At 71.7% G+C, this 114,279-nt stretch carries 101 protein-coding genes, 2 tRNA genes, 2 pseudogenes and 1 riboswitch (2 of these 106 only partly in view); of the genes and pseudogenes, 61 read left to right on the plus strand and 44 right to left on the minus strand.

Annotated elements, in window-relative coordinates; translation table 11 throughout:
* Window positions 1-156, plus strand: partial view of a sigma factor-like helix-turn-helix DNA-binding protein gene (locus D0D28_RS36460; protein WP_240323033.1) — the final stretch only. 561 nt of this gene lie to the left of the window's left edge; 156 of the gene's 717 nt are visible here — the last part of the coding sequence; its start codon lies beyond the left edge, outside the window; the stop codon is at window positions 154-156.
* Here D0D28_RS36460 and D0D28_RS01395 read toward each other — a convergent pair.
* From D0D28_RS01395 to D0D28_RS01415, 5 genes are all read right to left on the minus strand, one after another.
* On the minus strand, window positions 126-1,700 hold the full coding sequence (locus D0D28_RS01395; RefSeq protein WP_094004530.1) for a beta-N-acetylhexosaminidase: 1,575 nt from the start codon (window positions 1,698-1,700) through the stop codon (window positions 126-128). The two genes, D0D28_RS36460 and D0D28_RS01395, sit on opposite strands and share 31 nt — an antisense overlap.
* A gap of 241 nt (window positions 1,701-1,941) precedes the next feature.
* Window positions 1,942-3,855, minus strand: coding sequence for a propionyl-CoA synthetase (locus D0D28_RS01400; RefSeq protein WP_116109433.1), 1,914 nt, complete (start codon window positions 3,853-3,855; stop codon window positions 1,942-1,944).
* Window positions 3,856-4,646: 791 nt separating this feature from the next.
* Window positions 4,647-5,009 (minus strand): hypothetical protein, encoded by a 363-nt coding sequence (locus tag D0D28_RS01405; protein ID WP_116109434.1) that lies wholly within the window; start codon window positions 5,007-5,009, stop codon window positions 4,647-4,649.
* A 4-nt stretch (window positions 5,010-5,013) separates the two neighbouring features.
* Complete coding sequence (locus tag D0D28_RS01410) at window positions 5,014-6,732, minus strand: hypothetical protein (RefSeq protein ID WP_116109435.1); 1,719 nt, start codon at window positions 6,730-6,732, stop codon at window positions 5,014-5,016.
* Entirely contained in the window at window positions 6,729-7,400 is a 672-nt protein-coding gene (locus tag D0D28_RS01415) for a hypothetical protein (protein WP_233157154.1), read from the minus strand. Before D0D28_RS01415 ends, D0D28_RS01410 begins: the two co-directional genes overlap by 4 nt.
* 92 nt (window positions 7,401-7,492) lie before the next feature.
* On the opposite strand from D0D28_RS01415, the gene D0D28_RS01420 reads away from it, so the two are divergent.
* Both D0D28_RS01420 and D0D28_RS01425 read left to right on the plus strand, forming a co-directional pair.
* Window positions 7,493-7,999: a hypothetical protein gene (locus D0D28_RS01420; protein ID WP_116109436.1), complete on the plus strand. Its 507-nt coding sequence runs from the start codon at window positions 7,493-7,495 to the stop codon at window positions 7,997-7,999.
* A 120-nt stretch (window positions 8,000-8,119) separates the two neighbouring features.
* Window positions 8,120-9,844, plus strand: coding sequence for a serine/threonine-protein kinase (locus D0D28_RS01425; RefSeq protein ID WP_116109437.1), 1,725 nt, complete (start codon window positions 8,120-8,122; stop codon window positions 9,842-9,844).
* Window positions 9,845-10,033: 189 nt separating this feature from the next.
* Here D0D28_RS01425 and D0D28_RS37250 read toward each other — a convergent pair whose 3' ends face one another.
* Together D0D28_RS37250 and D0D28_RS01435 are read right to left on the minus strand one after the other, a co-directional pair.
* Window positions 10,034-10,156 (minus strand): hypothetical protein, encoded by a 123-nt coding sequence (locus D0D28_RS37250; protein ID WP_275895881.1) that lies wholly within the window; start codon window positions 10,154-10,156, stop codon window positions 10,034-10,036.
* A complete protein-coding gene (locus D0D28_RS01435; RefSeq protein WP_116109438.1) occupies window positions 10,153-11,700 on the minus strand; it encodes a dolichyl-phosphate-mannose--protein mannosyltransferase in 1,548 nt (515 codons plus the stop codon). The genes D0D28_RS37250 and D0D28_RS01435 overlap by 4 nt, the downstream gene beginning before the upstream one ends.
* A gap of 64 nt (window positions 11,701-11,764) precedes the next feature.
* Between D0D28_RS01435 and rsmI the strand changes: the two genes are divergently transcribed.
* Complete coding sequence (gene rsmI / locus D0D28_RS01440; protein ID WP_162830958.1) at window positions 11,765-12,592, plus strand: 16S rRNA (cytidine(1402)-2'-O)-methyltransferase; 828 nt, start codon at window positions 11,765-11,767, stop codon at window positions 12,590-12,592.
* 303 nt (window positions 12,593-12,895) lie between these two features.
* Here rsmI and D0D28_RS01445 read toward each other — a convergent pair whose 3' ends face one another.
* Both D0D28_RS01445 and D0D28_RS01450 read right to left on the minus strand, forming a co-directional pair.
* The gene (locus D0D28_RS01445; protein WP_116109440.1) at window positions 12,896-13,507 is read right to left on the minus strand and encodes a GNAT family N-acetyltransferase; all 612 of its coding nucleotides are present in this window, start codon (window positions 13,505-13,507) and stop codon (window positions 12,896-12,898) included.
* On the minus strand, window positions 13,465-14,658 hold the full coding sequence (locus tag D0D28_RS01450) for an aminodeoxychorismate synthase component I (RefSeq protein ID WP_240323043.1): 1,194 nt from the start codon (window positions 14,656-14,658) through the stop codon (window positions 13,465-13,467). Before D0D28_RS01450 ends, D0D28_RS01445 begins: the two co-directional genes overlap by 43 nt.
* A 75-nt stretch (window positions 14,659-14,733) precedes the next feature.
* Here D0D28_RS01450 and D0D28_RS01455 point away from each other — a divergent pair.
* Window positions 14,734-15,716: pseudogene (locus D0D28_RS01455) on the plus strand (DUF4185 domain-containing protein).
* Here the strand turns inward: D0D28_RS01455 and D0D28_RS01460 are convergent.
* From D0D28_RS01460 to D0D28_RS01480, 5 genes are all read right to left on the minus strand, one after another.
* Entirely contained in the window at window positions 15,705-16,319 is a 615-nt protein-coding gene (locus D0D28_RS01460) for a glycoside hydrolase family 25 protein (protein ID WP_094004551.1), read from the minus strand. The pseudogene D0D28_RS01455 and the gene D0D28_RS01460 sit on opposite strands and share 12 nt — an antisense overlap.
* A 191-nt stretch (window positions 16,320-16,510) precedes the next feature.
* Window positions 16,511-17,989: an alpha/beta hydrolase domain-containing protein gene (locus D0D28_RS01465; protein ID WP_233157155.1), complete on the minus strand. Its 1,479-nt coding sequence runs from the start codon at window positions 17,987-17,989 to the stop codon at window positions 16,511-16,513.
* 95 nt (window positions 17,990-18,084) lie between these two features.
* A complete protein-coding gene (locus D0D28_RS01470; protein ID WP_116109441.1) occupies window positions 18,085-18,852 on the minus strand; it encodes an ABC transporter permease in 768 nt (255 codons plus the stop codon).
* Entirely contained in the window at window positions 18,842-19,828 is a 987-nt protein-coding gene (locus tag D0D28_RS01475) for an ATP-binding cassette domain-containing protein (protein WP_094004553.1), read from the minus strand. Before D0D28_RS01475 ends, D0D28_RS01470 begins: the two co-directional genes overlap by 11 nt.
* A gap of 94 nt (window positions 19,829-19,922) precedes the next feature.
* Window positions 19,923-20,522 carry a PadR family transcriptional regulator gene (locus tag D0D28_RS01480; protein ID WP_094004554.1) on the minus strand — a complete coding sequence of 200 codons (600 nt, stop codon included), beginning with the start codon at window positions 20,520-20,522 and terminating at the stop codon, window positions 19,923-19,925.
* Window positions 20,523-20,584: 62 nt separating this feature from the next.
* On the opposite strand from D0D28_RS01480, the gene metG reads away from it, so the two are divergent.
* The 5 genes from metG (at window position 20,585) to D0D28_RS01505 (ending at window position 27,283) form a co-directional block, all read left to right on the plus strand.
* Complete coding sequence (gene metG, locus D0D28_RS01485) at window positions 20,585-22,378, plus strand: methionine--tRNA ligase (protein WP_094004555.1); 1,794 nt, start codon at window positions 20,585-20,587, stop codon at window positions 22,376-22,378.
* The gene (locus tag D0D28_RS01490; protein WP_094004556.1) at window positions 22,375-23,205 is read left to right on the plus strand and encodes a TatD family hydrolase; all 831 of its coding nucleotides are present in this window, start codon (window positions 22,375-22,377) and stop codon (window positions 23,203-23,205) included. Before metG ends, D0D28_RS01490 begins: the two co-directional genes overlap by 4 nt.
* Before the next feature lie 274 nt (window positions 23,206-23,479).
* Complete coding sequence (locus D0D28_RS01495; RefSeq protein WP_116109442.1) at window positions 23,480-24,880, plus strand: resuscitation-promoting factor; 1,401 nt, start codon at window positions 23,480-23,482, stop codon at window positions 24,878-24,880.
* Window positions 24,881-25,066: 186 nt separating this feature from the next.
* On the plus strand, window positions 25,067-25,927 hold the full coding sequence (gene rsmA, locus D0D28_RS01500; protein ID WP_094004558.1) for a 16S rRNA (adenine(1518)-N(6)/adenine(1519)-N(6))-dimethyltransferase RsmA: 861 nt from the start codon (window positions 25,067-25,069) through the stop codon (window positions 25,925-25,927).
* Between the two features lie 64 nt (window positions 25,928-25,991).
* A riboswitch (SAM riboswitch) is annotated at window positions 25,992-26,082 on the plus strand.
* Window positions 26,083-26,269: 187 nt separating this feature from the next.
* Entirely contained in the window at window positions 26,270-27,283 is a 1,014-nt protein-coding gene (locus D0D28_RS01505; RefSeq protein WP_116109443.1) for a methionine ABC transporter ATP-binding protein, read from the plus strand.
* Window positions 27,284-27,334: 51 nt separating this feature from the next.
* Here D0D28_RS01505 and D0D28_RS01510 read toward each other — a convergent pair whose 3' ends face one another.
* The gene (locus D0D28_RS01510) at window positions 27,335-28,747 is read right to left on the minus strand and encodes an MFS transporter (RefSeq protein WP_240323034.1); all 1,413 of its coding nucleotides are present in this window, start codon (window positions 28,745-28,747) and stop codon (window positions 27,335-27,337) included.
* Window positions 28,748-28,889: 142 nt separating this feature from the next.
* On the opposite strand from D0D28_RS01510, the gene D0D28_RS01515 reads away from it, so the two are divergent.
* Genes D0D28_RS01515 through D0D28_RS01525 form a run of 3 tightly spaced genes read left to right on the plus strand, consistent with a single transcriptional unit; the run spans window position 28,890 to window position 32,182 of the window.
* Window positions 28,890-29,459, plus strand: a complete 570-nt coding sequence (locus D0D28_RS01515; protein WP_094004560.1) for a TetR/AcrR family transcriptional regulator — start codon at window positions 28,890-28,892, stop codon at window positions 29,457-29,459.
* Between the two features lie 9 nt (window positions 29,460-29,468).
* Window positions 29,469-30,431, plus strand: coding sequence for a 4-(cytidine 5'-diphospho)-2-C-methyl-D-erythritol kinase (locus D0D28_RS01520; protein ID WP_116109444.1), 963 nt, complete (start codon window positions 29,469-29,471; stop codon window positions 30,429-30,431).
* Window positions 30,431-32,182, plus strand: a complete 1,752-nt coding sequence (locus tag D0D28_RS01525; RefSeq protein ID WP_116109445.1) for an ABC-F family ATP-binding cassette domain-containing protein — start codon at window positions 30,431-30,433, stop codon at window positions 32,180-32,182. The genes D0D28_RS01520 and D0D28_RS01525 overlap by 1 nt, the downstream gene beginning before the upstream one ends.
* A gap of 277 nt (window positions 32,183-32,459) precedes the next feature.
* Here D0D28_RS01525 and D0D28_RS01530 read toward each other — a convergent pair whose 3' ends face one another.
* Window positions 32,460-33,089: a TetR/AcrR family transcriptional regulator gene (locus D0D28_RS01530; protein WP_116109446.1), complete on the minus strand. Its 630-nt coding sequence runs from the start codon at window positions 33,087-33,089 to the stop codon at window positions 32,460-32,462.
* Window positions 33,090-33,179: 90 nt separating this feature from the next.
* On the opposite strand from D0D28_RS01530, the pseudogene D0D28_RS37255 reads away from it, so the two are divergent.
* Window positions 33,180-33,823: pseudogene (locus D0D28_RS37255) on the plus strand (CatB-related O-acetyltransferase).
* Window positions 33,820-34,437, plus strand: coding sequence for a DUF5701 family protein (locus tag D0D28_RS01540; protein ID WP_116109448.1), 618 nt, complete (start codon window positions 33,820-33,822; stop codon window positions 34,435-34,437). The pseudogene D0D28_RS37255 and the gene D0D28_RS01540 overlap by 4 nt, the downstream one beginning before the upstream one ends.
* Window positions 34,438-34,479: 42 nt before the next feature.
* On the opposite strand, the gene D0D28_RS01545 is transcribed toward D0D28_RS01540, so the two are convergent.
* Entirely contained in the window at window positions 34,480-34,848 is a 369-nt protein-coding gene (locus D0D28_RS01545; protein ID WP_116109449.1) for a YciI family protein, read from the minus strand.
* Between the two features lie 100 nt (window positions 34,849-34,948).
* On the opposite strand from D0D28_RS01545, the gene D0D28_RS01550 reads away from it, so the two are divergent.
* A complete protein-coding gene (locus D0D28_RS01550; RefSeq protein WP_116109450.1) occupies window positions 34,949-36,637 on the plus strand; it encodes a fatty acyl-AMP ligase in 1,689 nt (562 codons plus the stop codon).
* 331 nt (window positions 36,638-36,968) lie between these two features.
* On the opposite strand, the gene D0D28_RS01555 is transcribed toward D0D28_RS01550, so the two are convergent.
* The 3 genes from D0D28_RS01555 to D0D28_RS01565 all read right to left on the minus strand — a co-directional run bounded on the left by D0D28_RS01555 (window position 36,969) and on the right by D0D28_RS01565 (window position 38,662).
* Window positions 36,969-37,328: a DivIVA domain-containing protein gene (locus tag D0D28_RS01555; RefSeq protein ID WP_094004572.1), complete on the minus strand. Its 360-nt coding sequence runs from the start codon at window positions 37,326-37,328 to the stop codon at window positions 36,969-36,971.
* A 137-nt stretch (window positions 37,329-37,465) separates the two neighbouring features.
* Window positions 37,466-38,059 (minus strand): aminoacyl-tRNA hydrolase, encoded by a 594-nt coding sequence (gene pth, locus D0D28_RS01560; RefSeq protein WP_094004573.1) that lies wholly within the window; start codon window positions 38,057-38,059, stop codon window positions 37,466-37,468.
* The gene (locus D0D28_RS01565) at window positions 38,060-38,662 is read right to left on the minus strand and encodes a 50S ribosomal protein L25/general stress protein Ctc (RefSeq protein WP_094004574.1); all 603 of its coding nucleotides are present in this window, start codon (window positions 38,660-38,662) and stop codon (window positions 38,060-38,062) included.
* A 712-nt stretch (window positions 38,663-39,374) separates the two neighbouring features.
* Here D0D28_RS01565 and D0D28_RS01570 point away from each other — a divergent pair.
* A complete protein-coding gene (locus tag D0D28_RS01570) occupies window positions 39,375-40,220 on the plus strand; it encodes a hypothetical protein (RefSeq protein WP_240323035.1) in 846 nt (281 codons plus the stop codon).
* Here D0D28_RS01570 and D0D28_RS01575 read toward each other — a convergent pair.
* From D0D28_RS01575 to D0D28_RS01595, 5 genes are all read right to left on the minus strand, one after another.
* Window positions 40,209-41,060, minus strand: coding sequence for a TIGR03621 family F420-dependent LLM class oxidoreductase (locus D0D28_RS01575; RefSeq protein WP_116109452.1), 852 nt, complete (start codon window positions 41,058-41,060; stop codon window positions 40,209-40,211). The two genes, D0D28_RS01570 and D0D28_RS01575, sit on opposite strands and share 12 nt — an antisense overlap.
* 72 nt (window positions 41,061-41,132) lie before the next feature.
* Window positions 41,133-42,113 carry a ribose-phosphate diphosphokinase gene (locus D0D28_RS01580; protein ID WP_116109453.1) on the minus strand — a complete coding sequence of 327 codons (981 nt, stop codon included), beginning with the start codon at window positions 42,111-42,113 and terminating at the stop codon, window positions 41,133-41,135.
* Window positions 42,103-43,584 carry a bifunctional UDP-N-acetylglucosamine diphosphorylase/glucosamine-1-phosphate N-acetyltransferase GlmU gene (gene glmU / locus D0D28_RS01585; RefSeq protein ID WP_116109454.1) on the minus strand — a complete coding sequence of 494 codons (1,482 nt, stop codon included), beginning with the start codon at window positions 43,582-43,584 and terminating at the stop codon, window positions 42,103-42,105. Before glmU ends, D0D28_RS01580 begins: the two co-directional genes overlap by 11 nt.
* Before the next feature lie 44 nt (window positions 43,585-43,628).
* Window positions 43,629-45,269, minus strand: coding sequence for a GGDEF domain-containing protein (locus D0D28_RS01590; protein WP_116109455.1), 1,641 nt, complete (start codon window positions 45,267-45,269; stop codon window positions 43,629-43,631).
* A 139-nt stretch (window positions 45,270-45,408) separates the two neighbouring features.
* A tRNA-Gln gene (locus D0D28_RS01595) sits at window positions 45,409-45,480 on the minus strand.
* 183 nt (window positions 45,481-45,663) lie between these two features.
* Between D0D28_RS01595 and D0D28_RS01600 the strand changes: the two genes are divergently transcribed.
* Together D0D28_RS01600 and D0D28_RS01605 are read left to right on the plus strand one after the other, a co-directional pair.
* Window positions 45,664-46,590: an acyl-CoA desaturase gene (locus D0D28_RS01600; protein ID WP_369806788.1), complete on the plus strand. Its 927-nt coding sequence runs from the start codon at window positions 45,664-45,666 to the stop codon at window positions 46,588-46,590.
* A gap of 81 nt (window positions 46,591-46,671) precedes the next feature.
* Window positions 46,672-47,265 carry a TetR/AcrR family transcriptional regulator gene (locus D0D28_RS01605; protein WP_094004581.1) on the plus strand — a complete coding sequence of 198 codons (594 nt, stop codon included), beginning with the start codon at window positions 46,672-46,674 and terminating at the stop codon, window positions 47,263-47,265.
* A gap of 39 nt (window positions 47,266-47,304) precedes the next feature.
* Here the strand turns inward: D0D28_RS01605 and D0D28_RS01610 are convergent, their stop codons facing one another.
* Window positions 47,305-47,664, minus strand: coding sequence for a MerR family transcriptional regulator (locus D0D28_RS01610; protein ID WP_094004582.1), 360 nt, complete (start codon window positions 47,662-47,664; stop codon window positions 47,305-47,307).
* A gap of 101 nt (window positions 47,665-47,765) precedes the next feature.
* Here D0D28_RS01610 and D0D28_RS01615 point away from each other — a divergent pair, with 101 nt between their 5' ends.
* The 3 genes from D0D28_RS01615 (at window position 47,766) to D0D28_RS01625 (ending at window position 49,750) form a co-directional block, all read left to right on the plus strand.
* Complete coding sequence (locus D0D28_RS01615) at window positions 47,766-48,086, plus strand: DMT family transporter (protein WP_094004583.1); 321 nt, start codon at window positions 47,766-47,768, stop codon at window positions 48,084-48,086.
* Between the two features lies 1 nt (window position 48,087).
* Entirely contained in the window at window positions 48,088-48,462 is a 375-nt protein-coding gene (locus D0D28_RS01620; protein WP_094004584.1) for a DMT family transporter, read from the plus strand.
* A gap of 76 nt (window positions 48,463-48,538) precedes the next feature.
* A complete protein-coding gene (locus D0D28_RS01625; RefSeq protein WP_116109456.1) occupies window positions 48,539-49,750 on the plus strand; it encodes a cytochrome P450 in 1,212 nt (403 codons plus the stop codon).
* Here the strand turns inward: D0D28_RS01625 and D0D28_RS01630 are convergent.
* Both D0D28_RS01630 and D0D28_RS01635 read right to left on the minus strand, forming a co-directional pair.
* On the minus strand, window positions 49,740-50,681 hold the full coding sequence (locus tag D0D28_RS01630) for a hypothetical protein (protein ID WP_116109457.1): 942 nt from the start codon (window positions 50,679-50,681) through the stop codon (window positions 49,740-49,742). The two genes, D0D28_RS01625 and D0D28_RS01630, sit on opposite strands and share 11 nt — an antisense overlap.
* An 11-nt stretch (window positions 50,682-50,692) precedes the next feature.
* Window positions 50,693-51,250: a PadR family transcriptional regulator gene (locus tag D0D28_RS01635; protein WP_094004587.1), complete on the minus strand. Its 558-nt coding sequence runs from the start codon at window positions 51,248-51,250 to the stop codon at window positions 50,693-50,695.
* A 100-nt stretch (window positions 51,251-51,350) separates the two neighbouring features.
* Here D0D28_RS01635 and D0D28_RS01640 point away from each other — a divergent pair, with 100 nt between their 5' ends.
* Window positions 51,351-52,730, plus strand: coding sequence for an amino acid permease (locus D0D28_RS01640; protein WP_116109458.1), 1,380 nt, complete (start codon window positions 51,351-51,353; stop codon window positions 52,728-52,730).
* On the opposite strand, the gene D0D28_RS01645 is transcribed toward D0D28_RS01640, so the two are convergent.
* A complete protein-coding gene (locus D0D28_RS01645) occupies window positions 52,714-53,907 on the minus strand; it encodes a PQQ-dependent sugar dehydrogenase (protein WP_116109459.1) in 1,194 nt (397 codons plus the stop codon). The two genes, D0D28_RS01640 and D0D28_RS01645, sit on opposite strands and share 17 nt — an antisense overlap.
* Window positions 53,908-54,026: 119 nt before the next feature.
* Here D0D28_RS01645 and D0D28_RS01650 point away from each other — a divergent pair, with 119 nt between their 5' ends.
* Together D0D28_RS01650 and D0D28_RS01655 are read left to right on the plus strand one after the other, a co-directional pair.
* Window positions 54,027-54,584 (plus strand): class I SAM-dependent methyltransferase, encoded by a 558-nt coding sequence (locus tag D0D28_RS01650; RefSeq protein WP_116109460.1) that lies wholly within the window; start codon window positions 54,027-54,029, stop codon window positions 54,582-54,584.
* A complete protein-coding gene (locus D0D28_RS01655; protein WP_115944301.1) occupies window positions 54,581-55,051 on the plus strand; it encodes a DedA family protein in 471 nt (156 codons plus the stop codon). Before D0D28_RS01650 ends, D0D28_RS01655 begins: the two co-directional genes overlap by 4 nt.
* On the opposite strand, the gene D0D28_RS01660 is transcribed toward D0D28_RS01655, so the two are convergent.
* A complete protein-coding gene (locus D0D28_RS01660; RefSeq protein WP_094004752.1) occupies window positions 55,041-55,805 on the minus strand; it encodes a helix-turn-helix transcriptional regulator in 765 nt (254 codons plus the stop codon). The genes D0D28_RS01655 and D0D28_RS01660 overlap by 11 nt on opposite strands.
* A gap of 69 nt (window positions 55,806-55,874) precedes the next feature.
* On the opposite strand from D0D28_RS01660, the gene D0D28_RS35985 reads away from it, so the two are divergent.
* From D0D28_RS35985 to D0D28_RS01675, 4 genes are all read left to right on the plus strand, one after another.
* Window positions 55,875-56,042, plus strand: a complete 168-nt coding sequence (locus D0D28_RS35985; RefSeq protein ID WP_167481462.1) for a hypothetical protein — start codon at window positions 55,875-55,877, stop codon at window positions 56,040-56,042.
* A gap of 313 nt (window positions 56,043-56,355) precedes the next feature.
* A complete protein-coding gene (locus tag D0D28_RS01665; RefSeq protein ID WP_094004591.1) occupies window positions 56,356-57,285 on the plus strand; it encodes an LLM class flavin-dependent oxidoreductase in 930 nt (309 codons plus the stop codon).
* A gap of 55 nt (window positions 57,286-57,340) precedes the next feature.
* On the plus strand, window positions 57,341-60,910 hold the full coding sequence (gene mfd / locus D0D28_RS01670) for a transcription-repair coupling factor (protein WP_429728188.1): 3,570 nt from the start codon (window positions 57,341-57,343) through the stop codon (window positions 60,908-60,910).
* An 8-nt stretch (window positions 60,911-60,918) separates the two neighbouring features.
* Window positions 60,919-61,203: a GNAT family N-acetyltransferase gene (locus tag D0D28_RS01675; RefSeq protein WP_094004592.1), complete on the plus strand. Its 285-nt coding sequence runs from the start codon at window positions 60,919-60,921 to the stop codon at window positions 61,201-61,203.
* Window positions 61,204-61,253: 50 nt separating this feature from the next.
* Here the strand turns inward: D0D28_RS01675 and D0D28_RS01680 are convergent, their stop codons facing one another.
* Entirely contained in the window at window positions 61,254-61,655 is a 402-nt protein-coding gene (locus tag D0D28_RS01680) for a hypothetical protein (protein WP_094004593.1), read from the minus strand.
* Window positions 61,656-61,810: 155 nt separating this feature from the next.
* Here D0D28_RS01680 and D0D28_RS01685 point away from each other — a divergent pair, with 155 nt between their 5' ends.
* The 3 genes from D0D28_RS01685 to D0D28_RS01695 all read left to right on the plus strand — a co-directional run bounded on the left by D0D28_RS01685 (window position 61,811) and on the right by D0D28_RS01695 (window position 64,545).
* The gene (locus tag D0D28_RS01685; protein ID WP_369806790.1) at window positions 61,811-62,791 is read left to right on the plus strand and encodes a SurA N-terminal domain-containing protein; all 981 of its coding nucleotides are present in this window, start codon (window positions 61,811-61,813) and stop codon (window positions 62,789-62,791) included.
* Complete coding sequence (locus tag D0D28_RS01690; RefSeq protein ID WP_094004594.1) at window positions 62,788-63,744, plus strand: MazG family protein; 957 nt, start codon at window positions 62,788-62,790, stop codon at window positions 63,742-63,744. The genes D0D28_RS01685 and D0D28_RS01690 overlap by 4 nt, the downstream gene beginning before the upstream one ends.
* A 132-nt stretch (window positions 63,745-63,876) precedes the next feature.
* On the plus strand, window positions 63,877-64,545 hold the full coding sequence (locus tag D0D28_RS01695) for a hypothetical protein (protein WP_116109461.1): 669 nt from the start codon (window positions 63,877-63,879) through the stop codon (window positions 64,543-64,545).
* A 116-nt stretch (window positions 64,546-64,661) separates the two neighbouring features.
* On the opposite strand, the gene D0D28_RS01700 is transcribed toward D0D28_RS01695, so the two are convergent.
* Window positions 64,662-65,066, minus strand: coding sequence for a tetratricopeptide repeat protein (locus D0D28_RS01700; RefSeq protein WP_094004596.1), 405 nt, complete (start codon window positions 65,064-65,066; stop codon window positions 64,662-64,664).
* 84 nt (window positions 65,067-65,150) lie between these two features.
* Here D0D28_RS01700 and D0D28_RS01705 point away from each other — a divergent pair, with 84 nt between their 5' ends.
* The 8 genes from D0D28_RS01705 (at window position 65,151) to D0D28_RS35455 (ending at window position 73,180) form a co-directional block, all read left to right on the plus strand.
* Window positions 65,151-65,603, plus strand: coding sequence for a VOC family protein (locus tag D0D28_RS01705; RefSeq protein WP_094004597.1), 453 nt, complete (start codon window positions 65,151-65,153; stop codon window positions 65,601-65,603).
* Window positions 65,604-65,681: 78 nt separating this feature from the next.
* Window positions 65,682-66,968, plus strand: coding sequence for a phosphopyruvate hydratase (eno, locus tag D0D28_RS01710; protein ID WP_094004598.1), 1,287 nt, complete (start codon window positions 65,682-65,684; stop codon window positions 66,966-66,968).
* Window positions 66,969-66,977: 9 nt separating this feature from the next.
* Complete coding sequence (locus tag D0D28_RS01715) at window positions 66,978-67,520, plus strand: FtsB family cell division protein (protein ID WP_162830512.1); 543 nt, start codon at window positions 66,978-66,980, stop codon at window positions 67,518-67,520.
* A 27-nt stretch (window positions 67,521-67,547) separates the two neighbouring features.
* Window positions 67,548-68,069 carry a DUF501 domain-containing protein gene (locus D0D28_RS01720; protein ID WP_116109462.1) on the plus strand — a complete coding sequence of 174 codons (522 nt, stop codon included), beginning with the start codon at window positions 67,548-67,550 and terminating at the stop codon, window positions 68,067-68,069.
* Between the two features lie 719 nt (window positions 68,070-68,788).
* Window positions 68,789-69,868, plus strand: coding sequence for a lytic transglycosylase domain-containing protein (locus tag D0D28_RS01725; RefSeq protein WP_240323036.1), 1,080 nt, complete (start codon window positions 68,789-68,791; stop codon window positions 69,866-69,868).
* Window positions 69,869-69,877: 9 nt separating this feature from the next.
* Window positions 69,878-70,831 carry a Ppx/GppA phosphatase family protein gene (locus D0D28_RS01730; RefSeq protein WP_116109464.1) on the plus strand — a complete coding sequence of 318 codons (954 nt, stop codon included), beginning with the start codon at window positions 69,878-69,880 and terminating at the stop codon, window positions 70,829-70,831.
* A 338-nt stretch (window positions 70,832-71,169) separates the two neighbouring features.
* Complete coding sequence (locus tag D0D28_RS01735) at window positions 71,170-72,888, plus strand: S8 family serine peptidase (protein ID WP_429728183.1); 1,719 nt, start codon at window positions 71,170-71,172, stop codon at window positions 72,886-72,888.
* A 133-nt stretch (window positions 72,889-73,021) separates the two neighbouring features.
* The gene (locus D0D28_RS35455) at window positions 73,022-73,180 is read left to right on the plus strand and encodes a hypothetical protein (protein ID WP_158224402.1); all 159 of its coding nucleotides are present in this window, start codon (window positions 73,022-73,024) and stop codon (window positions 73,178-73,180) included.
* A 76-nt stretch (window positions 73,181-73,256) separates the two neighbouring features.
* Here the strand turns inward: D0D28_RS35455 and D0D28_RS36470 are convergent, their stop codons facing one another.
* The 3 genes from D0D28_RS36470 to D0D28_RS01745 form a co-directional block, all read right to left on the minus strand.
* A complete protein-coding gene (locus tag D0D28_RS36470; protein WP_233157159.1) occupies window positions 73,257-73,472 on the minus strand; it encodes a PASTA domain-containing protein in 216 nt (71 codons plus the stop codon).
* Window positions 73,465-73,593 (minus strand): hypothetical protein, encoded by a 129-nt coding sequence (locus D0D28_RS37260; RefSeq protein ID WP_255407865.1) that lies wholly within the window; start codon window positions 73,591-73,593, stop codon window positions 73,465-73,467. Before D0D28_RS37260 ends, D0D28_RS36470 begins: the two co-directional genes overlap by 8 nt.
* A gap of 218 nt (window positions 73,594-73,811) precedes the next feature.
* Window positions 73,812-75,284: a S10 family peptidase gene (locus D0D28_RS01745; RefSeq protein ID WP_116109466.1), complete on the minus strand. Its 1,473-nt coding sequence runs from the start codon at window positions 75,282-75,284 to the stop codon at window positions 73,812-73,814.
* On the opposite strand from D0D28_RS01745, the gene D0D28_RS01750 reads away from it, so the two are divergent.
* The 4 genes from D0D28_RS01750 to D0D28_RS01765 all read left to right on the plus strand — a co-directional run bounded on the left by D0D28_RS01750 (window position 75,283) and on the right by D0D28_RS01765 (window position 78,106).
* Window positions 75,283-76,023, plus strand: a complete 741-nt coding sequence (locus D0D28_RS01750) for a uracil-DNA glycosylase (protein ID WP_094004640.1) — start codon at window positions 75,283-75,285, stop codon at window positions 76,021-76,023. The two genes, D0D28_RS01745 and D0D28_RS01750, sit on opposite strands and share 2 nt — an antisense overlap.
* Before the next feature lie 84 nt (window positions 76,024-76,107).
* Window positions 76,108-77,433, plus strand: coding sequence for an NAD(P)/FAD-dependent oxidoreductase (locus D0D28_RS01755; RefSeq protein WP_162830510.1), 1,326 nt, complete (start codon window positions 76,108-76,110; stop codon window positions 77,431-77,433).
* Between the two features lie 69 nt (window positions 77,434-77,502).
* Window positions 77,503-77,576, plus strand: a tRNA-Leu gene (locus D0D28_RS01760).
* A gap of 95 nt (window positions 77,577-77,671) precedes the next feature.
* Window positions 77,672-78,106 (plus strand): hypothetical protein, encoded by a 435-nt coding sequence (locus D0D28_RS01765; RefSeq protein WP_233157161.1) that lies wholly within the window; start codon window positions 77,672-77,674, stop codon window positions 78,104-78,106.
* Window positions 78,107-78,124: 18 nt separating this feature from the next.
* Here the strand turns inward: D0D28_RS01765 and D0D28_RS01770 are convergent, their stop codons facing one another.
* The 5 genes from D0D28_RS01770 to adh all read right to left on the minus strand — a co-directional run bounded on the left by D0D28_RS01770 (window position 78,125) and on the right by adh (window position 82,623).
* Window positions 78,125-78,505, minus strand: a complete 381-nt coding sequence (locus tag D0D28_RS01770) for a hypothetical protein (protein ID WP_233157162.1) — start codon at window positions 78,503-78,505, stop codon at window positions 78,125-78,127.
* Between the two features lie 101 nt (window positions 78,506-78,606).
* Window positions 78,607-78,837 (minus strand): hypothetical protein, encoded by a 231-nt coding sequence (locus tag D0D28_RS01775; RefSeq protein WP_094004642.1) that lies wholly within the window; start codon window positions 78,835-78,837, stop codon window positions 78,607-78,609.
* An 18-nt stretch (window positions 78,838-78,855) separates the two neighbouring features.
* Window positions 78,856-80,718 carry a propionyl-CoA synthetase gene (locus D0D28_RS01780; RefSeq protein ID WP_116109467.1) on the minus strand — a complete coding sequence of 621 codons (1,863 nt, stop codon included), beginning with the start codon at window positions 80,716-80,718 and terminating at the stop codon, window positions 78,856-78,858.
* Between the two features lie 10 nt (window positions 80,719-80,728).
* Window positions 80,729-81,097 (minus strand): DUF779 domain-containing protein, encoded by a 369-nt coding sequence (locus D0D28_RS01785; protein WP_198958174.1) that lies wholly within the window; start codon window positions 81,095-81,097, stop codon window positions 80,729-80,731.
* 2 nt (window positions 81,098-81,099) lie between these two features.
* Window positions 81,100-82,623, minus strand: a complete 1,524-nt coding sequence (gene adh / locus D0D28_RS01790; RefSeq protein ID WP_116109468.1) for an aldehyde dehydrogenase — start codon at window positions 82,621-82,623, stop codon at window positions 81,100-81,102.
* Between the two features lie 161 nt (window positions 82,624-82,784).
* Here adh and D0D28_RS01795 point away from each other — a divergent pair, with 161 nt between their 5' ends.
* Entirely contained in the window at window positions 82,785-84,278 is a 1,494-nt protein-coding gene (locus D0D28_RS01795) for a GAF domain-containing protein (RefSeq protein WP_094004645.1), read from the plus strand.
* Here D0D28_RS01795 and D0D28_RS01800 read toward each other — a convergent pair.
* Window positions 84,275-85,144 (minus strand): MIP/aquaporin family protein, encoded by an 870-nt coding sequence (locus D0D28_RS01800; RefSeq protein WP_116109469.1) that lies wholly within the window; start codon window positions 85,142-85,144, stop codon window positions 84,275-84,277. The two genes, D0D28_RS01795 and D0D28_RS01800, sit on opposite strands and share 4 nt — an antisense overlap.
* Before the next feature lie 510 nt (window positions 85,145-85,654).
* Between D0D28_RS01800 and D0D28_RS01805 the strand changes: the two genes are divergently transcribed.
* From D0D28_RS01805 to D0D28_RS01835, 7 genes are read left to right on the plus strand one after another with little or no spacing between them, the layout of a single operon-like run.
* A complete protein-coding gene (locus D0D28_RS01805; protein ID WP_240323037.1) occupies window positions 85,655-86,098 on the plus strand; it encodes a diol dehydratase small subunit in 444 nt (147 codons plus the stop codon).
* Complete coding sequence (locus D0D28_RS01810) at window positions 86,095-87,783, plus strand: propanediol/glycerol family dehydratase large subunit (protein ID WP_094004648.1); 1,689 nt, start codon at window positions 86,095-86,097, stop codon at window positions 87,781-87,783. Before D0D28_RS01805 ends, D0D28_RS01810 begins: the two co-directional genes overlap by 4 nt.
* Window positions 87,784-87,794: 11 nt before the next feature.
* Window positions 87,795-88,385 (plus strand): propanediol/glycerol family dehydratase medium subunit, encoded by a 591-nt coding sequence (locus tag D0D28_RS01815; protein WP_116109471.1) that lies wholly within the window; start codon window positions 87,795-87,797, stop codon window positions 88,383-88,385.
* A gap of 5 nt (window positions 88,386-88,390) precedes the next feature.
* On the plus strand, window positions 88,391-90,226 hold the full coding sequence (locus tag D0D28_RS01820; RefSeq protein ID WP_116109472.1) for a diol dehydratase reactivase subunit alpha: 1,836 nt from the start codon (window positions 88,391-88,393) through the stop codon (window positions 90,224-90,226).
* Window positions 90,226-90,537 (plus strand): glycerol dehydratase reactivase beta/small subunit family protein, encoded by a 312-nt coding sequence (locus tag D0D28_RS01825; RefSeq protein WP_116109473.1) that lies wholly within the window; start codon window positions 90,226-90,228, stop codon window positions 90,535-90,537. Before D0D28_RS01820 ends, D0D28_RS01825 begins: the two co-directional genes overlap by 1 nt.
* 10 nt (window positions 90,538-90,547) lie before the next feature.
* A complete protein-coding gene (locus D0D28_RS01830) occupies window positions 90,548-90,967 on the plus strand; it encodes a GlcG/HbpS family heme-binding protein (RefSeq protein ID WP_094004652.1) in 420 nt (139 codons plus the stop codon).
* 12 nt (window positions 90,968-90,979) lie between these two features.
* Window positions 90,980-91,915 carry a class I SAM-dependent methyltransferase gene (locus D0D28_RS01835; protein WP_198958175.1) on the plus strand — a complete coding sequence of 312 codons (936 nt, stop codon included), beginning with the start codon at window positions 90,980-90,982 and terminating at the stop codon, window positions 91,913-91,915.
* A 6-nt stretch (window positions 91,916-91,921) separates the two neighbouring features.
* Here D0D28_RS01835 and D0D28_RS01840 read toward each other — a convergent pair whose 3' ends face one another.
* Window positions 91,922-93,112, minus strand: a complete 1,191-nt coding sequence (locus D0D28_RS01840; protein ID WP_116109474.1) for a helix-turn-helix domain-containing protein — start codon at window positions 93,110-93,112, stop codon at window positions 91,922-91,924.
* A 175-nt stretch (window positions 93,113-93,287) separates the two neighbouring features.
* Between D0D28_RS01840 and D0D28_RS01845 the strand changes: the two genes are divergently transcribed.
* The 9 genes from D0D28_RS01845 (at window position 93,288) to D0D28_RS01885 (ending at window position 110,950) form a co-directional block, all read left to right on the plus strand.
* Entirely contained in the window at window positions 93,288-95,249 is a 1,962-nt protein-coding gene (locus tag D0D28_RS01845) for an MMPL family transporter (protein WP_116109475.1), read from the plus strand.
* Between the two features lie 32 nt (window positions 95,250-95,281).
* The gene (locus tag D0D28_RS01850) at window positions 95,282-96,859 is read left to right on the plus strand and encodes a CocE/NonD family hydrolase (RefSeq protein WP_116109476.1); all 1,578 of its coding nucleotides are present in this window, start codon (window positions 95,282-95,284) and stop codon (window positions 96,857-96,859) included.
* Window positions 96,856-97,788: a R2-like ligand-binding oxidase gene (locus D0D28_RS01855; protein ID WP_116109477.1), complete on the plus strand. Its 933-nt coding sequence runs from the start codon at window positions 96,856-96,858 to the stop codon at window positions 97,786-97,788. Before D0D28_RS01850 ends, D0D28_RS01855 begins: the two co-directional genes overlap by 4 nt.
* A 6-nt stretch (window positions 97,789-97,794) precedes the next feature.
* Window positions 97,795-99,216, plus strand: a complete 1,422-nt coding sequence (locus D0D28_RS01860) for an MFS transporter (RefSeq protein ID WP_116109478.1) — start codon at window positions 97,795-97,797, stop codon at window positions 99,214-99,216.
* Window positions 99,217-99,305: 89 nt separating this feature from the next.
* Entirely contained in the window at window positions 99,306-100,979 is a 1,674-nt protein-coding gene (locus tag D0D28_RS01865; protein ID WP_116109479.1) for a fatty acyl-AMP ligase, read from the plus strand.
* The gene (locus D0D28_RS01870; RefSeq protein ID WP_116109480.1) at window positions 100,976-107,113 is read left to right on the plus strand and encodes a type I polyketide synthase; all 6,138 of its coding nucleotides are present in this window, start codon (window positions 100,976-100,978) and stop codon (window positions 107,111-107,113) included. The genes D0D28_RS01865 and D0D28_RS01870 overlap by 4 nt, the downstream gene beginning before the upstream one ends.
* A complete protein-coding gene (locus D0D28_RS01875) occupies window positions 107,110-108,702 on the plus strand; it encodes an acyl-CoA carboxylase subunit beta (RefSeq protein ID WP_240323038.1) in 1,593 nt (530 codons plus the stop codon). The genes D0D28_RS01870 and D0D28_RS01875 overlap by 4 nt, the downstream gene beginning before the upstream one ends.
* Window positions 108,703-108,722: 20 nt before the next feature.
* Window positions 108,723-109,721, plus strand: a complete 999-nt coding sequence (locus D0D28_RS01880; RefSeq protein WP_094004660.1) for an alpha/beta hydrolase — start codon at window positions 108,723-108,725, stop codon at window positions 109,719-109,721.
* 11 nt (window positions 109,722-109,732) lie between these two features.
* Complete coding sequence (locus D0D28_RS01885; protein WP_094004661.1) at window positions 109,733-110,950, plus strand: lipase family protein; 1,218 nt, start codon at window positions 109,733-109,735, stop codon at window positions 110,948-110,950.
* 1,254 nt (window positions 110,951-112,204) lie between these two features.
* On the opposite strand, the gene D0D28_RS01890 is transcribed toward D0D28_RS01885, so the two are convergent.
* Both D0D28_RS01890 and D0D28_RS01895 read right to left on the minus strand, forming a co-directional pair.
* On the minus strand, window positions 112,205-112,915 hold the full coding sequence (locus tag D0D28_RS01890) for an alpha/beta fold hydrolase (RefSeq protein ID WP_116109482.1): 711 nt from the start codon (window positions 112,913-112,915) through the stop codon (window positions 112,205-112,207).
* A gap of 1,224 nt (window positions 112,916-114,139) precedes the next feature.
* A protein-coding gene (locus D0D28_RS01895) for a hypothetical protein (protein WP_094004663.1) crosses the window boundary here: on the minus strand, window positions 114,140-114,279 show its final stretch. It continues 187 nt past the right edge of the window; only the last 140 of its 327 coding nucleotides appear in the window; its start codon lies off the right edge, out of view; its stop codon occupies window positions 114,140-114,142.

A 114,279-nucleotide genomic window follows, 5' to 3' on the forward strand; every position in this document is an offset into this window, starting at 1 on the left:
GGCAAGCGGCACCGGAGACCCGCGGCGTTAGCCACCTGCCACCTGCCCCTCGGCACCCCAGCCGGCCGGAGCAGCCGCCCCCACGGGGCCCGACGCGGCCGAACCGCGCCGGGCCCACGTCCGCGCTACCGCCAGTCCACCTGCGGCGAGCGGTAGAAGTCGATCCCCTGGACCTCCCACCGCGGCGCCTGCTTCGCCAGCCGCTCGCGGTAGCCGTTCCAGTCGTGGGTCGACTTCGGCGACCACCCGATCTCCGCGATGCCGGGCAGCCGCGGGAAGGCCATGAACTCGATGTCGTCGCTGTCGGTCAGCGTCTCCGACCACAACGGCGCCTCGACGCCCGCGATCGACGTCTCACCCACGCCCTGCACCGCCGTCGACGGGTCCCAGTCGTAGGCGTCGGCGACCTCGACGTACCCGGCCCAGTGCAGGCCGAGCGGGCTGTTCTCGTGGTACTTCATGTCGAGGTAGGCCTTGTTCGCCGGGGACATCACGATCTTGTTGCCCGCCGCGGCGGCCGCGGCCGTGGCGGCGTCCACCCCGTCGGTGTCCCAGAACTGCGGCACCGCGGACACCGGCAACCCGGCCTTCGCGATCTCGTGCCAGCCCTGCACCAGCTTGCCGTGCTTGGCGACGATCGGGAGCACCTCGCCCATGAACTTCTGGTAGTCCTCCGGCGTCGTGGCATGGGCCTCGTCCCCGCCGATGTGCAGGTACCGCCCCGGCGTCAGCGCGGCCAGCTCGCCGATCACGTCGTCGAGGAACTCGTAGGTGATGTCCTTGTCGACGCACAGCGAGCTGAACCCGACCTCGATGCCGGTGTAGAGCGGCGGAGCCACGCCGTCGCAGTTCAGCTCCGCGTACGACGCCAGCGCGGCGTTGGTGTGGCCCGGCATGTCGATCTCCGGGATCACCGTGATGTGCCGGGACGCGGCGTAGGCCACCAGGTCCTGGTACTGCTCCTGCGTGTAGTACCCGCCCGGGCCGCCGCCGACCTCGGTGCTGCCGCCGTACGTCGCCAGGCGCGGCCAGCTCTTGATCTCGATCCGCCAGCCCTGGTCGTCCGCCAGGTGCAGGTGCAGCCGGTTGATCTTGTACTGCGCGATCTGGTCGATGTACCGCTTGACCTCATCGACCGCGAAGAAGTGCCGCGCCACGTCGAGCATCGCTCCGCGATACGCGAACCGGGGGTAGTCCACGATCCTGCCGCCCGGCACGACCCACGGGCCGCGCGCGACCTGCCGCGATTCGACCTGCGCGGGCAGCAGCTGGCGCAGCGTCTGCACCCCCGCGAACAGCCCGTCACTGCTGTTCGCGCGGACGGTGACGCCCTTCTTCGTCACCGTGAGCTGGTAGCCCTGGTCGCCGACCTGCGCGGTCGGGCCCAGCTCGAGGGCGATGGACGGCGCCGAGGTGCGCTCGACGACCGGCAGGCGATAACCGGTCGACGGGCGGAGCAGGCCGGCGAGGTAGTCGGCGACCTGCCGGGCGTCGCGGCCGGCTTCGATCGCGGTGGCGGGGGTCAGCCGGAAGTCGGCCCTGGGATCGGCTTTCGCCGACACCGGAACGGGTATCACGTCCGCCAGGGCACGCGTGGCCGGCTGGTTCGCGGCGGCGGGCTCGCTGGCGAGGGCGGGCTGGGTGAGGGCGGTCAGCACGAGCGCGGTGGCGCCGAGCAGGCCGGCCAGGGATCTGCGCATGGTCACTCTCCGCGGGGATCGGGAGCGGGTCTCTTAAAGGTATAGACCAGTGCTTCCGCCCGCGCAATGCTCCAGTCGCCGTCGCACTGCTCCGGCCGGGTGAATCGCCGCGTTCGACTCGATCGGGTGGCGATTTCCCGGCCGGAGCGTGCTTTCTGTCGGTGCCCGGGTCTAACTTGTCGGTATGAACATCAACTCGTTGCCGAACGTCGTCAACCGTCTCAAGTGGACACTGTGTCGCTCAGCTCTCGCGCAGGATCGCGCGCAGGCTGTCGAGCACCGAGGGGTCCTCGATCGTCGAGGGCACCGGCTCGTCACGGCCTTCCGCGAGTCCGCGCATGGTCTTGCGCAGGATCTTGCCCGATCGCGTCTTCGGCAACGCGTCCACAATAGACACCTGACGGAACGCCGCCACCGGGCCGATGTCGCGCCGGACGGCGGTGATCAGCTCCGCCTTCAACGTCTCCTCGTCGATGTCCACACCGGACTTGAGCACCACCAGCCCGCGCGGCAGCTGGCCCTTGAGCGAATCGTGCACGCCGATCACCGCGCACTCGGCCACCGCGGGGTGCGCCGCCAGCACGGCTTCCATCGAGCCGGTCGACAACCGGTGCCCGGCCACGTTGATGACGTCGTCGGTGCGGCCCATGACGAACAGGTACCCGTCCTCGTCGAAGTAGCCCGAGTCGCCGGTGAGGTAGTAGCCCTCGTAACGCGACAGGTACGCCTCCACGTAGCGCTCGTCATCGTCCCACAGCGTCGGCAGCGTGCCCGGGGGCATCGGCAGCTTGATGCAGATCGCCCCCTCCTGCCCGGCAGGCAGCGGATTGCCGGCCTGATCGAGGATCCGCACGTCGTAGCCCGGCACCGGCACGGTCGCCGAGCCCGGCTTCACCGGCATCGGCTCCAGGCCGCGCGGGTTGGCCGCGATCGGCCAGCCGGTCTCGGTCTGCCACCAGTGGTCGATCACCGGCACGCCCAGCTTGTCCGAGGCCCAGTTCAGGGTTTCCGGGTCGAGCCGCTCCCCGGCCATGAACAGGGTGCGGAACGCGGACAGGTCGTACTTCGCCAGCTCCGTCGCGTCCGGGTCCACCCGCTTGATCGCCCGCAGCGCGGTCGGCGCGGTGAACAGGGCCTTCGCCTTGTGCTCGCTGATGACGCGCCAGAACGCGCCGGCGTCCGGGGTGCCGACCGGCTTGCCCTCGTACATCACGGTCGTCGCGCCGATCAGCAGTGGCGCGTACACGATGTAGGAGTGGCCGACCACCCAGCCGACGTCGGAGGCGGTCCACCAGATGTCGCCCGGCTGGATGTCGTAGACCGCGTTCATCGAGTACGCCAGTGCGACGGCGTGCCCGCCGGCGTCACGCACGACGCCCTTCGGCTTCCCGGTCGTGCCAGAGGTGTAGAGGATGTAGAGCGGATCGGTCGCCGCCACCGGCACCGGGTCCGCGGGGCTCGCGTCGGCGACCAGCTGCTGCCAGTCGACGTCCTGTTCGCCGAGCGTCGCCTGGGCCGCGTCGCGCTGCAGCACCACGATCCGGTCCGGCTGGTGTTCGGTCGTGGCGAGCGCCTCGTCGATGATCGGCTTGTACTCGACCACCCGGTTCGGTTCGATGCCGCAGGACGCCGCGACGATCACTTTGGGCTTGGCGTCCTCGATGCGCGCGGCCAGCTCCTTGGGCGCGAACCCGCCGAACACCACCGAGTGCACGGCGCCGATCCGCGCGCACGCCAGCATCGCCACGGCCGCTTCGGGCACCATCGGCAGGTAGACGATCACCCGGTCGCCCTTGCCGACCCCGAGCGAGCGCAGCGCCCCGGCGAACCGGGCGACCTCGTCGCGCAGCTGGGTGTAGGTGAAGGTGCGCTTGCCGCCGGTCACCGGCGAGTCCCAGATCAACGCCGGCTGCTCGCCGCGGCCGCGCTCCACGTGCCGGTCCAGGGCGTTGTAGGCGGTGTTCAGCTCCCCGTCCGGAAACCAGCGGAACAGCGGGGCGTTCGACGAGTCCAGCGCTTGGGACGGTTCGCGCGTCCAGTCGATCGCCTTGGCGGCGGCCAGCCAGAACCCCTCCGGATCGGTCAGGCTGCGCTGGTGTTCCTCCGCGTGACGGCCCATGGGGCAGACCTCCTCGTCGTCGAGCTCGTGCCACACATCATGGCTCAAAACGCCCCCGATGACCCGCCGCGTCCAGAGCACGCTCCGGCCACCCGTCCCCACCCACCCCACTGGCAAGCCCTGCGGCGAACTGCAGCAATCCGCGAGCCCGCACTCGCCCTCCTCCACACTCACCTGTGGCCGGCCTTGGCCCTCCTCCCACACCCGCTTGTGGCCGGTCTCGCCCTCGTCTCGCACTCACCTGTGGCCGCTCGCCCGCGACACCCCATCTCGACCACTGGCCGCCCCGCCTCGGCAAGCTCGCCCAGCAACCGCCGCCCGTTCCCAGCCAGCCGGACGTCATGGCGAGACCCGCACGAGCCCCCCGACACGCCAACTACACCGACGTCCATGCCCCCTACGGCCCACCCGTCGGCCACACCCGACGGAGCTGGAGCTTCTGCGGCTACCTGGAGACCGTCCGCCGGGCCAAGCGCACATCGCGGGGAGCCCGGACATGCCCGCCTCGACTGTGCGTCAAGCCCTGGTGCGCCATGGGATACCCGGCCGCAACGCCTCACCGGGACGCCGATCCGCCGCGGGGAGCGGCCGGGTGAGCTGACGCAGGTTGACCTGACAAGGCTCTTGCCGTGCTCGGCGCGGACGCCTCTGACGGCCGGATCCGCGACGAGGCGGGCTCGCCCGGTCCCCGTCCAGACCCAGTACACAGGTCGCACGCCACTCGATGGCGGCTCTGCGCGCCCATGCACCACCCGGCGCCGCAAGCCGTCATCTGCGGCATCGCCCACGCGAGGCGGACGCGGCGCACCCCAGCGCCCGGCGACGGCTCAGAAAGCCCCGATGAGCCCGGAGATGTGCCCGCCGATCTGCGCGACCGTCCCGCTCACCTCGGACGCCTGGGACAGCAGGTTCTTGACCTTCTCCCACCGGGTCCGCACGACCTCGGGCTCCACGTCGTCGGCGTTTTCCGGGTCCTGCGCCTTGTGTGCGTCCGCCAGCAGGCCGGCGAGGTTGCGATCCAGCGCCTTCCGGTCTTCGACCTCCAGCGCGGCGGTCTGGGCACGCAGCTGCTCGAGCAGGGCGACGAGCGGTGCCTGCTGCTGGTTGATGTTCGCGCCGCTCATCGATCCGCTGTTCGTCCCGGTGTTGATCGGGCCGAAGTTGCCGCCGCCGATGTTGATGCCGGTCATGCCGTCAATCTCCCGTGGCCGGTGCCGACTGGACGTTCGCGCCGTCCATGGAGCCGCTGTTCGCGCCGGTGTTGATCGGCGCGTAGTTGTCGCCGTGGATGGTGATCTCCTTGTGGATCACCGTCGCGGCCTGCCGTTCAAAGCTCGCCGGCGAGTAACCGCAGTCGCGCAGGATGCGGCTGATCGCCGGCATCAGCCTGCTGTGCAGGATCTTCTCGTAGCGTTCGACGTCGACCAGCTGGAAATAGCTGTCCACCTCGTCGGCGGCGGCCATCTCGCGCAGCGTGCGCAGCGAACCGTAGGCGTCGGGGTTGATCAGGCCGCGATCCTGCCGCAGCGGCTGGATCCACTCCAGCGTGTGCCGGGCGCGGCCCCACACCGTCACCGGCAGCCGCGCCAGCCGCAGCAGCGCCTGCCCGATCGGGGCGATCACGCCGGAGGGCAGCTTGTCCACCGCCCGGTAGCGGTCCCGCACCGGCGGGAGCACGCACGGCGTCCACTCCAGGTACAGGGTGCTGGCGTCGGCGGCCGCGTGCAGGAAGCTGGACATCACCAGGTCCCGGTCCCACGTCTCGACCTGGAAGCACAAGTAGTAGCGGGCCCACTCACGCGGCTGCTGCCGCAGCGCGGTGACCTCGCCCGGCGGCAGGTGCCGTTCCGGCGCGCTGTCCAAGCCGCGCAGGTAGACGACCGACTCCGGCTGGTTCACGTGGTCGATCAGCTCGGCGGAGGAGGCGAACACGGCCTCCCGGATCGACAGCTCGCGCAACCGGCGGTCCGGCGACAGCGACTCGCTCTCCTGCAACACCGCCATCGCCGCGCGGACCCGCTCGTACAGCAGCGGCGTGGTCAGCTCGTCGAAGGGCGAACCGTCCGGCTTGCGGTCCTCCGGCAGCCGTTCCAGCGGCAGCGCCATCGACCACGATTCGCGGTGCAGACCCGCGCCGACGAACGGGTTGTACCCGCGGTGCACGAACAGCGGGACCGTGCCCTGCGGGGTCTGCTCGGCGTCGCGATAGCGGTGCAGCTGCCGCAGAAACCGCGGCGGGCACAGACCGAGCAGCGGGCGCTCGGCGGTGAACGGGTCGGCCGGCGGCCGGTTGCGGGCCCGGTAGCCGAACCGGTCGACGAGCAGCGAACGCACGACCAGCCGGTCGGTCACCAGGATCGCGAGCATCAGCACGACGAGCGCGATCGAGACGTAGAACCAGACCTCTTCGTCGCCGGGCGGCGGGCCGTAGTAGTCGCTGTAGTAGCCGCCGGTGAAGTCCTCGGTCGTCTCCGGATCGATCGTGCCGATCAGGTACAGCAGCAGGCCGGCCAGTGTGAACGCGCCGAGCACCGCGACGACCGCGGCCTTGAGCGCGACGTTGATCGCCGTGCGCCAGATCGACGGGATCACCAGGACCACCGCGAGCGCGAGCCACGCGAAGAGCAACAGGCTCGGGCCCGAGGCCCAGACGAACAGGCCGAACAGCACCGCGAGGATGCCGTCCCGGAGCTTGCGGCGGCCACGCGACGCGATCGCCTCGACCAGCACGCGTGCCGGGTCGAAGCCGGGCGAGTGCGGCAGCGGGCGGGTCGGCTCGGTGAGGAACTCGCGGATCGCGTTGTCGGCGTAGCCGGAGTCGAGGTGCGCGGCGGCGCACAGGTACCGCGTCGTGTCGTCCTGGGGCCGTACCTGGGGCGGGACGGTCCAGGCGGTGATCGTCGTTTCGCTCACGGGATCGCGTTCTCCGTCATGGCGGCCAGGATCGGGACCATCGCGGGCCAGTCGGCGACCTTCGACGAGGCGTACACGAAGTACTCGGTGCCGGACGCGCGCCAGTACTCGGCCTTGACGTGCCGTCTGCCCTCCGGCGCGGTCCACTCGAACTCCCAGACGATCGCCTCGTACCCGCGCAGGGTCGTCTGGGTGAGTTCGATGCGCGAGTAGGCGGGCCGGGCCGCGGCGAAGTTGCGTTCGGCCTCGAGGTGGGCCTCCAGGATCGAGACGTTCGGGACGGCCGAACCGCCGTAGCGGACGTAGCGGGAGCTGTCGGCGGGATCGGTGGCCTGGACGCTGCCCGCGGACTGGGTGGGTGCGACGGTCCAGCCCTCCGGGATCACCGTGCGGATGGCGGCCGGGCCGGTCACCTCGCTCACCGGTGGGGCCGAGCTGGTGGTCGTGGTTGTGGTGGTCGTCGTGGCGCGGCGGCTGCTCGACGTGCGGGTGCTGGTGGTCGTCGTGGCCGGGCTGGTCGTGGCGACGGCCAGGTCGGTGTCGCCGCGGGTGCCGTCGTCGCGGACCAGCAACAGCGCCGTGCCCACGGCGCCGAGGACGACGAGGTTCGCCACACCCGCGAGCAGCGCCACGCGCGCCGAGGTCGGCTGGCCCCCAGGAGGCGGCATCGATGTCCCCTCAGTCAACCGCTCGTGCAGAAGTGAGCACTGAGGGTAGCATTGGGCGCCCCGCCCGGGTTACTCCTTTCAGGAGATTCGCCGTGACCGAACAGACCGACCCGATGACCGCTGTTCAAGCGCTTGAGCAGCAGCTCGCCGCCGCTCCCGCGGACCCCGACCTCCGCCTGCGGCTCGCGCTGGCACTCGAAGCGTTGACCGTGTCCGCACGGAGTGTGACCAGAGAGGGGATGCCCGTCGTCACCTCGGCACGCCAGCGCGACTTGTGCGCGTGGGCGGCCCGCCGGATCCTCGAACTGAACGTGCCCGACGCCCGCCTCACCACCGGCGCGCAGGGTCTGCTGGCCGAGCTGGAGGCGGGACGACGGTGGGTGTGGCTCGGCCAGGGACAGTTCGCGGTCGCCGCGGTCGTCGCGCTGGGCCTCGCCGCGGTCGTGCTGGGCGGGCTGACCGGCGTCATCGCCGTCGTCGTGGCCGGTGCGGTGGTCAGCAGTGCCCTGCTGGCGGTGCTGGTCCTGCGATTCCGGCGGGAGCGGTGGCGCGTCGAGGCGGAGCGGCTGGCCCCGGTGATCTGGCGGCCGGGGATCTGAGGACCCTCACTCCGCAGGGTGGCCGGAACCCGACCGCAACCCGCCCGCCCCCTGCCGCGTCCAAGGTGCGAATAGGGTGGAAGACCGGAAGACGACCCCGAACACGAAGGGACCCGGGCGGTGAACGCGTTCGCGGACTGGCTGCTGTCCCTCGCGCATGCCCTGTTCAACCCGGGCTTTTGCCCCGGCGACTGGGTGTGGGCAACGGTGGCCGCGGGGGCGTTGACCGCCCTGTTCCCGGTGGCCGGCGCGGTCCTCGTCGCGCTCATGCGGAAGTTCACCGGCAACCGGTACGACACCGGCACGATCGCCGCCATCGGCGTGATCGCGTTCGTGTTCTCGTTCGGGCTGCCGTGGATGGCCTTCAACGGCATCTCGGGCATCTACCGGGCCGCCGCCGAGGGCACGTCGTCGCTGTCGAAGGCCGACCTGGCCACGCTGAACCGCGAGTACTGCTCGTTCATCGGCACCCAGAGCGACTACCTGGGCGGCGGGCAGAACGTCTTCGAAACGATCTTCTACCCGTCCGGCAACGTCCTCGCCTACGGCTACTACCTGGGCGCGCTCGTCGGACTGCCGGTGGTCGCGCTGCTGTTCATGATCCTGCAGGCCCGCACGGCGATGCGGCGCGGTCCGAAGTGGCCGGGCCGTCTGCTGTGGGCCGGGTTCGTGCTGTTCGTGGTCTTCTCGGTGGGTGTCTCGGCCAACGCGGGCGTGTTCCTGTGGCTCGGGTTCCTGCCGATCGCCATGCTCGGGATCATCCCGATCGCGCTGGTCGGGCCGCCGTCGTGGTCGGTCATCAACAAACCGGAGCGGCCGCGCCCGGAGCCGCGGCGCGAGCCTCCGCCGCAGGGGCCGCCACCGCCTCCGCCGCCGCAGCAGCTGCCCAAGCAGTACGCGCCGACCGCGGTCGCGCCGGCCGCGCAGGAGCTCGCCGCGGCGCCCGGCCCGGTTCCGGTGCCGCCGGGGTCGACGGCCAACGGCGGCGGCCGGTACCGGCGGATCAAGCGTCTCGGTCACGGCGGGTTCGGCACGGTGTGGCAGGCGGTGGACAACCAGCTGGGTCGCACGGTCGCGCTGAAGATCGCGCACGCGCCGGACCGGGACACCGAGGAGCGCATGCGCCGCGAGGCGCGGGCGCTCGCCATGGTGAACCACCCGAACTGCGTGCGGGTCTACGACCTGATCGAGGAGCCGGACGGGCTCGCGCTGGTCATGGAGTACCTGGAGGGCCAGTCGCTGGCCACCGCGGTGGACACGATGGGCCCGCTCGACGACATCGCGGCGGGCCGCCTGTGGGCGACGATGGCCGGCGCGCTGGCCGCGGCGCACGAGAAGGGTGTGCTGCACCGCGACGTGAAGCCGTCGAACGTGATCCTGGACCCGCAGGGCATGCCGCACCTGATCGACTTCGGCATCGCCCGCAGCCGCGGCGACTCGACGATGACCGCGACCGGGATGATGATCGGCACCCCGGACTTCGTGGCGCCGGAGCAGGCGGCGGGCGCGGCGGCCTCCCCGGCGTCCGACGCGTGGCAGCTGGCGGCCACCGTGAGCTACGCGTTGTCCGGCTACCCGCCGCGAGGCACCCGCGAGACGCCGATGGCCGCCCTGATGGCGGCGGCCCGCGCGGAGCCCGTCTCGAAGCTGCCGCAGCGCTCCGCGCACGCCCGGCTGCTGATCGCGTCGCTCGACAACGAACCCCGCCGCCGCCCGACGCTGCACACGGTGGTCCGGGAGGTGGAGGGCTTCCTGTCGAGGTCCGGCAAGTCGATGGACGGCCCGGTGACGCGCATAGTGCCCCGCCAGGGCGGCACCACCCGGGCGATGCCGCCCCGTCGCTGACGCGCCGCGCCGGCCAGAGCGGGTTGGGGTCGTGGTCTAGGCGAGTCGTTGAGGGGGCCGTGGCGCGGATCGTGCCGCGTCTGGGGCGGTACCTGGGCGGTGCTCCCGTGGTCCGCGCCGCCGCGGTACCACCCGGGCACGCGCCACCGCGACAACCTCGGCCGCAGCCGACATCGGCGACCCGGCCGGTCACCAGCTCGGCGAACGCGCCCAGCTCACCGCGGTCGCCGCGAAACGGGGGCCTGCGAACTCGGCGTAGTCCTCCGCGGCCCGGTCGGACGACTCCCGCGCGCGGTCCACGTGCCCGGTCATCGCCAGGACGGTAGCCAGAGTTCCGCCTGCCAGCGGGCGTTGCTGATCGGGTCGCCGTTCAGAATCGGCCACAGCCACGCGAAGTTCGCCACCACCAGGCCGGCGTACAGGGCCACCACCAGCAGCCCCGTCCCGCGGCGTTCGAACCCACGCCGCGCGCTGCCCAGGATCTGGCCCAGCGCGAGCGTCAGCCCGAGCACCAGGAACGGCGCCATCGGCGTGGCGTAGAAAAAGTACATCTGCCGGTCGATGTTGGTGAACCACGGCAGGAACCCGGCGAGGTACCCGACCAGCACCGCGGCGTAGCGCCAGTCGAACCGGAACAGCCACCGCCACAGGCCCCAGGCGAGCATCGGGAACGCCAGCCACCACATCGCGGGCGTGCCGATCAGCATCGTCGCCCGGATGCAGTCCGACGCGCCGCACGTGCCGTTGCCCGACTCGTAGTAGTAGAGCATCGGACGCAGCCCCATCGGCCACGTCCACGGCTTCGACTCCCACGGGTGCGGGTCGTTCTTCGGCGTGACCAGGCTTTCGTGGAAGTGCAGCACGTTCATCGAGTAGTCGCCCAGCGACCGCAGCGCCGGCGGCACCCAGCTCCAGAACCCGGGGTCGATGCCCTGCATCTCGACGTAGTGCCGGTCGGTGCCGGACTCGCTCGCGAACCACGCCCACCAGCTCGCCAGGTACAGCAGCGCGGGGACGGCGACGATCGCCCACAGCGCGGGCAGCACGTCCCGGCGCAGCGTCCCCGCCCACGGCCGCGGCACGCCCGCGGCCCGGCGCGCGGCCACGTCGAACCCGACGCACAACAGCCCGCAGAACGCCATGTAGTACAGGCCAGACCACTTCACCGCGAACGTCAGGCCCAGGCACACCCCGGCCGCGAACCGCCACCAGCGGAAACCCAGCCGCGGACCCCACGGCGACTCGTCCGCCCAGCCTTCGGCGACCGCCACCGCCAGCCGCCGTCGCACCTGGTCGCGGTCGCACAGCAGGCAGGCGAACGCGGACAGCGCGAACAGGGCGATGAAGATGTCCAGCATGCCCATCCGGGCCTGCAGGAACAGCACGCCGTCGCAGATGACCAGGATCCCGGCGATCCCGCCGAGCAGCGTCGAGCGGGTCAGCCGCCGCGCGATGCGGATCGTCAGCAGCACGATGATCGTGCCGGCCAGCGCGGCGCTGAACCGCCAGCCCCAGCCGTTGTAGCCGAACATCCACTCGCCGAGCGCGATGAGCTGCTTCGCCAGCGGCGGGTGCACCACCAGTTCGTAGCCGGCGTTGTCCTCGAACCAGCCGTTGCGCAGCATCTGCCACGCCTGCGGCACGTAGTGCTTCTCGTCGAAGACCGGGGTGCCCTTGTCGGTGGGGACGCCGAGGTTCTGGAAGCGGGTGACCGCCGCGACCAGCGTCAGGACGATCGTGACCACCCAGCCGCGCAGCCGGTCGCCGGGCATCGGCCGTCCGAGCAGGGTGGCGGCACGGTCCGTCGGCGGGCGGAGGTGGTCCACCTGGTCCGGTCGGGTCAGCAGAGCGGTCACGGGGGTGATCCTAGGGACCCACGGGTGAACTCGGAGTTCCCGCGCGGCTAATAGGGTGAAGGCCATGCCGCTCGTCCTCGCCGCGACCCCCCTCGGTGACTCCCGCGACGCTTCGCCGCGACTGGTCACCGCACTGGCCGAGGCGGACGTGATCGCCGCCGAAGACACCCGGCGGCTGCGGTCGCTGGCCACCGCGCTGGACGTGACCCCGCGCGGGCGGGTGGTCAGCTTCTACGAGGACGTCGAAACGTCCCGCCTGCCGAAGCTGCTGGAGGCGCTGCGGGCGGGGGAGACGGTCGTGCTGGTCACCGACGCCGGCATGCCCAGCGTGTCCGACCCGGGATATCGGTTGGTAGCGGCGTGTGTGGCGGAGGATCTGCCGGTCACCTGTCTGCCCGGCCCGTCGGCGGTGACGACCGCGCTGGCGCTGTCCGGGCTGCCCAGCGACCGGTTCTGCTTCGAGGGGTTCGCGCCGCGCAAGCCGGGTGAGAAGGGGCGCTGGTTCCGGGAGCTGGCGCACGAGCCGCGGACGGTCGTGTTCTTCGAGTCGCCGCACCGGCTGACCGCGACGCTGGCGGAGGCCGCCGCGGCCCTGGGCGACGAGCGGCGGGCGGCGGTGTGCCGGGAGCTGACGAAGACGTACGAGGAGGTCCGGCGCGGGACGCTGCCGGAGCTGGCCGCGTGGGCGGCCGAGGGTGTGCGCGGCGAGATCACCGTGGTGCTGGAGGGCGCCCGGCCGCGGGCGGTGTCGGTGACGGACCTGGTGGCCGAGGTCTCGGCCCGCGTGGCGGCCGGCGAGCGGCTGAAGTCGGCGGCGGCGGAGGTCGCCGAGGCGGCGGGGGTGTCGAAGAAGGAGCTGTACGACGCGGTGCTGGCAGCGCGGCGCGCGTGAGCGGTGGTCCGGGGGCTGGTCAGGGGTTGAGGCCGTGAGTGGTGGTTGGGCTGCCGGTGCGGGTTGGGGCCGTTGGCGGCGCGCATGAGCGGTGGTCCGGGGGCTGGTGAGGGGTTGAGGCCGTGAGTGGTCGGGCTGCCGGCGCGGGTTGGGGCCGTTGGCGGCGGGGAGAGGGAGTTGTGCGGGCGCGGCGGCGTTGAGGGGGGCGGCCTCCGCCGTCGAGTAGGTGGGTGGTGCCTGGGTGGCGGCCCTGCCACCACCCAGGCGCGGCGGCCTGGCATTCGCCGTGGCCGCTCGGGTGGGTCAGGCCGGGGCCTTCCGCATCGTCCAGGTGAGGGGTCCCTCGGGGAGCGGGACCTTCGCCGTTACCTCGAAGCCCAGGCCCTCGTAGAACCCGACGTTCGCCTCCAGGGAGGTTTCCAGGTACGCCGGGTGGCCCTCCGCGGCGGCGGCGCGCAGGCCGGGGGCGAGGACCGCCCGTCCCAGGCCCTCGCCCTGCCGGTCGGGGGCCACGCCGACCGTCGCGAGGAACCACGCTGGCCCGGTCGGCCGGTGCGGGGCCAGTGCCTCCTCCGCGGCCGCTGCCGCCGCCGCCCGGTCGCCGGCCAAGTCGCTCAGCCGCGGGCCCAGCTCGCCGAAATCGATCTCCCCGGAGGCCGGCGTCGTCCACACCGTCACCGCCGCCAGGTCGTCGCTCACCCACACGCGTCCGTGCGGCAGTCCGATGTGCTCCAGGAACAGCCGTTGCAGGCCGGTCACCCGGGCGACGTGAGCGTCAGCGGCGACGGTGTGCCGCGTGAACGGGTAGTCGGCGAACGCGGCGCCCAGCGTCGCCGCCGCGCCGTCGATGTCGGTGGGCGTCCCGGGGCGGATCAGGTGAGCAGGGCTTCCAGTGGTGCGGCCTTGTGCAGACATTCCTGCCATTCTGCCTCCGCGTCCGAGTCCGCGGTGATGCCGCCACCCACGCCGAGGGCGATGCGGTCGCCGTGCAGCTCGAACGTGCGGATCGCCACGTTCAGTTCCAGGCCGGCCACCGGGGAGGCCAGACCGATCGCACCCGTGTAGACGCCGCGCGGGCGGGGTTCCAGCTCCGCGATCAGCTCCAGCGCCCGGATCTTCGGGGCGCCGGTGACCGAGCCCGGCGGGAACGTCGCGGCCAGCAGCTCGGCGTCCGAGGTGACCACACGCCCCTCCACCGTCGACTCCAGGTGCCACACCCCGGGCGCGGGCCGGACGCGCAGCAGCTCGGGCACCCGCACGCTGCCCACCGCGCACACCCGGCCCAGGTCGTTGCGCACCAGGTCGGTGATCATCACGTTCTCGGCGACGTCCTTGACCGACTCGCGCAGCCGCCGCGCCAGCGCGTCGTCGGCGGGGCCGCGGCGGGGGAGGGTGCCCTTGATCGGGGTGGAGCGGACGCGGTCGCCGTGGCGGGCCAGGAACAGCTCGGGCGACAACGACACGACGCTGCCCCAGTCACCGGTCAGGAACGCCGCCCGGCGCGGCCGCAACCCGCGGACGCCCTGCGCGAACAACGCGGCCGGCGATCCCTCGAACGTGCCCTCGAAGCGGGTGCAGATGTTGGCCTGGAACAGCTCACCGGCCTCGATCGCGTGCACGCAGGCCTTGACCGCGTCGCCGTGTTCGGCCGGTAACGGACGGTGCAACGGGCCGGCGTGCCAGCTCGGCGAGGGCGCCGGGAGGCTCAGCAGCCGTTCGAACTCCGCCGCGGTGGCGTCCGCGTCGAGTGACTCGAACCACCACCAGCCGTCGGCGTCCAGCCGCAGGACGTGGTCGGCCCAGCCCCAGACGGCTTTCGGCAGGTCGGCGCGGCGACCGGAGGGGTCGGTGAGGTCGTAGGACAGGTATCCGAACCAGCCGCCGCCGACGACGCGATCCGCGGGCTCGACCCGCGGTTGCAGGTCCGGGACCTCGAACGGGTCGGTGACCGGGCGGAGCTGGACCTCGGGCGCGAGCACCGCCCGGGAGCCGAACCAGTCGCCGCACAGACCGGCCGCCGTGCCGATGCCCCGGAAGCGGGCGCGCTCGTCGAGGAGCAGCAACACCTCGTCCGGTGTCCTGCCTCGGCCCAGTCTCGTTCGTGTCACCCGCACGGGACCATTGTGACTTACGGTCGGGCCATGGTTCGCATCGCGGAAACGGAGCAGATCTGCAAGGTGACCGGCGCCGATTCGATCAACCGGACCGACCGGTTCGCCATCCACGGCACCGACCTCGGCATCCCGTGGGACGGCGGGGACGGCCGGGTCTTCGTGCTGTTCGGCGACACCTTCGGCGAGGGCTGGGGTGGCGACGGCGGCGGCCCGGACAGCGCCGACTGGCGCAGCAACGTCCTCGCGTTCTCCACCACGACGGACCTCGCCGCCGGTCTCACGCTCGACGGCGTCGTCGCCCGGCCGGACGGGACCGCCGCCCAGGTCATCCCGCGGGACGAGCGCCGCGACGAGGTCACGGTCATCCCGAACTCCGGCCTGGCCGTCGACGGGCTCCAGATCGTCCATTACATGTCCGTCCGGCAGTGGGGCCCGCCCGGGAAGTGGACCACCAACTACTCCGGCCTCGCCGTGTCGCGCGACGGGGTGACCTAGACAAGCCCTGGAGCGCGCGGTGGATCAACCGCGCCGAGCGGGACGATCCGTTCCAGATGTGCGCGCTCGCCCGCGAGGGGGACCACCTCTACCTCTTCGGCACCACCAACGGGCGGCACGGCGACGCCTACCTGGCCCGCGCGGCGATCCCGCACCTGCTCGACGCGTCCTCCTACGAGTACTTCGACGGCCGCGGCTGGACCCGTGACGAGTTCGCCGCCGCGCCGGTCATCCCGGGCCCGGTCGGCGAGCTGTCCGTCGCCTACGACGTCCACCTCGGACAGTGGCTGGCGATGCACCTGGACGACCCGGGCGGCGCGATCCTGCTGCACTCCGCCGACCGGCTCACCGGACCGTGGTCGCCCGGCCAGGCCGCCGTGCCCGGGCACCGGTACCCCGGCCTCTACGGCGGGTACCTGCACCCGTGGGCGCTGGACGGCCCGGAGATCTACTACCTGATGTCCCAGTGGGGGCCGTACAACGTGTTCCTGATGCGCAGCCGGCTAGAGCAGTAGGTCGGCCAGCGTGAACGGGTACACCAGCGCGTCCATCCCGATCGGACCGGACACGCCGGGCATCGGGGGCACCGAGCTGTGCTCGTGCAGCGCCAGGCGCGGGTGGAACCAGCCCGGCCGGCCCGGGATGTCGTTGTGCCGCGCCACCCACAGCACGACCTCGCGGTCGGCCCACTTCTCCGGGTGCAGCCGCCGCAGCCAGAGCGCGTAGTCGGCGTAGATGACGACCCGCTGGATGCCCGCGGACTGCCGCACGGTCTTGATCCACGCCTTCACGAACCGGTCGTCGACGCCTTCCGCTTCGACCTCGAGCGTCGGCGCGAGCGAACCGGGTCCGAACACCCCGAGCCTGCGTCCCGCCCGCACGCACAGCTCGGCCTGGTCGTGGGGCGCGCCCGGACGCGCGTAGTGGCGGATGCCGGTGCGGAGACCCGCTCGCTGCGCCGCCTCGATCTGCTTGCCCGCGCCGTGGTCGAGCCAGTTCGTGTTCTCGGTGACGGTGATGGAGGCGAACGAGACAGCGCCGGAACGGACCGCGTCCCAGTCCGCCACGGTCGCGTGCAGCGCGAGGTTGATCCCGCGCTCCGTGCTGCCCTCCGTCAAACCGCCGCCTTCACATTTCCGAAATGCGCTCCTCAAGACACTGTGTAGTCACCATAAGCGCGGAAAGCCCCGGTTGCCGTATCGACGCACCACCCGAAAAGGGTGTGATGCACGGCAAGTACACGAGAGGCTGCCCGGGAGATCCGCGGCTGCCGGCAGTCCCCGGTCCGGCCGGGGTCTGCCGGCCGCGGTCAACCGCCGATTCCGGAGTGCCGTGCCGCCTCGACGATGGCGGCCGCGTCCTCGGGCAGCAGGTGCCCGGCGGTGACCGAGGACTCGGCGGCGGCCCGCACCTTGCTCACGTAGTCGGCGTTGGTCGGGTACAGGCGGCTCAGCACCGGTTCCGCGGTGGGCGGGTACGACGGGTCGGACGGGTCGCCGGCGTCGTGCTGGTCCCACGGGTCGGCGTCGCCGTTCCACGGGTCGCGGGCGCCGTAGAGGCCGCAGAACACCCCGCTGCCCGAGGTGTCCCGCTCGCCGCTGAGCGTGCGGGTCGGCACGGCGACATCGGGCAGCCGGATGCCGCCGAGGGCCAGTCCGGTGCGCGGATCGCGGCGGTCGGCGTCGAGCAGCGCGCCGCTCGCCGGGCGCGGACCGCCCTGCGCCCACGTGGTGAGGTAGCGCAGTGCGGCGTTCATCGAGTAGTGGCCGGGGCCGTCGTTGAAGGGCGCCGAACCCGCGGCGCAGTCCGGCTGGGGCGCGGCCGAGCCGACCGACTTCTTCAGCGTCGGGTCGCCGAGGTCGAACGCCCACTGGTCACCGTGCGCCGTGCCGGCCAGCTCCCAGTGCACGACCCGGTCGGTGTCCGGTTGCCGGGCCGCGGACGCGCCCGGCACGTCGGTCTCGGTCAGCACCACGAACACCGGCACCGCGGTGTCGGTGCGGATCCGGCTCGGGTTCGGCATCGTCAGGACGTCGGCCGGCCGCCCGCTGATCGGTGCGGCGACCGCGCTGTTGCTGTGGATCAGGAAGCCGTCGTAGACGCCGGACACCGGCTGGACGGCGTTGGCGTAGGTGGTCATGAACCCGGCCGACTGCGATTCCCCGTCGGCGAGCAGCGTCCGGATCTCCAGTCCGCCCAACGGATCCGGCCCGTCCGGGGTGCGCAACGCCTGCCCCGCCTGGGAGAAGATGTCGTAGGCGTACGCGTCGCCGGGGTGCACGAGGCTGCCGTAGCGGGCCGGGTCCCAGCCGCGCAGCCCGGCGATGTCCCCGAGCCCGCCGTTGACGCCGACCGACTGCGCGGACACGCCGACCCACGCGTAGCCCCGGCGCAGCAGCTCGTCGCGGGTGAACCAGTAGTCCGGCGACAGCTCCAGCTGGGCGCTGACGTTGAGCCATTCCACGACGACGGTGCCGTTGAACCGCGCGGGATCGCTCGGGCGCCGCACCAGCAGGCGGGTCCGGTACCCGGCCTGGGTGGTCGGCCGGACGTCCCAGCGGCCGCTCGAGGTCCACAGCCCGGACTTGGCGTAGGCGGTCGCGGTGCCCGAGATGAAGTACTCGCTCTCGGTGTAGCCGAACGAGCCGAGGTCCTCGGCCGCGGCGAGGAACGGAAACCCGTGGCTGCCCGCGGGTGGCGTGGTGATCGTCGGGGTGGCGGCCGCGGCCGTGGCGGGCAGTACCGCGGCGAACACCGCCAGGAGCGTTGCGAGGACGGCTGTGCGCACTGGTCACCTCCGTGGTGTGGGGAGGGCCAGTGTGGTGCGGCCGCGGTCGCCGCGGCATCGGCGAAATCACCGGTCGGCGACCGCGGCCGCGTCGGTCAGGCGTTCTCCTTCTGGAAGGTCCGCGTGCCCCAGAACACCGCGAGCACCGCCATCACCACGAGGATGATCGAGCCGGTCATCAGGGCGTCCATCGTGAGGTCGCCGCGGAACGTGGCCCGCTCGGCGTCGACCACGTGGGTGAACGGGTTGATCCGCGAGAGGGTGTAGAGCCAGTCCGGCGCGAGGATGCTGGTGATCGGCAGCAGGATGCCGGACAGCAGCAGCACCGGCATCAGCACGGCGTTGAGCAGCGCCGGGAACGCCTGCTCGCTCTTCAGCGTCAGCGCCACCGCGTACGACGCCGAAGCCAGCGTCGCCGCCACCAGGCCGACGATCACCAGGCTCAGCAGCACCCCGCCGACCGGCGCGTCCAGTCCAAACGCGACATACGCCAGCACCGTGATCAGCACGGCCTGGATGACCGCCTGGATCACGTTGTTCGCCACCTTGCCCAGCAGCAGCCCGACCCGGCTCGCCGGCGTGACCCGCAACCGCTCCAGCACCCCGCTGCGGTAGTCCATCAGCAGCGCGAACCCGGCGAACGACGAACTGAACAGCGCCAGCTGGATGATCAGCGCCGGTGTCAGGATCGTCCAGCTGCTGCCCGGCGGGAAGCCCGGCGTGCTGCTGACGACCTTCTCCATCAGCGGCCCGAACAGCACCAGGTACAGCACCGGCTGCATGATGCCGATCATCACCCACGCCGGATTGCGCATGGACAACGTCCAGTCCCGCTTGAAGATCAGCCACGTGTCACGCAACATGGGCGGCCTCCGGGGAGGTCTGGGACTGCTCGGCGTCCCGCAGCGAGCGGCCGGTGAGCGTGAGGAACACGTCGTCCAGCGTCGGCCGGTGCACCTGCATCGAGGTCATCGCGATGCCGTCGGCGTCCAGCCGGCGCAGCAGCTCCGGCAGCGCGGTGTCCCCGCGCGGCACCCGGAACCGCACCACGCCGTCGCCGGTGGTCACCTCGTGCGCGCCGGCCAGGCGCCCGGCGACCTCGGCCGCGGCACCCACGAACTCCGGGGCCACCCCGATCGTCACGCCGTCCCCGGACACGCGCGCCTTGAGCGAGTCCGGTGACCCCTCGGCCACGATCCGCCCGTTGTCGATCACCAGGATCCGGTCGCACAGCGAGTCGGCCTCGTCCAGGTAGTGCGTGGTGAGGAACAGCGTCACGCCGTGGTCGGCGCGCAGCCGCCGGATGTGTTCCCACAGGTTGGCGCGGCTCTGCGGGTCGAGCCCGGTGGTCGGTTCGTCGAAGAAGATCAGCTTCGGGTCGTGGATCAGGCTCAGCGCGATGTCCAGCCGCCGCCGCTGGCCGCCGGACAGGGTCTTGGTGAGCCGCTGGTCCAGGTTGACCAGGTCGAGCTGCTCGACCAGCTCCCGGCCGCGGCGCAGCGAGTTCTCCTTCGACATGCCGTAGAGGCGGCCCTGCAGCTCGATCTCCTCGAGCACCTTCATCTCCGGGGTCACGCCGCCGCCCTGCGCGACGTACCCGATCTGCCTGCGCACGCCGACCGGGTCGGCCAGCAGGTCGCGCCCGGCGACCTGGGCTTCGCCCGCGGTCGGGCGCAGCAGCGTGGTCAGCATGCGCAGGGTCGTGGTCTTGCCCGCGCCGTTCGGGCCGAGGAACCCCACCAGCTCGCCCTCGGCGACGTCGATGTCGACGCCCTTCACGGCTTCGACGCTGCGGCCGCGCGCGGTGAACGTCCGCGCGAGGCCGCGTGCCTTGATCATCAGAAGATCCCCCTTGAGTCAGTAGTCAAATTTGACTAGTGAGCGCGGCCACTCTGCCCCAACTATCGCGCCGTAGTCAAATTTGATTACTTGATCACCGGGGCGGCTCGCCGAAGCTGCGTCCCGGGTCGTCGGCCATGACGTACTCGCCGTCCTCCAGCCGCTTGATGAGGTTGCGGACCCACTCCATCGTCGCCGAGACGTTGGTGGCCCACAGCCGGTACAGCTCGTTCACGTGCGCCGGCTGGCCCCACTCGACGCCGTGCCCCAGCACGTGCCGGACCGACGCGAGCTGGCCTTCCATCTGGGTCAGCCGGTGCTGCAGCAGGGACGCCGCCCGCTGCCGGGGCAGGCAGGTCAGGAACGTGAGCGCCGCGGCGAAGCCGAACGCGTTCTGCGCGTCGTTCTCGCCGAGCTGGCTCAGCATCTGGGCCAGCCGGACCTGGAACTCGGTCTCGCCGTCTCCGGTCAGCCGGTAGGCGACCCGGTCCGGCCCGCGCCCCTCCGGCTCGTCGGGCACCGCCTCCAGCAGGCCCTCGGCCGCCATCTTCTTCAGCGCGTGGTAGATCGACCCGGGCTGGACGTTGGCCCACCGGTCGGCCGACCAGGTCAGCAGCTCACGCCGCACCTGATAGCCGTGCGCCTTGCCGTACATCCGTACGACGCCCAGCACCAGCAGCCGCGTCGGCGACACCCGACCTCCTTAAGCCTTCCCAGGTAACAATGCACGAGACGGCATCCGTACGCTAAACAGGCATGAGCATCCCTGTGTTGACGGCGGTGGCCTGGCCTTATGCCAACGGGCCCCGTCACATCGGCCACGTCTCCGGCTTCGGCGTCCCGTCGGACGTGTTCTCGCGCTACCAGCGAATGGCCGGCAACCGGGTGCTCATGGTGTCCGGGACCGACGAGCACGGCACCCCGATCACCGTCCAGGCGGACAAGGAGGGCCTGACCTCCCAGCAGACGGCCGACAAGTACACCCGCCAGATCGGCCAGGACCTGCAGGGCCTCGGGCTGACCTACGACCTGTTCACCCGCACCAGCACCGGCAACCACGCCGAGGTCACGCAGCAGATCTTCCTGGCGCTGCACCGCAACGGCTACGTCGTGCCCAAGACGACCACCGGCGCGATCAGCCCGTCCACCGGCCGCACGCTGCCCGACCGCTACATCGAGGGCACCTGCCCGATCTGCGGGTACGACGGCGCGCGCGGCGACCAGTGCGACAACTGCGGCAACCAGCTGGACGCCGCGGAGCTGATCAACCCGAAGTCGCGGATCAACGGCGAGACGCCCAAGTTCGTCGAGACCGAGCACCTGTTCCTCGACCTGCCGGCGTTCACCGAGAGCCTCGGCAAGTGGCTGTCGACCAAGACGGACTGGCGGCCCAACGTCGTCAACTTCACCAAGAACCTGCTCGACGACATGCGGCCCCGGCCGATCACGCGTGACCTGGACTGGGGCGTGAAGATCCCGCTGGACGGCTGGCGCGACCAGCCGCTCAAGCGGTTCTACGTGTGGTTCGACGCGGTGATCGGCTACTTCTCGGCCAGCGTCGAGTGGGCCCGCCGCAGCGGGAACCCGGACGCCTGGCAGGAGTTCTGGAACAACCCGGACGCGCGCGGCTACTACTTCATGGGCAAGGACAACATCACCTTCCACGCCCAGATCTGGCCGGCGCTGCTGCTCGGCCACAACGGCGCCGGGGATAAGGGCGGTCAGGTCGGCCCGTACGGCAGGCTCAACCTGCCGGACGAGATCGTATCCAGCGAGTTCCTGACCATGAGCGGGTCGAAGTTCTCCACCTCGCGCGGCACGGTCATCTACGTCAACGACTTCCTGCGCGAGTTCGGCCCGGACACCCTGCGCTACTTCATCGCGGTGGCCGGCCCGGAGACCCAGGACACCGACTTCACCTGGGACGAGTTCGTCCGCCGCACCAACTTCGAGCTGGCCAACGAGTGGGGCAACCTGGTCAACCGCTCGATCTCGATGGCGCACAAGAACAACGGCGCCATCCCGGCCCCGGTCAAGCCGGCGCCGGCCGACGAGGAGCTGAAGGCGCTGTCCCGCAAGGCGTTCGAGACCGTCGGCGGGCACCTGCAGCGGTCCCGGTTCAAGCTGGCCGCCACCGAGGCGATGCGGGTCGTGTCGGCGGCCAACCGGTACCTGTCCGACCAGGAGCCGTGGAAGCTCAAGGACGACCCGGAGCGCCGCGACGCGGTGCTGCACACCGCGCTGCAGGTGGTGTCGGACGCGAACACGCTGCTCACGCCGTTCCTGCCGCACTCGGCGCAGAAGGTGCACGAGGCGCTGGGCGGCACCGGCGTGTGGGCCGCGCAGCCGGAGCTGCAGGACGTCGAGGACCTGGACATCCCCGGCCGGATCAACCCGATCCTGACCGGTGACTACGCGGCCGAGCAGGCGCGCTGGGAGTCGATCCCGATCGAGGTCGGCCGTCCGCTGGCCAAGCCGACGCCGCTGTTCGCCAAGCTCGACCCGAAGCTGGGCGAGACCGGGCCGGAGTGGGCCCCGATCGCGCAGTGAGCAAGCAGGAACGACCGCCGGTGCCGGAGCGCCTTCCGGCGCCGGTGGTCGACTCGCACACGCACCTAGACGCCTGCGGTGCGGTCACGGCGGCCGACGTCGCCGAGCTGGCCGACCGCGCCGCGGCGGCCGGGGTGACCCGGATGGTGACCGTCGCCGACGACCTCGACGCCGCCCGCTGGGCCGCTCAGGCGTCCACTTGGGACGAACGGGTGTGGGCCGCGGTGGCGATCCATCCCACGCGGACCAAGGACTTCGGCGAGCCGGAACAGTCCGAAATAGAGCGTCTGGCGCGGCAGGATCGGGTGGTCGCGGTCGGCGAGACCGGCCTGGACTACTACTGGGACTACTCACCGCCGGAGGCCCAGCGGGAGGCGTTCCGCTGGCACATCGACCTCGCCAAGCGGATCGGCAAACCGCTGATGATCCACGACCGGGACGCGCACGAAGACGTGCTGCGGATCCTGGACGAGGAGGGCGCGCCGGAGACCGTGGTGTTCCACTGCTTCTCCGGTGACGAGGACATCGCCCGCCGCTGCGTGGACGCCGGGTACGTGCTGTCGTTCGCCGGCACGGTCACGTTCCGCAACGCCCGCGCGCTGCAGGCCGCGGCGAAGCTGGTGCCATCCGGGCAGTTCCTCGTCGAGACCGACGCGCCGTTCCTGACGCCGCACCCGTTCCGCGGCCGCCCGAACGAGCCGTACTGCACGGCGTACACGGTCCACTTCCTCGCCGACCTCCGTTCGGAAGACCTGGAAGGCGTCTGTTCGGCGGTGTCGGAGACCGCCGAACGCGTCTTCCGGCTCCCGTCCGTCACGTCGGGTTGAACGGACTGCGACATTCGTGGAAATCAACCATCCACCTGGAGGAGTGACGAACGCCACGACATTCCGCCCGGTGTTTGCGCAACCTCCCGGGGTCCGTTACTGTCCCGTGACCGTGCCGCATGATCGCTCCAACCGGGCGAAGCGCGGGACACCCGGAGTCAAGCCAGTGCAGGTCGGGATCGGGGATGGCGACGACTTCCGGGAGCCGTAGTGCGAAAGGGATCGACCTGCTGTGACTGGTAGTAGATGGGCCGACGCGCGCCCGACCGAGGCGATGGACTGGTTCGAGTCCAGCCGTGGCGGCGCCGTGGGCACCCTCGACTGGCCCGACGCCGACGCGTTCTCGGACGACCTGGCCGTCACCGAGCACGACATCCGCACGGTTCTGGGTAGCGACGCGGACGATCTCATGGCCGAGGCCGAGATCGACGTCGACGAGCTGATCCGGCTGATCAACGCCGAGACCACGATGCTCCCGGCGCTGGCCATCCCGGATGCGGTGTCCGAAGACCGCACGGCCGCCGTGGAGGCCGAAGAGGAGCCGGAGAAGGCCCTCGTCACCGCGGTCAAGACCTGGAAGCGCCGGTTCCTCCGGGGCTCGGTCCTGGCCCTCCTGATCAGCCTGACCGGCGGCGGCGCGGCCGCGCTGGCCATGAACAAGAGCGTGACCGTCGACGTCGACGGCCACACGCAGACCGTGCACAGCTTCGGCAAGACGGTCGGCGAGGTCCTCGAGGACGCCGGTCTCACCGTCGGTGAGCACGACGCGCTGTCCCCCTCGCCGCAGGCGCCGGTCGGTGACGGTGGCGTCATCAAGCTGGAGCGCGGCCGCAAGCTGAACCTCGTCGTCGACGGGGTCGCCCGCGAGTTGTGGGTCCGCGCGACGAGCCTCCAGGAGGCCATCACGCAGCTGGGCCTGAGCGGCCAGTTCGGCCCGGGCACCGCGTACTCGATGCCGCTGGACGCGGAGCTGCCGCTGGACGGCGCGACCGTCGAGGTCAAGACCCTCAAGAACATCACCGTGTTCGACGGCGACGCCGCCCCGCGCCAGGTGAGCACCACCGCGATCACCGCGGAGGAGTTCCTGGCCGAGCAGGGCCTGTCGCTCGGCCCGGACGACGAGATCGACGGCGGGCTCGGCCTCAAGCTGGCCAACGGCGCCGAGGTGCACATCTCCCGCACCGGCGTGTCCGTGATCAACCAGGAAGAGGAGATCGCGCCCGAGGTCCAGGAGATCAAGGACGCGACCCTCGACGCCGGTGACGAGGTCGTCCAGGACCCGGGCACCGCGGGCAAGAAGCTGGTGACCTACCGGATCACCAAGCGCAACGGCAAGGAGACCGCCCGCGAGGAGCTGTCGACCAAGGTGCTGGTCGAGGCCAAGCCGAAGATCGTCCGGGTCGGCACGAAGCAGCCGGTGATCAGCGACAGCGCCATCTGGGACGCCATCGCGAAGTGCGAGTCCGGCGGCAACTGGTCGATCAACACCGGCAACGGCTACTACGGCGGCCTGCAGTTCAACAAGAGCACGTGGGACGCCTACGGCGGCGACCAGTACGCGGCCTACCCGCACCAGGCCACGCGCGAACAGCAGATCGCGGTGGCGACCAAGGTGCGCGACGACCGCGGCGGCTACGGAGCCTGGCCGGTCTGCGGCGCCAAGGCGACCAGCTGACCCCCCGAGCAAGACCATGATGACCCCGGCCGGTGGCCGGGGTCATCTTTTTTTGCGGGTGGCCTGCCGCGAATGCGGAACTCGCGCGCGGGGACGTGGGACTCGCGGACCTGAGCGTGGGACTCGCGCGCGGGAGCGTGGGACTCGCGGTGGTGGGGGTGGGGCGGGCCAGTAGCATCACCAGACGTGACAGCACTGCTCGGACCAGCCGAGATCCGGGGCTTGGCCGCCGAGCTGGACGTCCGTCCCACGAAGAAGCTCGGCCAGAACTTCGTGCACGACCCCAACACCGTCCGCCGCATCGTCGACCTCTCCGGAGTGGGCGACGGCGATCACGTCCTCGAAGTCGGCCCGGGCCTGGGTTCGCTGACGCTCGGCCTTCTGGACTCGGGGGCCACGGTCACCGCCGTCGAGATCGACCCGGTCCTCGGGCAGCGCCTGCCGGTCACCATCACCGAGCGCGCGCCCGAAGCCGTCCCCCGGTTCACCGTCCAGATCCGGGACGCTCTCAAGCTCCGGCGCGCGGACCTGGCCCAGGAGCCCACGCACCTGGTCGCCAACCTGCCCTACAACGTCGCCGTCCCGGTGGTCCTGCACCTGCTCGCCGAGCTGCCCTCGCTGGCGCACGGCCTGGTGATGGTCCAGACCGAGGTCGCCGACCGGATGGCCGCCGGCCCGGGCAGCCGCATCTACGGCGTCCCCAGCGTGAAGCTCGCCTGGTACGGCCCGGCCCGCAAGGTCGCGCCCGTGCCCCGCGCGGTGTTCTGGCCGGTGCCCAACGTGGACTCCGCGCTCGTCGCGTTCGAGCGGTCCGCGGAACCGGTGTCGGACGCGAACCGGGACGAGGTGTTCGCCGTCGTGGACGCCGCCTTCGCCCAGCGCCGGAAGACCCTGCGCGCCGCGCTGGCGTCGTGGGCCGGTTCGGGGGAGCGGGCCGAGGCGATCCTCCGCGCGGCCGGTGTCGATCCGCGCACCCGGGGCGAGCAGCTCGGGGTAAGGGACTTCGCCAGGATCGCGGCGAGCAAGTCCTTACCACCGTTGGTGTGATCTCGCACCTGATCCGCGCCGGGGACTTGCCAAAAAGATGTGAAGTCCGTTCTACTCTTTGAGGTATCCATCCCGAGCGGCTGAGAGACCTGGCTCGCCGAAGCCGCAGCAACCACCCCACCCGGGGCAGGTGCTAACGCCAGGACCGATGGAGGATTCCTGTGTATCGCACGATGCTCACGAGGCGCCGCGTCGTCGACGAATGTCGTCGCACGGTCTGTGCGTGTCGTCGCTGACCGCTTCTGAACCACCACTTTTCCCTGTCTTCGCCTGACCGTCCGCACTGGACGGTCGCCTTGGTGTGCGGTCGGCGCGTTCGCGCCTGTTGTGCTGGAGCCATTCGTGATCACTGTCGAAAACCTGACCAAGTCCTTCCCCGGTGCCGCCAAGCCCGTCCACGCCCTGCGGGACGTGAGCGTCGAGGTGCCCGCCGGCGCCCTGTTCGGCGTCGTCGGCCCGGCCGGCTCCGGCAAGTCCACCCTGACCCGGTGCATCGCCCTGCAGGAGAAGCCCGACCGCGGTGTCGTGCGCCTGGACGGCCTGAACACCACCGGCCTCGACGGGCGGCGGCTGCGTGAGGTGCGCCGCCAGGTCGCGGTGCTGGACGCGCAGCCGGTGCTGCACGCCGAGCGCACCGTGGCCGGCAACGTCGCGGCCCCGCTGGAGCAGCTCGGCCTGGACGGTCCGCAGCGCCGCAGCCGCGTCGGCCGCCTGCTCGACCTGGCCGGCCTGACCCAGCGCGCCGCGCTGCGCCCGAGCGAGCTGACCCCGGGACAGCGCCGCCGCGTCGCGCTGGCGCGATCGCTCGCCGCCGGCCCGGCCGTGCTGCTCGCCGACGACCCGACCGCCGGTGTCGGCGCGGAGGAGACCGGCGGCGTGCTGACCGTCCTCGACCGCGCCCGCGCGGAGCTGGGCGTCACCGTGCTGCTGACCACCCAGGACGGCGCCGCGGTGCGGCGCGTCTGCGACGGGGTCGCGGCGCTGGAGGACGGGCGGCTCGTCGAGCAGGGCACCGTGCTGGAGCTGCTGGCCAACCCGGCGAGCAAGGTCGCGCAGAGCCTGCTGCCCCCGATCGACACGCCGCGCAGCCAGTCGTCGAGCTACGACCGGTCCGTCGACGTCGTGCTGATCGGCTTCGCGGCCGTCGGCGCGCTGCTGCCCGAGGCTTCCGCGCGGTTCGAGGTCGAGCTCGCCACGATCGGCGGCGGCCTGACCCGCGTCGGTGACACCCCGGTGGCCCGCTTCCGGGTCGGCGTCAACGGCAGCCAGGCCGACGCCGCGCTGGCGTGGATCGCCGACCGCGGCGCCTCCGTCGTGCACCCGAAGGAAGGCCCGAAGAGCGTCGTCGCGGCCTGATCCCGCACACGGCAGGAGGGGCGTCCCGTCCGGGACGCCCCTCCGCTCGTCTCACTTGCGGACGAGGACCCCGACCGCGATAGCGCCGAGTGCCACGATCCCCGCGGCCCAGCCGTTCGCCACGGCGTACCCGTGCACGGTCGCCGCGGGCAGGGCCAGCCCGGCGGCCGAGGCGGTCGCGCTCGCGGCGATCGTGTTCAGCGACGCCGTGCCGATCGACGCGCCGACCTGCTGGGAGGTCGTGATGAACGCCGACGCCACCCCGGAGTCCGCCGGCTCCACCCCGGCGGTCGCGATGTTCATGACCGTCGGCATCGCCAGCCCGGCGCCGGCCCCGAGCACCAGCGTCACCGGCAGGATGAGGCTCCAGTAAGACGTGTCGACCGACAACTGGGTCAGCCCGGCGAGCCCGGCCGCCATCAGCAGGAGCCCGATCACCAGCAGCGGGCGCGGCCCGGTCCGCGGGATCAGCCGCCGCGTCAGCAGGGTCGAGACCGTCACGTTGGCCGCCAGGAACGGCAGGAACGCCAGTCCGGCGCCGAGCGCGCCGAAGCCCATGATCGCCTGCAGCTGGTAGGTGACGAACAGGAACATCCCGAACATCCCGAACGCGGCGATCGCGATGGTCAGGAAGCCCGACGAGCGGGTCCGGTCGGCGACGACGTGCAGCGGCAGCAGCGGGTTCCCGACCCGGGCCTGCCGGAACACGAACCCGGCCAGCAGCACCACCGCGGCGGCCAGCGTGCCGAGCACCACCGCCGAACCCCAGCCGCGGCCGGCGGCCTCGGACAGGCCGTAGACGAGGCCGGCGATCCCGGCGCTGCCCAGCACCGCGCTGAACCAGTCCAGCCGCGTCGACCGGTGGCCCGGCACCTTCGGCAGCACGAACCAGCCCGCGACGGCGGCGGCGACGGCGATCGGCAGGTTCACGTACAGGCACCAGCGCCAGGACGCGTACTCGGCCAGCGCGCCACCGGCCACCAAGCCGAGCGCGCCGCCGGACATCATGATCGCGCTGAAGATCCCGAACGCCTTGGCCCGCTCCTTCGCCTCGGTGAACGTGATGGTCAGCAGCGAGAGCGTGGACGGCGCCAGCAGCGCGGCGAAGACCCCCTGGGCCGCGCGGGCGGCGATGAGCAGGCCAGGCCCGGAGGCCATCCCGCCCAGCGCGGAGGCGGCGGCGAAGCCGAGCGCGCCCACGATGAGCGTGTTCTTGCGGCCCAGCCGGTCGGCCAGCCGCCCGCCGAGCAGCAGCAGACCGCCGAAGGCCAGCGTGTAGGCGCTGATCGTCCACTGCCGGGCGACGTCGGACATGCCGAGGTCGGCCTGGGCGGTGGGCAACGCGATGTTGACGATCGTCGTGTCGATGATGACGAGCAGCTGGGCGAGCCCGACGACGGCGAGCGCCAGCCACTTCCTCGAATCCGTGGGCGCCGTCACCGGCGCCGGAGTGGTGGTGGTCATGGTGGAACCCCCTGGTGGAGAACTGGGTTAGACTGAGAGCAACCATTGCTAGTCGGCCGACAAGTAATGGCGCCGACGACACGGTAGGCCCATTGCTAGCCGGTCGTCAAGCAAGTTTGAGAGTTCCTCAGGAAGGACGGTCATGGCGGGGCGGCGGACCGACACGCGCGAGCGCATCCAGCAGATCGCGCTGGACCTGTTCGTCGAGCAGGGCTACGAGAAGACGTCGTTGCGGGAGATCGCGGAGGCGCTGGGCGTCACCAAGGCCGCGCTCTACTACCACTTCCGCACGAAAGAGGACATCGTCCACAGCCTGATCGAGGACATCGGCACCTCGCTCGACGAGATCATCGAGTGGGCGCGGGCGCAGGACGACCACGCGCGGGCCCGCGAGGAGCTGCTGCGCCGGCTCTCCGCGCTGATCCAGGGCCGGTTCGGGCCGATCATGCGGTTCATGCAGGACAACCAGCCCGCGCTCAAGGAGCTGCACGCCGGGCACGTCCTGGCCAAGCGGATGAAGGAGCTGTTCACCTTCCTCGTCCCGGCCGACGCCGCCCCCGAGGACCAGCTGCGCGCGCGGCTGGCGCTGATCGCGCTGATGGTCGGCAACAGCCCGCAGTTCCTGGACGAGAACCCGTCGCCGGAGTCGGCCGAGGTGGCGTTGCGCGTCGCACTGGAGCTTGCCTCTCCGCGCTCTCCGGGGGGCACGTAGGCTTGACTGGTGCTCGCCGTCGTACCGCCACCTGTCACCGTCAGGGTGCCCTCCAAGATCAACCTGCACCTGTCGGTCGGCGACCTGCGCCCGGACGGTTTCCACGATCTGACGACCGTCTTCCACGCGCTTTCGCTGACCGACGAGGTCACCGTCGCGCTGGCCGAGGAGCCGGGCGTCGAGGTCTACGGCGAGGGTGAGCAGGTCGTGCCCACCGGCGCCAGCAACCTCGCCTGGCGCGCGGTCGAGGCGCTGGCCGCGCACGTCGGCAAGACCGACGGCGCGTCGAACGTCCGGGTGGTCCTCCGCAAGGGGATCCCCGTCGCGGGGGGTATGGCGGGCGGCAGCGCCGACGCCGCGGGCACGCTGGTCGCGCTCGCGTCGCTGTGGAAGCTGGACATCGGGCGCGACGAGCTGGCCGGGATCGCCGCGAAGCTCGGCTCGGATGTGCCGTTCGGGCTCTACGGCGGCACCGCGCTGGGCACCGGCCGCGGTGAGCAGCTGGTCCCGGTGCTGTCCCGGCACACCTTCCACTGGGTGCTCGCGTTCGACCAGCGCGGGCTGTCCACCGAGCGCGTCTACCAGGAGCTGGACCGGCTCCGCGAGACCGGCAACCCGCCGCGCGTGGGCTCGCACGCGCCGGTCGTCGAGGCGCTGGCCTCCGGCGACCCGCGTCAGCTGGCCCTGCTGCTCGGCAACGACCTGCAGGCCGCCGCGGTGTCGCTGCGGCCCGGCCTGCGCCGCACGCTGCGTGCCGGGGTGAACGCCGGTGCGCTGGCCGGCACCGTCTCCGGTTCCGGCCCGACATGCGCGTTCCTGTGCGCCGACGCGGAATCCGCCCTCGAGGTCGCGGCCGAGCTGGCCGGGGCCGGGGTGTGCCGGACGGTCCGGGTCGCGCACGGCCCGGTGCCGGGCGCGCGGCTCGTTGGCGGCGACGAACACCGACCCACTCCTCCGCAGGTGCACGCGTAGTGGCAAATCTGATCAACCTCGAGGCGGTCTCCAAGTCCTACGGGGTCCGCCCGCTGCTGGACAACGTCTCCCTCGGTGTCGGCGAAGGCGAGCGCATCGGCGTCGTCGGCCTCAACGGTGGCGGCAAGACGACGCTGCTGGAGGTCCTCTCCGGACTCGCCGAGCCGGACTCGGGCCGGGTCAGCCAGGTCCGCGGGCTGCGGCTCGCGGTCGTCACCCAGCGCACCGAGCTCGCCGAGGGCAGCACGATCCGCGACGCCGTGCTGGCCGGTTTCGACGCCGAGCACGAGTGGGCGGCCGACTCCCGGGTCCGGTCCATTGTGGAGGGACTCGGGATCACCGAGCTGGGGCTGGACAACCCCACCGGGACACTGTCCGGTGGGGAGCGTCGCCGGGTCGCGCTGGCCGCCGCGCTGATCGGCGACCTGGACCTGCTCGTGCTCGACGAGCCGACCAACCACCTGGACGTGGAAGGCGTGCGCTGGCTCGCCGACCACCTGCTGGCGCGGCGGTCCGCGCTCGTGGTCGTCACCCACGACCGGTGGTTCCTGGACACGGTGTGCGGGCGGACCTGGGAGGTCGCCGACGGCCGCGTCGAGCAGTACGAGGGCGGGTACGCCGACTGGATCTTCGCGCGCGCCGAGCGGGCACGGCTCGCGGCGTCGATGGAGGAGAAGCGGCGCAACCTCGCGCGCAAGGAACTGGCCTGGCTGCAGCGCGGCGCGAAGGCCCGCACGTCGAAGCCGCGGTACCGGATCGAGGCGGCCGAGGCGCTGATCGCGGACGTCCCGGAGCCGCGGAACAGGGCCGAGCTGATGTCGTTCGCGAAGCGGCGGCTCGGCAAGACCGTGCTGGAGCTGGAGGACGTGACCCTCAAGGCCGGGGACAAGCCGGTCGTCGAGGGCCTGACCTGGCGGATCGGCCCGGGTGACCGGTTCGGGCTGGTCGGCGTGAACGGCTCGGGCAAGACGACGCTGCTGAAGCTGCTCGCCGGGGAGCGCGAACCGGTCGCGGGCAAGCGGATCGAGGGCAAGACGGTGCGGCTGGCGCACCTGTCGCAGGAGCTGGACGAGCTGCCCGGGCAGCTGCGCGTGCTGGAGGCCGTCGAGGAGGTCTCGGCGCGGGTCGTGCTGGGCAAGCAGGAGCTGTCGGCGTCGCAGCTGGCGGAGAAGCTCGGGTTCCCGCCCGCGCGGCAGTGGACGCCGGTCGAGGACCTCTCCGGCGGCGTGCGGCGGCGGCTGCAGCTGGCGCGGCTGCTGATGGCCGAGCCGAACGTGCTGCTGCTCGACGAGCCGACGAACGACCTGGACATCGACACGCTGCAGCAGCTGGAGGACCTGCTGGACTCCTGGCCGGGCACGATGGTCGTCGTCTCGCACGACCGCTACCTGGTGGAACGCGTGACGGATGCGGTGTACGCCCTGTTCGGCGACGGCCGGATCACGCACCTGCCCGGCGGCATCGACGAGTACCTGTCCCGGCGGGCCGCCGCACGCACCCCGGTGGCCGCGAAGCCCGCGCCGAAGACGTCCAGCGCGGCGGAGTTCCGGGCGGCGCAGAAGGAACTGTCCCGGTTGGAGCGCAGGCTGGACCAGCTGCACACGCGGGAGACCAAGCTGCACGAGCAGCTGGCCGAGCACGCCACCGACCCGGACAAGCTGGTCGAGCTGAACACGGAGCTGAAGACGGTCCGCGCGGAGATCGAGGACGTCGAGGCGCGCTGGCTGGAGACCTCCGAACTGGTGGAGTAGCCCGGGGTGACCACCCAGCGACCACCCACCCGAGGCGAGCCGACAACGTTCCCCCGTCATCCCGGAGCCTGCCCGTCCGGCGAGGACATCTCTTGATCTTTAGAGGTGACGTTGGGCAGGCGAAGAGCCCGCCCTGTGGGCGGAGAGCGCCAGGGTGGCTGGTGTCTGCCACTCCGGGCCGGATGGTGCCGATGTCTTGGCCGTTGCATGATGCGCGAGAGCGCGTGGCTGCTGTGCGTTGCCGCACCCGGGCGGTGTCCGGGGCACCGCATTGCCGTCAGGCGCGGGCGTAGCCGCCGAGTGAGGGTTCCAGCAGCGCGAACGCCTGCTCGGCTTCGGGGCCGACCACGGCGGCGATCTCCGGGTTGGCGCGGCTGGCCAGCGTCAGCTCCTGGATGCGCGCGAACAGCACGCGGTGCACCCCGCCGAGCACGGCCGCCGCCGCCCGGGGAGTGATGTCTCCGGGCGCGGCGCCGGTCGCGTCGGCGAGAGCGGCGGCCAGGGCTGCCTCGCGCTGGTCGTGCAGGCCGCGCAGGCACACCGAGAGGGTCGGGCTGTCTGCGATCATGCGGCTGAACTCCGGGCCGGCGAACCCCGCCACCGGGTCCTGCCGCTCGACCGCGTCCAGGAAATCCCGGCGCAGCGCGGACAGCGCCGGCTCACCGGGCCGGCGGGCCGCGACCGTGCGGGCGAGGCTCGCGACGAACTCGTCCTGGTGGTCGAAGGCCAGGTCCTCCTTGCGCGGGAAGTAGTTGGTCACCGTCTTCTTCGCCACTCGCGCGGCCTCCGCGATCTCCGCGATGGTCGTCTGCTCGAAGCCCTTCGCCATGAAGAGCCGGGTCGCTTGGTCGGAGATCAACTGCCGCGTCTCTTGCTTCTTGGCTTCGCGGAGGCCGGTGACGGTCATGAGCGAATCTTACCCCCGTCCTACTTTTATGTTGACAAGCGACTTGATCGCGGGATAAGTTTATGTCGGTCGTAAGTTTACTCCTGTGAGGTGTCCGTGCCAGACCCCACCGTGCTCCACCCGCTCGCCGAGACCCGCGCGTGGTGTTCCTGAAACCCCTGGTCACCGATCCGCGCATCCAGGTCGGCGAGTTCACCTACTACGACGACCCGGACGCCGCCACCGAGTTCGAAACCCGCAACGTCCTCTACGCCTACGGGCCGGAGAAGCTGATCATCGGCAAGTACTGCGCGATCACCGCCGGCACGCGGTTCCTGATGGCCGGGGCGGAACACCCGACGATGGGGGTGTCGACCTACCCGTTCACCATGTTCGGCGGCGCGTGGGCGGAGTCCACACTGGACCTCGTCACGAACATGCCCAGCCGGGGCGACACGGTGGTGGGCAACGACGTCTGGTTCGGCTACGGCGCGACCGTCATGCCCGGCGTGCGGATCGGCAACGGCGCGATCATCGCCGCGGGCGCGGTCGTCACCGCCGACGTGCCGCCGTACACGATCGTCGGCGGCAACCCGGCCCGGCCGATCCGCGCCCGGTACAGCCCGGAGGACGTCGAACGGCTGGAGCGCGCCGCCTGGTGGGACTGGCCGGTCGAGCTGGTCACCCGGCACGTGCGGACGATCATGTCGGGCAGTCCGGCCGACATCGCGGCGATCGAGGAGGTGCGGGCGTGACCGCCGAATTCGACCGTCAGGTCGCCAACCTGGTGGACCGCGGCTACCCGGAGCTCGCCGGGCTCGACGAGGACGGCTTCCGGGCCCTGGTCGAGCCGCTGCGCGCCGCGGCGCCGTCCGGCGACCCCGTCCCGGACGCGGGCCGCCTGCAGGTCCTGCTGGTCGTGACCCGCAAAGCCGCCCCGATCGAGGAGACGATGCCGCACACGGCCCTGCACAACGGGCGCCTGCCCGGGTTCGTCGACCACTCCTTCGAACCCGGATCGCTCGACCGGTTCGTGGCCACCGTGGACCTGCCGGCCGCGGACGCCTACCTGCTGCTCGACGTCGAGCGCGGTGAGGAGTTCTGCGGTGCCGTCCCGGACGACGCGATGGCGGTGATCGCCGGCCGGGGCCGCACCCCGCTCACGATCGAGGAGGGCATCGCCCTGATCACGCACTTCCCGGAGGTGCTGGTCAAGAACAAGTGCTTCTCGCTGGGTGGTTCGCGCTGCGGGGACCGGCGGGTGCCGGCGATCTGGATCAGCAAGCGGGCGCCGAAGCTCGGCTGGTGCTGGCAGGGCAACCCGCACACCTGGCTGGGCATGGCCTCGGCCGGCTCCCGCGCCGCCTGACGAGCCGGTGCCGGGCGGGCCGCTCCCGCCCGGCACCGGGTCTCACATCTCCGTGCCCGCCGAGAACATCACCGGACGGACCTCGATGCCCAGGCCGTCGACCTCGGCGTCCGGGATCATCGCGGCCAGCTCCAGGGCGCGTTCCCGGCTTTCGACGTCGACCAGGTAGTACCCGCCCAGGTACTCCTTGGCCTCCAGGTACGGGCCGTCGGTCACCACCGGGAGGCCGTCGCGCACCCGCACGACGGCGCTGTTCGACGGGTCGGCCAGCGCGTGGGTGCCGATGAACTCGCCGGACTCCCGGATCGCGTCCATGAACGGTCCGTGCCCGGTCATGATCGCGGTGCGCTCCTCCTCGGTCAGCGACTCCCAGACGGCGGGGTTCACGTGCATGATCAGCAAGTACTTCACGGGTGCCTCCTCATAGGGTGTCTACACCAGGAGATCGGAGCCGCGGCCCGGTTCTCGACATCTCCGCCGACCTCACGCGCCCCCCGATAAGGTGAGCGCCATGAGTCGGTTCGTGGAGACGCTCGTCCGCACCGCTGCGGAGGGTGGTCAGTTGCGTGGCATGGTCACCGGGGAGCCGAAGGAACCGGTCCGCCGGACCTGGGCCGAGGTCCACGAGCAGGCCCGGCGCATGGCCGGCGCGCTGGTCGCCGGGGGACTGGAGCCGGGCAGCGCCGTCGCCGTGCTGGCCGGGGCGCCGGCCCTGATCGCGCCGACGGTGCAGGCGGTGTGGCTCGCCGGGGGCAGCGTGACGATGCTGCACCAGCCCACCCCGCGCACCGACCTCGCGCTGTGGGCCGAGGACACCGTCAAGGTGCTGGGCATGATCGACGCGAAGCTCGTCGTCCTCGGCGAGCCGTTCGACGCGCTCGCGCCGGTGCTCACCGAGCACAACATCGGGTTCCGGATGATCACCGACCTGTTCGACGGCGAGCCGATCGCCGAGCCGGTGCCGCGCGGCGAGGACGACCTGGCGCTGCTGCAGCTCACCAGCGGCTCGACCGCCGACCCGAAGGCCGTGCGGATCACCCACGGCAACCTCTACACCAACGTCAAGGCCATGGTGGAGCGGGCGGAGTTCGACTTCGCGGAGGACATCATGGTGTCCTGGCTGCCCACCTTCCACGACATGGGCATGGTCGGGTTCCTGACCGTGCCGATGACGTTCGGCGTCGAGCTGATCAAGATCACCCCGGCGGAGTTCCTCACCGGCCCGCTGATCTGGCCCGAGCTGATCAGCAAGTACCGCGCCACCACGACCGCCGCGCCGAACTTCGCGTACGCGATCGTGGGCAAGCGGCTCGCGCGGGTCGAGGACGAAAACGCTTACGACCTGTCCACGCTGCGGATCGCGCTCAACGGCGCCGAGCCGATCGACGAGTCCGCCGTGCAGGCGTTCGTCGACGGCGGCGCCCGGTTCAAGATGCCGCCGGAGTGCGTGTTCCCCGCCTACGGCATGGCCGAGGCGACGCTCGCGGTGTCGTTCGCGCCGCTGTTCACCGGCCTGACGCTGGACGTCATCGAGGCCGACGCGCTGGAGACGGACAACCGCGCGGTGCCGGTGCCCGAGGGCGATCCGCGCCGCGGGACCGAGGAGGTCCGCTCGTTCGCCGTGCTGGGCCGTCCGCTGGACGGGCTGGAGGCGCGGATCGTCGACGACAACGGCAAGGTGCTCGGTGACCGCGAGGTGGGGGAGATCCAGCTGACCGGGCCGGCCGTGACGCCCGGGTACCTGACGATGGAGGGCCCGAAGCCGACGCAGGACGCGGACGGCTGGCTCGCGACCGGCGACCTCGGGTACCTGGTCGACGGGCAGATCGTGATCTGCGGGCGCCGCAAGGACGTCATCATCATGGGCGGCCGCAACATCTACCCGACGGATATCGAGCGCGCCGCGACCTCGGTGGAGGGGGTGCGGGCGGGCAACGCGGTGGCCGTGCGGATCGACGCCGGGACGCGGCGGGAGCGGTTCGCGGTGGTGCTGGAGTCGAAGCTGGCGGGTGATGCCGAAGCCGAGCGGCGGCTGCAGAAGGAGGTCGCGGCCCGGGTCCGCGACGCGGTGGACGCCCGGCCGTACGCGGTGGTCGTCCTGCCGGCCGGCAGCCTGCCCAAGACACCGTCCGGAAAGGTCAAACGCGCGGCGACGGCGGTGCAGTACGCCGAGGCGATCGCGCGGAACGCCAGCTCCTGACGACACCCCACCCTCCGCGACGGTGAAACTCGCGCGCCGGAGCGCAGAACTCGCCGCGCCGAGCGCGGAACTCGCGGCGCTGAGCGTGGAACTCGCGGCGCTGAGCGTGGAACTCGCGGCGCTGAGCGTGGAACTCGCGGCGCTGAGCGTGGAACTCGCGGACCGGAGTGTGGGACTCGCGGGGTGCGCGAGTCCCACGCTCCTGCGCGCGTGTCCCACCTTCGGGCGCGCGTGTCCCACCTTCCGGCGTGCGAGTTCTGCGTTCCTGTGCGTGAGTTCTGCGGTCGTGCGCGTGAGTTCTGCGATCGTGCGCGTGAGTTCTGCGGTCGGGTTAGTCCGGGAGGGTCACCTTGGGGATCTCGGTCGGGGCGCCTTCCGTGCGCGGGGCGGTCGCCTGCGTCACGGTCCGCGCCTCGGGCACCGGGTAGGGGCGGCCGCCGCGGCGGGCGAACTCGTCTTCCACCTGGTCGAGGAACTCGTCGACCTCGCGTTCGTCGTAGCCCCGCTTGCCGAGCAGGGGCTTGCTGAACATGACGTGATGCACCTCGGCGGCCGTCAGGTCGTCCTCGCCGGCCAGGGTCCTGGCGATGCGCTCGACGAACTCGTCGACCTCGTGCTTGGCGTACCCGCGCCGGCCGATGGGGGCGTTACCGAACTCGACTCGATACACGTCTTCGGCGGAAAGGGACATGAGGAGTACTCCAGTTCAGCGTGGTCGGGACAACTTCCCTAATCCCGTCCTAGCTGCCGGATCAAACCTCCGGAAGGGCATTCGTGCCCCTGGAACTCCATAGAGCGGTGTGACCCACACCTGTGGGTGACCACCGTTCACCCAGCGTGGAAGTCGTTCTGGGCCGCCGTCAGCCCTTTGCCGATCAGCGCCTCGACGGCGTCGGCGCACCGGTCCAGCTCCAGCGGGAGGTCCTTGCGCTCGACCGACGAGAAGTCCTTGAGCACGAAATCGGCCGGGTCCATCCGGCCCGGCGGCCGCCCGATGCCGAAACGCACGCGGTAGTAGTCACGCGTGCCGAGCGACTTGCTGATCGACCGCAGCCCGTTGTGGCCGCCCTCGCCGCCGCCGAGCTTGAGCTTCAGCCCGCCGAACGGCAGGTCCAGCTCGTCGTGCACGACGACCACACCGCTCGGGTCGACCTTGTAGAACTTCGCCGCCCCGGCCACCGGGCCGCCCGAGACGTTCATGAACGACCGCGGCTTGACCAGCACGACACGGCGCCCGGCGAGGCGGCCCTCCAGGACCTCGGCGCCGGACTTGTGGGTCTTGAACTTGCCGCCGACGCGGGCGGCGAGTTCGTCGAGCACCATGAAGCCCACGTTGTGCCGGTTGCCGGCATAACGCGGGCCGGGATTGCCGAGGCCGACGAGCAGAACCTGCTCGCCGGCCCCGGGGACGTCCGAACTCACTTACTCTTCGGTGCTCTCGGCCGGCTCCTCGCCGGTCTCCTCGGCGGGCTCCGCGGAGGTGGCCTGCGCCTCGTTGACCGCGACGACCAGGCTCTCCGGGTCGGTCAGCAGGACAGCACCGGCGGGCAGGGTGACCTGCGAGGCGAGGATCTGGGTGCCGGCCTCGGCGCCCGCGATGGACACCTCGAACTGCTCCGGGATGTGCAGGGCCTCGACCTCGATGGACAGGGTGTCGACCTCCTGCACCTGCAGGGTGCCCGGGGCCGGGTCGCCGGTCAGCACGACCGGGACGTCCACGGTGACCTTCTCGCCCCGCTGGACGACCAGCAGGTCGACGTGCTCGATGTAGTTCTTGATCGGGTGCACGGTGACCGTCTTGGTCAGGGCCAGCTCGGTGTCGCCGTCGAGGTTGAGGGTGAGGACGGCGTTGCTGCCGTTCTCACGGATGACGCGGGCGAACTCCAGAGCGGGCAGGGCCAGGTGACGGGGGTCGGTACCGTGGCCGTACAGCACGGCGGGAACCTTGCCGGCGCGACGGGTGCGGCGCGCGGCGCCCTTGCCGAACTCGGTGCGGGGCTCGGCGGACAGACGTACCTCGGACACGGTGTAGCACTCCTTCAAACATTTTGCGTGGCGGCGCAGATGGCGGGTGGTCGTACCGGCGGCGAGTTCCACGGACATGCTCGAGCAGCGGACCTCAAGCCGCCGCGTCGATCACGTCGGGCACCGGGTGCAGCATGGAGCCCGCCTCGCCGAGACAACCTGTTCAGTGTAATCACCCGGCGCGGCAAGGGCGCGGTGGGGTCGCAAGCGCACGAACCCGGGCGGAGTCGCCCTTCGGGCGAAGGCGCCTACGGCGCCGGACGGACGCCTTGGGTGCCGACCTCCCCCGCCCCCGATTCCGGATTGTGTTTCGGTCGCCGAGCAGTCGTGTCAAGGCGGGAAAGAGTACCTTGACACGCCTGGTCGGCGACCAAAGATCGGCTGTGGATCGGGGAGCGGGGGAGGTCCGGGGCGTGGTCGGTCTTCTTGCGTTGCCGGGTGCCGGTTCGTCGGTGGTTTCTACCTTCTGTGTGCACCGATCGGATGACAGCTTCTTCGGTCAGGAACTCTGGAACCTGAATGTGCGTCTCATTCACAACTGCCGTTCCAGTGGGGAGCGAGGGGTCGGATGCGCCTGCGCGGTCTCGCGGTGCTCGTCCTCGTTCTGCTCGTCTCCTGTGAGGCTCCCCCGCGTCCCGCGGCGCCGGATCCGCTCTCAATCGTTGACTCGGCTCTGTCGGCTCTCGCTGCTGAACCGGCCGTCGCCTATCGGGTGGGCGATACCACCCTGGTCGTCACCAAGGGTGGGCTCGCCGAGGGGCGGTTCCGGCTCGGCGACGAACCCGTCCAGGCCCTCCGCGTGGGGGGCTCCCTCTACGTCCGCGCCTCCCCGGCCCACTGGCAGCGCCAGGGCATGTCCGCGCCCCGCGCGGAGCGGTTCGGTGCCCAGTGGACCAGGGCCGACCGCGGCATGCCGTTCGACCCGGGGCGTCTCCTGCCGCCGCAGGTGGTCGCCGCCGCGCTGCGGGCCGCCCTGCCGCGCGGTGTGCCACCGGTGCGGGTGGGCGACGTGTTCGACCTCGCCGGGCTGCGCGTCACCGCCACCTCGCCCCACCGCGTCCTCGGCTTCCCGCCCGCGTTCCTCGGGCCGGTCGCCGACGAACTCGGGCCGCACGAGATCGCACTCGGCGACGTGCACCTGCCCGGCCTGCGTGACCGGCTCGACGACGAAGTCGCCGACCTCGGACAGCCCCTCATCGCCGGGCCGGTCGTCGCCGCACGGGTCACCGACCACGACCTGCGCTGCGCGGCCAACGGCGCCTGCACGGACACCGTCCGCGTCGACAACCGCTTGCTCGGCGCGGCCCCCAGCGCCGCCGCCCGCATCAACCTGACCTCGACCGTCACCTCCGACGCCCTCGGCGCCCGCACCTGCGCACGGGAGGTCGTGCTGCCCCTGGACACCGCCGCCGACGTCTCCTGCTCGGTCAAGTTCACCCTGCCCCGCACCGACGGTGCGACCAGGCTCCAGGCCGCACCGTCGGTGACCGCCGAACCCGTCGCCGTCGTCGACCCCGACGCGCTCAAACGGGACGTCGCCGCCGAGCTAGAACCGTAGGAGCGCGATCACCGGCGCGAACTCCTCCAGGAACATCTCGAACACCGTGAAGTAGGTGAACCCGTACCGGTCCCGCATCGCCCGGATCTTCGCGGCGATCTCCTCCGGCGTCCCGGCCAGCACCAGCGCCAGCGCCACCAGCCGCTCCGCCGACCAGCCCAGCTCGGCGGGCTCGTCGGCGAGCCACTCCGTCAGCGCGGGCACCGGATCGTCGGCCACCACGACGTTCTGGATCAGCATGTTGAACTCCAGCGGCCGCGTGCTCGCCGACCGCACGAACCCCACCCGCTCGTCCAGCTCGTCCGCGCCGGCCAGGTCGAACGTGCCCGGCGGGAAGCCCCGTGCGTGCTTCAGGCCGGCGAAGCCGACGATGTCGGCGTGCTCCGCGGCCAGCCGCAACACCCCGTCGCTGTTGCCCGCGATCAGCAGCGGCGGCACGTCGTCCAGGCGGTCCCGCAGCACGTCCACGGTCCGGGCCAGGTGCTCGATCCGCTCGGCGGGCGGCGCGAACCGCAGCCCGGCGTCGTCGAACTCGGACTTCATGTGCCCGGACCCGAGCCCGACGTCCAGCCGGCCGCCGGTGAGCAACGCGGTCGATTCGATCTCGCGGGCCAGCAGCACCGGGTTGTAGAAGGGCGCGTTGAGCACCAGGTGCCCGACCCGCACCCGCTCGGTGGCCTGGGCGGCCGCCACCAGCGCCGGGAACGGGGCCGGCATGCCCAGGTGGTCGGGGATGGTGATGGTGTCGTAGCCCAGCTCCTCGGCGCGACGGCACTTGGCCGCCCAGTCGTCATGCCCGGTCAGGAACCGCAGGGAAACACCGAAACGGAAGTCGGTCATGCCCGTGACGCTACGAACGGAACGGGCCTTCCGCCGCTGGTTTCGCCAGCGGCGGAAGGCCCGGGGGAGAACTCAGGCGTTGCCGTCGAACAGGCTGGTGACCGAGCCGTCCTCGAACACCTGCTGGATCGCCTCCGCCAGCAGCGGCGCGATCGACAGGACCGTCAGGTTCGCGAAGTGCTTCTCCGGCGCGATCGGCAGCGAGTTGGTGACGATGACCTCGCGCGCCTTGCAGTTGGACAGCCGCTCGGTGGCCGGGTCGGACAGGATGCCGTGCGTGGTCGCGATGACGACGTCCGCGGCGCCCTCGGCGAGCAGCGCGTCGGTGGCCTTCACGATCGTGCCACCGGTGTCGATCATGTCGTCCACCAGGATGCACAGCTTGCCCTCGACCTGGCCGACGACGCGGTTGGCCACGGCCTGGTTCGGCTTGTCGGGGTCACGCGTCTTGTGGATGAACGCGATCGGCCGGTCGCCCAGCTGCGCGGCCCACTTCTCGGCCAGCCGCACGCGACCCGAGTCCGGCGAGACCACGGCGATGTCGGCGTCGCCGTAGGTCTTCTTGATGTGGTCGGCCAGCAGGGTCTGCGCGAACAGGTGGTCCACCGGGCCGTCGAAGAAGCCCTGGATCTGCGCGGTGTGCAGGTCGACCGTCATGATCCGGTCGGCGCCCGCGGTCTTGAACAGGTCGGCGATCAGCCGGGCCGAGATCGGCTCGCGGCCCTTGTGCTTCTTGTCCTGCCGCGCGTACGGGTAGAACGGCATGACCACGGTGATGCGCTTGGCGCTGGCGCGCTTGAGCGCGTCCACCATGATCAGCTGCTCCATCACCCACTCGTTGATGGGCGTGGTGTGGCTCTGGATGACGAAGGCGTCCGTGCCGCGGACCGACTCCTCGAAACGCACGAACAGCTCGCCGTTGGCGAAAGTGTGCGCCGTCTGCGGGGTGATCGTCACGTTGAGGTGCTCAGCGACCTCCTCCGCGAGTTCCCGGTGTGCGCGGCCGGAGAAGAGCATGAGGTTCTTCTTCGGCGTGCCAGACTTAGGACTCATCAGACGACTCCCGCTCGGTCTCTTCCTGGTTTTCCTGCGCGGCGAGCGCGGCCTGGGCCGCCTCCGCCGCAGGGGTGCCCGGCCGGCGGCGAGGCACCCAGCCTTCAATATTGCGCTGTGGTCCAGTCGACACCGCCAGCGCCCCCGGTGGGACGTTCCGCCTGATCACAGTGCCAGCGCCCGAGTACGCACCGTCACCAACGGTGACCGGCGCGACGAACATGTTGTCCGACCCGGTCTTGACGTGCGAGCCGATCGTGGTGTGGTGCTTGCGCACGCCGTCGTAGTTGACGAACACGCTGGACGCGCCGATGTTGCTGTACTCGCCGATCGTCGCGTCCCCGACGTAGGTCAGGTGCGGCACCTTCGTGCCGGTGCCGATGTCGGCGTTCTTGGTCTCGACGAACGTGCCGATCTTGCCCTTGGTGCCCAGCTTGGTGTTCGGCCGCAGGTAGGCGAACGGGCCGACGCTCGCGCCCTCGCCGATCTCCGAGTCGTAGCCGTGCGCGCGGACCACCTGGGCGCCGGCGCCGACGGTCACGTTGGTCAGCGTGGTGTCCGGCCCGATCACCGCGCCCTCGCCGACCTTCGTCGCGCCCTTGAGCTGCACGCCCGGCTCGATCACGACGTCACGGGCCAGCTCGACGCCCACGTCCAGCCACACCGACGCCGGATCCACCACGGTGACCCCGGCGCGCTGCCAGCGCTGCACCAGGCGGCGGTTCAGCTCGGCGCCGATCGCGGCGAGCTGGACGCGGTCGTTGACCCCCTCGGTCAGCCAGGGGTCGTCCACCACGAGCGCGCCCACGCCACGGCCGTCGCCGCGGGCGATCGCCGGCACGTCGGTCAGGTACAGCTCGCCCTGCGCGTTGTCGGTGGACAGCCGGGTCAGCGCGTCGGCGAGGACGGCCGCGTCGAACGCGTACACCCCCGAGTTGATCTCGTCGATCTCCAGCTGCTCGGGCGTGGCGTCCTTCTGCTCGACGATCGCGGTGACCGCGCCGGCCGCGTCGCGCACGATCCGGCCGTAGCCGGTCGGGTCGGCGACCACGGAGGTCAGGACGGTGACCGCGTGACCGTTCTCGCGGTGCTCGGCCAGCAACGCGGCCAGGGTTTCGGTGTCCAGCAACGGGACGTCGCCGTAGCTGACGACGACCGTGCCCGAAAGTCCTTCGGGCAGAACGGACAAGGCGCACGAAACGGCGTCGCCGGTGCCGTTCTGCTTCTCCTGCACCGCGGTCGCGACGGGCCGCCCCAGCGCCTCGCCGACCGTGCCCAGGTGCTCGGCGACGGCCTCCCGGCCGTGTCCCACGACGACCACGAGGTGGTCCGGCGAGAGCCCGGCTGCGGCCCGGACGGCGTGCTCGACCAGCGGTCGCCCGGCCAGCAGGTGCAGCACCTTCGGGGTGTTCGAACGCATCCGGGTGCCCTCGCCCGCGGCGAGGATGACGGTGCTCAGCGGGCCGGTCACGGCACTCCCAACGAATCCGGGACGGGTGGTGGCGGGGCCCGATCCTACGTGTCTTCCCCGGCAGCCGACTCCGGGTCGCCGTCCGGGCCGGGTTCCGCCTCTGCGGTATGGGGCTCGCCCGCCGCCGACTGGGCCGTCGCCACCTGGTTGCCGCCGCCGCGTTTCGCCTGGTACATCGCCGCGTCGGCACGGGCCAGCACCTGGTCGGCGCGCTCCTGCGGGCGCAGCGACACCAGGCCCACCGACAGGGTGACCCCGTGCGAGAGGTGGTGGGGCAGCGAGTCGACCGCGGTGACCGCACGGCCGAGCGCCTGCTTGGCCGCCGACACCGGCGCCCCGGGCAGCAGCGCGACGAACTCGTCACCGCCGTAGCGGGCCACGATGTCGTCGCCGCGCAGCGCGTCCCGCAGCGTCGAGGCGACCACGCGCAGCACGTCGTCGCCCTCCGCGTGCGAGTGCTGGTCGTTGACGCCCTTGAAGCCGTCCAGGTCGATCAGCGCGACCGCGAGCGGCTGGGCGGTGGTCGACGCGGACAGCGTGCGCAGGTGCTCGTCGAGCGCACGCCGGTTGGGCAGGCCGGTCAGCGGGTCCTGCAGCGCCTGCTGGCTGATCGCGCCGTGCTGCGCGGACAGCCGCTCGTGCTCGCGGCGGGTGTCCAGGGTCGCCAGCTGCGACTCGCGCATGTGCCACAGCTCGACCTCCAGCGCGGCCGAGTACTCCGCCAGCGAACGCGACGCCTCGCTGTCGGCCTCGCTGTCCAGCCGCGCGATCTCCCGCATCAGGTGCAGGCGCATCGACGGCATCGAGTTGTCCTCGGCGAGGTTGAGCTTGGTCGCGTACAGCGCCTTGAGCGCGTCGTCGCGCTGGCCGGTCTGCTCCAGGCAGCGGGCCAGCGCGATCGTGACGATGACCTGCTCGTGCGGGTAGCCCGGCTCGATCAGCAGCCGCTGCAGCCGGTCGGCGTGCGAACCGTCCGGCGCGGCCAGCGCGAGGGCCGCGACGTGCACGCCGACCTGGTCCACGGCAGGCACGCCGATCCGCCGCGGGAACAGCGACTCGGCGAACGGCGCCTCGACCGCGACCGCCATCGACGCGGCCGTGCTGAACTTGGCCGCGGCCTCCTCGTGCCGCTCGACGCGCTCCAGCCGCAAGCCCCAGCCCAGCAGCATCTTGATGCGGTTCATCAGCTGCAGGGTGATTTCGTGCGGGCCCGCGGTCTCGCGGATGGCCTGGTGGGCGCGGGCGATGACCTCCTCGGCCGCCTCGTACACGCCCAGCTGGTTCAGCACGATCCAGCAGTCGACCAGCGCGCTGGACTGCGTCTTGGCCCACTCCCGGCGGGACATGTGCATGTCCGGGGAGTTCGAGTCGTCCAGGATCGCCAGCGCGCGGGCGATCTCGGTCAGCGCCGCGTCCTCCTGCTTGGCCAGTACGAGACGGCGGCCGCGCAGCGCGTGCGCGTCGGCGCGGAACAGCGCCAGGCCGTGGCGGCGGGTGTGGGCCAGCATCTCGTCGAGCAGGGGCTCGGCCTCGGCCGCGAGACCGCGGGTGACCAGCCGTCCCAGCGCGGCGGCCCGCAGGAGCTGGGACACCAGGACCGGTTCGCCGCGGCGCTGGGCCTCGTCGAGCAGCTCGTCCATCGTGCGGACGATCTCCAGCTGCTCGCCGTGCTCGGTGTGCTGCACGGCCGCGATCAGTTCCCGGGCGCGCCCGGCCAGCCAGGCATCGGAGAGCTCGGCCAGTGCCGGCCGCCTGGTCTTCTGTCCGCTCTCGCCTTGCAGCGTGGCGCACCCCCTTCGGGCACGTCGGGGTAGGGCACGGCAGCTCCGCCGCCAGGACTCGAACCTGAACTATCAGAACCAAAATCTGAGGTGCTGCCAATTACACCACGGCGGATCGTGCCTGGTCAGGATAGCGACATCGGAAAACCGCGCCAGTCCTGGGGTTGAGTCGGGTGTTTAGACGTCTCCCCAGGGGGCAAAACCTCCTGTACCGTAACTTACGGAAACGTAGGTAAGGCAGACCTTTGTAGGTTTTCCCAGGTAGGAAGAAGTGTTGCGCATGACATCCACTCCGGTCATGGAACCACCTCAGACCAAGGGCCCGAAGCCGGTCATCGCCGGTCAGCGAGGCGCCGGTGTTCAGTTCTCGGTCTACCTCGGCGTGATACTCCCGCTGGCCGCGCTCATCGCCGCCGTGCCATTCGCTTGGGGGTGGGGACTGAGCTGGGTGGACGTCGGGCTGTTCATAGCCTTCTACGTCATCAGCGGTCTCGGGATCACCGTCTCGTACCACCGCTACTTCACGCACGGCTCGTTCAAGGCCAAGCCGTGGCTGCGCGTGGCGCTGGCCATCGCGGGCAGCTTCGCGGTGCAGGGCCCGGTGATCACCTGGGTCGCCGACCACCGGCGCCACCACGCGTTCTCCGACCGCGACGGCGACCCGCACTCGCCGTGGGCCTTCGGCACCTCGCCGCTGGCGATCGCCAAGGGCTTCTGGCACGCCCACATGGGCTGGCTGTTCGAGCGGGACACGAGCAACGCCGAGCGCTTCGCGCCGGACCTGCTCAAGGACCCGGCCATCAAGAAGGTCGACGAGCTGTTCCCGCTGTGGACCCTGCTCACGCTGACCCTGCCCGCCCTGCTCGGCGGCCTGATCACCTGGTCGTTCTGGGGCGCGGTCACCGCGTTCTTCTGGGCCGGTCTGGTGCGGGTGTGCGTGCTGCACCACGTCACCTGGTCGGTCAACTCGGTCTGCCACATGATCGGCGAGCGGCCGTTCGCGGCGCGGGACAAGTCCGCCAACTTCTGGCCGCTGGCGATCCTGTCCTTCGGCGAGTCGTGGCACAACCTGCACCACGCCGACCCGACCTCGGCGCGGCACGGTGTCAAGCGCGGGCAGATCGACATTTCCGCCCGCGTGATCTGGGCGTTCGAGAAGCTCGGGTGGGTGCACAACGTGCGCTGGCCCACCCCGCAGCGGCTCGCCCGCCTGGCAACCGAATAGTCTCTCCGAGTGGCGGGACGACGTCGAGCGAAGCGTGAGGCCACCGGGGTGCGGCCTCCGGGGCCGGTGTCACGCGTCCGGATGACGGGCGCGGAACGCCGGCAGCAACTGCTCGACGTCGCCCGCAAGCTCTTCGCCGAGAAGGGCTTCGACGGTACCTCCATCGAGGAGATCGCCCACCGGGCCAACGTCTCCAAGCCCGTGGTGTACGAGCACTTCGGTGGCAAGGAAGGCATCTACGCGGTCGTCGTCGACCGCGAGATGCAGTCCCTGCTCGACCGCATGGTGTCCACTTTGTACGGTGGGCACCCGCGGGCGATGCTCGAGCAGGCGGCCGGCGCGCTGCTGTCCTACGTCGAGGAGTCGCACGACGGCTTCCGCATCCTGGTCCGCGACTCGCCGGTGGCCAGCGTCTCCGGCACGTTCTCGACGCTGCTCAACGACATCGCGATGCAGGTCGAGCACATCCTCGCGCAGCAGTTCGACGCCCGCGGCTACGACGACAAGCTGGCGCCGCTCTACGCGCAGGCGCTCGTCGGCATGGTCGCCCTGACCGGCCAGTGGTGGCTCGACGCGCGCCGCCCCAAGCGCGACGAGGTCGCCGCGCACCTGGTCAACCTCGCCTGGAACGGGCTGTCCCACCTGGAGCACAAGCCCAAACTGCGCCTGAACTGAGCGCCTTGCCGCGCCGAGTCGAAGGCACAGCGGCGCTGATCAAGCCGCGTGGCCGGGCAGCGCCGTCTCGTTGCGCAGCGCCCGCAGGATGTCCAGCTCGCGCTCGATGTCCCGGCGCTTGGCCTCCAGGCGCTCGGCCTGCTGGGCGAGCAACTCCTCCATCGCCCCCGTGCGTTCCTCGGGCGGGGCTTCCAGGCAGGGCAGCAGTTCGTTGATCGTGGCGCTGCACAGGCCGGCCGCGAACAGGTGCTGGATCAGGACGACCCGCTCGACCATCGAGCTGTCGAAGTCGCGCCACCCGCCGGGGGTGCGCTCGGAGCGGATGAGGGCCTGCTCCTCGTAGTACCGCAGGGACCGGGTGCTGACCCCGGTGGCGTCGGCCAGCTCACCGATGCGCATCAGGCCTCCTCCAGACCGTCCGACTCTTGCAATTGACACCGGTGTCAAGTTTCACGATAGGGGCCGCACACGCAACCCACCCCCGTGAAAGGACATCCGTCGTGCATTGGCTCTACCTCGGTGTCGCGGTCATCTTCGAGATCACCGTCGCCATCTCCGCGGGCAAGGCCCAGGGCTTCACCCGGCCCGGCTGGACCGTCGCCACGCTGGTCAGCGGTGGCATCGCCACCTACCTGCTCAGCCTGGCGCTGCTGACCTTCGACGTCGGCGTCGGCTACGCGATCTGGACCTCCGTCGCCGGCGTCGGGATCGTCGTCCTCGGCGTGCTCCTCTTCGGCCAGCGTCTCGACTGGCGCAAGATCGCCGGGATCGCCGCCGTCATCGCCGGCGTCGTCGGCCTCCAGCTGAGCGGGGTGGCCTGACATGTCGACCGGCACCGCCACGCGCACGAACACCACCACCCGCCGCGCCCGGGCCTGGCTCGTCCTCCTGCTCGCCGGCGTCTTCGAAATCGGCTACGCGCTGTCCGTGGGCGGCAGCCAGGGCTTCACCGTGCTCTCCTGGTCGCTCGTCGCGGTCGTCTTCTTCCTGCTGACGCTGTTCGCCCTGAGCCTCGCCCTGCGCACCATCGACGTGGGCATCGGCTACGCGGTCTGGGCGGGTATCGGCGCCGCCGGGGCCGCGCTGCTCGGCCCGGTCTTCTTCGACGAGACCCTCACCCTGGCCAAGGCGTGCTGGCTCACCGTGATCATCGCCGGTGTCGTGTGGCTCAAGCTCGCCGACCGGCCCCGATCGTGATGTCAGAGCCGTGTCAGCCTCGTGTCAGCACGGCCGGTGATCGTGGGACGCAGCAACCGCCACGAAAGGACATCCGGTGACTCAGACGGTTCCCATCCCGAACGGCCTGCCCACGGATCGCGACGCCGGCCCCTTCGACCCGCCCGGCGAGTTCACCCGCCTGCGCGAGTCCCGCCCGGTCTGCCCGCTGGTCTTCCCGGACGGCCACGAGGGCTGGCTCGTCACCGGCTACGACGAGGTCCGCCAGGTCCTGGCCGACACCCGGTTCAGCTCCCGCCTGGACCTCGGCATCATCCACGTGCCGTACCCGACCCCGGGCATGCCGCCGCAGACCGAGCCGTCCCCGCAGATGCCCGGCATGTTCATCTCGATGGACCCGCCGGACCACACCCGGCTGCGGCGCAGGCTCACCGGCGCCTTCACGGTCAAGCGGATGAAGCAGCTGGAAGAGCACATCAAGGAGATCGCCGAGCGGCACCTGGACGAGATGGCGCGCCTCACCCCGCCGGTCGACCTGGTCAAGGAGTTCGCGCTGCCGGTGCCGTCGCTGGTGATCTGCGAGCTGCTCGGCGTGCCCTACGAGGATCGGGAGACCTTCCAGCACAACGCCGCGCGGTTCATGGTCAAGGACATCGGGCTGGAGGAGAAGATCGCCGTGGTCGGCGCGCTGACCGGGTACCTGGGCGAGCTGGTCACCCTCAAGCGCGCCGAGCCCGGCGAGGACATCCTGTCCGACCTGGCCCGCCAGGACGACCTCAGCATCGAGGAGCTGACCGGCATCGCCTTCCTGCTGCTGCTCGCCGGGCACGAGACCACCGCCAACATGCTGGGGCTGGGCACCTTCGCGCTCCTGGAGCACCCCGAGCAGATGGCCGAACTCCGGGCGAACCCGGAACTGGTGCCCGGGGCGGTCGAGGAACTCCTGCGCTACCTGTCCGTCGCCGACGTCTTCTACCGCTACGCCACCGAGGACCTCGAACTCGGCGGCGAAACGATCCCGCAGGGGTCGACGGTGGTGGTCTCGCTGTTGTCCGCCAACCGCGACCCCCGGCGCTTCGACGAACCCGACGCCCTGGACGTGCACCGCAACGCCCGCGGTCACATGTCCTTCGGGCACGGCGTCCACCAGTGCCTCGGCCAGCAGCTGGCCCGCCTGGAGATGCGTGCCGGGTTCGGCGGGCTGCTGCGCCGCTTCCCGGACCTCCGGCTCGCCATCCCCGCGAACGAGGTGAAGCTGCGCACCGACATGAACATCTACGGGGTGCACGAACTGCCGGTCACCTGGTGAACTCGGCGATCAGCTTCCGGTAGGTGTCGAAGGCGGGCTTGCGGGTGTAGTCGTCCCGCAGCAGGCCGAACTGGTGGAACAGGCCGGGCTGGGCGCTGTCGGCGTCGCGCAGGGAGAAGTGGGTGTAGCAGCTCACGCCCGCGTCCGCGGCGGCCCGGACGACCGTCTCCACCACTTCGGCCTGCCGCTCGGCCGGTCGGTCCGGGCCGGTCGGCCAGCCGTGCTCGGTGATGTGCAGCGGGACGTCACCGAAACCGGCCGGCGCGAGGACGTTCTCGCGGTGGTGGCGCAGCAGGCCCGCCACCGCGGCGACCGCCTCGGCCGGGCCGACCGGCCGGAAGACGTCCGGGAAGAAGTCCAGGCCGACGTAGTCCACCTGGCGCACGAACTCCGCGCCGCCTGCCTGCGCCAGATCCGCGATGAACGACGCGCCCGGCCCGAACAGCGGCGTGGTGTTGAAGCCGACCCGCAGATCGTGCCCGAGTTCCGCCGCCCGCTCCTTGGCCGCCGCGACACCGGCCACGATCGCTTCGATCACGCGCGGGTAGTAGCCGTCGAGCACCGGGTTGTCCGGCACGTTCGGCTCCTCGGCGATCTGCAGCGTGCCGGTGACCGCGCCGTACTGCTCGACCAGCCGCCGCACGAACGCGCGGTAGCCGTCCACATCACCGCTCGGCGACTGGTACTGCGCGACGAGGTCCAGCACGCGGCCGTTTCCGGTGTACCGCGCGGCTCCGGCCGGAGTGACTGTCGCGTGTGGACCGTCCGGAGTGGAGTCATCGAACCCGAGGTAGGCGCGCACGAGGAACGGTCCCCGTTCCCGCAACGCGGTGAGCGCCTGGGTGATCCGCGCCGGATCGTCGGGTGGTCCACTGGTCAGTTGGCCGGAGTCGGTTCCGGTGACGCCGCCGGGGTAGATGCCGAAGAGCATGGTCGGTCCTTTCACGGCCAGGTCAGTGAGCCGCCGCGGATTTCGGCGACGAGGTTCTCGACCCACGCGATCTCGGCGCGGGTCTGGTGGAGCGCGTACTCGGCCTCGATGACGTGCAGGCGCGGCACGCCGCTGTCCAGCACCGCGGCCAGCCGCTCCTGATCGGCGTCGGCCCGTTCGGACAACCGCCGCGCGCGCTCGGCCAGCGCGGCGACCGCGCCGTCGGGCCCGAGCGCGCCGACGTAGGCGATCGCGCCGAGGAACTCGGGGAACTCCCGCTTCGGCTCCCGGATCCGGCTGTCCAGCCTGCGCACCAGCTCGTCGCGGCCGGCGCCGGTGAGCGCGTAGACGGTCCGTTCGGGGCGGTTGCCGCTGCGCTCGGTGCCCTGTGGAGCGATCCACTCCGCCGCGGCCAGCGCCTCCACGACGTCGTACAGCGTGCCCCGGTTGATGGCGCTCGCGCTGCGCGTACGCAACTCCGTGAACACCTGGTACGGGTGCATCGGCGATTCGAGCAGGAGTCCCAGGACCGGGAGGACCAGGGGGTTGTCCAGTGCACGACGTGGCATGGTCGAAATCTACCATCAGAAATCGACCATGACAAAGTGCCCCAAGCTGCCGCCTGTGAACCCCCCGTTAGGGTCTGGACCAGCCGTAGACGGGAGGGCCATGAGCGACCAGGGGACCGACGAGGGTTACGCCCGGGGGCTGAAGAACCGGCAGATCAGCATGATGGCGATCGGTGGCGCGATCGGTACGGGGCTGTTCCTCGGCGCCGGCGCGGCGATCGAGACGTCCGGGCCCGCGCTGATCGCCTCCTACGCCGTCGCGGGCGCGGTCATCTTCCTGATCATGCGCGCGCTCGGCGAGCTGCTGATGTACCGGCCGGTGTCGCGCAGCTTCGTCGACTACGCCGAGGAGTTCGTCGGCCGCTTCGCCGGGTTCGCCACCGGGTGGGTGTACTGGCTGATGTGGGTGGTCACCGCGATGGCGGAGATCACCGCGGCCGGGATCTACGTGCAGTACTGGTTCCCGCAGGTGCCGCAATGGGTCACCGCGGCGGTCGTGCTGGGGCTGTTGTTCCTGGCGAACCTGATCTCGGTCAAGGTGTTCGGCGAGTTCGAGTTCTGGTTCTCCATGATCAAGGTGGTGACCATCGTCGGGGCGATCGTCCTCGGCCTCGCGGTCATCGTGTTCGGCATCGGCCCGGCCGGTGAGCACGCCTCGTTCGCGCACCTGGTGAGCGACGGCGGGTTCCTGCCGCACGGCGCGGGCAGCGCGCTGCTGGCGCTGCAGAGCGTCATGTTCGCCTACCTCGGCGTCGAGCTGATCGGGCTGACCGCGGGTGAGGCGGAGAACCCGCGGGTCGTGCTGCCCAAGGCGATCAACAGCGTCATGGTGCGGATCGGCGTGTTCTACGTCGGCGCGCTGGTCGTGCTGCTGTCCCTGGTGCCGTGGACGGAGTTCCACGAGGGCGAGAGCCCGTTCGTGCGGGCCTTCGACGCGGTCGGCATCCACGGCGCCGCCGGGATCATCCAGTTCGTCGTGCTGACCGCGGCGCTGTCGTCGTGCAACTCCGGCATCTACTCGACCGGCCGGATGCTGCGCACCCTCGCGGTCCACCGGTCCGCACCGGCCACGTTCACCCGGCTGTCGAAGCGGCAGGTGCCCGCGGCGAGCATCACGGCGTCCGCGGTCGTCATGGCGGCCGGCATCCTGATCAACGCGTTCGTGCCGGAGAAGGCGTTCGCCTACATCACCAGCGTCGCCACCGTCGGTGTGCTGTGGACCTGGGGCATCATCGTCGTCTGCCAGCTGCGGTACCGCCGCCGCAGCGACCGCGGCGAGCTGCCCGCGTCGGAGTTCCGCATGCCCGGGGCGCCGTGGACCGGCTACCTCGCGCTGGCGTTCCTCACGCTGGTCGTGGTGCTGCTCGGGTTCAGCGAGGACACCCGGATCGCGCTGTACGTCACGCCGGTCGTGGCGGCCGTCATCGCCGTGGGCTACCTGCTGAGCAACCGGTCCGCGCGCGCTAAGCAGCCGGTGTGATGCGCAGGACCTTGTCGTCGCTGCCGTCCGACGTGGTCACGTACAACGCGCCGTCCGGGCCGCTGCGCACCGCGCGCAGGCGGCCGTAGGTGTCGTCGAACTCGGCCGGCAGGTAGACCTCGGTGACCGCGCCCGCGGCGTCCAGGGTGAACATCAGCATCTTCTGGCCCTTGAGCGCCACGACGGCCAGCCTGCCGTCCAGCGCGCCCCACTGCGGCCCGGACACGAAGGCCGCGCCGCAGATCGCCTCGGTGATCTCCCCGGAGGTCCACAGTGGCCGGACGGCGTCCGGGAACCGCTGCAGGTCGGTCATCGGCACGTCCTCGTCGTAGGAGTCGACGGTGCCGCCCTGCGACGGGTCCCAGCCGTAGTTGCCGCCGGCCCGGATCAGGTTGATCTCGTCGTCGAACGTCGGCCCGTGCTCGCCGGCGAAGATCTGACCGGTGCCCGGCCGCACGGCCACGCCCTGGATGTTGCGGTGCCCGAAGCTGTAGATCCGCTGCTCGTCGGGGTCGGCCGAGGAGATGAACGGGTTGTCCGGCAACGGCGCGCCGGTGTGCAGGTCGATGCGCAGCATCTTGCCGCCGAGGCTGTGCCGGTCCTGCGACACGTCCGGCCGGGCGGTGTCGCCGGTGCCGACGAGCAGCGCCCCGTCGGCGGCGATCTCCGGGCGGCACCCGGAATGCCGGCCGCTCTGGTTGACCGGCAGCCCGGTCAGCAGGTCGCGCACCTTCGTCGCGCTGCGCTTGTCGGCCGACAGCGACCAGGTGACCAGCCGGATGTCGACGGCGCGGCCGTTCTCCTGGTGCGTCTGGCAGGTGGTGAACTCGCGGCTGGTGGCGAAGTCCGGGTGCACGACCATGCCCATCAGGCCGCCCTCGCCGCGGGCCCACACGTCGGAGAAGTCGGCGGCGACCTGGGTGACCGCGGTGCCCTCGATCAGCGCGAGCCGGCCCGGCCGCTGGGTGACGAGCATCGAGCCGTCGGGCAGGAAGCCGACGTCCCAGCCGTGCTGCAGGCCGCCGGTCACGACGTCCACCTCCAGCGCGAGGCTCCGCCCGTTGACCGTGGTGGGCGCGGCGACCGTGGCGGGGGTCGACGGCAGGTCCTGGGCGGGCGAAGACGAGCAAGCCGTGACGGCCAGTCCGGCGAGCAGTACGGCCCCGATGCGGCGCATGCGGTCATTGTGCCCGTTGTCCGGTGAAGTCCCGGTCTCGATCGTCTCCTCCTCGAGGAGGAGACGATGCGGCCGCGATGCCGAGGTGATCGGACGCCGGCGTTCCTAGCGTCAATGACATGTCCATCACCAGGGAATTCCTCCGCGCTCCAGCGCACACCGGCGCGATCGCGGCCAGCTCGCGGCGCCTGGCGGCGGCCGTGGACGCCCGCATCGAGGACGAGCGGGCCGCCCACGTCGTCGAGCTGGGGCCCGGCACCGGGGTGTTCACCGAAGCCCTGCTCGCGCGGCTGAGACCTGGCGCCCGGCTGACGGCCGTCGAGGTCAACCCGCGGCTGGCCGGTGACCTCGCCCGGCGCCACCCCGGCGTCGAGGTGATCACCGGCTCCGCCGAACACCTGGCCGGTCACGTGCGCGCCGCGGACGTCGTGGTGTCCGGGCTGCCGTGGTCGCTGTTCCCCGGCGACCGCCAGGACCGCGTCCTCGACCAGGTCGGCGAGGTGCTCGCGCCGGGCGGCCGGTTCGCGACCTTCGCCTACCTGCACGCCGCGTGGCTGCCCGCCGCCCGGCGGTTCGAGGCCGCGCTGGCCCGGCGGTTCGGGTTCGTCGGCCGCAGCCGCGTGGTGTGGGGCAACCTGCCGCCCGCGTTCGTGCACCGAGCGGCCGTGACGCCGTGATCGACGCCATCGCCACCCTCCCGCCCGTGCTGGTCTACCTCGTCGCGGCGGCGGTGATCGCCGCGGAGACCGCGCTGCTGCCGGGGATCGTGCTGCCGACGTTGTCCACCCTGCTGCTCGTCGGGTTCCTCGCCGGGCAGGGGACGGTGAACCTGTGGCTCGCGATGACGGTCGTCGCCGCGGCGGCCGTGTGCGGGGACCAGCTGGCCTACCTGGAGGGACGCCGGCTGGGGCGGCGGATCCGCTCGCCGCGCTGGCGCCGGGTCGAGTCACGCATGGCGCGCTACGGGGTGGTGGCGGTGTTCGCCGCGCGGTTCCTCGCCGGGGCGCGGACGCTGATGCCGCGGGTGGCCGGCGCGGCGGCGGTCCCGTACCCGCGGTTCCTGGCGGTGAGCGTGGCCGCGGCGGTGCTGTGGGTGGTGGCCGCGCTGCTGGTGGGCAAGGCCGGCGGGTCGCTCATCGCGTGAGGATGTGGGCGGTCTCGTCGTCGGCGGGCAGGAACGTCTCCAGCCGCAGTTCCGACACCGTCACGTCGACGGCCGTGGCGAACGTGGTGATCGCGGTGAGCAGCCGCATCTCGCCGCGCGAGGTGCGCAGGACCAGCGGCACGGCGAACCCGAGGTGGTCGGCGTCCAGGTTCGGTGGGCCGGGCAGGTAGCCCTCCAGCTCGGTGAGCAGCTCCGCGTGCCGGGGGTGCGGCGCCTTCGCCTGCTCCTGCCGGGGCCGCTCCAGGACGTGCCGGGCCCAGTCGTCGAAGTTTGCGATGCGGGGTGCCATGCCACGCGGGTGCAGGGCCAGGCGCAGCACGTTGACCGGCGGTTCGAGCAGCTCGGGCGCGGCGCCCTCGGTGAGGATGCCGGCGGCCTTGTTGGTCGCGACCAGGTCGCCGAACCGGTCCACCACGATCGCCGGGTACGGCTCGTGGCCGTCGAGGAGCCGTTCCAGCGCGTCGAGCACCGGCCGCAGCGCCGGATCGGACAGGTCGGTTTCCGGGTAGCTGGGGGCGTAGCCGGCGCTGAGCAGGAGCGCGTTGCGTTCGCGCAGCGGCAGTTGCAGCGACTCGGCCACGCGCACGACCATGCCGCGCCCGGGCACCGACCGGCCGCTCTCCATGAAGCTGACGTGCCGCTGCGTGGTGCCCGCGCGCAGGGCGAGTTCGAGCTGGGACAGGCGCCGCCGGGTGCGCCAGTCCTTGAGGGCACTTCCGAATGCCGTCGTCACCCCGCATGCTTACTCCCGGGAGCGCGCTGCCCGCCATTCCCCGCGGGGAATGACCGACTGGAGGTGCCGGTGTCCGAACGGTTCACTGACGAAGAGCTGGACTTCCTCCGCTTCGCGCGGTTCGGCGAGCTGCCGCCGCGCGTCCGGCCGGACGACCTGGTGGAGGTCGTGGAGACCGAGCAGCCCGACCTGCCGGTGCGCCAGCCGTTCGACCTCGGGCCGGGCGGCCCCGCCTGACCGGCGCGAACGCAGAACTCACCGTCCCGAACGCAGAACTCACCGTCCCGAACGCAGAACTCACCGTCCCGAACGCAGAACTCACCGTCCCGAACGTGGGACTCGCGCGCCCGAACGTTCAACTCGCGCCCCGCGCGAGTCCCACGCTCCTGCGCGCGAGTCCCACGCTCCTGCGCGCGAGTCCCACGCTCCTGCGCGCGAGTCCCACGCTCCGGCGCGCGAGTTCTACGCTCCTGCGCGTGAGTTCTGCGGTCGGGCGGCATTCCCCGGCGGGAATTGCCGCCATACCGCCGTGGCGGCGAGTCTCGGCGGCATGCAGATCGGACTCCTCCTGCCCGCCGGGCAGGCCCAGCTCGAAGCCGGCGGTTCCGTCGGCGACATCGTGGACATCGCCGTGCGCGCCGAGCGCCTCGGCTTCGACTCGGTCTGGGTGGGCGACTCGCTGTCGCGCGCCCGGGTCGAACCGCTCACCCTGCTCACCGCCGTCGCGCAGGCCACCGAAACCGTCCGGCTCGGCACCGCGGTCCTGATGCCCGCGTACCGCCACCCGGTGCAGGCCGCGCTCACGCTCTCCTCGCTCGACCTCGTCTCCGGCGGACGCCTGATCCTCGGCGTCGGCGCCGGCTTCCCCGGCCGCAGCGAGCACGAGTTCGACCTGGCCGGCGTGAACTTCAAGACCCGCTTCTCGCACCTCGACGACACCGTCGCGCTGTGGCGGCAGCTGTGGACCGGCAGCCCGAAGTCCTTCCACGGCAAGGTCCTGCACTACGACTGGCTGCCCGAGGTGCCGCGCCCCGCCCAGCCCGGCGGCCCGCCGGTGTGGCTCGGCGGCTTCACGCCGGCCGCGCTGCGCCGCGCCGGGCAGCTCTACGACGGCTGGCTGCCCTACCCGCCCGACCCGGCCGACTACGCCAGCGGCCTGGCCACCATCCGCGAGCACGGCCGCGACGTCACGCCCGCGCTGTTCGCGACCGTCCACCTCGGCGCGGGCACGGCCGCGCTGGAGGAGTACTGCCAGGCGACCTACCAGGCGCCACTCGACTGGGTGGGCCAGATCCAGGTGATGATCTCCGGCGGCCCGGACGAGCTGATCGCCCAGCTCAGGCGCTTCGTCGACGCCGGTGCGCGGCACATCCTGCTGCGCGTCGCGGCCCTCGATCCGCGGGTGATCGACCACCAGCTCGCGGGACTCGCCGAAATTTTGTCGCCCCTGCGACGTACCCTGGAACCCGAGAGCCCCTGATCCCTCCGTGAACCCGGGCAGGGGTGTGCCCGCGTGCTCCAGGGAGATCGTTTCCGTGTCCGATCCGCAGTTGTCCGGCCTGCTCTCCGCGGTCCTGCCCGACCCCGCCCTGCGCGCGGTGGTCGAGCGGGCCGGCGCGCCCCTGCTGGAACTGTCCGGCGCCACGGCCACCCGCCAGCTGGTGGTCGCGGCACTGGCCGCCGACGCCGGGGCGGGCCGGCCGGTGCTGGCCGTCACAGCCACCGGCCGCGAGGCCGAGGAGCTGACGGCCGCGCTGGCGAGCCTGATCGGCCCGGAGGCGGTGGCCGACTTCCCGTCCTGGGAGACGCTGCCGCACGAGCGCCTGTCGCCCCGCGCGGACACCGTCGGCCGCCGCCTGGACGTGCTGCACCGCCTGCACACCGGCCGCGCTCCGCGCGTGGTGGTGGCCACGGTGCGCAGCCTGATCCAGCCGATGGCGCCGGGCCTGGGCAGCCTCGCGCCGGTCGAGCTGCGGGCCGGCGAGGAGGAGGAGTTCGAGGGCCTGCTGGACCGGCTCGTCGAACTGGCCTACACGCGCGTGGACATGGTCGAGAAGCGCGGCGAGTTCGCCGTGCGCGGCGGCATCCTGGACGTCTTCCCGCCGACCGCCGACCACCCGTACCGCGTCGAGTTCTGGGGCGACGAGGTCAGCGAGGTCCGCGCGTTCGCGGTGTCGGACCAGCGGTCATTGCCCGGCGAACTGTCCTACGTGTACGCCCCGCCCTGCCGCGAGCTGCTGCTCACGCCGGAGGTGAAGGCGCGCGCCGGCGAGCTGGCCGAGCGGTACGCGGCCGACGCGCAGCTGGCCGAGATGCTCACCAAGCTGGCCGGCGGCATCCCGGTCGAGGGCATGGAGGCCCTCATCCCGGTGCTGTGCGAGGGCGAGCTGGAGCTGCTCACCGACGCCATGCCCGAGGGCACCCACGTCGTGCTGGCCGACCCGGAGAAGATCCGCGCCCGCGCCGCCGACCTCGTGCGCACCGGCCAGGAGTTCCTGGAGGCGTCCTGGATGTCGGCGGCCGGCGGCGGGCAGGCCCCGATCGACCTGGGCGCGTCGGCCTACCGCAACCTCGAAGAGGCCGCCAAGCACGCCGGCGAGACCGGTCGCGCGTGGTGGACGCTGTCGCAGCTGACCAGCGAGGACGCCGACGTCATCCAGATCGGTGTGGAGGCCTCGCCCGCCTACCGCGGCGACCTGGAGCGCGCGGTCACCGACCTGCGCGCCCACCTGGCCGCGGGCGGCACCGCGGTGCTGGTGGTGGCCGGGCACGGCACCGCCACCCGCGCGGTCGAGCAGCTGTCCACCGCCGGGATCTCCGCCACGCACGCCGCGGACGGCCTCCTCAGCCCGCCCGCGCCGGGGATCGTGACGGTCGCCTGCGGTGGCCTCGCCGAGGGGTTCGTCGCACCCGAGCTGCGGCTGGTCGTGCTCACCGAGGCCGACCTGACCGGCCGCGGCGCCACCGCCGGATCGTCGACCCGTGATCTGGGCGCGAAGATGCCCTCGCGCCGCCGCAACGCCGTCGACCCGCTGGCGCTCAAGCCGGGCGACTACGTCGTGCACGACCAGCACGGCATCGGCCGGTTCGTGGAGATGGTGCAGCGCACGGTGGGCGGCGCCACCCGCGAGTACCTGGTGCTGGAGTACGCCTCGTCCAAGCGCGGCCACCCGGGCGACCGGCTCTACGTGCCGAGCGACCAGCTCGACGAGGTGTCCCGCTACGTCGGCGGCGAGCTGCCCACGCTGAACAAGCTGGGCGGCTCGGACTGGAAGAACACCAAGGCCAGGGCGCGCAAGGCGGTCAAGGAGATCGCCGCCGAGCTGGTGCAGCTCTACGCCGCCCGCCAGGCCTCGCCGGGCCACCCGTTCGGCCCGGACACGCCGTGGCAGCGCGAGCTGGAGGACGCGTTCCCGTTCACCGAGACCAACGACCAGCTCGCCGCCCTCGACGAGGTCAAGGCGGACATGGAGCGCGGGGTGCCGATGGACCGCGTCATCTGCGGTGACGTCGGCTACGGCAAGACCGAGATCGCCGTGCGCGCGGCGTTCAAGGCAGTCCAGGACGGCAAGCAGGTCGCGGTGCTGGTGCCGACGACGCTGCTGGCCCAGCAGCACCTCAACACGTTCGCGGGCCGGATGGCGTCGTTCCCGGTCAACATCAAGGGCCTGTCCCGGTTCACCGACAAGATCGAGGCGGAGGCGACGCTGGCCGGGCTGGCCGACGGCACGGTCGACATCGTGATCGGCACCCACCGGCTGCTGCAGACCGGCATCCGCTACAAGGACCTGGGCCTGGTCATCGTCGACGAGGAGCAGCGGTTCGGCGTCGAGCACAAGGAGCACATCAAGGCGCTGCGCACGCACGTCGACGTGCTGACCATGTCGGCGACGCCGATCCCGCGGACGCTGGAGATGTCGCTGGCCGGCATCCGCGAGATGTCCACGATCCTGACCCCGCCGGAGGACCGGCACCCGATCCTGACCTACGTCGGCGCCTACGACGACAAGCAGGTCGCCGCCGCCATCCGGCGCGAGCTGCTGCGTGACGGCCAGGTGTTCTACGTGCACAACCGGGTGTCCTCGATCGAGAAGGCGGCGCGCCGGATCCGCGAGCTGGTGCCCGAGGCACGTGTGGTCACCGCGCACGGCCAGATGAACGAGGACAAGCTCGAGAAGATCATCCAGGGCTTCTGGGAGCGCGAGTACGACGTGCTGGTCTGCACCACGATCGTGGAGACCGGTCTGGACATCTCGAACGCGAACACGTTGATCGTGGAGCGCGGCGACCTGCTCGGGCTGGCGCAGCTGCACCAGCTCCGCGGTCGCGTCGGCCGCGGGCGGGAGCGCGGGTACGCCTACTTCCTGTACCCGCCGGAGAGCCCGCTGACCGAGACGGCGCACGACCGGCTCGCGACGATCGCGCAGAACACCGAGCTGGGCGCGGGCATGGCGGTCGCGATGAAGGACCTGGAGATCCGGGGCGCCGGGAACATCCTGGGCGCCGAGCAGTCCGGGCACATCGCGGGCGTCGGGTTCGACCTGTACGTGCGGCTGGTCGGCGAGGCGGTCGACGTGTTCCGCCGCAGCGCCGGCGACGCGCCCGCCGAGGAGGAGGAGCTGCGCGAGGTCCGCGTGGACCTGCCGGTGGACGCGCACATCCCGCACGACTACGTCCCCGGCGAGCGCCTGCGGCTGGAGGCCTACCGCAAGATCGCGGCGGCGGTGGACGACGACCAGCTGCGCGCGGTCGAGGAGGAGCTGATCGACCGGTACGGCCAGCCGCCCGCCCCGGTGCAGCGGCTGCTCGCGGTGGCGCGGTTCCGGCACGTCTGCCGCGCGGCGGGCGTCACCGAGGTTTCCGCCCAGGGCAACAACATCCGGTTCGCGCCGCTGGAGCTGATGGATTCGCAGATGGTCCGGCTCAAGCGCCTGTACCCGAAGGCGAACTACAAGGCCGCGATGCGGATGGTGTCGGTGCCCAAGCCGACCGAGGGCCCGGCGGGTGGCCGCATGGGCGCTCCCGCGTTGCGTGACGACGCCCTGCTGGACTGGTGCACCAAGCTCCTGATCAACTTGACCAAGAAACCCGCACCCGTCGGTTAGGAGAACCCGTGGTCACGCGGAACGAGGAGAAGAGCCGCTACGAGATCTTCGTCGGGGACGAGCTGGGCGGGTTCGCCGAGTACCGCGAGCGCGGGGACAACGTGATCTTCACCCACACCGAGATCGACGACGCGTTCTCCGGGCAGGGGCTCGGCTCGAAGCTGGCGTCCGCGGTGATCGAGGACGCGGTGCGGCGCGGCAAGACGATCGTGCCGCTGTGCCCGTTCATCGCGGCCCACCTGCGCAAGCACCCCGAGCACGACGCGCACGTGCGGTGGCCGGACGGGCAGTGACGTCCGGGTCCCACGACACCCGCCTGGTCGTGGGGCCCGTCTCGGTCGGCTCAGTGGTCGTTCACGTAGGACCTGCTGGTCCAGTTGCCGGCGCCGTCCTCGTTGCCGAAGTAGACCCAGATCCGCCTCCCCTCGGGGAGGTTGTAGGCGCCTCCGTCCTTGGCGCGGCGCGTCACGCAGGTCCCCTTGCCGTTCGTGGCGTAGGCCGAGTACCGCGGATCCCCCTCGTCGCCGACGTACACGTGCATCCGGGCCGCCTTCCCGTCGGCCTTCGTGTCGCACACGCTGAGCACGTCGCCGTTTTCCTTGACGTAGACCTTCGCGGTGCCGTCGTTGTCCGGCCAGACGTGGTCGTAGTCCACGTCCGCTGAGGCGACGCCCGTTCCCGCCAGTACGGCTGTGGTGACGGTGGCGATCGTGCCCGCGGTGAGCAGGGTCTTGCGCAGTTTCATGATCCGTCCTCCCGGTTCGATGTCGACGCAGCGGAAGGTACTAAATCCAGGGGCGAATCTACAAGAGGATCGTTCAACAATATTCGTCCGCATTTTCCGCGCGGGAGTCCCGCGGCGCGGGCGGGTGTGAGAGGGTAACGCCTGTGATGCGGATCATGGGTCGCTCCCGATCGCTCCTCGCCGCGCTCGCCGCCTGCCTGCTGCTCGCCGGGTGCGGGTCCGGGCCGAGCCAGGTGGGCGCCGCCGTGATCGTCGGCGACCGCGAGATCACCGTCGACCAGGTGCAGGACCTGCTGGACAAGGCCGTGCTGGAGCAGCCGGCCGCGCAGCAGCTGTCCCAGCAGCACAAGCTGGACCTGCTCGGCCGCGAGATCGTGCGTCAGCTGGTGGTCCACGACGTCCTCGCGCGCGCCGCCCAGCGGGAGGGCCTGGCCGTCGACCCGCGGCTGCTCGACCAGTTCCTCGCCGACGACCCGCTGGCCGATCCGGTGTCCACGGCGGGCGCGGATCCGTCGCAGCTGGCGCAGCAGATCGCCAACCGGGTGCGCGACCACCGCGAGGTGATCACCGACAGCCTGCTGCTGCAGGCGCTGGGGCAGAAGTACCTCGACCGCATGTCGGTCACCTTCGACTACACCTCGGTGTCCTCCGATCTCGGTGGCGCCCAGCCGCTCGACCGGCGGGAGCAGGCGATCGCCAAGGCGGAGCAGATGGCCGCGAGCCCGGCGGCGGCCGCCGAGGTCATCCGCGCCGACGCGGCCGCGGGGGTCCGGACGAGCGTCGGTGAAGCGGTTCCCGCCGCGCAGGCCCCGGACCTCGCCACGCTGGTCCTGTTCGGGGTGCCGCCGGGCACGGTGGTCGCGTTCCAGCCGAGCCAGGAGCAGGCGGTGTGGATCGTGGCGATCGTGCGTGAGCGGAACCTGAACGCGCCGTCGTCGGGCGAGCAGGCCGTGCAGCCGTCGCCGGCGCAGCTCGCGGCCATCGGGCAGCGGCTGCTCCAGCCGTACGTCGAGGAGGCCGGCGTTCGCATCAACCCGCGCTACGGCGTGTGGGATCCTGTGGCCATGAACCTCGCCCCGAGCAGCGCCGAGACCACCGGCGTCGTGGTGCCGGTGAAGGGTGCCGCGCAGCCGTGACGGTCGTGCTCCTGCCCTACCCGGACGCCGGGATCCCGCCGGCGGCCATGCCGTTCCTGCGTGGCGCGCACGCGGTGTACGCGTCGGGTCTCGACAGTGAGCTGGCCGATCTGCTGGGCGCGAAGCCGGCGCCGGAGGACTTGGCCGCCGAGCCCGGGCCGGTGGTGCTGTTCGCCGCGGACGCCGCGGATCCGGCGGTGGCCGCCCTGGTGCGGGCCGGTTCCCGGGTGATCACGCAGCCGCCCGGGGCGGGCCTGGTCGAGGCCGCGCGGGTGATGGACCGGCTGCGCTCGCCGGGCGGGTGCCCGTGGGACGCCGAGCAGACGCACGATTCGCTGCGGCAGTACCTGGTCGAGGAGACCTACGAGCTGCTGGACGCGATCGAGGAGGGCGACCGCGCCGCGCTGCGCGAGGAGCTGGGTGACGTGCTGCTCCAGGTGCTGTTCCACGCGCGCGTCGCGGCCGAGGACGCCGGCGACCCGTTCGACATCGACGCGGTGGCCGACGCACTGGTCGCCAAGCTGGTCGGCAGGCACCCGCACGTGTTCACCGACGCCGAGCGCGTGCACACCGCGGCGCACCAGCAGGTGCGCTGGGAGGAGCTGAAGCAGGCCGAGAAGCGACGTGAGTCCAGTGTGGACGGTGTGGCGCTCGGCCAGCCGGCGGTGGCGCTGGCGGGGAAGCTGGGGCAACGCACCGGCCGTGCCGGGCTGCCCGCGGACCTGTTCCCCGGCGGCGACTCGTCCGCCGAGCAGCTGTTCCGGCTGGCAGCTTCCGCGCGGCGCTCGGGCGTCGATCCGGAGGGCGAGTTGCGTGCGGTGGCGAAGCGGTTCGCGGCGGACGTGCGGTCGGCGGAGAAGTCGGCCCGCGCGGCCGGCCTCGACCCGGCGTCGATGGCCGCCGACGCGTGGCGCGCCCACTGGCCTCAGCCGAACAGCGACTCGCCCCAGTAGCCGGACAGCGCCGGCCCCGCTGCTCCGGGAGTTCATCCCGATCTTGTTCGCCGGATCGGGTAACCTCGCCGATCGGCCGCTACTTTTCGGTTGTGTGATCCCTCCGGCAGGGGGACTGGATAACCTGTTCGGGTGGCAGAACCCACTCAGCCGGGGGACGCCCGGATCCGGCGGTTTTCCCTCCGCGTCCTCATCGGGGCGGCGATGGCCGGCACCGGGCTGGTGCTCATCCTGACCATCGGCGTGACGCGTCCCGGCGAGGACCCGCCGCCGGTCCAGCCGGCGCTGGCCGCGCGGACCTCGGAGCCACCGGTGGGCGCGACGGCACCGCCGCCGGCCCGGCTCGCTCCGGAGGACCGCCCGCGCGAGTCGGACCTGAAGGCGCTGGACACCTGGTCGAACGAGGTCGCCGCGGCGACGAAGCTGCCGGCCCGCCTGCTCGCCGGCTACGGCCGGGCGGAGATGTGGATGCGCGCGGAGTGGTCCGGATGCCACCTGTCCTGGACCACGCTCGCCGCGATCGGCCAGGCGGAAGCGGTCGGCACCGGCCCGCTCCCGGTGCCGGAGGAGACGTGGAAGCAGTGGTCGGCCCGCGCCACGGGCGACGGAAAGCAACCGGACCCGAAGGACATCGACGACGCGGCGCTGACGGTGGCGAGATCCCTCTGCTCGACGGGCGCCGACCTGGCCACCCCGCAAGGCTGGTGGGCCGCGATCACCGGCAGCCCCACTCTGGCGCCGCAGGCGCAGCTGATCTTCGACACCGCCACCACCCTCGCCAAGGCAGCGCCACGCGCTTGATCTTTGAACACAACCCGAGCTGGGTGGTCATCCCGGAGCCTGCCCGTCCGGTGAGGACATCCCTTGATCTTTGAACCGCCACCCAACACGGCGACGTGCCCAGCGGACGCCCGAGATCAGCCCTCCCGCAACCGAACCCGCGCATTCACCTCGGACAACGCGTCCTGGTACTCCGGCACCGGGTTCATCGCCCAGGCCATGCGCAGCTGTCCCAGAGCTTCGACCAGCCGTCCCAACCTTTGGAGCGTGCGTCCCAGCACGAAGCGGGCGTAGTGGTCCGACGGATCGAGTTCCAGCACCCGCGTCAGCGCCTGCTCGGCGCGGTTGAGCTGCGCGGAGTGGAAGTAGGCGCGCCCGGCCAGCAGCTGGACGCTCGGCTTGTCCGGCTCGGCCTCCAGCACCGGTTGGAGCGCCTTCAGCGCGTCCAGCGGACGGCGCTTCTCGACGAGATCCTCCGCCTCGCGAAACGCGTGCAGCGGGTGCCGGCCTGCTGTTCCCCGCGGGGTCTCTGAGTCATCCATCTTCTGATCGACGTTACCCCCGACAAGCGCGTTTCGGCAGGGGCGAAGAGGGTGGCTCGGGGCGGCATGATGCACTAACCGGTCATGAGCGAAGAACCGCGGTATCTGGGACTCTCGCCCTACCTGTACTACACGGATGCCACGGAGGCGCTGGACTGGCTGGTGCGCGTCTTCGGCTTCACCGAGAAGGTCCGCTACGTGGACGCCTCCGGCCAGGTCTTCCAGGCCGTGGTCGGCGCCGGTGACGCCGAGATCCTGCTCGCCGCCGTCGGCTCCGACTACTGGGAGGCCAAGGGCGTGGACCGTCCGGTCGGGCAGCTCAACGTCGTGTACGTGCCCGACGCCGACGCGCAGCACGAGCACGTCTGCGCGGCGCTGGGCGAGGGCTGCGACGTGCCGCCGCCGCAGGACCAGCCCTACGGCGCGCGCGTGTTCACCGTGCTGGACTGCGGGGGCAACAGCTGGACGTTCTGGCAGCAGATCTCGGACACCGCGGATCTGCCGTCCGGGTGGCAGGAGGTCCGGGCCGGCGAGTGACGCGTGCCTCCACCGGGTGAACGGCGATGGCGGCTACGCTGGTCGCGTCTTCGCTGGACAAACCGATGAGGAGCAGTTGTGGCGGTCATTGAGCAGGTAGGCGCGCGCGAGATCCTGGATTCGCGTGGCAACCCGACCGTTGAGGTGGAGGTGGCTCTCGACGACGGCACGCTGGCGCGGGCCGCCGTTCCGTCGGGCGCGTCCACCGGCGAACACGAGGCCGTCGAGCTGCGCGACGGTGACCCCAAGCGCTACAACGGCAAGGGTGTCGAGCGCGCGGTCGCCGCGGTGCTCGACGAGATCGGCCCGGAGCTGGCCGGGGTCGACGCCGTCGACCAGCGGATCGTGGACCAGAAGCTGGTCGACCTGGACGGCACCCCGGACAAGTCCCGCCTGGGCGCGAACGCGCTGCTGGGCGTTTCGCTCGCGGTGGCGAAGGCCGCCGCCGAATCGGCCGAGCTGGAGCTGTTCCGCTACCTGGGCGGCCCGAACGCGCACGTGCTGCCGGTGCCGATGATGAACATCCTCAACGGTGGCGCGCACGCCGACACCGACGTGGACATCCAGGAGTTCATGATCGCCCCGATCGGCGCGGAGTCGTTCCGCGAGGCGCTGCGCTGGGGCACCGAGGTGTACCACTCGCTCAAGTCGGTGCTGAAGGGCCGCGGCCTGGCGACCGGTCTCGGGGACGAGGGCGGGTTCGCGCCGAGCCTGTCCAGCAACCGCGAGGCGCTGGACCTGATCACCACGGCCATCGAGAAGGCCGGTTACGCGCCGGGCCGCGACATCGCGCTGGCGCTGGACGTCGCCGCCACCGAGTTCTTCTCCGCCGGTTCCTACACGTTCGAGGGCAGCAAGCGCACCGCCGAGCAGCTGGCCGCCTACTACCAGGAGCTGGTGGACGCCTACCCGCTCGTGTCGATCGAGGACCCGCTGTCGGAGGACGACTGGGACGGCTGGGTCGCGCTGACCCAGCAGATCGGCGACCGCGTCCAGCTCGTCGGCGACGACCTGTTCGTCACCAACCCGGACCGCCTCGAGGACGGCATCAACCGCGGCGCCGCGAACGCGCTGCTGGTGAAGGTGAACCAGATCGGCACGCTGTCGGAGACCCTCGACGCGATCGCGCTGGCCACCTCCAGCGGCTACAAGTCGATGATGAGCCACCGCTCGGGCGAGACCGAGGACACCACGATCGCCGACCTCGCGGTCGCGACTGGCGTCGGCCAGATCAAGACCGGTGCCCCGGCGCGCAGCGAGCGCGTGGCGAAGTACAACCAGCTGCTGCGCATCGAGGAGACCCTCGGCGACGCCGCCCGCTACGCCGGTGAGCTGGCGTTCCCGCGGTTCTCGACGGAGAGCTGACCGGGGTAGATGACGCAACGCGGAACCCAGCGCGCGAGGCGCCCCCGCCGCACGGAGGGCTCACCGGCCCGTCGTGCGGAGGGGGCGCCCGCGCGCCGTCCGCAGCTCGCCCGGCGGGTCGCCGCCGGGAAGGCGCGCCTGCGCCGGAGCCAGGGGAAGCCGGGCACCGGTGCGGCGCGCGTGCTCGGGATGTCCACGACGCGGCGGGCCGCGGTGCTCGCGATCGTGGTGTGCGCGCTGGCGTTCACGGTCGCCGTGCCGCTGCGCACCTACCTCGCGCAGCGCGCCGAGGTGGCCGAGCAGGAGCAGCGGCAGGCGCAGCTGCAGCACGACGTCGCACTGCTGGAGCAGCGCAAGGCCGCGGTGTCCGACCCGGCGCAGGTCGAGGCGGAGGCACGGCGGCGGCTGCGGTACGTCATGCCCGGCGAGACGCCCTACATGGTGCAGCTGCCCGAGGACGCGCCCAAGGCGCAGGAGCAGGCGCAGCCGGACCCGGTGGCCTCCGGTGACGGCGCGTGGTACCAGCAGCTGTGGAGCACCGTCGGCGGTTGAGCGGGCGGTGGCTGCGACAATGGGTTCGTGAGCAAGACGGACCTGCCCTCGTTCGAACTGGTCACCGAGGCCGACCGGATCATCATCTCCGAGCAGCTCGGACGGCCCGCGCGTGCGCTGCGGGCGGTGGCCGCGCGCTGCCCGAGCGGGCACCCGTCCGTCGTGCAGACCAACCCGCGGCTGGAGAACGGCACCCCGTTCCCGACGCTGTACTACTTGACGTGCCCCCGGCTGACGTCGCTGGTCGGGCGGCTCGAGGCGTCCGGGATCATGAAGGAGATGACCGACCGGCTCGCGGTCGATGAGGAGCTGGCGGCGGCCTACCGGCGGGCGCACGAGTCGTACCTCGCCCAGCGGGACGCGCTGGAGCCGCTGGGGCACGAGGTCACGGCGGGCGGCATGCCGGGGCGGGTCAAGTGTCTGCACGTGCACCTCGCGCACAGCCTCGCGATGGGCCCGGGGGTGAACCCCTTCGGCGACGAGACGCTGGAGCTGCTGAAGGACGACTGGCCAAGCGGCGACTGCGCGGCCGGCGCCGCGGAGGGGTAGCCGCCTGGGGTCGTTCGCGGCGGTCCGCCCGTGGGGGCTGGGGTCTGGGTCGGAGGGGGGCGGTTGTGGCGCCCGTACTCGCGGCTCCCGCACTCGCGGGGGAACCAGCGCCCGCTCTCGCGTGAATGGGCCAGTCGCAACCGGGCGAGTGGACGGTTCGATCTCGTGCGAGTGGGTCAGTCGTGCTCGCGTGAGTGGACCGTTCGGTCCTGCGGGAGCGGACCGTTCAACCCCGCGTGAGTGGACCAGTCGTAACCATGCGAGCGGACCGGCTCGCAACCGCGCGAGTGGACGGCTCGCACTTGTGCGAGTGGGCCAGTGGCAACCGCGTGAGTGGGCCGTTCGTTCCCGCGTGAGTGGGCCAGTCGTAGCCGCGTGAGTGGGCCGTTCGCCGCTTGAAAGGTCCGTTCAACGGCACGCGGCTGGGCACCTCGCGCTCAACGAGATTCCCCCTCGCTCACCCACGAATGGTCCGTTCGTACGAGCCAAAACCCGCATCCGGCCGACAAGAACCGCCACCGGCTTTGGAACTTCCGGCTAACACTTCCGCCCCCTCGCCGCGATGCACCATGCAGTAACACGGACTTCACATCCTGCCGTTCAGCATCGGATGTGTCGTCTGCTCGGGGAGGGAAGAGAATGTGCGCCGGACTCGTGTGAGGGCTGCCCGCCGCAAGGCGCGAAGAATCGGCCTCGCCCACAAGACCACGCTCGCCGCGATGGGGGGCGTCCTCGCCGTCATCCCGGCCGGCCTGGCAGGCGGGGGCACCGAGACCTGGTCGACCACCACGCCGGTCGACCAGACCCGCGCGATCGGCCCAGTACAAGGGTCGCCACCGGAGATCCTGCGCGTCAGCGTCAACGGCGAGCTGCCCAAACCGCCGGAACCAGTGCCCGCCGAGGAACTCCCCGCCGGCCCGCTCGGCATCCCCGGCACCGCGCTCAAGGCCTACCGCAACGCCGCCGACCTGATGACGCGGGAACGACCCGAGTGCCACATCGACTGGGCGCTGATCGCGAGCATCGGCCGCATCGAGTCCAACCACGCGCGCGGCGGGTACGTCGACGCGAACGGCACCACCCGCGAGCCCATCCTCGGCCCGCAGCTCAACGGCGTCGGCCCGGTGGCCGCGATCCCGGACAGCGACGACGGCCGCTGGGACCGCGACACGGTGTGGGACCGCGCGGTCGGCCCCACCCAGTTCATCCCGACCACCTGGAACTTCTACGCCGCCGACGGCAACCACGACGGCGTCGCCGATCCGAACAACATCTACGACGCCACCCTGGCCACCGCGCGCTACCTGTGCTCCGGCGGACTGGACCTCGCCGACCCGGCCCAGCTGCGCGCCGCCATCTACCGCTACAACAACTCCGACGCCTACGTCGAGACCGTGATCCGCTGGGCCGAGGCCTACCGCAGCGGCGTCGCGCTGCTGCCGGACAGCGACGTGCCGATCGGCGCGCCCTCCGCGACCGCCGTCCCCACCCCGCCCGCGGTGACGCCGCCGCCGACGATCCTCGCGGCCCCACCGGTCACCACCCCGTCCTCGCCGGCCGGGCGCACCGACCTGAACACCACCACGACCACCGGCAGCACCACGACGACCACGACCACGACAACCACGACGACGACCACGCCACCGGAAACCTCGCCGACCTGCGAGACCACCACGTCGCCGACCTCGACGACCACCACCACGACACCCCCGGCATCGGAGACGCCGTCGCCGTGCGCGCCGCCGGAGACGGGCGCGGAGACCTCGACCACGGGATCGACGACCGGGCCCACCCCGTAGGGTGGGCGCATGCCCCGTGTTGCCGCGATCGACTGTGGAACGAACTCCATCCGTCTGCTGGTGGCCGAGCTGACCGAGCGTCACGACGGCACCTTCGACCTGCGTGACCTGCATCGGGAGATGCGGATCGTGCGGCTCGGGCAGGGCGTGGACGCCAGCGGCCGGCTGGCTCCCGAGGCGCTGCAGCGCACCCGTGACGCGCTGACGGACTACACCATCGCCGCGCGCCGCAAGGGCGTGGAGAAGGTGCGCATGGTCGCCACCTCGGCGACCCGCGACGCGAGCAACCGCGACGAGTTCTTCGCGATGACGCGCGAGGTGCTGGGCGTCGAAGCCGAGGTGATCTCCGGCGACGAGGAGGCCCGGCTGTCGTTCCTGGGCGCCGGCGGCGAGCAGGACCCCGACGACGGGCCGTTCCTGGTGGTCGACGTCGGCGGCGGCTCGACCGAGCTGGTGCTCGGCGACTGGGACGGCAAGCGCGCCTCGATCACCGCGGCGAAGTCGGTGGACATCGGCTGCGTGCGGATCACCGAGCGGGCGCTGCAGTCGGACCCGCCCACCTCCAACGAGATCGTCGCCGCGCGCGAGTTCGCGACCGGCGTGCTGGCCGAGGCGTTCGACGTGGTGGACGTGTCGAAGGCCCGGACGTGGATCGGTGTCGCGGGCACGGTGACCACGCTGTCGGCGGTGGCGCAGGACCTGCCCGAGTACGACTCGGAGCGGACGCACCTGTCGCGCCTGACCCCGGCCGACATCACGCGCGTGTCCGGGCAGCTGCTGGAGGCCGACCACGAGGCGCGCGCCACGAACCCGGTGATCCACCCCGGCCGGGTGGACGTCATCGGCGGCGGCGGGCTGATCGTGCAGATCCTCGCCGAGGAGATCGGCCGCCGCGGCGGGCCGGCCGAGCTGGTCGTCAGCGAGCACGACATCCTCGACGGTATCGCGCTCTCGCTCGTCTGAGCCACGGTTCGCCAGACCCGGCTCACGTCGGCCGCGGGGAGGCCGGCGGCAAGGCACTCGAACTCGGCGCCGTCATGATCGACGGCACCCCCAATCCGGACGCGGCGGCCGGTTGCCGCCGGCGATGCGCAACCGCCACGGCCTGGTCGCCGCCGGGGGGCGATACCGGCGAAGCCCGTGAGGCCGAGCAGCGCCCGGTTCGGCGAGGCCGGGCAGATCGCCGGGGCCGGTGCCGCCGAGCGCGCGGCCTGTTCGGCACCCGACGAAGGTAGGGTTTTCGTACCGGTTCGCCTGTTCGCGGAGGTAACTTCCTCTTCACCCTGATGAGGAGGAGTTCCTTGAGACGAACCAGGTTGCTCGTCGCGGCGCTCGCGGTCCCGCTGATCGGCGGGGCCGTCGTTCTTCCCAGCGCGAGTGCCCAACCCGCCGCGCCGTCCGGGCCGGTCACGGAGTTCACCGTGCTGGCCGCCGGTGAGCAGAGTGTCGCCGCCGCCGAGCAGGCGATCCGCGACGCCGGCGGAACCGTGTTGCGCACCAACCGCGCGGTCGGCCTGATCACCGCGAGCGCCCCGGCGAACGGTTTCGTGCAGCGCGTGTCGGCCGACGACGACGTCTACGGCGCGGCGAAGGCGACGGCGATCGGCCAGGCGCCCACCGGCAGGGTCGCGCCGAAGCGGTCCGACGTGGAAAAGGAAGGCCGTCAGGCGCCGAGGAGCCGCGGCGCGACCACCGCCACCGGCACCGACCCGCTGGACGACCAGCTGTGGGGCCTGAAGTCGGTGCGCTCGGACATGGCGCGCACCGTGCAGCCGGGCGACAAGCGCGTCAAGGTCGGCGTCATCGACACCGGCGTCGACGGCTCGCACCCGGACATCGCGCCGAACTTCGACCGCGCCGCGTCCCGCAACTTCACCCGCGACATCCCGGCCGACCCGACCGGCGCGGTCGTGGACGGGCCGTGTGAGTTCCGCGGCTGCGTCGACCCCGCCGACCACGACGACAACGGGCACGGCACGCACGTCGCCGGCACGATCGCCGCGGCCGCGGACGGGTTCGGCATCTCCGGGGTCGCCCCGAACGTGACGCTGGTGAACCTGCGCGCCGGCCAGGACGCCGGGTACTTCTTCCTCCAGCCGGTCGTCGACGCCCTGACCTACGCCGGCGACGCGGGCATCGACGTCGTCAACATGTCCTTCTACGTGGACCCGTGGCTCTACAACTGCGCCGCGAACCCGGCCGACTCGGCCGAGCAGCAGATGGAGCAGCGCACCATCACCGAGGCCGTGACGCGGGCGATGAACTACGCCTACCGCAAGGGCGTCACCGAGGTCGCGGCGCTGGGCAACCAGCACACCGACCTGGGCGCCCCGCAGCCGGACACGACGAGCCCGGACTACCCGGCGTCGTCGAACCACCCCCGCACGATCGACAACGCGACCTGCCTGTCGCTGCCGGTCGAGGGGCCGCACACCATCGGGGTCTCCGCGTTCGGCCCGTCCGGCGCGAAGGCGGACTACTCGAACTACGGCACCGAGCAGATCTCGGTGTCCGCGCCGGGCGGCTTCTTCCGCGACGGGTTCGGCACGGACTGGTACCGCACCAACGAAAACCAGATCCTGTCCGCGTACCCGCGCAACGTGGGCGTCGCGGAGGGCATGATCGACGCGGACGGCAACGTGACTCCCGACGGTGCGGCCGCGGGCGTGCAGAAGGCGGTCACGAAGGACGGCCGGGTCGCGTACTACCAGTTCCTGCAGGGCACGTCGATGGCCGCCCCGCACGCGACGGGGGTGGCGGCGCTGATCGTGTCCGAGTACGGCCGGGCGGGCCGCGGCGGTCTCACGATGAGCCCGGACGCGGTGCAGCGGGTGATCGAGGGGACGGCGGCGGAGATCCCGTGCCCGGTGCCACCGACGGTGGACTACCTGGACGAAGGCCGCGACGCGACGTACACCGCGACCTGCCAGGGAACGCCTTCGTTCAACGGCTTCTACGGCCACGGAGCGGTGGACGCGTACGCAGCGGTGACCCGGGGAGCCGCGTACCTGCGCGGCTGAGGTGTCGAGGGGCCGCTCCGGGGAGCGTGGATGCCCCGGGGCGGCCGCCCAAGAGCGCCGTCACGGCAGGTCAGCAGGGCTATACTTCTCGGACGCGATCACCGGTTCCGGACCGGGAAAGTGAGGAGCGGCCATGCGGCATCGCCCGTACATCTTCGCCGTGACACCGGTGTGCTCGTCCGTCACCGCGCTCGCACTGGGCTGGCCCGCGTGGGTCGCCTGGTTGCTCGGCGTGCTGGCCGTGGTGAGCGTCGCGGTCGAGACCGTTCGCTGGCGCGAGGAGCGCGGCTGACCGCGCGATGAGTATCGCGGTGGGCCGTCCCACCGGCGGTGGAGCTCCCGTGGTGGCGGGGCGGCCCTTCTCGCGTTCAGCGGTCCGTGTACTTGATCGCGGTCAGGGTGATCACCGTGTCCGCGGTGACCTTGGTGCCCGCGGGCGGGTCCTGGCCGACCTGAACCCAGTTGCTGTCGACGACGAGCACCCGGCCGAGGCCCTTCCCGTCGACTTCGCGCAGGTTGTACAGGCCAGCGGCCTGCATCGTGTCCTGGGCCTGCTGGTGGTTCAGCCCGGACACGTCAGGCACGGTGATCAGCTCGGCCGAGCCGGCCGTGGTGCGTGCCGCGGAACTCGGTGCGCTCGCCCGAGCCGCCGAACTGCTCGCGGTCGGTCCGCCCGGCGTTCCCGGCGAGGTTCCGGCTCCGCACGCACCGACGGTCGCCAGGAGCACAACCGCTCCGGGCGCGGCCGCCCACCGCCATGTTCTCCTGTTGCGCTCCCGCATAGCCGCCTCTCGGGGTTGATCAACGTTCACCCAAGGTGTGTCGGGACGGCGGGAACGGTCGTTTCACCGAATTGAACACCGTTCTTGATCCGTTATCGCGAGTCGGGGGCCGCCTCGAACCGCGAGGCGGCCCCCGACTCGTCAGCGGTTGCTGCTCGACCGCACGAAGTCGGCCAGGTCCTTCGACTGCTGCACGCGCGACGGTTCGTGCACGTACATCATGTGCCCGGCCGGGTAGTAGGCCGACTCGATGTTGCTCCGCAGGTTCTCCGGGATCTGCAGGTGCGCCAGGACGTGCTCGGCCGCGTAGTAGGGCGTCGCGCCGTCGTAGTAGCCCAGGGCCACGTGCACCTTCAGGTGGGGGTTCGCCCGCATCGCCGCGCTGAGCGCCTCCACCGCCGACACCGCGCGGCCCTCGAACTCCGAGTAGGACCAGTTCCGCACCACGTCCATCGACAGGACCTCGTACGGCAGGTCGTTCTCGTACCCCAGCTCGGACCGGACGTAGTGGTTGAAACCAGCCGAATACGCCCCGATGATCCGCGACACCGACGCGTCGTCGCTCATCAGCTCGCGTCCGCCGTCCGGCTCCCACGTCGTGAAGCGGCCGTCCATCCGGCCCGTGGTCAGCCCGCGCTCCCGCAGCAGCTCGGTGAAGAACCGCACGTGCTCGATCCGCAGGTTGACCCGGTCCACATAGGACTCGTCCAGCCCGGTCAGCGACGCCAGCTTGCGCACCGCCGCCGCCTTCTCCTCCGGTGTCAGCCGCGAACCCCGCTGCAGCGCCCACGGCAGCTCGCGCGCGGCGAACTCCTCCGCCTCGGCCAGCACGTCGGCCAGCTTCCGCTTGCCGTGCTTGCCGTGGTAGTGCGCGATCGCCGCGTACGTCGGCACGAACAGCGGGTACGGCTGGTCGTTGCCCTCGGTGAAGCGGATCGTGCCCATGTCCAGCACGGAACTGATGAGCATCAGCCCGTTCAGGTAGAACCCGTGCCGCTCCTGCAGGTGCCCGGCCAGCGCCGCCGCGCGCAGCGTGCCGTACGACTCGCCGGCCAGGTACTTCGGCGACAGCCACCGCCCGTTGCGCGACGTCCACAGCCGGATGACCTCCGCGACCGCTTCCACGTCCGCGGTGAACCCGTGGAAGTCCTTGGCGCTCTCGCCCTTCTTCGGCCGCGAGTAGCCGGTGGACACCGGGTCGATGAACACCAGGTCGCTGTGCACCAGCAGCGTCTCCGGGTTGTCGGCCACCCGGTACGGCGGCGGCTCGGGCGAGTCGACGTCGCCGGAGACCACCCGGCGCGGCCCCAGCACGCCCATGTGCAGCCACACGCTCGCCGAGCCCGGGCCGCCGTTGAAGGCGAACGTCACCGGCCGCGAACCCGGCTCCGCGCCGTCGAGCGTGTAGGAGGTGAGGAACACCTCGGCCTTGGCGGCGTGCCCGTCGAACTTGCCGTCGGTGTGCACTTCCTTGCGCAGCACGATTCGTCCGGTCTGCGCGGTGTAGGACAGTTTGCGCCGCTTGACGGTGAGCGTGTGCTGGGTGGTGACGAGGTCGTCGCTCGGTTCGGGCGCGGCCTCGGTCTTCGTCTCCTCTTCGGGGGTTTCCGGCATGATCGCCAACCTAGCGGAGCACACTGACGATGTGACCCGACGAAAGCTCCACACCCTGGCCGAACTGGACACGGCGGTCACCGGGTGCCGCCGCTGCCCGCGCCTGGTGGCCTGGCGCGAGGAGGTCGCCGCGACCAAACGGGCCGCCTTCGCCGACTGGACGTACTGGGGACGGCCGGTGCCCGGGTTCGGGCCGGCGGACGCGTCGCTGGCCATCGTCGGGCTCGCGCCCGCCGCCCACGGCGCCAACCGCACCGGCCGCATGTTCACCGGTGACCGCTCCGGCGACTTCCTCTACCAGGCGCTTTACGACCTGGGCCTGGCTTCCCAGCCGACCTCGACCCACATCGGCGACGGCCTGGAACTCAAGGGCGTGCGGATCACCGCGCCGGTCAAGTGCGCCCCGCCGGCCAACAAGCCGCTGCCGTCGGAGCGGGACAACTGCCGTCCCTGGCTGGTGCGGGAGTTCGAGCTGTTACTTCCGACACTCCGCGCGGTCGTCGTGCTCGGCGCGTTCGGCTGGCAGGCGCTGCTGCCGGTGCTCGCGCAGACCTGGACGGTGCCGAAACCGGCGCCCAAGTTCGGCCACGGCGCTCACTTCGTCCTGCCGGGGACCCCTGATCTTCACCTTTTTGGGTCATTTCACGTCTCGCAGCAGAACACTTTCACCGGACGCCTCACCCCGGCCAAGTTGCGGGACGTGCTGGGCCGTGCGGGCGCGGTGGCCGGGCTCCTCTGAATCGTTTCGCGCTGGTCCGCGACCCTGGTCACAGGTGGGGAGGGTCTACGCGCGCCCGGCTTGTGGGAGTGGGAAGATGTGTCTATGGCCGCAGCGAAGTCGGAACCGACTCGGATCCTCATTCTGGGTGGCGGTTACGTCGGGCTCTACACCGCGTTGGGACTCCAGAAGAAGCTCCGCGCCAACGAAGCCTCCGTGACGATCGTCGACCCTCAGCCGCACATGACCTATCAGCCGTTCCTGCCGGAAGCGGCGGCTGGGGCCATCGAACCGCGCCACGTCGTGGTGCCGCTGCGGCGAGTGCTCAAGCGTTGCCACGTGCTCACGGCGCGGGTCAACAAGATCGAGCACGAGCGCAAGACCGTCACGGTCGAGGCCGCCGACGGGCACATCGAGCAGCTGAACTACGACGTGCTCGTGGTCGCGCTCGGCGCCGTCGCCCGGCTGCTGCCGATCCCCGGCCTGGCCGAAGAGGGCATCGGCATCAAGACCATCGGTGAGGCCATCTACCTGCGCAACCACGTGCTGACCAAGCTCGACGAGGCGGCCAGCACGCTGGATCCGGAGCTGCGCAAGCGCCTGCTCACCTTCACCGTCGTCGGCGGCGGGTTCGCGGGCATCGAGGCGCTGGCCGAGCTCGAGGACATGACCCGGTTCGCGACGCGGTACTACGAGAACATCCAGCCGGAGGACATCCGCTGGGTGCTGGTCGAGGCCGCCGGCCGGATCCTGCCCGAGGTCCGTGAGACCCTCGGCGTGTGGACGGTCGAGCAGCTGGAGAAGCGCGGCATCGAGGTCTACCTGTCGACCGCGGCGAAGTCGTTCGAGAACGGGCACGTCGTGCTGTCCGACGGCACCGAGTTCGACAGCGACACGATCATCTGGACCGCGGGTGTGAAGGCCAACCCGGTGCTGGCCAACTCGGACCTGCCGATCGACAAGCGCGGCCGCGTCGAGGCGACCGCCGCGCTGCAGGTCGTCGGCCACCCGGACGTGTGGACCGCGGGTGACAACGCGGCCGTGCCGGACCTGTCGCGCACCGAGTCCGACCCGACGGCCACCTGCCCGCCGAACGCGCAGCACGCGGTCCGGCAGGCGCGGCACCTGGCGAAGAACATCATCAAGGTGCTGCGCGGCGGCCAGCCGACGGACTACTTCCACAAGAACCTCGGTGCGGTGGCCGGGCTGGGCCTGCACAAGGGTGTGGCGGACGCGCTGAACCTGAAGATCAAGGGCTTCCCGGCCTGGCTGTTCCACCGGGGCTACCACCTCAAGGCGATGCCCACGTTCAACCGCAAGGTGCGCATCCTGCTGGACTGGATGCTGGGCGGCCTGTTCCGGCGTGAGGTCGTGTCGCTGGGGCAGATCAACAACCCGAAGGAAGAGTTCGCGCGGGCTTCGAAGTCCTGACCTGCGGTGCGGGCCGGGATGTGCTGACCTGCGCTGGGGTCGCGGGCACCGTTCGCTTAGGCTGACGGTGCCCCCGTAGCCCAACCGGCAGAGGCAGTCGACTTAAAATCGATTCAGTGCGGGTTCGAACCCCGTCGGGGGCACTGAACCGCAGGTCAGCGGGCTGGGGCTGAGGATCGTCGGCCCCCCGGTCCCGGGGACTCACAGGAAGTGGTGTTCTCGGGTAACGACATCGCGCTTGGACCGCACCCGGCGTCTTCAGGTCGCCTCGGCTGCATTGCGCCTTGCGCGTCGGGGTCCGAGGGAGGATGTTCCCGTGGCGATGGCGGATGAATCCGGATCGTTGAGCGACCACGAGTTGAGCTCGATCGAAGCCCGGATCAACGCGACCACTCCGGGGCCTTGGTACTTCCACCTCCTCGACGACGACTGGGCGATGAACCTCGTGGCGATCAGCACGATCCCTGACGAGGAGCATGTCGGCGACCGGGCGAACTTCGACCCCGGGACGGTCATCGCCGCCACGTTGGTCCAGCACCCGCGGTACGTGTGCGGTGCCGACGAGCGGTGGGACGAGAACGCCCGCTTCATCGCTGCGGCCAGAACCGACGTGCCACGGCTCATCGCCGAGGTCAGGCGGCTTCGCCGGCTCGTGCGCGACGAGTCGGCCTGAGGTGGAGTGGCGGCGCGCTCAGCGGCCGAAGATCCGGTTTCGCACCTCGGCGGCCTCCTCGCCGTCCAGCCAGGCGATCGTGAGTTCGCGGCCGTAGAAGTCGAAGGTGCCGGAGGACAGCTCGGCCACCGCCTCCTCGATGTCGAGCCAGCCGCCGTCGCTCCAGGTCCACTCGCCGTCGGTGAGCACCTCTGCCCACCAGTTGAGCCGCTCCTGGCCCGCGGACCACCGGCGGCGCCACCACGGGCCGAGGGCCTCGTACCAGACGTCCGCGACCAACATCAGGTAGCCCGCCGGGTGGCCGTCCGAGTCGAGCAGCCGCGCGACGCGCTCGCGGTAGGGGGCCAACCGGTGGTCGGACACCTCCGGCGAGTTGGCGATGTGGGTCCGCAGCCTCACGTGATCAGTATGAGACCTGCTCCCTGTCCTCGAACAGCGCTGTTCCGACGTCGCGCGGCTGACCGCGGGGGCGCCCACTCCGCCGCCCTGGGACCGGCTGCTCAGGCTCGCGCTGGTGTGGGGTCGCGGGGCTGATCGACCTCCTGGAACATCTGGCCGAGGCCGGGGCAACCCAGCGGATCCGGCATCGCGCACGGCGGCTTGGCAAGAGTGTCCGCAAGAAGCCGCGGGATGACGCGATCACCCAGCTGCTCCGGCAGCGCGACGGCGTCCTGACGCGTGCCGTGCTGCGGGACGGGACGCGGGTGGACGTGGAACTTCGCCTGGGGCATCGAGGATCCGGCGAATCCCTACGCCCCTGAAAGCAGCTCGCGTAGCTTTTCCAGCACCGCTGGGTCCTCGATCGTCGACGGGATTGGTTCCGAGCGGCCTTCCACGATGCCCCGGATCGACTTGCGCAGGATCTTTCCCGACCTCGTCTTCGGTAGCGCGTCGACGATCGTCACGGAGCGGAAGGCTGCTACGGCACCGATGTCGCGGCGGACGGCGGCTACCAGTTCCTCCTCCAGGCCCTCCGCGGACGCGCCCGCCTTCAGCACCACGAAACCCCGCGGCAACTGGCGCTTCAACGAATCCGCCACCCCGACCACCGCGCACTCCGCCACCGCGGGATGCGCCGCCAGCACCGCCTCCATCGCACCCGTCGACAGGCGGTGGCCGGCCACGTTGATCACGTCGTCCGTCCGGCCCATCACGAACAGGTAGCCGTCCTCGTCGACATATCCACCGTCGCCGGTCAGGTAGTAGCCGGGATAGCGGGACAGGTATGACGAGAGGTACCGCTCGTCGTCGTTCCACAGGCCCAGCAGCGTGCCCGGCGGCAGCGGCAACCGGACGCACACCGCGCCCTCCGACCCACGCGGCACCTCCTCGCCGGACTCCGACAGGATCCGCACGTCGTACCCCGGCATCGGCACGCTCGGCGAACCCGGCTTCAACGGCAGCGGCTCCAGGCCACGCGGGCTGGCCGCGATCGCCCACCCCGTTTCGGTCTGCCACCAGTGATCCACCACCGGCACGTCCAAAGCCGAAGAAGCCCACTGGTACGTCTCCGGATCCAGCCGCTCGCCGGCCAGGAACAGCGTCCGCAACGAAGGCATCGCACGCAGCAACGAGCCCGACGGGTCCACCTTCTTGATCGCCCGCATCGCCGTCGGCGCCGTGAACAGCGCCTTCACCCCGTACTGCGAGATCACCCGCCAGAACGCCCCGGCATCGGGCGTGCCGACCGGCTTCCCCTCGTACAGCACGGTCGTCGCGCCCGCCAGCAGCGGTCCGTACACGATGTAGGAGTGCCCGACGACCCACCCGACGTCGGACGCGGTCCACCACACGTCCCCCGGCCCGATGTCGTAGATGTTCGCCATCGACCACGCCAGCGCGACCGCGTGACCACCGTTGTCCCGCACCACACCCTTCGGCTTGCCCGTCGTCCCCGACGTGTACAGCACGTACAACGGGTCCGTCGCCGCAACCTCCACACAGGACACTGGAGACGCCGACTCCACCAACGCGTTCCAGTCGTGCTCGCCCGGCCGGAGCGTCGCCCGCACGTGCTCCCGCTGGAACACCACCACCTCGGGCGATTCACCGGACAACGCCACCGCTTCGTCCACAATGGGCTTGTACTCGATCACCCGCGTCGGCTCGATGCCGCACGATCCGCAGACCACGACCTTCGGTCGCGCGTCGGCGATCCGCACCGCCAGCTCCTTCGGCGCGAACCCGCCGAACACCACCGAGTGCACCGCGCCCAGCCGCGCGCACGCCAGCATCGCGATCACCGCCTGCGGGATCATCGGCAGGTAGATCACCACCCGGTCGCCGCGCCGGACACCGAGCCCGCGCAGCGCACCGGCGAACCGCGACGCCTCGTCCAGCAACTCGGAATACGTGTACCGCGCGGAAGAACCGGTCACCGGCGAGTCGTAGATCAACCCGTCCCGGTCGCCGTGCCCGGCCCGGACGTGCCGGTCCAGCGCGTTGTAGCAGGTGTTGAGCCTGCCGTCGGGGAACCACCGGTACCAGGGCGGGCGCGCGGCGTCCAGTGCGCGACCCGGCTGCCGTGACCAGCTGATCGCCGAAGCGGCCGCCAGCCAGAAGCCCTCCGGATCACGCAGACTCTCCTCGTAGACGCCGGCGTACCCGCCCATGCCCGTCCTTTCAGTCCAATCGAGACAACTCTTCGTCGGTCAGCAACCGCGACCGGATCAGGAACCGCACACCCTCCGGGGCCTCCAGCGAGAACCCGCTGCCCCGGCCGGGCACCACGTCGATGGTCAGGTGCGTGTGCTTCCAGTACTCGAACTGGGCGGCCGACATCCACACCGGGATCGGATCCGGCACGCCGGCGACCGTGAGATCGCCGAGGTGCACGTCGGACCCACCGGTGCGGAACTCCCCGGCCGGGTAGCACATCGGTGCGCTGCCGTCGCAACACCCACCGGACTGGTGGAACATCAGCGGACCGTGCCGTCCGGCCAGCCGCCGCAGCAGGTCGGCGGCGGCGTCGGTGAGATCCACCCGGCTCATGATCAGAAGAATCCCTGCGCGTCCGGCGAGTACGACACCAGCAGGTTCTTCGTCTGCTGGTAGTGGTCGAGCATCATCTTGTGCGTCTCGCGCCCGATGCCGGACTGCTTGTAACCACCGAACGCCGCGTGCGCCGGGTAGGCGTGGTAGCAGTTCGTCCACACGCGACCGGCCTGGATCTCCCGGCCGGCGCGGAACGCGGTGTTCCCGTCACGCGACCAGACACCGGCGCCCAGCCCGTACAGCGTGTCGTTGGCGATCTTGATGGCGTCGTCGTAGTCGTCGAACTTCGTCACCGACACGACCGGGCCGAAGATCTCCTCCTGGAAGATCCGCATCTTGTTGTCCCCGGCGAAGACCGTCGGCTGGATGTAGTAGCCGCCGGACAGCTCGCCGCCGAGGTCGGCCTTGCCGCCGCCGGTGAGGACCTGCGCGCCCTCCTGCTTGCCGATGTCGATGTAGGACAGGATCTTCTCGAACTGGTCGTTGGACGCCTGCGCGCCGATCATCGTGTCGGTGTCCAGCGGGTGGCCCTGCTTGATCTTCTCCACCCGGGCGACGCCGTCCGAAACGAACCGGTCGTAGATGGACGACTGGATCAGCGCCCGCGACGGGCAGGTGCAGACCTCGCCCTGGTTGAGGGCGAACATCGCGAAGCCCTCCTGCGCCTTGTCGTAGAACGCGTCCTGTTCGGCCGCGACGTCGGCGAAGAAGATGTTCGGGCTCTTGCCGCCCAGCTCCAAGGTGACCGGGATGATGTTCTCGCTGGCGTACTGCATGATCAGCCGGCCGGTGGTGGTCTCCCCGGTGAAGGCGACCTTGCGGATGCCCTTGTGCTGGGCCAGCGGCTTGCCCGCCTCGACGCCGAACCCGTTGACGACGTTGATCACGCCGGCCGGGACCACGTCCGCGATCAGGCTCAGCAGCACGTGGATCGAGGCCGGGGTCTGCTCGGCCGGCTTGAGGACCACGCAGTTGCCCGCGGCCAGCGCGGGCGCGAGCTTCCAGGTCGCCATCAGGATCGGGAAGTTCCACGGGATGATCTGGCCGACCACGCCGAGCGGCTCGTGGAAGTGGTAGGCCACGGTGTCCGCGTCGATCTGCGAGATACCGCCCTCCTGGGCGCGGATGGCGCCGGCGAAGTAGCGGAAGTGGTCGATGGCCAGCGGGATGTCGGCGGCCAGGGTCTCGCGGACCGGCTTGCCGTTCTCCCAGGACTCGGCGACCGCGAGCTTCTCGAGGTTGGCCTCCATCCGGTCGGCGATCTTGAGCAGCACGGCGGCGCGCTCGGCGGGGGAGGTGCGGCCCCACGCGACGGCGGCGCCGGTGGCCGCGGCGACCGCGCGGTCGACGTCCTCGGCGGTGCCGCGCGCGACCTCGGTGAAGGTCTTGCCGGTGACCGGTGTCGGGTTCTCGAAGTACTCGCCCTTGGCCGGCGGGACGTACTCGCCGCCGATGAAGTGGTCATACCGCGGTTCGAACGCGACGACGCTGCCGGTTTCGCCCGGCGCGGCGTACTTCGTCATGAGCCTGCCTCCTGGATCGGGTGTTCGGTGCGAACGGCTTCGGCGCACCGGGCGCCAAGCTAGGGAAGGCGACGTTGCAGCGTCGTTGCAACGGTTGCCGAATCCGCGATCCGCCCGGCATGCTGCTGGGGCCAGTCCCGCCGACGCCGCCGGAGTGCTGAATGGACGCCGAAACCGTGAACACCGCCCCCACGGCGCTGCACCTGGCGTCGGATCCGATGGCGCAGTTCGAAGTGCTGCAACAGGTTCGCGAAGCAACCCTGAGTGGTTCCCGCGCGCCCGTGTCACCCCGTCCGGTGATTCACGAATCCTGGCAGCGGTCACTCGCCGCGCACATCGATCCGGACGACTTCCGGCCGCCGATCGTCTACGCACCCGACGAGGTGGCCGACGTCCGCGACGCCCACCCGTTGCACGCCGTTCTGCCGACCCTGCGCGAACTGCTGGGCAGCATCGCCGACGAGTCCCGCCACGTCATGATCGTCACCGACGCCGACGGCACGATCCTGTGGCGCGAGGGCCCGGCGAGCCTGTGCAGCCAGGCGGACCCGGTCGGGCTGTGCGAGGGGACCGGCTGGTCGGAACGGGCGATCGGCACCAACGCGATGGGCACCGCGCTCGCGCTGGACGCCCCGGTGCAGATCTACTCGGCCGAGCACCTGGTGCGGACCTACCACGGCTGGACCTGCGCGGCGGCCCCGATCCACGACCCGGACACCGGCGACCTGCTCGGCGCGATCGACGTCAGCGGCCTGCTCGACACGCTGCACCCGGCGACGATTTCGCTGGTCAACGCCACCGCGCAGCTCGCGGAGAGCCACCTGCGGCGGCGGATGGAGTGGCTGGACGGCCAGCTGCTGACGAAAAACATGCCGCACCTCGCGCGGCTGCGTGGCGAGCCGGGCGCGCTGCTCACCCCGACCGGGCGGGTGATCGCCGCCGACCGGCTCGGGCGCCTGCCGAAGCGGGTCGCGGTGGACGCCGACCGGGTGCTGCTCGACGACGGCCGGGAGGCGCACGTCGAGCCGCTGCCGGAGGGCTACCTGCTGCGGGTCCGGTCGACGACGGCCACGCGGCGGCCGACGCTGGAGCTGTCCTTCCTGGGTGACAACCCGGCCGCCGTGATCAACGGCCGCGAGCTGCCGCTCACCCTGCGGCGCGCGGAGATCCTGGCCCTGCTCGCGCTGCACCCGTCCGGGCTGACCGCCGAGCAGCTGGCGTTCCAGCTCTACGGCGACGACGGCAACCCGACGACCGTGCGGGCGGAGATCCACCGGCTGCGCGGCCAGCTCGGCGGCGACGCGATGCGGGCCAAGCCGTACCAGCTGCGCGCCGAGGTCGACGCCGATTTCCTGCGCGTGCGCGCGGCGTTGAACAGCGGTGACGTGGCGGCGGCGGTGGCGGCCTGCCCGGCGCCGCTGCTGAACCGGTCGGACGCGCCGGCCATCCGCGCCGAGCGGGAGCAGCTGGTGGCCGCCGTGCGCGCCGCGGTGCTCGGGCACCCCGGCCCGGACGTGCTGTGGGCGTTCGCGCAGAGCGAGACCGGCCGGGACGACGTCGAGGTGTTCGAGCACCTGACCCGGCGGCTTCCGGCGGCCGACCCCAGGCGGGCCGTCGCGACGGCCCGCCTGGAGTGGCTCCTCGGCGAGGACTAGCTCACGAACTTCTCCTCGGCCACCTGCCGCGCGTGCAGCACGTCGCCGATGAAGAAGTCGTACAGCACGGCCCCGACAACGGCGCCGACCAGCGGGCCGGCGATCGGCACCCACAGGTAGCCGGTCATCGCGGTGTCGCCCCAGCCGGCGAAGAACGCGAACAGCCGCGGCCCGAAGTCGCGCGCCGGGTTGATCGCATACCCGGCGTTCGCGCCGTAGGACAGCCCGATCGCGGCCACCGTGAACCCGATCAGCAGCGGGCCCATCTTGGGGGAGATTGCCTTGTTGCGCGCGTCGATCAGGGCGAGCACCACGACCAGCAGCACGGCGGTGCCCACGACCTGGTCGAGCAGCGGACCGAACCAGTTCGAGAAGTAGGGCGCCGGGACGGTCGCGAAGATCGAGAACGTGGCTTCGCTCTTCGGCGTCCCGGCCGCGGCGTCGAACGCGCTGATCGCCGGGTGGTAAACGGCGTACACGAGCGCGGCGCCGGTGAACGCGCCGGCCAGCTGCGCGCCGCAGTAGCCGGGCACCTTGCGCCACGGGAACCGGCGGCGCACGGCCATCGCGAGCGTCACCGCCGGGTTGAGGTGCGCGCCGCTGACCCCGCCCGCGACGTACACCGCGAAGGCCACGGCGAACGCCCAGCCCCACACGATGAGCAGCCAGTCGCCGGTGCCCTGGAAGATCGTGGTGGCCCCGGCGGTGCGGCCGGAGCCGGGCAGGCCGGCCACGGCCATCGCGACGCACGCGTCGCCGAGCCCGATGAGCAGGAACGTGCCGAAGAACTCGGCGAGCAGATCGCCGCGGCCACCGGTCAGCCGGTTCAGGGCGGAGGGTCGGCGCAGGGGTGCCACATCGGTCACTGGGTCCTCCTTGACGCAGTCGGGTGCCGCACACGATGCGAAGACGCGGGTTGCACCGACGTTGCGCCGCTGCCCCAGCCGCCGTGGCTCGGCGCGGTCGCCGAGGGGGTTTGGGAACGCGCCGGGGGCGGCGAACGCGTCGCCGGGGCGGCGGACTCGTCGCTGGGAGTGGCCGACGCGCCGCTGCGAGGGGGCCGACGCGTCGCCGGGACCGGGGACGAGTGGGAGCACGCCGCGCGAGGCGGCCAACACGCCAGCGGGAGGGGCGAACGCGGCGCCGGGAGGGGCCAGCTCGCCGCCGGGAGCGGCAACTCGCCGCGCGGGAGGTGCCGACTCGCTGCCCGGAATCGCCACACGGCACCCGGGGCGGCGAACTCGGTGCCGGGACCGGGTCGATTCGCCGAGACGAGTGGGGAGCACGCCGCGCGGGTGGCCAACGCGTCTCCTGGGGTTGGTCCCTCCGCTGACGTGCAACGTTGATGCAACGTGACGCCGCTTACGGTCCGGCCCGTGACTACTCCGAGCCAGGTGGACCTCGACCCGGGCCGGGACTACCCGCTCGCGGCGCGGCGCCCCGAACTGCTGAAGACCCCGACCGGAAAACGCCTCGACGAGCTCACCATGGCGGCCGTGCTGGCCGGTGAGGTCGCGCCGGAGGACCTGCGCATCGCGCCGGAGACCCTGCGCCTGCAGGCCCAGATCGCCGAGCGCGTCGGCCGCCCGCAGCTCGCGCAGAACTTCCGCCGCGCGGCGGAGCTGACCGCGCTGCCCTACGAGCTGGTGCTGTCGATCTACAACTCGCTCCGGCCGCGCGCCTCCACCAAGGAACAGCTGGCCGCGATCGCCGACGAGCTGGAAACCACCTACTCGGCGACGCTGTGCGCGCAGCTCGTCCGCGAAGCCGCCGACGTGTACGAACGCCGCGACATCCTGGCACGGGAGGACGGCCGATGACGGGCGCACGGCGGTCCAAGCGGACCGAGGCACTGGAGCAGCGGCCGGTCAACCTCGACGGGTTCGTCGAGGAGTGGCCCGAGGTCGGCATGGTCGCGATGGACAGCCCGTACGACCCGGAGCCCGGCGTCCGCGTCGAGAACGGCGTGATCGTCGAGATGGACGGCAAGCCGCGGGCCGAGTTCGACTTCCTCGACCAGTTCATCGCCGACCACGCGATCGACGCCGAGGTCACTGAGCAGGCGATGGCCGTGCCCGCGGTGGAGATCGCGCACCTGCTGGTCGACCCGCGCGCCACCCGGCAGGACGTGCTCGCGCTGACCCGCGGGCTCACCCCGGCGAAGCTGCTCGAGGTCGTCAAGACCATGAACGTGGTCGAGATGATGATGGCGCTGCAGAAGATGCGCGCCCGCCGCACCCCGGCGAACCAAGCCCACGCGACTAGCGCGCGGGACAACCCGGTGCAGGTCGCGGCCGACGCCGCCGAGGCTTCGCTGCGCGGGTTCCGCGAGCTGGAGACCACGCTCGGCGTCGTCCGGTACGCGCCGCTCGTGGCGATCGCGCTGCAGGTCGGCGCCCAGGCCGGGACGCCCGGCGTGCTGACCCAGTGCGCGCTCGAAGAGGCCACCGAGCTGGAGCTGGGCATGCGCGGGATCACCGCCTACGCCGAGACGATCTCGGTGTACGGCACCGAACCGGTGTTCTGCGACGGCGACGACACCCCGTGGTCCAAGGCGTTCCTCGCCTCGGCCTACGCCTCGCGCGGCATCAAGATGCGGTTCACCTCGGGCACCGGGTCGGAGGTGCAGATGGGCAACGCCGAGGGCAAGTCCATGCTGTACCTGGAGATCCGCTGCATCCTGGTGACCAAGGGCGCCGGGGTGCAGGGCCTGCAGAACGGGTCGATCAGCTGCATCGGCGTGCCCGGCGCGGTGCCGGCCGGGATCCGCGCGGTGCTCGCGGAGAACCTGATCGCGAGCATGGTCGACCTGGAGTGCGCCTCCGGCAACGACCAGTCGTTCTCGCACTCGGACATGCGCCGGGTCGCCCGGCTGCTGCCGCAGCTGCTGCCCGGCACCGACTTCGTCTGCTCGGGCTACTCCTCGACCCCCAACTACGACAACATGTTCGCCGGATCCAATGTGGACGCCGAGGACTACGACGACTGGAACGTGCTGCAGCGCGACCTCCAGGTCGATGGCGGCCTGCGGCACGTGCCCGAGGCGGAGATCCTGGCCGCCCGCAACCGGGCCGCGCGTGCCCTGCAGGGCGTGTTCGCGCAGCTGGACCTGCCGCCGATCACCGACAAGGAGGTCGAGGCGGTCACCTACGCGCACGGCAGCAAGGACCTGCCGCTGCGGGACGTGCTGGAGGACCTCAAGGCGGCCCAGTCGGTGATGGACCGCGGCGTGACCGGCGTGGACATCGTCAAGGCCCTGGACGGCGCCGGGTTCACCGACATGGCCGAGTCGCTGCTGGCCGTGTTGCGGCAGCGGGTGTCCGGGGACCTGCTGCACACGTCGGCGATCCTGACGCCCGAGCTGGAGACGCTGTCCGCGATCAACGACGTCAACGACTACGCCGGCCCGGGCAGCGGTTACCGGCCCACCGGAGCGCGCTGGGAAGAGATGAAACGGCTCCGGCACGTGGTGAGCGCCCAGAACCCCGAGCAGGAAGTCGTCTGAGGAGGAGTGCCATGACGGACACCAGTGTGGGCAGCCGGCGCACGCTCACCCTCGACGAGCGCGGGCCGGCCGGGCCGGGCACGCGCAGTGACGAGGTGGTCATCGGGTTGTCGCCCGCCTTCGGGGACTTCTTCACCAAGACCATCGTGGACATCCCGCACGCCGAGGTGCTGCGCGAGCTGCTCGCCGGCATCGAGGAGCAGAGCGTGCACGCGCGGGTGATCCGGTTCCGCGGCGGCTCGGACCTCGCGGTGATCGCGCACGCGGCGGCGAAGCTGTCCGGATCGGGCATCGCGATCGGCCTGCTGTCCCGCGGCACCACGATGATCCACCAGAAGGACCTGGTGCGGCTGTCCAATCTGGAGCTGTTCCCGCAGGCGCCGCTGATGGACCTGGAAACCTTCCGCAAGGTCGGCCGCAACGCCGCCCGCTACGCCAAGGGCGAGTCGCCGGAACCGGTGCCCTCGCGCAACGACTTCATGGCCCGCCCGCGCTGGCAGGCCAAGGCCGCGCTGTTGCACATCAAGGAGACCGAGTTCGTGGTGCCCGGCGCCGGACCCGTCGAGCTGGACGTGCGGATCCAGCTGGCCGACGCGGGCTGATCGCGATGACGCTCGTGGTTGGCGTCGACATCGGGAACTCGACCACGGAGGCCTGCGTCGCGGAGATCGCGCCGGGCGGGCACGTGACCTACCTGTCCGGCGCGCTGACGCCGACGTCCGGGGTGAAGGGCACGACCGACAACGTGCCCGGAGTGGTCGAGGTCGTGCGGCGGGCGTTGTCCTCCGCCGGGCGTGGGGTGCGTGAGCTGAGCGCGGTGCTGGTCAACGAGGCCACGCCGGTGATCAGCGGCCTGGCGATGGAGACGATCACCGAGACGATCGTGACCGAGTCGACGATGATCGGGCACAACCCGGACACTCCCGGCGGGGTGGGCCTGGGTGTCGGTGAGACCGTCGCGTTCGGATCGCTCGACGGGTGCGTGCCGGGCTCGAAGGTGATCTGCGTGGTCGGGTCCGGAGTGGACTTCGAGGACGCGGCCGCGGGCATCGACGCGGCCGTCGCGCGTGGGGTCGAGGTCACCGGCGCGATCGTGCACGCTGACGACGCGACGCTGATCGCGAACCGGTTGTCGCGGCCGATCCCGGTGGTCGACGAGGTCACGCTGGTGGAGAAGGTGCCGCTCGGGATGCCGGCCGCGGTCGAGGTCGCCGAGCCGGGTCGGACCATCCGGACCCTGTCCAATTCGTACGGGATCGCGACCGTCTTCGACCTGGACGCCGAGCAGACGCGGATGATCGCGCCGGTCGCGCGGGCGCTGGTCGGCAACCGGTCGGCGGTCGTGGTGCGGACGCCCAGCGGGGACGTGACGGGCCGCCGCATCCCGGCCGGCAGCCTGACGCTGATCGGTGAGCAGGTCAACCGGTCCGTGGCGATCGACGCCGGGGCCGCCGAGATCATGGCGACCCTGCGCCGGGTCCGGCCGCTCACCGACGCGACGGGCGAGCCCGGCACCCACGTCGGCGGGATGCTCGCGCGCGTCCGCGACACGATGTCCGAGCTGACCGGCACCGCGGTGGGGGCGGTGCGGATCCAGGACGTCCTGGCCGTGGACACGTTCGTGCCGCAGGAGGTCACCGGCGCGCTGGCCGGCGAGTTCGCGCTGGAGAACGCCGTCGCGCTCGCCGCGATGGTGCGCACCAGCCGGGGACCGATGCGGTTGCTGGCCGAGAAGCTGCGGGAGGCGCTGGGGGTAGAGGTGCTGATCGGCGGCGTCGAGGCCGACATGGCGGTGCTGGGCGCGCTGACCACACCGGGCACCGGGCGGCCGGTCGCGATCCTCGACCTCGGCGGCGGGTCCACCGACGCGGCCGTGGCCGGGGACGGCGTGGTGCGGTCGGTGCACCTGGCCGGGGCCGGGGACCTGGTGACGAAGCTGATCGACTCCGAGCTGGGCCTGGACAACCGCGAGCTGGCCGAGGACATCAAGAAGTACCCGCTGGCCAAGGCCGAGAGCTTCTTCCACGTGCGGATGGAGGACGGCACCGCGCGGTTCTTCGACGAGCCGTTGCCCGCGGAGGCGTTCGCGCGGGTGGTCGTGCTGTCCGAGTCCGGGATGCGGCCGGTGCCGACGCGGCACAACCTGGAGAAGATCCGGCAGGTGCGGCGCGCGGCGAAGCACAAGGTGTTCGTGGTGAACGCGGTGCGCGCGCTGGAGCAGGTGGCGCCGGGCGGGAACCTGCGGCAGATCGGGTTCGTCGTGGTGCTCGGCGGGTCCGCGCTGGACTTCGAGATTCCGGACATGATCGCCGAAGCGGTGGCGGGGATGGGAATCGTGTGCGGGACGGGCAATGTGCGCGGCAGCGAGGGGCCGCGCAACGCGGTGGCCACCGGGCTGGTCGCGAGCCACGCGCTGGCCGTGTCGCTGGAGACGGCGGGCTGATGCGCGGTCCTGCGGTGGTGGTGCGGTGCCGGGACGCTTCGTCGCCCTGGTTGCGGGAGATCCGCGCCGGGATGGAGGAGGAGGGGGTGCCGCTGGTGGTGGAGGAAGTGTCCGCGGGGGACGCGCTCGTCCTGGCGTACGCGGCTGCTTGCCAGTCCACTTTGGATGTGGGGATCGGGGTGGCGGACGAGGTGTGCGTCCACCACGCCAAGCGCCCGGCCGGTTCGCCCGCGCTGACCGGGCCGCTGTCGCGCGCGCGGGTGCTCGGGCACAACGCGGCCCGCATGGTCGTCGGAATTCCGCTCAAGTGAAGGAGGAAACGTGGCACCACGTCTCGCACTGGCCGATGCCCAGCCGGTTCTCGAGGCCGCGCTGGCGAAGGCCGAGGAGATCGGGCAGCCGATGAACGTGGCCGTCGTCGACGACGGCGGGCACCTGATCGCGTTCGCCCGGCAGGACGGCGCGATCCTGGGCAGCATCGACATCGCGATCCGCAAGGCGCGGACGGCGGCGCTGCTGAAGATGACGACGGCCCAGCTGGGGGAGGCCGCCGCGCCGGGCGCGCCGCTGTCCGGGATCGAGGTGACCAACGGCGGGTTGGTGATCTTCGGTGGTGGGATTCCGCTGGTGCGGGGCCGGGAGGTGGTCGGGGCCATCGGGGTCAGCGCGGGCTCGGTCGAGCAGGACACCGAGGTGGCGGAGGCGGGCGTGGCGGCCTTGCCGAAGCGGGGGCGCCGCTGACAGAGTCGGGCCATGACGGTGGCCCGGGAGATCCGCTCGGTCGAGGACGTGCTGCGCCTGCTGGACGGGATGGTGGCACCGGGGATTTCCACCGGCGGGTGGGACGGGTTCTATGCGGACCGGGACGTGCCGTTCTCGGTGGACAAACCGGACGAGAACCTGGTCTCGTGGGTCTCGCAGGGGCTGATTTCGCCGGGGCGAGCGCTGGACGTCGGCTGCGGGCCGGGGCGGAACGCGCGGTGGCTGGCTGAGCAGGGCTTCGAGGTGGACGCGGTCGACATGTCGTCCACAGCGATCGCGTGGGCACGCGAGCGCACGCCGGCCGGCGCGTCGGTGACGTTCCACTGCGGGAACGTGTTCGAGACGCCGTTGCGGGGTGGCTACGACCTGGTCTACGACTCCGGGTGCTTCCACCACCTGGCGCCGCACCGGCGGCTGAGCTATGTCGCGCTGCTGCGGCGCGCGCTGGTGCCGGGAGGCCACTTCGGCTTGGTCGCCTTCGGTGACGGCGGGTCCGCGATGTCCGATTCCGAGGTGTACGCGCAGGGCAGCCTCGGCGGCGGTCTGGCCTACTCGGCGGTGGAGCTGCGTGACATCTTCGCGGAGTTCGACGTGGTGGAGCAGCGGGTCATGGCGGAGCAGCCGGAGGACTCGGCGCTGTTCGGGAAGTCCTTCCTGCGCACCGCGCTGTTTCGCGCGCGGGCGAGCCGAGCGCGGGATGCCCGCGCCACGGTGCTGCGCGGGCTGCTGAGGGCGTACGACCACCGCCGCGAGCTGCTGGACGCGCTCTGGGCGTCCGCGGACCTGGAGTCGGCGCAGGCGGCGGTGGAACGGGTGCTCGACGTCAGCGAACCGCAGGCACGCGCAGTGCTGGACCTGCAGTTGCGCCGACTGACGCCGTGGCAGCGGGAGCTGCTCCGTGAGGAGCTGGATCAGCTGGACGGATAGGGCCACCTACTCCGGCCGCGTGCCCAGCAGGTGGTGCGCCTCCAACGCGATCTGCATCTTCAGCCGCTCCTCCGGGTCGCCCAGCCGGTCGCCGAACAGCTCCGTCAGCTGCGCCACCCGGTACCGCACCGTCTGCGGGTGGATGTCCAGCAGCCGCGCGATTTCCAGTGTGCTTCCGTTGCACTTGAGCCACGCCAGCAGCGTCTCGGCCAGCCGCAGTCGCTGCTTCGGCGTCAGCGAGCCGAACGGGGCCAGCACCCGGGCTGACAGCTCATCCACCAGGAACCGGTCCTGCAGCAGCCACAACGTCGTCAGGTGGTCCGCGCTGTGCACCACCGGCGCGGCCGGGATGACCCCCGCCCGCACCAGTTCCAGCGTCCGCCGCGCCCAGTGCAGCGACGTCGCGGCGTCCGAAACCCGCACCCGCGGGCCCACCGCCGCCCGCCAGTGGGGCATCTCCGCCAGGTCACGCGCCGGGTCGGGCGTGAGCAGGCACGGCGAAGCGCCTTCCAGGTCCAGCAACACGTCCTCGCCGACAGCGGGCGCGAACTGCTCCTCCGCCAACGGTTCCAGCGCCACCACCGTGACCCACTCGGGCACCTCCCACTGCGCGGCCTTCGCCATCGACGCCACCGCCGCGGGGGACGACGGCGGCGTGGCGAGGATCAGCTCCAGCAGCCGTCGCCGCCGCCGTTCCAGCGTGCCCGTCGCGCGCGCCTGGGCCAGCGTGTACCCCTCCACGGAGTACGACGAAATCTCGTCCACGTAGGCGAAGATCGCCTCCGCGCTCACGCACAGCATCGGCACCGGCAGCCGCATCGACTGGCCGAAGCTCGACACGTACCGCCACGCCGCCTGACCACCGGCGCGGTAGGCCGCCTGCAACGAGTTCAGGCTCCCACCGTCGTGGTAGACGCGCCTGCCGACCTCGTGGAACAGCTTGCCCCAGCGGTCCGGTGTGGACCGCGTGTCCTCGATGCTGTCCAGGCAGCTCAGCACGGCCTGCTCGATCGCGCGCACGATCACCTCGCCGAACTGCCCCTCCAGCGGCTTGGCGTACTCGGGCACCGCGTGCTGGATCTCGTCGAGGATCTTCGTCGCCAGCCGGTCCGCGTGCGGACGGAACCGCCGGGCCAGCTCGGCGGGCAGCGAGAACCACAGTCGGCTTGCCTGACTGTTTCCGGCCGTCGTCGCCATGCCCGGAATCAACGCACATCCGCCCAGGCCGCGCAACGCTCGCCGCCGAGACTGTCACGGCTGGACGCACCCGCCGCGGAAAATGTGTCACCGGCAAGCGAAAAACCTCGTCACCCCTGTTCCCGGGCGGACCCCGCGGTTAGGTTGGCGCTCCGGCCAGGTTGGGAGGAGGTGGATGGCAGGACTCGCTTCGCGGTGCTTCCGGCACGCGCCCTGGGTGATCGTCCTGTGGCTGCTCGCCCTCGCCGGTCTTGTGCTCGCCGCGCAGCACACCGGCGCCGCGTACCGGGACACGGTCGCGCTGCCCGCCGCGGACAGCACCAGAGCCGCGGAGCTGCTGCCCACGGGTGACACCGAACGCGTCGTCGTCACCACGCCCGGCACGATCGACGCGGCCAGGGACCAGGTGGACACGCTGATCCGCCGGCTGTCCACTGTGGACCACGTCGTCCAGGTCGCGCCGCCACTCGTGTCGGGCGACCGGCGGACCGCGGTCATCACCGTCACCTTCGACGCGCCCGCCGAACAACTCGGGCCCGAGCTGGCCCGCCAACTCGTCGAAACCGCACAAACGGACAACCTCACCGTCGGCGTCTCGGGCCAGCTCGCCGCGATGACCGTCGGCGCACCCAACCTCGGCAACGCCGGTATCGGCCTGCTCGCGGCGGCGGTTGTCCTGCTGATCACGTTCGGTTCGCTCACGTGCGTGGTGCTGCCGGTGGTGACCGCCGCGGTGTCGGTCGGCTCCGCGCTGGCCGTGGTCGTGTTGCTGTCGCACGTGCTGACCGTGCCGAAGATCAGCACGGAGATCGCCGCGCTGCTCGGGCTCGGCGTGGGCGTCGACTACGCGCTGTTCGTGCTCACCCGCTACCGGCAGGGCCTGCGTGAAGGACTGCCACCGGCGGAAGCGCTGGAACGCGCCGCGGCCACCTCGGGTCGCAGCGTGGTCTTCGCCGGGGTCACGGTCTGCGTCTCGCTGGCCGGCATGTTCACCGTCGGCATGGCGTTCCTCGACGGTATCGCGATCACTTCGGCCGTCTCGGTCGCCCTCACGATGCTGGCGGCGCTCACGCTGCTCCCGGCACTGCTGCGGCTCACCGGCATGCGCACGCTGCCCAGGCATTCCGCGCCGGGCCGCGGCTGGGCCGGGCTGGCCCGCTCGGTCACGCGGCGGCCCGCGCCGTACGCCGTCGCCGCGGTGCTGGTCATCGCGGTGCTGGCGGCGCCCGCGCTGGGGCTGCGGGTGGGCATGCCCGGCGCCGCGCACGATCCACCAGGCAGCCCGACGAAGATCGCCGACACGCTGCTCACCGAGGCGTTCGGCCCGGGCGCGAACGGCCAGCTCGTCCTCGTCCCCGAGCGGCCCGATCCGGCGGCCGCCGAAGCACTCCGCGAGATCGTCGCCACCAGGGCGGGCGTCGCGCCGGGACCCGTCCTCACCGTCACACCCCGCACCGGACCGGACGATCCGGCGACGGCCGAGCTGGTGGGGTGGCTGCGCGAGGTCGCCGGCCCGGGCTGGCACGTCGGCGGCGCGGTCGCCGTGCAGGCCGACTTCTCGGCCGCCGTGACCAGCCGGTTGCCGCTCTTCCTGGCCGCCGTCGTGGCGATTTCGGTGCTGGTACTGGCTCTGGTGTTCCGCAGCGTGCTGATCCCGCTGACGGCGGCGGTGATGAACCTGCTCACCGCGGGCGCGACGATCGGGGTGGTGGTCGCGATGTTCGGCGGTCCGATCGAGCCGTACCTGCCGGTGTTCCTGTTCGCCGGCCTGTTCGGACTGTCGATGGACTACGAGGTCTTCCTGATCTCCCGCATCCAGGAGGAGTGGCGCCGCACCGGGCACACGCGGGCCGCGATCGTCGAGGGACTCGTCTCGACCGGACGGACGATCACCGCGGCCGCGCTGATCATGGCGCTGGTGTTCGCGGCGTTCGCGTTCGTGGACAGCCGGGTGGTGCGTGAGGCCGGCGTCGGGCTCACCGTCGCGGTGCTGCTGGACGCGATCGTGATCCGCTGCCTGCTCGTGCCCGCCGTCATGGTCAAGCTGGGCGCGGCGAACTGGTGGCCCTCGCGCCGGTGTGAGCATCCCGCCGCGCCGATTCCTGCCGCACGTGACAAAGCCGGGCGGATCCGTTGAGCGGCAAGGCTTTGATCGTTAGCGTCGGCCGCATGAAACACCGCGTGACCGCCGTCGTTCTCGCGTTGCTGGGGGCCGTGCTCCCCGGAGTGCCCGCCGCGGCCGAGGGGTTCGACACCGAGTTCCTCGACATCCACGCGGCCGACGGGGTCGCGCTCGGTGCGATGGTGATGGAGCCGTCGTCACCGGGACCGCACCCGCTGGCCGTCCTCATCGGAGCGTGGGGTGGTGGCCGGACGCAGAACATCATCCCGGCACGCGACCTCGCGAACCGCGGTTACGTGGTGGTTTCGTACGGCGCCAGGGGTTTCGGCGAATCCACCGGTGAGGTCGAGGTGGCCGGTCGGGACGACATCAGCGACGTCACGACCGTCATCGACTGGGCGCTGCGCAACACCGGCGCCGATCCCTCGCGCATCGGTGTGGGCGGGGTGTCCTACGGCGCCGGGATCGCGTTGATCGCCTCCGGCTTCGACCCCCGGATCCGCGCGGTGGCCTCGCTGAGCGGATGGGCGGACCTGGTCGCGTCGCTGAGCACGAACGACACCCGGCACGGGCTCGCCGGACTGGTGCTCTACCTGTCCGGCAAGGCCAACGGCACGCTCAGCGCGGAAACCGACGTCATGCTGCGGACCTACCTGCAACCGCGGATCTCCGACGCCGACTCCGCCGCGGTGATCGAGTGGGCCCGGCCCCGCTCGCCCGCGACGTACCTGGACCGGATCAACGCGAACCGCCCTGCGGTGCTGGCCATCCAGACCTGGAGCGAGACCGTGTTCCCGCCGGGCCAGATGGCCGCCTTCTACCAGCGCCTGACCGGGCCGAAGCGCGCCGAGTTCCTGCCCGGCGACCACGCCGCCACCGAATCCGGCGGACTGCTCGGCCTGCCCAGCGACACCTGGACCTCGGTCTACCGCTGGTTCGACGCCCACGTGGCCGGCACGGACACCTCGATCACCACCGAACCACCGGTCGTCACCCGCGCCCGGCCCGGCATGCAGCCACCGGTGTACCGGTCCACTTGGGACGAGGTGCTCGGCGAGCCGCACCGGACGTATCTGGGCGCGGACACCCTGCAGGACCAGCCGGCCGCGTGGACCCACGGCGTCGCGGCCAACCGGGACACGGTCGCCGACGGCGGGCTGCCGCTGGCGGCCTACAGCCTGGAGGCGCTGACCGGCAACCCGCCGAACATCTTCCTGCCCCAGGTCGATCCGGACAGCGGCGCGGTGTGGAGCCAGGCGCCCACCGGTCGGCCGGTGGAAATCCGCGGCTCGATGCACGCGCACCTCACGGTGGTCCCGCCCGCGGCGACCGGCACCGCGGTCGCCTACGTCTACGACGTCGACCGGCTCGGCCTGGGCAGCCTGATCAGCTACCTGCCCTACAGCTGGAAAACCGCGACGCCGGGGCAGCCGCTGCCGGTCGACTTCGTGTTCACCCCCACCGCCTACACCGTCGCCGCGGGACACCACCTCGCGCTCGTCATCGACTCCACGGACCCGTTGTTCCTGGACTGGAACTCCGGCGGCGGACGGCTCGGATTCGCCTCCACCGCCGCCGACCCGGCCTGGCTCGACGTACCCGTGCACCCCGGGAGGACGCTGTGACCACCACCATCCGCGAGGAGTTCACCGCGTTGCGCGCGGGCGGCCTCAACTGGGACGTCCTGCCGCTGCGCCTGTTCGCCAAGGGCAACGCGAAGTTCTGGAACCCCGCCGACATCGACTTCGGCCAGGACGCGCGGGACTGGGCGGCGCTGTCGGACGCGCAGCGGTTCGCCGCGACCATGCTGTGCGCGCAGTTCGCCGGTGGCGAGGAGGCCGTCACGCACGACATCCAGCCGTTCCTGTCCGCGATGGCCGCCGAGGGCCGGTTCGCCGACGAGATGTACCTGACCCAGTTCTGCTTCGAGGAGGCCAAGCACACGCAGGTCTTCCGGCTGTGGCTGGACGCCGTCGGCGTCACCGGCAACCTGCACGAGCACGTCGAGGACAACCCCGGCTACCGGGCCATCTTCTACGACGCGTTGCCCGCCGCCCTGGAGCGGCTGCGCCACGACCCCAGCCCGGCCAACCAGGTCCGTGCCTCGGTGGTCTACAACCACGTCGTCGAGGGCGTGCTCGCGCTGACCGGCTATTTCGTGTGGAACCGGGCCTGCCGGGCGCACGGGATCCTGCCCGGGATGCAGGAGCTGATCCGCCGCATCGGCGACGACGAACGGCGCCACATGGCGTGGGGCACCTTCACCTGCCGCCGCCACGTCGCCGCCGACGACGCGAACTGGCAGGTCGTGCAGGACGAGATGCAGGCGCTGCTGCCGCACGCCATCGCGCAGATCGAGTGGACCACGAAGAAGCTCGACGGCGACCCGTTCGACCTGCGGCTGGACGGGGTGATGGAGTACGCCGCCGACCACGCGATGCGCCGCCTCAAGGCGATCGAGGCCGCGCGCGGCATGCCGGTGCACCAGATCGACCTCGACTACAGCCCGGAACAGCTGGAAGAGGATTTCCACGACGAAGACGCGGCGCGGTGAGCGGCCGTGAACCCGGGCCGCACGCTGCTGGTCGTCGCGCTCGGCGCGTTCGTGACGACCCTGGACAACACGATCGTCGCCGCCGGGGTGCCCTCGATCGGGCACGACCTCTCGCTGGACCTCGCGACGCTCCAGTGGGTCAGCATCGGGTACATGCTCCCGTTCGCCGGCCTGCTCCTGGTCGCCGGGACGCTGGTGGACCGGTGGGGGCAGCGGGGGACGCTGGGCGGCGGGCTCGTCGCGTTCGGGCTGGGTGCGGTCGCCGGCGGGTTCGCGACCACCGGTGCGCTGCTGATCGCCGCGCGCGTGGTGCAGGGCCTGGCCGCCGCGTTCCTGGTGCCCGCCCTGCTCAGCCTGCTGCGCACCAACCTGGACAGCAGGCAGCGGGCCATCGGCGCGACCCTGTGGACGGCGTGCCTGGCGGTGGCGCTGGCGCTCGGCCCGACGCTGGGCGGGCTGCTGTCCGAGTACCTGGGCTGGAGCTGGATCTTCTTCAGCAACCTGCCGTTCGTGCTGGTCATGCTCGTGCTGCTGCCTGCGACCGCGGGCACCGGCCGGGTGCGCGACGCGAAGCGCCCGGCGCTCGCGGCGATGGTGCTGGTGACGGCCGGGCTCGTGCTGGTCGCGTCCGCGCTCGTCGGCCTCGGCGACGACGCCCGGCTGTCCGAGGCGGCGCCGCTGCTCGCCGGGCTGGCCCTGATCGCGTGGTTCGCCGTCCGGGAACGCCGCGCGCGGGAGCCGCTCGTGCCGCGCGATCTGGTGCGGGAGCGGGTGTTCACCGGTGCGCTGGCCGTGCAACTGCTGTGGGGACTCGGGGTGTCCGGGATCTTCTTCTTCACGCCGTTGCTGCACCAGGACTCGCTGGGCCTGAGCCCGGTGGGGGCGGGGCTGCCGCTGGTGCTGGTCGCGGTCGCCATCATGGCGGTGACCCCGGCCGTGCCGTCGATCACGGCCCGGATCGGTCCACATCGGACCGTCTGCGCCGGGCTGCTGGTGGTGGCGCTGGGACTGCTCGCGGTGGCCGCGATCAACCACGTCCCCGAGGTGCCACCGCGGATTCCCGGTCTGCTCCTGATCGGTGCGGGCTCGGCGCTGACCACACCGTTGACCTCGTATTCCCTGGAAATCATCGAAGAACGGCACGCGGGCACGGCCTCGGGGCTGCTGACCGCGTCCCGGGAGCTGTCCAGCGCGATGGGAGTCGCGTTGATCGGCGCGGTGCTGACCGCCGTGCGTGCCGCCCGTCTCGGCGAAGGCGCGCTGGGCGGGCCCGCGCTCGCCACTGGTTACACGGCCGGGCTCGTCGTCGCGGCCGCCCTGGAAATCGCCGGCGCGGTGCTCGCCTTGTGGGTGTTCCGCGCCCCGGCGCGGAAAGTTCTTCCCGCCGTGACAACGGAGTCCGCCGGATCCTCGTCCCGCGGTGAGTAAGCCGGTCACCACCGATTGACACCCCATTCAGCCCGAAAATAACCTCCACCGCACGGATTTTTCGGGCACGGATTTCCCCGAGGGACTCGATGACAGAGAATTCTTCGTTCGCCACCATGCTCGGACACTGGTCCCGCGTGCAGGGTGACGAGATCGCCGTGACGTTCCTGGACTACCGCACCAGCGCCGACGGGCACGCGATCTCGCTGACCTGGCGCGAACTCGACGACCGCGTGAGCGCGGTGGCCGAGCACGCCCGCGGGCTGGCCGAACCGGGCGAACGCGCGGCCGTCCTGGTGAACCAGTCCGTCGACTACGTGGTGGCCTTCCTCGGCGCGATCCGGGCCGGCCTGGTCGCCGTCCCGTTGTTCGCCCCGTCGCTGCCCGGGCACGGGGACCGGCTCACCGCGGTGCTCGCCGACTGCTCGCCCACGTTGGTGCTGACCACCGACGACGAGCGCGACGACGTGAAGGGCCTGGTGACCGACCCGGAAATCGTCGTGGTGGACACCATCGAGGCTGGTCCCGGCACCCGGGCGTGGCCGGAACCCGACCCGGACGACCTGGCGTACCTGCAGTACACCTCGGGGTCCACGCGCAGCCCGGCCGGCGTGATGCTGACGCACCGCAACGTCGTGACCAACGCGCGGCAGGCGCTGCGGGCCTACGGCGGCGAGCGTGGCACCACGTCGACGGTGAGCTGGCTGCCGCTGTTCCACGACATGGGCCTGATCCTCGGCGTGGGCGCGCCGGTGGTCGGCGGCCTGACCTCGGTGCTGATGGATCCGCTGGCCTTCCTGGAGCGGCCGGAACGCTGGCTGCGTGCGCTGTCGGCCAGCCCGGGCGCGATCAGCGCCGCACCGAACTTCGCCTACGCCTACAGCGCGTCCCGGGTGTCCGAACGGGACAAGAGCTACCTGGAGCTGAGCCGGGTGGTGTCGCTGATCAACGGCAGCGAGCCGGTTCTGCCGTCCACGATCGCGAAGTTCCAGGACGCCTTCGCCGAGTGCGGGCTGCGGCCCGAGGTGCACCGCGCGTCCTACGGCCTGGCCGAGGCGACCGTGCTGGTGTCGGTGACCGACGCCGGGTCGCCGTCGCGGCAGGTCACGTTCGACCGGGACCGGCTGGCGGCCGGGACCGCGACGCCCGCGTCCGGCGGGGCCACCACCACGCTGGTGTCCTGCGGCCGCCCGGTCGGCCAGCGGATCCGGATCGTGGACGCGGGCGGCGTTCCGGTGCCGGACGGGACGGTGGGCGAGATCTGGGTCAGCGGCCCGAACATCGGCCAGGGCTACTGGAACCGGCCGGACGCGGCCTTCGGCCGTCAGGTGCCGGGCGAGTCCGGCGACTGGCTGGCGACCGGGGACCTCGGGGTGATCTTCGCGGGCGAGCTGTTCCTGACCGGCCGGATGAAGGACCTGATCATCGTCGACGGCCGCAACCACTACCCGCAGGACGTCGAGCAGACCGTCGAGGCGCATCCGGTGGTCCGGCCGCACTCGGCCGCCGCCTTCTCGGTGCCCGGGGCGGACGGTGAGGTCGCGGTGGTGGTGCTGGAGCGAGCGCGCCACGCCGAGGCGGACTTCGACGAGGTGGCGGCGTGGCTGCGGTCCGAGGTGTCCGCGGTGCACGGCCTGCGGCTGCGTGAGGTGGTGTTCACCGAACCCGGCGAGGTGCCCAGGACGTCGAGCGGCAAGATCAGCCGGGCCCTGACCCGGCAGCGGTACCTGGACGGTTCGCTCGACGCGCGGCGGCTGGCATGACCGACCTGCGTGCCTGGCTGGTGGACCGGGTGGCCACCACGCTCGGAATCCCCGCCGCCGAAGCCGACCCGGCGAAACCGCTGCACGAGACCGGGTTGTCCTCGCGTGACGCGATGACGTTGACCGGTGACCTTGGGCGCCTGCTCGGCCGGTCGCTGCCCGCGACCCTGGTCTGGGAACACCCGACGATCAACGACCTCGTCGCGGCACTGTCCGATGTGGAACGCGAGTCGATGGCGCGGTGGGTTCCGGAGCCGGGCGAGCCGATCGCGGTCGTCGGTCTCGGTTGCCGCCTGCCGGGCGGCATCTCGTCTCCGGAGGAGTTCTGGCGATTCCTCGAATCCGGCGACGACGCGATCGGCGAGGTGCCTGAAGGCCGCTGGGAATCCTTCGCGACCGCCGCCGAGCTGGCCGCGCTGCCGCGCCGGGGCGGGTTCCTCGACGACGCGCTGGGCTTCGACGCCGCCTTCTTCGGCATCACCCCGCGCGAGGCCGAGGCGATGGACCCGCAGCAACGGTTGCTGCTCGAAGTCGCGTGGGAGGCGCTGGAGCACGCGGGCATCCCGCCGTCGTCGCTGCGCGGCACGCGGACCGGCGTGTTCGTCGGGCTGTCGGCGAGCGAGTACGGCTACCTCACGATGACCGACGTGTCCGCGATCGACGCGTGGTCGGGCACCGGCGCCGCCGCGAGCATCGCCGCGAACCGGCTGTCCTACCTGCTCGACCTGCGTGGCCCGAGCCTCACGATCGACACCGCGTGCTCGTCGTCGCTGGTCGCCGTGCACCAGGCGGTGCAGAGCCTGCAACGCGGCGAGATCGGCGCCGCGCTGGTCGGCGGCGTGAACCTGCTGCTGTCGCCGGGGATCACGGCGAACTTCGCCGAGGCCGGGGTGCTCGCTGCGGACGGCCGGTGCAAGCCGTTCGACGCGGCCGCGGACGGGATCGCGCGCGGCGAGGGCTGCGGGGTCGTCGTGCTGAAGCCGCTGCGCGCGGCCCGCCGTGACGGCGACCGGGTGCTGGCGGTGATCCGCGGCAGCGCGGTCAACTCCGACGGCCGGTCGAACGGCATCGCCGCGCCCAACCCCGAGGCGCAGGCCGCACTGCTGCGCGACGCCTACGCGGTGGCTGGGCTGGACCCGTCCGTGGTGGACTACGTGGAGGCGCACGGCACCGGCACGCTGCTCGGCGACCCGATCGAAGCCGGGGCGCTCAAGCGCGTGCTGGGCCGGAACGCGGACCGGCCGCTGCTCCTCGGCTCGGTGAAGAGCAACCTGGGTCACCTGGAGGGCGCGGCCGGCATCACCGGCTTCATCAAGACCGTGCTCGCGTTGTCCCGCCGCCGGGTGCCGGCGAGCCTGCACTACCGGGAGCCGAACCCGCACATCGACTTCGACGGCCTGCGGGTCGTCACGGAGCCAACGGCGTGGCCGCGGTACTCCGGCGTGGCCAGGGCGGGTGTCTCGGCGTTCGGGTTCGGCGGCACCAACGCGCACGTCGTGCTGGAGGAATGGCCCGCCACCCCGAGGTTCGCGGACGTCGACGGCCCGCACGTCTTCGCCGTCTCCGATCGGTCCGCGGACGGGCTGCGGGAGCTGGCCGCGGAGCTGGCGCGCTGGGTCGAGTCGTCGGACGTGCCGCTGAGCGCGGTGGCCTCGACGCTGGCCCACCACCGCGACCACCTGCCGGTGCGCGCCGCGGTCGTGGCCTCTTCGCGTGCGGAGCTGGCGGCCGCGCTGCGCGAGGTGGAGCCGGGGCAGGGCCGGCTCGACGGGGCCGTGTTCGTGTTCTCCGGTTACGGCTCGCAGTGGACCGGCATGGGGCGGCGGCTGCTGGACACCGAGCCCGCGTTCGCCGCCGAGGTGGACCGGCTCGACGCGGTGTTCCGCGCCGAGGCCGGGCTCTCGCTGCGGGACATGCTGACCGGGGAACCGCCGGACCTGGCGGCGACGCAGCTGGCGTTGTTCGGCATGCAGGTCGCTCTCGCCGGGCTGTGGCGCGCGCACGGCGTGACCCCGGCGGCGGTGCTCGGGCAGTCGATGGGCGAGGTGGCCGCCGCCGTGGTCGCCGGGGCGCTGGACGTCGCCGACGGTCTGCGCGTGATGACGACCCGGGCCCGGCTGCTCGGCGAGATCGACGCGGCCGGTGCGGGCGCGATGGCGGTGGTCGAGGCGACGGCCGCGGAGATCGCGGAATTTCCCGGGGTCGAGGTCGCGGTGTACGCGTCGGCGGCGCAGTGCACGGTCACCGGCGACGCCGACGCGGTCGCCGCACTGGTGTCGCATGTGGAGGGTCAGGGCCGGTTCGCGAAGCTGCTGCCGGTGAGCGGAGCCGGGCACTCGCCCGCGGTCGACGCGATCCTCGACCGGTTCCGCGCGGGGCTCACCGTAGATCCGGGCAGCCCGGAGGTTCCGTGCTACACCAGCGTCCTGGACGACCCCCGGGACAAGCCACTGTTCGATGTGGACTACTGGGCGGCGAACCTGCGCCGGCCGGTGCGGTTCGCGCAGGACCTCGCCGCGGCGGTCGAGGACGGGCACGGCACGTTCGTCGAGATCGCGCCGCATCCGGTCGCCCTCGCGGCGGTCGAGCAGGCCGGGGCGACCGGGTTGCCGACCGCGAGCCGCAAGACCGACGAGCGGATCGCGTTCCTGACCAGCCTGGCCCGCCTGCACGTCCTCGGTCACCCCTCCGTGCTGACGGCTCGCGAGCCGGCACAACCGGTCGCCGACCTGCCCGGCACGGTGTGGCGGCACGAGCGGTTCTGGGCACGGCGCCCGGCGCGCACGGCGGGGCACCCGTTCCTGGGCACGCACGCCGAGGTGCCGGGCAGCAGCCAGCGCGTGTGGCGCGGCGAGATCGGCACCGGCCGGCACCCCTGGCTCGCCGACCACGCGGCGTTCGGCACGCCGATCTTCCCGGCGACCGGGTTCGTGGAGCTGGCGCTGGCCGCGGCCGGGCCGTGCGTCACCGACGTGGAGCTGCGTCAGATCCTGCCGCTGGGCGCGGAGCAGGAGGTCACGACCTCGCTGACCGATGGCGTGATCAGCGTGCACACCAAACCGGGCGGCTGGGTGTGCCACGCGACCGCCCGGGCAGGCGAGGCGGTGCCGCTGGAGCCGCTGGGGGCCGTCGACGGCGAGCCGGTCGACCTCTACGCCGCGCTGGACGCGATGGGTATGAGCTACGGCCCGGCGTTCCGGCTGCTCCGCGACGTCACCGCGGTGGCCGGGCGGGCGTCGGCGGCCGTCGGAATGCCGAAGCCCGCGGGGCACGTGCTGCACCCGGCGCTGGCCGACGCCTGCCTGCACGCGCTGGCCGCCGCGACCGGTCCGGCGCTGCGCGAGGCGGACGGGTTGTTCCTGCCGATGTCGATCGGCGCGGTCACGGTCGCGGGCGATCCGCGGTCGGGCGCGCGGGTGGACGCGGTCGTCGGCTCGCTGTCCGGCGACGACCTGCGCGGCACGGTCCAGCTCGTCGCCGCCGACGACACGGTGCTGGTGGAGTTCCGCGACGTGCACGCCCGCCGGTTCCGGCGGGCCGCGCTACCGGTGCCGTTGTCCGGCAAGCTGTTCGAGGCCACCTGGACGCGGACCGACCTGCCCGGCGCGGCCGAGGAGGACCGCACCTGGGTGCTGCTGCACCACGGTGAGCCGGGCCTGCGGTTCGGTGACGACCGCGTGGTCGTGGTCCCGCCCGGCAACCGCGAAGCGCTGCGTGCGGCGCTGGCGACCCGCCCGGACGGTGTGGTGTGGTTCGCCCGGGACGCGGACGGCCCGGCGCTCGTGCACGAGGTCACGCGAGTGGTCGCCGAGCTCGCCGAGACGCCCTCGCGGCTGTGGCTGGTGACCGGCTCGGCCGCCGCGGTCGATCCCGGTGAGGCGGGCCGTCCGGACCTGGCGTGCCTGCGCGCGCTGGTCCGCGTGCTCGCGTTCGAGCACCCCGAGCTGCACGCGAGCCTGGTCGACGTCGACCCGGAGTCGCTGGACCGGCTGCCGGACGAGCTGCGCGCGGACGGCCCGGACGACGAGATCGCGTGGCGCCGCGGCGTCCGGCACACCCGGGAGCTGACCCGGCCCCGGCTCGGCGCGGCCGAGGGGCCGGCAGTGCGCGACGGCGCCTATGTGATCACCGGTGGGCTGGGTGGGCTCGGCTTGGTCGCGGCGCGCTGGCTGGCGGAGCGGGGCGCGACCCGCATCGTCCTGTCTGGACGAGCCGCGCGCGAGGCCGACATCCCCGGCGCGGTCGTCGTGGCAGGGGACATCGCCGAACCCGGGGTCGCGGACCGGCTCGTCGAGGCCGCGACCAGCGGAGGCGTGCCGCTGCGCGGTGTCCTGCACGCGGCGGGCGTGCTCGCGGACGGCGCGGCGGTGTCGCTAACGCCCGAGCAGCTGACGACGGCGTGGCGGCCGAAGGCGACGGGCGCCTGGCGGCTGCACGAGGCCACGCTCGGCCACGACCTGGACTGGTGGCTGGTCTACTCGTCGGCGGCCGCGTTGTTCGGCTCACCCGGCCAGGCCGCGTACGCGACCGCCAACGCCTACGCCGACGCGCTGGTCACCTGGCGCCGCGCCCAGGGGCTCCCGGCCGCGACGATCAACTGGGGCGCGTGGGGCGAAGCCGGCGCCGCGGTCGGTGTGACCAACCCCGTGCTCGAACCGCTCGGCACCGCCGAGGCGCTGGAAGCGCTGGACGCCGTGCTGGCCCGCGACTGCGCGGCGACCGGCGTGGCCCGGCTCGACGCGGAGGCGGTGCTGGAGCTGTTCCCGCGCCTGGCCGACCGGCCGTTCTTCGACCTGCTCGTGCCCCGGCGCGTGACGACCCCGGCCTGGCCCGGCCTGGACGCGCTGGAACCGGCGACCGCGCACCCGGCCATCGCCGACCACCTCACGTCGCTGGTCGCCGGGCTGATGGGGTTCGCGCCCGAGCAGGTCGACCGGCACGTCCCGCTCACCCAGCTCGGCCTGGACTCGCTGCTCGCGATGCGCGCCCGCGGCGCGGTCGAGCGCGACTTCGGCCTCCCGCTGCCGGTGCCGATGCTGCTGCGTGGCGCGAGCCTCGCCGAACTGGCGGCGCACCTCGCGGAGCAGGCCGGGTTCGACGCCGGTCCGGCCCCGGTCACTGAAGTGGTCGTCGGGCCGCGTGATCCCGCCGAGCGGTGGGTGGCCCGACACTGGTACGACGTGCTCGGCCGGTTTTCCGGCGTGCACGAGGACTTCCCCGGCGATCCGGCGCGGCTGCGGGCGGCGATGTCGGCGGAACTCCCGGACCTGCCGGCGGAGCTGTTCGACCGGCCGACGATCGCCGCGATGGCCGACCTGCTGCGGGACCGGATCGAGGGGTCGGGGCCGGTGCGCTGCCTGCGTTCGGGCACCGGGACGCCGGTGTTCCTGTTCCACCCCGCGGGCGGTCCGTCGAGTGTCTACACGCGACTGGTGCGGGACCTGCCCGGCGAGTTCCCGGTCTACGGGTTCGAGCGGCTGGACGAGGTGGACACCGTCGAGGCCAAAGCGGCCCGGTACCTCGACATGATCCGGGAGATCCAGCCGCAGGGGCCCTACCGGCTCGGCGGGTGGTCGTTCGGCGGCTGCCTCGCCTACGAGTGCGCGCGTCAGCTGGGCAAGCCGGTGGAGCTGGTGTTCCTGATCGACACCATCCTCCCGCGGCCGGCCGAGGCGCCCGCCGAGGACCTGCTGCTGGACCGGTTCGACCGGTTCGCCACGCACATCGAGCAGACCTACGGCGTCGCGCTGGACATCCCGCGCGACGAACTGGCCCGGCTCGGCGAGGCCGAGCAGATCGGACTGGTCATGCGGCAGCTGGCGGAGAAGGTGCCCGGGCTGGGGGAGGGCGTGCTGCACCACCAGTACACGTCCTATGTGGACGCCCGGGTGGCCGAACGGTACTCGCCGGGCCGGTACGACGGGCCGGTGCTGCTGTTCCGCGCGCAGGAACCGCATCCGCTGACCACCGCGCTCGACCCGCGTTACCTGCGGGAGGACGAGTCGCTGGGCTGGGACGAGTTCTGCCCGGCCCTGGAGATCGTGCCGGTGCCCGGAGACCACGTCTCGATGATCGACCCGCCGCACGTGTCCGTTCTCGCGGCCGCGCTCGGCGACCGGACAACCCGGAAGTGAGGACCGCAGTGGACGTCCCGTTCGCTCCCACGACGGCCTACCGGATCGCCGATCTGGCCGGCCGCCGGGACGAAGCCGTGCGCATCGCGGAGAAGCGCGCGATCGACCGGCAGCACGCCAAGGGCAAGCTGACCGCCCGCGAGCGCATCGACCTGCTCGTCGACGACGGGTCCTTCGTGGAGCTGGACCAGTTCGCGCGGCATCGCTGCACCGAGTTCGGCATGGACGGCAACCGGCCCTACGGCGACGGCGTGGTGACCGGCCATGCCACTGTGGACGGACGCCCGGTCTGCCTGTTCTCGCAGGACTTCAGCGTGTTCGGCGGCAGCATGGGCGAGGTGTTCGGCGAGAAGGTCCTCAAGGTGATGGACCTGGCGATGTCGATCGGCTGCCCGGTCATCGGCATCAACGACTCCGGCGGCGCGCGCATCCAGGAGGGCGTGGTGTCGCTGGCCTACTACGCCGAGCTGGGGCGGCGCAACGCCCACGCGTCCGGGGTGATCCCGCAGATCTCGATGATCATGGGCCCGTGCGCGGGTGGCGCGGTGTACTCGCCGGCGATCACCGACTTCACCGTCATGGTCGAGGACACCTCGCACATGTTCGTGACCGGGCCGGACGTCGTGCACGCGGTGACCGGTGAGCGCGTCACCGCGCAGCAGCTCGGCGGCGCGACGGTCAACAGCGAGGTCTCCGGCAACGCGCACCACCGGGCGACCGACGAGCGCGACGCGATCGACTGGGTGCAGACGCTGCTCGGGTACCTGCCGCTCAACAACCTGGACGTGCCGCCGGAGTACGTGGACGAGACGTCCCGCGAGATCACCCCGGCCGATCTCGAGCTGGACCGGCTGATCCCGGACTCGCTCAACCAGGCCTACGACATGACCGAGGTGATCCGGCGGCTGGTCGACGACGGCGAGTTCACCGAAATCCACGGCGCGTTCGCGCCCAACATGATCTGCGCGTTCGGGCGGATCGAGGGGCGTTCGGTCGGAATCGTGGCGAACCAGCCGTTGTGGCAGGCCGGGGTGATCGACATCGACGCGTCCGAAAAGGCCGCCCGGTTCGTGCGGTTCTGCGACGCGTTCGGCATCCCGATCCTCACGCTGGCCGACGTGCCCGGGTACCTGCCCGGGACCGAGCAGGAGCGGCAGGGCATCATCCGGCGCGGCGCGAAGCTGATCTACGCCTACTCCGAGGCGACCGTGCCGAAGGTGACGGTGGTGACGCGCAAGGCCTACGGCGGCGGGTACGCGGTGATGGGGTCCAAGCACCTGGGCGCGGACGTCAACCTCGCCTGGCCGACCGCGGAGATCGCGGTGATGGGCGCCGAGGCCGCGGTCGGGGTGCTGCACCGGCACGAGCTGGCACGACTGTCCACTGAGGAGCGTGCCGTGGCTGTGCGGCGGCTGACCGAGGAGTACCGCAAGCACCACGCGAGCCCGTACCTGGCGGCCGAGCGCGGGTACGTGGACATGGTCGTGCCGCCGTCCCAGACCCGGCTGCAGGTGGCGCGCGCGTTGCGCACGCTGCGCACGAAACGGCAGACGCTGCCGGCGAAGAAGCACGGCAACATCCCGCTGTGAGAAACACCCGAGGAGAACCGATGAGAACCGATCGGGCCGGGCGCCGCCGTCGCCGCTGGGCCTTGCTGGTGTTACCCGTCGTCGCCATGGTCACCGGTGCCGCGCTGGCCGCGCCGGTGTCGGCCGCCACGGTCAGCGCCGACGACGGAGCGAAAGTGGTCACCGAGACCTGGATCGACGACCGGACGGTCGACCTGGAGATCGACTCGCCCGCGCTGGGCCGGACCGGCATGGTGCGGTTGATCGTGCCGGTCAAGTGGCGCGCCGAGCCCGCCCGGACCTGGCCGACGCTGTGGCTGCTGCACGGGTGCTGCGAGCCGGCGGACTACCAGTCGTGGGACCGGTTCACCGACGTGAAGGCGTTCACCGCGGACAAGGACGCGATCGTCGTCATGCCCTCCGACGGCGAGGCCGGCATGTACACGAAGTGGTGGAACTTCGGGCTGAAGTCCACACCGGACTGGGACCGGTTCCACACGGAAGAGGTCCGGCAGATCGTCGAACGCGGTTACCGCGGTGGCACGCGGCGAGCAGTAGCCGGGGTTTCCATCGGTGGGTACGGCGCGCTCGCGTACGCCTTCCTCCACAAGGGAATGTTCGGCGCGGCGGCGTCGTACAGCGGAATTCCGAACACCTTGTTCCCCGGCACGCCCGAGGTGATCCAGGGCATTCTGATCCGGGCAGGGCACTACAACTTCTTCGACCTGTGGGGTGACGAGAAGGCGAGCTGGCCGATCTGGTGGTCGCGCAACCCGTACGACCACATCGACGACCTGCGCGGCACCGCGCTCTACATTTCCTGCGGCGATGGCCGGACCGGCCCGCTCGATCCGCCGGGGCAGTGGGATCCGCTGGAACCGGCGGCGCTGCTCACGTCCCGCAGCTTCACCGACAAGCTGAAGCTGATGGGCGTTCCGGCCACTGTGGACTACTACGGCGCCGGCACGCACAGCTGGCCGTATTGGGAACGGGCACTGCACAACTCGTGGCCGGTGCTCGCTCCGGCTCTTGGTCTGTGAAGGAGGAACGTGTGAAGAACCGTGAGTTCCGGCGTCGGCTGCTGGCCGCGCTGGTGGGTTTGGTGTTGTTCGCGGGTGGCGCGGTGGCGTTTTCGCCGCCGTCCGCGGTCGCCGCGAGCCCGGTGTTGCCGGGTCCGTTCGACGATTCGTTCTACACCCCGCCGTCACCGCTCCCGGCGGGCAGCCCCGGTGACGTGATCCGCTGGCGGCCGACGGTGCCGCTGATGAACGCGGCGAACGCGGACGCGTGGGAGGTGATGTACCTGTCGACGAACGCGTTGGGGGAGCGCAACGCCGTGACCGGCACGGTGCTGGTGCCGAAGGGGGTGGACCGGTCGACGGCGCCGATCGTCGGTTTCGCGGTGGGGACGCAGGGGCCGGCGTTCAAGTGCACCCCGTCGAAGGCCATCGAGCGCGGAACGCTGTACGACCAGCCGGCGATCAACGACTCGTTGTCGAGCGGGTATGCCGTGGCGGTGACGGATTACGAGGGTTACTCGCCGACCACCGTGCCCACGTACATCACGGGCCAGTCGATGGGCCCCGCGGTGATCGACTCGGTGCGCGCCGCGCAGCGGTTGTCGCAGGCTGGTTTGTCCGACGGCGCCAAGGTGATCTTCCAGGGCTACTCGCAGGGCGGCGGGGGTGCGCTGTGGGCGGCGGAGAAGCAGCCGACGTACGCGCCGGAGATGAACCTCGTGGGCGCGGTGGCCGGTGGGGTGCCCGCGGACCTGACCGAGGTGGCGAAGGGGCTGGACGGGTACCTGGGTTTCGGTTTCCTGGCGTTCGCGGCGGTCGGCCTGGACGCGGCGTACCCGGAGCTGCGGCTGGACTCGTACCTGAACGAGACGGGCCGGCAGCAACTCGCGGAGGCCAAGCGGAACGCCTGTGTGGTGGAGCTGCTGACGAACTACGCGTTCAAGAAGATCTCCGATTACACGACGTCGAACCCGCTGGACACGCCCGAGTGGCAGGCGCGCCTGGCGGAGAACAAGCTGGGGGCGGCCCCGCCACGCGTCCCGGTGTTCCAGTACCACGCGGCCCTGGACGAGATCGTCAACACCCCCCAGGCGGAGGCACTGCACAAACGCTACTGCGCGGCGGGCGTGCGGGAGCAGTGGAGCACCTACGTGTCGGACCACCTGAGCGGCATATTCGCCGGCAACGCGGACGCCCACAAGTGGATCGTCGACAGGTTCGCCGGGAAGGAGGCACCGTCGAACTGCTGATGGCGGTGGTGGTCCTTCGTCGGTGAGGCGCCTTCGGAGTGCTGGCGGTGGGTCATGGCCCTTCGCTGGTGAGGCGCCTTGGGGGTGCTGATGATGCCTTGTGCCCTTTGCCAGTGAGGCGCCTGCGAACCCGCTGATCCTGCCTCGTGACCCCGCGCTCTGGGAGCTTTGATCCGCTGGTTGGCTCCGCCAACCGTGAACGTGCTGGGCGGCCCGGTTTTCCCGCCGGGCCGCCCAGCCCTTGCACACCTGGCGACCGCCTGTGGCCGATGAACGGTCCGTTCATCCGCATACGAGTGGTCCACTCACGCAGCGCCGGTGACCGACCCCGGGCTCCGACTCCCCGTCTCAACTCCCTTGGGCGAGTGAGCGGTCCGTTCATTGCTTCACGACTGGTCCACTCGTGCGGCTTGGGGAGCCGGTGCGGTTTCCGCCGCCCCGTCCTCACGCTCCTCGCCGCCGTATGCCGCCGATGAATGGCCCGTTCATTCGCATACGAGTGGTCCACTCACGCGGCCGGGCGACCCATCCCGGGCTCCGACTCCCCGTCTCAACTCCCTTGGGCGAGTGAGCGGTCCGTTCATTGCTTCACGACTGGTCCACTCGTGCGGCTTGGGGAGCCGGTGCGGTTTCCGCCGCCCCGTCCTCACGCTCCTCGCCGCCGGGTGCCGCCGATGAATGGCCCGTTCATCCGCATACGAGTGGTCCACTCACGCGGCCGGGCAACCCATCCCGGGCTCCGACTCCCCGTCTCAACTCCCCCTGGCGAGTGAACGGTCCGTTCATTGCTTCACGACTGGTCCACTCGTGCGGCCAGGGGAGCCGGTGCGGGCTCCGCCGCCCAGCCCTCACGCATCTCGCCGCCGGGTGCTGCCGATGAATGGCCCGTTCATCCGCATACGAGTGGTCCACTCACGCGGCCGGGCGACCCATCCCGGGCTCCGACTCCCCGTCTCAACTCCCCCTGGCGAGTGAACGGTCCATTCATTGCTTCACGACTGGCCCACCCGCCCGGCCAGGGGAGCCGGTGCGGGCTTCGCCGCCCAGCCCTCACGCATCTCGCCGCCGGGTGCTGCCGATGAATGGCCCGTTCATCGCCGTGTGACTGGCCCACTCACCCGTCTCTAGGCGATCCAGCGCGGCGCCGATTGCCTGCCCCAGCTGCCCCGGCCGCGGGTGAACGGTCCATTCACCGTCCTGCGACTGGCCCACTCGCGCCGTCACGAAGTGCCCACCCGCGCAACTACCCAGGCCTCAGCGCAGGTGCCGCGAGAAGAACCGCCCCGCGCTCTCCAGCTCGAAGTGCGGCACGTCGGCGTGCCGGCCGGGGTTGGCGTGCAGGCTCTTCTCCTCCGACGCGAACGCCTCGAACAGCGTCAAGCCCGTCTCGCGTGGGATGAGCTCGTCGTTCCACTGGAGCAGGAACTCGATCGGGATTCGCACGCCTCGCGCGGCCTCCACCAGCAGATCGCCGGCGAGCCCGAACACCGCCGCGGCTATCCGCGGCTCCGCGGCGGCCAACGGGATCCCGATCGCACTGCCCATCGACACGCCCCAGAACCCGACCGGCCCGAACCCCGGCAGCGCGTCCAGCACCCCCTGCCACTCGGGCACGGCCTGCGCCGCCCGCGAGGCGTTGTCCCGCGCGATCTCGTCGAAAACCGGCTCGCCCGCCGCCATCCGCTGCCGGATCAGCGCGCGGGCCCGCTCGTCCTGCTCGGTGCGCGGCCGGTCACCGTGGCCCGGCGCGTCGATGGCCACCACCGAGAATCCGCAGGCCCGCACGAAGTGGTGGGCTCGTGCCACCAACCCCGGGGCCTTCTTGTGCTGCCCGCCGCCGTGTGCCAGGAGCACCAGCGGACCGCCGACGGCGCCAACCGGTGACCAGAACACACCGGTCACATCGCCGAGCGAGAACGAACGTTCCGAGACGCCGTCAGCAGCCGTCTCCGAGGTGAAGCGCATGAGTGATGCCTTTCGGGAGGAGAACCCAACCGGATACCGCGAAAATGGGTCTCACCTCCTCAGGCCGCACGAACGCCGCGACGCTACAACCCGCTCGCCCGTGATCAAAATGATTTTCGAGGTTTGATGACCGGCGCGAGCGGTGGGCACACTGTTCCGGACTAGTCCGATCGGGTGGGCGCCGAGAAGGACGCCGTGCTTGAGTGGCAGGGTGCGGCCCGCGCGGCGCTGGCCGAGGGGATGGCCGGGCAGGGCTCCCGAAAATCACCCCCGCCGAGCCCCCTCCGCGGGTGAGGCCGAACGGACGCCCGGAACCGGCGCCGGGCCCGCCCGGAACCACCGCTCGGCCGCCCGAAACCGCCGCCCGGGCGCCCGGCACCACCCCCAGACCGCCCGGGAACCGCCGCCCCAGGCGCCCGGAACCACCGCCCCGACCGCCCGGGAACCGCCATCCGACCGCCCGGGAACCGCCACCCGACCGCCCGGGAACCGCCACCCGGACACCCGGGAACCGCCGCCCAGACGCCCGGGAACCGCCGCCCAGACGCCCGGGAACCGCCACCCGGACGCCCGGAAGCACCGCCCCGACCGCCCGGGAACCGCCACCCGGACACCCGGGAACCGCCACCCGGACACCCGGGAACCGCCGCCCAGACGCCCGGGAACCGCCGCCCAGACGCCCGGGAACCGCCACCCGGACGCCCGGGAACCGCCGCCCAGACGCCCGGGAACCGCCACCCGGACGCCCGGAAGCACCGCCCCGACCGCCCGGGAACCGCCACCCGGACACCCGGGAACCGCCGCCCGGACGCCCGGGAACCGCCGCCCAGACGCCCGGGAACCGCCGCCCAGACGCCCGGGAACCGCCACCCGGACGCCCGGAAGCACCGCCCCGACCGCCCGGGAACCGCCACCCGGACACCCGGGAACCGCCGCCCGGACGCCCGGGAACCGCCGCCCGGACGCCCGGGAACCGCCGCCCAGACGCCCGGGAACCGCCGCCCAGACGCCCGGGAACCGCCCGAATACCCGGAACCACCGCTCGGCCGCCCGAAACCGCCGCCCGGGCGCCCGGCACCACCGCCCGACCGCCCGGGAACCGCCGCACAGACGCCCGGGAACCGCCGCCGGGCCGCCGGGAACCACCGCCGGGCTGCCGGAACCACCGCCCCGGCCGCCCGGAACCACCGCCGGACGCCCGGCCAGCCGGACGCCCGGCTCACCTCACGACTCCGGCGCCTCCTGCCGATGGTGCCGTCCGCTGGGCGACAGGTGGTGCCGCCACCGCGCGGGCCGATCGGTCTCATGACGGTTGCCCGCTCTCGAGCCGCTGCCCAGGACGTCCGAGGCGGCGATCCACCGCT

It is taken from the genome of Amycolatopsis ruanii (assembly GCF_003385175.1).
Lineage (GTDB): Bacteria > Actinomycetota > Actinomycetes > Mycobacteriales > Pseudonocardiaceae > Amycolatopsis_E > Amycolatopsis_E thermalba.

What these genes read in the sequence shown, in the direction of transcription:
- D0D28_RS01395 (WP_094004530.1), bottom strand. Translation starts at nt 1,700, where the DNA reads ATGCGCAGATCCCTGGCCGGCCTGCTCGGCGCCACCGCGCTCGTGCTG.
- D0D28_RS01405 (WP_116109434.1), bottom strand. Translation starts at nt 5,009, where the DNA reads ATGACCGGCATCAACATCGGCGGCGGCAACTTCGGCCCGATCAACACC.
- D0D28_RS01415 (WP_233157154.1), bottom strand. Translation starts at nt 7,400, where the DNA reads ATGCCGCCTCCTGGGGGCCAGCCGACCTCGGCGCGCGTGGCGCTGCTC.
- D0D28_RS37250 (WP_275895881.1), bottom strand. Translation starts at nt 10,156, where the DNA reads ATGACCGGGCACGTGGACCGCGCGCGGGAGTCGTCCGACCGGGCCGCG.
- rsmI (WP_162830958.1), top strand. Translation starts at nt 11,765, where the DNA reads ATGCCGCTCGTCCTCGCCGCGACCCCCCTCGGTGACTCCCGCGACGCT.
- D0D28_RS01445 (WP_116109440.1), bottom strand. Translation starts at nt 13,507, where the DNA reads ATGTCTGCACAAGGCCGCACCACTGGAAGCCCTGCTCACCTGATCCGC.
- D0D28_RS01470 (WP_116109441.1), bottom strand. Translation starts at nt 18,852, where the DNA reads ATGTTGCGTGACACGTGGCTGATCTTCAAGCGGGACTGGACGTTGTCC.
- D0D28_RS01475 (WP_094004553.1), bottom strand. Translation starts at nt 19,828, where the DNA reads ATGATCAAGGCACGCGGCCTCGCGCGGACGTTCACCGCGCGCGGCCGC.
- metG (WP_094004555.1), top strand. Translation starts at nt 20,585, where the DNA reads ATGAGCATCCCTGTGTTGACGGCGGTGGCCTGGCCTTATGCCAACGGG.
- D0D28_RS01495 (WP_116109442.1), top strand. Translation starts at nt 23,480, where the DNA reads ATGGACTGGTTCGAGTCCAGCCGTGGCGGCGCCGTGGGCACCCTCGAC.
- D0D28_RS01510 (WP_240323034.1), bottom strand. Translation starts at nt 28,747, where the DNA reads ATGACCACCACCACTCCGGCGCCGGTGACGGCGCCCACGGATTCGAGG.
- D0D28_RS01515 (WP_094004560.1), top strand. Translation starts at nt 28,890, where the DNA reads ATGGCGGGGCGGCGGACCGACACGCGCGAGCGCATCCAGCAGATCGCG.
- D0D28_RS01530 (WP_116109446.1), bottom strand. Translation starts at nt 33,089, where the DNA reads ATGACCGTCACCGGCCTCCGCGAAGCCAAGAAGCAAGAGACGCGGCAG.
- D0D28_RS01550 (WP_116109450.1), top strand. Translation starts at nt 34,949, where the DNA reads ATGAGTCGGTTCGTGGAGACGCTCGTCCGCACCGCTGCGGAGGGTGGT.
- D0D28_RS01555 (WP_094004572.1), bottom strand. Translation starts at nt 37,328, where the DNA reads ATGTCCCTTTCCGCCGAAGACGTGTATCGAGTCGAGTTCGGTAACGCC.
- D0D28_RS01575 (WP_116109452.1), bottom strand. Translation starts at nt 41,060, where the DNA reads ATGACCGACTTCCGTTTCGGTGTTTCCCTGCGGTTCCTGACCGGGCAT.
- D0D28_RS01580 (WP_116109453.1), bottom strand. Translation starts at nt 42,113, where the DNA reads ATGAGTCCTAAGTCTGGCACGCCGAAGAAGAACCTCATGCTCTTCTCC.
- D0D28_RS01600 (WP_369806788.1), top strand. Translation starts at nt 45,664, where the DNA reads ATGGAACCACCTCAGACCAAGGGCCCGAAGCCGGTCATCGCCGGTCAG.
- D0D28_RS01605 (WP_094004581.1), top strand. Translation starts at nt 46,672, where the DNA reads ATGACGGGCGCGGAACGCCGGCAGCAACTGCTCGACGTCGCCCGCAAG.
- D0D28_RS01610 (WP_094004582.1), bottom strand. Translation starts at nt 47,664, where the DNA reads ATGCGCATCGGTGAGCTGGCCGACGCCACCGGGGTCAGCACCCGGTCC.
- D0D28_RS01620 (WP_094004584.1), top strand. Translation starts at nt 48,088, where the DNA reads ATGTCGACCGGCACCGCCACGCGCACGAACACCACCACCCGCCGCGCC.
- D0D28_RS01630 (WP_116109457.1), bottom strand. Translation starts at nt 50,681, where the DNA reads ATGCTCTTCGGCATCTACCCCGGCGGCGTCACCGGAACCGACTCCGGC.
- D0D28_RS01635 (WP_094004587.1), bottom strand. Translation starts at nt 51,250, where the DNA reads ATGCCACGTCGTGCACTGGACAACCCCCTGGTCCTCCCGGTCCTGGGA.
- D0D28_RS01640 (WP_116109458.1), top strand. Translation starts at nt 51,351, where the DNA reads ATGAGCGACCAGGGGACCGACGAGGGTTACGCCCGGGGGCTGAAGAAC.
- D0D28_RS01645 (WP_116109459.1), bottom strand. Translation starts at nt 53,907, where the DNA reads ATGCGCCGCATCGGGGCCGTACTGCTCGCCGGACTGGCCGTCACGGCT.
- D0D28_RS01650 (WP_116109460.1), top strand. Translation starts at nt 54,027, where the DNA reads ATGTCCATCACCAGGGAATTCCTCCGCGCTCCAGCGCACACCGGCGCG.
- D0D28_RS01665 (WP_094004591.1), top strand. Translation starts at nt 56,356, where the DNA reads ATGCAGATCGGACTCCTCCTGCCCGCCGGGCAGGCCCAGCTCGAAGCC.
- D0D28_RS01680 (WP_094004593.1), bottom strand. Translation starts at nt 61,655, where the DNA reads ATGAAACTGCGCAAGACCCTGCTCACCGCGGGCACGATCGCCACCGTC.
- D0D28_RS01685 (WP_369806790.1), top strand. Translation starts at nt 61,811, where the DNA reads ATGGGTCGCTCCCGATCGCTCCTCGCCGCGCTCGCCGCCTGCCTGCTG.
- D0D28_RS01700 (WP_094004596.1), bottom strand. Translation starts at nt 65,066, where the DNA reads ATGGATGACTCAGAGACCCCGCGGGGAACAGCAGGCCGGCACCCGCTG.
- D0D28_RS01705 (WP_094004597.1), top strand. Translation starts at nt 65,151, where the DNA reads ATGAGCGAAGAACCGCGGTATCTGGGACTCTCGCCCTACCTGTACTAC.
- D0D28_RS01715 (WP_162830512.1), top strand. Translation starts at nt 66,978, where the DNA reads ATGACGCAACGCGGAACCCAGCGCGCGAGGCGCCCCCGCCGCACGGAG.
- D0D28_RS01725 (WP_240323036.1), top strand. Translation starts at nt 68,789, where the DNA reads ATGGGGGGCGTCCTCGCCGTCATCCCGGCCGGCCTGGCAGGCGGGGGC.
- D0D28_RS01730 (WP_116109464.1), top strand. Translation starts at nt 69,878, where the DNA reads ATGCCCCGTGTTGCCGCGATCGACTGTGGAACGAACTCCATCCGTCTG.
- D0D28_RS35455 (WP_158224402.1), top strand. Translation starts at nt 73,022, where the DNA reads ATGCGGCATCGCCCGTACATCTTCGCCGTGACACCGGTGTGCTCGTCC.
- D0D28_RS01750 (WP_094004640.1), top strand. Translation starts at nt 75,283, where the DNA reads ATGATCGCCAACCTAGCGGAGCACACTGACGATGTGACCCGACGAAAG.
- D0D28_RS01745 (WP_116109466.1), bottom strand. Translation starts at nt 75,284, where the DNA reads ATGCCGGAAACCCCCGAAGAGGAGACGAAGACCGAGGCCGCGCCCGAA.
- D0D28_RS01755 (WP_162830510.1), top strand. Translation starts at nt 76,108, where the DNA reads ATGGCCGCAGCGAAGTCGGAACCGACTCGGATCCTCATTCTGGGTGGC.
- D0D28_RS01775 (WP_094004642.1), bottom strand. Translation starts at nt 78,837, where the DNA reads ATGCCCCAGGCGAAGTTCCACGTCCACCCGCGTCCCGTCCCGCAGCAC.
- D0D28_RS01780 (WP_116109467.1), bottom strand. Translation starts at nt 80,718, where the DNA reads ATGGGCGGGTACGCCGGCGTCTACGAGGAGAGTCTGCGTGATCCGGAG.
- D0D28_RS01785 (WP_198958174.1), bottom strand. Translation starts at nt 81,097, where the DNA reads ATGAGCCGGGTGGATCTCACCGACGCCGCCGCCGACCTGCTGCGGCGG.
- adh (WP_116109468.1), bottom strand. Translation starts at nt 82,623, where the DNA reads ATGACGAAGTACGCCGCGCCGGGCGAAACCGGCAGCGTCGTCGCGTTC.
- D0D28_RS01795 (WP_094004645.1), top strand. Translation starts at nt 82,785, where the DNA reads ATGGACGCCGAAACCGTGAACACCGCCCCCACGGCGCTGCACCTGGCG.
- D0D28_RS01810 (WP_094004648.1), top strand. Translation starts at nt 86,095, where the DNA reads ATGACGGGCGCACGGCGGTCCAAGCGGACCGAGGCACTGGAGCAGCGG.
- D0D28_RS01815 (WP_116109471.1), top strand. Translation starts at nt 87,795, where the DNA reads ATGACGGACACCAGTGTGGGCAGCCGGCGCACGCTCACCCTCGACGAG.
- D0D28_RS01820 (WP_116109472.1), top strand. Translation starts at nt 88,391, where the DNA reads ATGACGCTCGTGGTTGGCGTCGACATCGGGAACTCGACCACGGAGGCC.
- D0D28_RS01825 (WP_116109473.1), top strand. Translation starts at nt 90,226, where the DNA reads ATGCGCGGTCCTGCGGTGGTGGTGCGGTGCCGGGACGCTTCGTCGCCC.
- D0D28_RS01835 (WP_198958175.1), top strand. Translation starts at nt 90,980, where the DNA reads ATGACGGTGGCCCGGGAGATCCGCTCGGTCGAGGACGTGCTGCGCCTG.
- D0D28_RS01840 (WP_116109474.1), bottom strand. Translation starts at nt 93,112, where the DNA reads ATGGCGACGACGGCCGGAAACAGTCAGGCAAGCCGACTGTGGTTCTCG.
- D0D28_RS01845 (WP_116109475.1), top strand. Translation starts at nt 93,288, where the DNA reads ATGGCAGGACTCGCTTCGCGGTGCTTCCGGCACGCGCCCTGGGTGATC.
- D0D28_RS01850 (WP_116109476.1), top strand. Translation starts at nt 95,282, where the DNA reads ATGAAACACCGCGTGACCGCCGTCGTTCTCGCGTTGCTGGGGGCCGTG.
- D0D28_RS01865 (WP_116109479.1), top strand. Translation starts at nt 99,306, where the DNA reads ATGACAGAGAATTCTTCGTTCGCCACCATGCTCGGACACTGGTCCCGC.
- D0D28_RS01870 (WP_116109480.1), top strand. Translation starts at nt 100,976, where the DNA reads ATGACCGACCTGCGTGCCTGGCTGGTGGACCGGGTGGCCACCACGCTC.
- D0D28_RS01880 (WP_094004660.1), top strand. Translation starts at nt 108,723, where the DNA reads ATGAGAACCGATCGGGCCGGGCGCCGCCGTCGCCGCTGGGCCTTGCTG.
- D0D28_RS01890 (WP_116109482.1), bottom strand. Translation starts at nt 112,915, where the DNA reads ATGCGCTTCACCTCGGAGACGGCTGCTGACGGCGTCTCGGAACGTTCG.